Origin of the sequence: Streptomyces sp. 71268 (assembly GCF_029392895.1) — a bacterium.
Classification (GTDB): domain Bacteria; phylum Actinomycetota; class Actinomycetes; order Streptomycetales; family Streptomycetaceae; genus Streptomyces.
This window is the reverse complement of record NZ_CP114200.1, coordinates 874136-989195: the sequence shown is the minus strand read 5'-3', so window position 1 is coordinate 989195 and position 115060 is coordinate 874136. Positions and strand designations below refer to the sequence as shown.

98 protein-coding genes, 2 pseudogenes and 1 riboswitch (2 of these 101 cut by a window edge) are annotated in these 115060 nt (G+C 73.2%); of the genes and pseudogenes, 57 read left to right on the top strand and 43 right to left on the bottom strand.

What is annotated here, in order from left to right; all coding sequences use genetic code 11:
- Positions 1-3 carry the 5' portion of an MFS transporter gene (locus OYE22_RS03595; RefSeq protein ID WP_277319047.1) on the bottom strand. The gene continues 1272 nt to the left of window position 1, outside the view, so the window shows 3 of its 1275 coding nt (coding positions 1-3); it begins with the start codon at positions 1-3; the stop codon falls past the left edge of the window.
- Between the two features lie 137 nt (positions 4-140).
- Between OYE22_RS03595 and OYE22_RS03590 the strand changes: the two genes are divergently transcribed.
- A complete protein-coding gene (locus tag OYE22_RS03590; RefSeq protein WP_277319046.1) occupies positions 141-1448 on the top strand; it encodes an ROK family transcriptional regulator in 1308 nt (435 codons plus the stop codon).
- Here the strand turns inward: OYE22_RS03590 and OYE22_RS03585 are convergent.
- The gene (locus OYE22_RS03585; RefSeq protein ID WP_277323967.1) at positions 1418-2416 is read right to left on the bottom strand and encodes a helix-turn-helix domain-containing protein; all 999 of its coding nucleotides are present in this window, start codon (positions 2414-2416) and stop codon (positions 1418-1420) included. The genes OYE22_RS03590 and OYE22_RS03585 overlap by 31 nt on opposite strands.
- Positions 2417-2603: 187 nt before the next feature.
- Here OYE22_RS03585 and OYE22_RS03580 point away from each other — a divergent pair, with 187 nt between their 5' ends.
- Positions 2604-3191: an isochorismatase family protein gene (locus OYE22_RS03580; RefSeq protein WP_277319045.1), complete on the top strand. Its 588-nt coding sequence runs from the start codon at positions 2604-2606 to the stop codon at positions 3189-3191.
- Between the two features lie 277 nt (positions 3192-3468).
- Here the strand turns inward: OYE22_RS03580 and OYE22_RS03575 are convergent, their stop codons facing one another.
- A complete protein-coding gene (locus OYE22_RS03575) occupies positions 3469-5793 on the bottom strand; it encodes a glycosyl hydrolase family 18 protein (protein ID WP_277319044.1) in 2325 nt (774 codons plus the stop codon).
- Between the two features lie 374 nt (positions 5794-6167).
- A riboswitch (FMN riboswitch) is annotated at positions 6168-6298 on the top strand.
- Between the two features lie 186 nt (positions 6299-6484).
- On the opposite strand from OYE22_RS03575, the gene ribD reads away from it, so the two are divergent.
- The 10 genes from ribD (at position 6485) to OYE22_RS03525 (ending at position 15611) form a co-directional block, all read left to right on the top strand.
- The gene (gene ribD / locus OYE22_RS03570; protein ID WP_277323966.1) at positions 6485-7585 is read left to right on the top strand and encodes a bifunctional diaminohydroxyphosphoribosylaminopyrimidine deaminase/5-amino-6-(5-phosphoribosylamino)uracil reductase RibD; all 1101 of its coding nucleotides are present in this window, start codon (positions 6485-6487) and stop codon (positions 7583-7585) included.
- Position 7586: 1 nt separating this feature from the next.
- Positions 7587-8309, top strand: a complete 723-nt coding sequence (locus OYE22_RS03565; RefSeq protein ID WP_277319043.1) for a riboflavin synthase — start codon at positions 7587-7589, stop codon at positions 8307-8309.
- Complete coding sequence (locus OYE22_RS03560; protein ID WP_232544382.1) at positions 8306-8965, top strand: nicotinamide mononucleotide transporter family protein; 660 nt, start codon at positions 8306-8308, stop codon at positions 8963-8965. Before OYE22_RS03565 ends, OYE22_RS03560 begins: the two co-directional genes overlap by 4 nt.
- Positions 8962-10272 carry a bifunctional 3,4-dihydroxy-2-butanone-4-phosphate synthase/GTP cyclohydrolase II gene (locus OYE22_RS03555; protein WP_277319042.1) on the top strand — a complete coding sequence of 437 codons (1311 nt, stop codon included), beginning with the start codon at positions 8962-8964 and terminating at the stop codon, positions 10270-10272. Before OYE22_RS03560 ends, OYE22_RS03555 begins: the two co-directional genes overlap by 4 nt.
- 121 nt (positions 10273-10393) lie before the next feature.
- Entirely contained in the window at positions 10394-10879 is a 486-nt protein-coding gene (ribH, locus tag OYE22_RS03550) for a 6,7-dimethyl-8-ribityllumazine synthase (protein WP_277319041.1), read from the top strand.
- A gap of 35 nt (positions 10880-10914) precedes the next feature.
- Positions 10915-11187: a phosphoribosyl-ATP diphosphatase gene (locus OYE22_RS03545; protein ID WP_069466267.1), complete on the top strand. Its 273-nt coding sequence runs from the start codon at positions 10915-10917 to the stop codon at positions 11185-11187.
- Between the two features lie 157 nt (positions 11188-11344).
- On the top strand, positions 11345-12193 hold the full coding sequence (hisG, locus tag OYE22_RS03540; RefSeq protein WP_277319040.1) for an ATP phosphoribosyltransferase: 849 nt from the start codon (positions 11345-11347) through the stop codon (positions 12191-12193).
- Between the two features lie 146 nt (positions 12194-12339).
- Complete coding sequence (locus tag OYE22_RS03535; RefSeq protein ID WP_277319039.1) at positions 12340-12795, top strand: PH domain-containing protein; 456 nt, start codon at positions 12340-12342, stop codon at positions 12793-12795.
- 195 nt (positions 12796-12990) lie between these two features.
- The gene (locus tag OYE22_RS03530; RefSeq protein WP_277319038.1) at positions 12991-14559 is read left to right on the top strand and encodes a hemolysin family protein; all 1569 of its coding nucleotides are present in this window, start codon (positions 12991-12993) and stop codon (positions 14557-14559) included.
- Positions 14556-15611 carry a hemolysin family protein gene (locus tag OYE22_RS03525; protein WP_277319037.1) on the top strand — a complete coding sequence of 352 codons (1056 nt, stop codon included), beginning with the start codon at positions 14556-14558 and terminating at the stop codon, positions 15609-15611. Before OYE22_RS03530 ends, OYE22_RS03525 begins: the two co-directional genes overlap by 4 nt.
- 53 nt (positions 15612-15664) lie before the next feature.
- Here the strand turns inward: OYE22_RS03525 and OYE22_RS03520 are convergent, their stop codons facing one another.
- Complete coding sequence (locus OYE22_RS03520) at positions 15665-17560, bottom strand: AAA family ATPase (protein WP_277319036.1); 1896 nt, start codon at positions 17558-17560, stop codon at positions 15665-15667.
- A 502-nt stretch (positions 17561-18062) separates the two neighbouring features.
- Positions 18063-18668, bottom strand: a complete 606-nt coding sequence (locus tag OYE22_RS03515) for a hypothetical protein (protein ID WP_277319035.1) — start codon at positions 18666-18668, stop codon at positions 18063-18065.
- A 178-nt stretch (positions 18669-18846) separates the two neighbouring features.
- On the opposite strand from OYE22_RS03515, the gene OYE22_RS03510 reads away from it, so the two are divergent.
- A complete protein-coding gene (locus tag OYE22_RS03510; protein WP_277319034.1) occupies positions 18847-20232 on the top strand; it encodes a peptidase C39 family protein in 1386 nt (461 codons plus the stop codon).
- A 44-nt stretch (positions 20233-20276) separates the two neighbouring features.
- Here the strand turns inward: OYE22_RS03510 and OYE22_RS03505 are convergent, their stop codons facing one another.
- The 3 genes from OYE22_RS03505 to OYE22_RS03495 all read right to left on the bottom strand — a co-directional run bounded on the left by OYE22_RS03505 (position 20277) and on the right by OYE22_RS03495 (position 23666).
- Positions 20277-20555 (bottom strand): hypothetical protein, encoded by a 279-nt coding sequence (locus OYE22_RS03505; protein ID WP_277319033.1) that lies wholly within the window; start codon positions 20553-20555, stop codon positions 20277-20279.
- 414 nt (positions 20556-20969) lie between these two features.
- Positions 20970-22508, bottom strand: a complete 1539-nt coding sequence (locus OYE22_RS03500) for an amino acid permease (protein ID WP_277319032.1) — start codon at positions 22506-22508, stop codon at positions 20970-20972.
- A 162-nt stretch (positions 22509-22670) separates the two neighbouring features.
- Positions 22671-23666 carry a hypothetical protein gene (locus OYE22_RS03495; protein WP_277319031.1) on the bottom strand — a complete coding sequence of 332 codons (996 nt, stop codon included), beginning with the start codon at positions 23664-23666 and terminating at the stop codon, positions 22671-22673.
- 850 nt (positions 23667-24516) lie between these two features.
- On the opposite strand from OYE22_RS03495, the gene OYE22_RS03490 reads away from it, so the two are divergent.
- From OYE22_RS03490 to OYE22_RS03475, 4 genes and pseudogenes are all read left to right on the top strand, one after another.
- Entirely contained in the window at positions 24517-25953 is a 1437-nt protein-coding gene (locus OYE22_RS03490) for an FGGY family carbohydrate kinase (protein WP_277319030.1), read from the top strand.
- A gap of 182 nt (positions 25954-26135) precedes the next feature.
- Positions 26136-27548, top strand: a pseudogene (locus OYE22_RS03485) (NAD(P)/FAD-dependent oxidoreductase); the annotation flags it as partial.
- A gap of 105 nt (positions 27549-27653) precedes the next feature.
- Entirely contained in the window at positions 27654-28703 is a 1050-nt protein-coding gene (locus OYE22_RS03480) for an FAD-dependent oxidoreductase (protein ID WP_277323965.1), read from the top strand.
- Positions 28704-29352: 649 nt separating this feature from the next.
- A complete protein-coding gene (locus OYE22_RS03475; protein WP_277319029.1) occupies positions 29353-31923 on the top strand; it encodes an EAL domain-containing protein in 2571 nt (856 codons plus the stop codon).
- A 242-nt stretch (positions 31924-32165) separates the two neighbouring features.
- On the opposite strand, the gene OYE22_RS03470 is transcribed toward OYE22_RS03475, so the two are convergent.
- Positions 32166-32555, bottom strand: a complete 390-nt coding sequence (locus OYE22_RS03470) for a DUF779 domain-containing protein (RefSeq protein WP_277319028.1) — start codon at positions 32553-32555, stop codon at positions 32166-32168.
- A gap of 409 nt (positions 32556-32964) precedes the next feature.
- Here OYE22_RS03470 and OYE22_RS03465 point away from each other — a divergent pair, with 409 nt between their 5' ends.
- Complete coding sequence (locus OYE22_RS03465; RefSeq protein WP_277319027.1) at positions 32965-33933, top strand: hypothetical protein; 969 nt, start codon at positions 32965-32967, stop codon at positions 33931-33933.
- A gap of 30 nt (positions 33934-33963) precedes the next feature.
- Here the strand turns inward: OYE22_RS03465 and OYE22_RS03460 are convergent, their stop codons facing one another.
- The 3 genes from OYE22_RS03460 to OYE22_RS03450 form a co-directional block, all read right to left on the bottom strand.
- On the bottom strand, positions 33964-34425 hold the full coding sequence (locus tag OYE22_RS03460; RefSeq protein WP_277319026.1) for an NUDIX domain-containing protein: 462 nt from the start codon (positions 34423-34425) through the stop codon (positions 33964-33966).
- A gap of 130 nt (positions 34426-34555) precedes the next feature.
- Complete coding sequence (htpG, locus tag OYE22_RS03455) at positions 34556-36523, bottom strand: molecular chaperone HtpG (RefSeq protein ID WP_277319025.1); 1968 nt, start codon at positions 36521-36523, stop codon at positions 34556-34558.
- 133 nt (positions 36524-36656) lie between these two features.
- Complete coding sequence (locus tag OYE22_RS03450; RefSeq protein ID WP_277319024.1) at positions 36657-37559, bottom strand: MBL fold metallo-hydrolase; 903 nt, start codon at positions 37557-37559, stop codon at positions 36657-36659.
- 153 nt (positions 37560-37712) lie between these two features.
- Here OYE22_RS03450 and OYE22_RS03445 point away from each other — a divergent pair, with 153 nt between their 5' ends.
- From OYE22_RS03445 to OYE22_RS03435, 3 genes are all read left to right on the top strand, one after another.
- Positions 37713-38615 (top strand): LysR substrate-binding domain-containing protein, encoded by a 903-nt coding sequence (locus OYE22_RS03445; RefSeq protein WP_277319023.1) that lies wholly within the window; start codon positions 37713-37715, stop codon positions 38613-38615.
- Positions 38616-40110: 1495 nt separating this feature from the next.
- Positions 40111-40818 carry a LuxR family transcriptional regulator gene (locus OYE22_RS03440; RefSeq protein ID WP_277319022.1) on the top strand — a complete coding sequence of 236 codons (708 nt, stop codon included), beginning with the start codon at positions 40111-40113 and terminating at the stop codon, positions 40816-40818.
- A gap of 501 nt (positions 40819-41319) precedes the next feature.
- Complete coding sequence (locus OYE22_RS03435; RefSeq protein WP_277319021.1) at positions 41320-42765, top strand: glyceraldehyde-3-phosphate dehydrogenase; 1446 nt, start codon at positions 41320-41322, stop codon at positions 42763-42765.
- Between the two features lie 172 nt (positions 42766-42937).
- Here the strand turns inward: OYE22_RS03435 and OYE22_RS03430 are convergent, their stop codons facing one another.
- Positions 42938-43435: a hypothetical protein gene (locus OYE22_RS03430; RefSeq protein ID WP_277319020.1), complete on the bottom strand. Its 498-nt coding sequence runs from the start codon at positions 43433-43435 to the stop codon at positions 42938-42940.
- Between the two features lie 141 nt (positions 43436-43576).
- Between OYE22_RS03430 and OYE22_RS03425 the strand changes: the two genes are divergently transcribed.
- Together OYE22_RS03425 and OYE22_RS03420 are read left to right on the top strand one after the other, a co-directional pair.
- Entirely contained in the window at positions 43577-44470 is an 894-nt protein-coding gene (locus tag OYE22_RS03425; protein WP_277319019.1) for an alpha/beta hydrolase, read from the top strand.
- Between the two features lie 132 nt (positions 44471-44602).
- Positions 44603-45253, top strand: coding sequence for a TetR/AcrR family transcriptional regulator (locus OYE22_RS03420; protein ID WP_277319018.1), 651 nt, complete (start codon positions 44603-44605; stop codon positions 45251-45253).
- A 94-nt stretch (positions 45254-45347) separates the two neighbouring features.
- On the opposite strand, the gene fabI is transcribed toward OYE22_RS03420, so the two are convergent.
- Both fabI and OYE22_RS03410 read right to left on the bottom strand, forming a co-directional pair.
- Positions 45348-46127, bottom strand: coding sequence for an enoyl-ACP reductase FabI (fabI, locus tag OYE22_RS03415; RefSeq protein WP_277319017.1), 780 nt, complete (start codon positions 46125-46127; stop codon positions 45348-45350).
- On the bottom strand, positions 46124-46987 hold the full coding sequence (locus OYE22_RS03410; RefSeq protein ID WP_277319016.1) for an alpha/beta hydrolase: 864 nt from the start codon (positions 46985-46987) through the stop codon (positions 46124-46126). Before OYE22_RS03410 ends, fabI begins: the two co-directional genes overlap by 4 nt.
- Before the next feature lie 175 nt (positions 46988-47162).
- Here OYE22_RS03410 and OYE22_RS03405 point away from each other — a divergent pair, with 175 nt between their 5' ends.
- Together OYE22_RS03405 and OYE22_RS03400 are read left to right on the top strand one after the other, a co-directional pair.
- Entirely contained in the window at positions 47163-47327 is a 165-nt protein-coding gene (locus tag OYE22_RS03405; RefSeq protein ID WP_277319015.1) for a hypothetical protein, read from the top strand.
- Between the two features lie 192 nt (positions 47328-47519).
- A complete protein-coding gene (locus OYE22_RS03400) occupies positions 47520-47897 on the top strand; it encodes an Imm51 family immunity protein (RefSeq protein WP_277319014.1) in 378 nt (125 codons plus the stop codon).
- A gap of 44 nt (positions 47898-47941) precedes the next feature.
- Here OYE22_RS03400 and OYE22_RS03395 read toward each other — a convergent pair whose 3' ends face one another.
- The 8 genes from OYE22_RS03395 to OYE22_RS03360 form a co-directional block, all read right to left on the bottom strand.
- The gene (locus OYE22_RS03395) at positions 47942-48913 is read right to left on the bottom strand and encodes an acyl-ACP desaturase (RefSeq protein WP_277319013.1); all 972 of its coding nucleotides are present in this window, start codon (positions 48911-48913) and stop codon (positions 47942-47944) included.
- Between the two features lie 46 nt (positions 48914-48959).
- Complete coding sequence (locus tag OYE22_RS03390; protein ID WP_277319012.1) at positions 48960-50426, bottom strand: DHA2 family efflux MFS transporter permease subunit; 1467 nt, start codon at positions 50424-50426, stop codon at positions 48960-48962.
- A gap of 123 nt (positions 50427-50549) precedes the next feature.
- A complete protein-coding gene (locus tag OYE22_RS03385; RefSeq protein WP_277319011.1) occupies positions 50550-51416 on the bottom strand; it encodes an alpha/beta hydrolase in 867 nt (288 codons plus the stop codon).
- Positions 51417-51583: 167 nt separating this feature from the next.
- Positions 51584-52501 (bottom strand): phytanoyl-CoA dioxygenase family protein, encoded by a 918-nt coding sequence (locus OYE22_RS03380; protein WP_277319010.1) that lies wholly within the window; start codon positions 52499-52501, stop codon positions 51584-51586.
- An 80-nt stretch (positions 52502-52581) separates the two neighbouring features.
- A complete protein-coding gene (gene hppD / locus OYE22_RS03375) occupies positions 52582-53646 on the bottom strand; it encodes a 4-hydroxyphenylpyruvate dioxygenase (protein WP_277319009.1) in 1065 nt (354 codons plus the stop codon).
- Entirely contained in the window at positions 53643-54941 is a 1299-nt protein-coding gene (locus OYE22_RS03370) for a beta-ketoacyl-[acyl-carrier-protein] synthase family protein (protein WP_277319008.1), read from the bottom strand. Before OYE22_RS03370 ends, hppD begins: the two co-directional genes overlap by 4 nt.
- The gene (locus tag OYE22_RS03365; protein WP_277319007.1) at positions 54938-56587 is read right to left on the bottom strand and encodes a class I adenylate-forming enzyme family protein; all 1650 of its coding nucleotides are present in this window, start codon (positions 56585-56587) and stop codon (positions 54938-54940) included. The genes OYE22_RS03370 and OYE22_RS03365 overlap by 4 nt, the downstream gene beginning before the upstream one ends.
- Before the next feature lie 127 nt (positions 56588-56714).
- Positions 56715-56978, bottom strand: coding sequence for a phosphopantetheine-binding protein (locus OYE22_RS03360; protein WP_176165089.1), 264 nt, complete (start codon positions 56976-56978; stop codon positions 56715-56717).
- 18 nt (positions 56979-56996) lie between these two features.
- Between OYE22_RS03360 and OYE22_RS03355 the strand changes: the two genes are divergently transcribed.
- The gene (locus OYE22_RS03355) at positions 56997-57647 is read left to right on the top strand and encodes a 4'-phosphopantetheinyl transferase superfamily protein (protein WP_277319006.1); all 651 of its coding nucleotides are present in this window, start codon (positions 56997-56999) and stop codon (positions 57645-57647) included.
- Here OYE22_RS03355 and OYE22_RS03350 read toward each other — a convergent pair.
- Together OYE22_RS03350 and OYE22_RS03345 are read right to left on the bottom strand one after the other, a co-directional pair.
- Complete coding sequence (locus OYE22_RS03350) at positions 57638-59074, bottom strand: class I adenylate-forming enzyme family protein (RefSeq protein WP_277319005.1); 1437 nt, start codon at positions 59072-59074, stop codon at positions 57638-57640. The genes OYE22_RS03355 and OYE22_RS03350 overlap by 10 nt on opposite strands.
- Positions 59075-59338: 264 nt before the next feature.
- Positions 59339-60415, bottom strand: a complete 1077-nt coding sequence (locus tag OYE22_RS03345; RefSeq protein WP_277319004.1) for an alpha-hydroxy acid oxidase — start codon at positions 60413-60415, stop codon at positions 59339-59341.
- Between the two features lie 176 nt (positions 60416-60591).
- Here OYE22_RS03345 and OYE22_RS03340 point away from each other — a divergent pair, with 176 nt between their 5' ends.
- The 7 genes from OYE22_RS03340 (at position 60592) to OYE22_RS03310 (ending at position 72568) form a co-directional block, all read left to right on the top strand.
- Positions 60592-61236, top strand: a complete 645-nt coding sequence (locus OYE22_RS03340) for a TetR/AcrR family transcriptional regulator (RefSeq protein WP_277319003.1) — start codon at positions 60592-60594, stop codon at positions 61234-61236.
- An 88-nt stretch (positions 61237-61324) separates the two neighbouring features.
- Positions 61325-62275: an alpha/beta hydrolase gene (locus OYE22_RS03335; RefSeq protein WP_277319002.1), complete on the top strand. Its 951-nt coding sequence runs from the start codon at positions 61325-61327 to the stop codon at positions 62273-62275.
- A gap of 3 nt (positions 62276-62278) precedes the next feature.
- A complete protein-coding gene (locus OYE22_RS03330) occupies positions 62279-63619 on the top strand; it encodes a PLP-dependent aminotransferase family protein (protein WP_277319001.1) in 1341 nt (446 codons plus the stop codon).
- A gap of 110 nt (positions 63620-63729) precedes the next feature.
- Positions 63730-64332, top strand: a complete 603-nt coding sequence (locus OYE22_RS03325; RefSeq protein ID WP_277318999.1) for a TIGR03086 family metal-binding protein — start codon at positions 63730-63732, stop codon at positions 64330-64332.
- A gap of 3302 nt (positions 64333-67634) precedes the next feature.
- On the top strand, positions 67635-69419 hold the full coding sequence (locus tag OYE22_RS03320) for an NAD(P)/FAD-dependent oxidoreductase (RefSeq protein WP_277318998.1): 1785 nt from the start codon (positions 67635-67637) through the stop codon (positions 69417-69419).
- A complete protein-coding gene (locus tag OYE22_RS03315; protein ID WP_277318997.1) occupies positions 69416-70825 on the top strand; it encodes a cation:proton antiporter in 1410 nt (469 codons plus the stop codon). Before OYE22_RS03320 ends, OYE22_RS03315 begins: the two co-directional genes overlap by 4 nt.
- Positions 70826-71044: 219 nt before the next feature.
- The gene (locus OYE22_RS03310; RefSeq protein ID WP_277318996.1) at positions 71045-72568 is read left to right on the top strand and encodes an FAD-binding oxidoreductase; all 1524 of its coding nucleotides are present in this window, start codon (positions 71045-71047) and stop codon (positions 72566-72568) included.
- A 198-nt stretch (positions 72569-72766) separates the two neighbouring features.
- Here OYE22_RS03310 and OYE22_RS03305 read toward each other — a convergent pair whose 3' ends face one another.
- A complete protein-coding gene (locus OYE22_RS03305; RefSeq protein WP_277318995.1) occupies positions 72767-73972 on the bottom strand; it encodes a PQQ-dependent sugar dehydrogenase in 1206 nt (401 codons plus the stop codon).
- A 903-nt stretch (positions 73973-74875) separates the two neighbouring features.
- Here OYE22_RS03305 and pqqA point away from each other — a divergent pair.
- The 7 genes from pqqA to OYE22_RS03270 all read left to right on the top strand — a co-directional run bounded on the left by pqqA (position 74876) and on the right by OYE22_RS03270 (position 80159).
- On the top strand, positions 74876-75031 hold the full coding sequence (gene pqqA, locus OYE22_RS03300) for a pyrroloquinoline quinone precursor peptide PqqA (protein ID WP_277318994.1): 156 nt from the start codon (positions 74876-74878) through the stop codon (positions 75029-75031).
- Between the two features lie 5 nt (positions 75032-75036).
- Positions 75037-76056, top strand: a complete 1020-nt coding sequence (locus OYE22_RS03295) for an MBL fold metallo-hydrolase (RefSeq protein ID WP_277318993.1) — start codon at positions 75037-75039, stop codon at positions 76054-76056.
- A complete protein-coding gene (gene pqqC, locus OYE22_RS03290) occupies positions 76053-76889 on the top strand; it encodes a pyrroloquinoline-quinone synthase PqqC (protein ID WP_277318992.1) in 837 nt (278 codons plus the stop codon). Before OYE22_RS03295 ends, pqqC begins: the two co-directional genes overlap by 4 nt.
- Before the next feature lie 80 nt (positions 76890-76969).
- Complete coding sequence (gene pqqD, locus OYE22_RS03285) at positions 76970-77221, top strand: pyrroloquinoline quinone biosynthesis peptide chaperone PqqD (RefSeq protein WP_277323964.1); 252 nt, start codon at positions 76970-76972, stop codon at positions 77219-77221.
- Complete coding sequence (gene pqqE / locus OYE22_RS03280; RefSeq protein WP_277318991.1) at positions 77218-78384, top strand: pyrroloquinoline quinone biosynthesis protein PqqE; 1167 nt, start codon at positions 77218-77220, stop codon at positions 78382-78384. The genes pqqD and pqqE overlap by 4 nt, the downstream gene beginning before the upstream one ends.
- Positions 78385-78532: 148 nt before the next feature.
- The gene (locus tag OYE22_RS03275; RefSeq protein WP_277323963.1) at positions 78533-79315 is read left to right on the top strand and encodes an SDR family oxidoreductase; all 783 of its coding nucleotides are present in this window, start codon (positions 78533-78535) and stop codon (positions 79313-79315) included.
- 205 nt (positions 79316-79520) lie between these two features.
- The gene (locus OYE22_RS03270) at positions 79521-80159 is read left to right on the top strand and encodes an HNH endonuclease family protein (protein ID WP_277323962.1); all 639 of its coding nucleotides are present in this window, start codon (positions 79521-79523) and stop codon (positions 80157-80159) included.
- Positions 80160-80249: 90 nt separating this feature from the next.
- On the opposite strand, the gene OYE22_RS03265 is transcribed toward OYE22_RS03270, so the two are convergent.
- Entirely contained in the window at positions 80250-80609 is a 360-nt protein-coding gene (locus tag OYE22_RS03265; protein WP_277318990.1) for a helix-turn-helix domain-containing protein, read from the bottom strand.
- 107 nt (positions 80610-80716) lie between these two features.
- On the opposite strand from OYE22_RS03265, the gene OYE22_RS03260 reads away from it, so the two are divergent.
- The 3 genes and pseudogenes from OYE22_RS03260 (at position 80717) to OYE22_RS03250 (ending at position 82527) form a co-directional block, all read left to right on the top strand.
- On the top strand, positions 80717-81121 hold the full coding sequence (locus OYE22_RS03260; protein WP_277318989.1) for an STAS domain-containing protein: 405 nt from the start codon (positions 80717-80719) through the stop codon (positions 81119-81121).
- A 121-nt stretch (positions 81122-81242) separates the two neighbouring features.
- Positions 81243-81379: pseudogene (locus OYE22_RS03255) on the top strand (IS5/IS1182 family transposase); the annotation flags it as partial.
- 296 nt (positions 81380-81675) lie between these two features.
- Positions 81676-82527 carry an NAD(P)H-binding protein gene (locus OYE22_RS03250; protein ID WP_277318988.1) on the top strand — a complete coding sequence of 284 codons (852 nt, stop codon included), beginning with the start codon at positions 81676-81678 and terminating at the stop codon, positions 82525-82527.
- A 228-nt stretch (positions 82528-82755) separates the two neighbouring features.
- Here OYE22_RS03250 and OYE22_RS03245 read toward each other — a convergent pair whose 3' ends face one another.
- Both OYE22_RS03245 and OYE22_RS03240 read right to left on the bottom strand, forming a co-directional pair.
- A complete protein-coding gene (locus tag OYE22_RS03245) occupies positions 82756-83412 on the bottom strand; it encodes a TetR/AcrR family transcriptional regulator (protein ID WP_277318987.1) in 657 nt (218 codons plus the stop codon).
- A 243-nt stretch (positions 83413-83655) separates the two neighbouring features.
- On the bottom strand, positions 83656-84984 hold the full coding sequence (locus tag OYE22_RS03240; protein ID WP_277318986.1) for an aspartate aminotransferase family protein: 1329 nt from the start codon (positions 84982-84984) through the stop codon (positions 83656-83658).
- Positions 84985-85070: 86 nt separating this feature from the next.
- On the opposite strand from OYE22_RS03240, the gene OYE22_RS03235 reads away from it, so the two are divergent.
- Positions 85071-85982, top strand: coding sequence for a LysR family transcriptional regulator (locus tag OYE22_RS03235; protein WP_277318985.1), 912 nt, complete (start codon positions 85071-85073; stop codon positions 85980-85982).
- A gap of 305 nt (positions 85983-86287) precedes the next feature.
- Positions 86288-87001 (top strand): SRPBCC family protein, encoded by a 714-nt coding sequence (locus tag OYE22_RS03230; protein ID WP_277318984.1) that lies wholly within the window; start codon positions 86288-86290, stop codon positions 86999-87001.
- Between the two features lie 27 nt (positions 87002-87028).
- Here OYE22_RS03230 and OYE22_RS03225 read toward each other — a convergent pair whose 3' ends face one another.
- The gene (locus OYE22_RS03225) at positions 87029-87454 is read right to left on the bottom strand and encodes a MarR family transcriptional regulator (RefSeq protein WP_277318983.1); all 426 of its coding nucleotides are present in this window, start codon (positions 87452-87454) and stop codon (positions 87029-87031) included.
- A 203-nt stretch (positions 87455-87657) separates the two neighbouring features.
- On the opposite strand from OYE22_RS03225, the gene OYE22_RS03220 reads away from it, so the two are divergent.
- A complete protein-coding gene (locus OYE22_RS03220; RefSeq protein ID WP_277318982.1) occupies positions 87658-88548 on the top strand; it encodes an MBL fold metallo-hydrolase in 891 nt (296 codons plus the stop codon).
- 75 nt (positions 88549-88623) lie between these two features.
- Here the strand turns inward: OYE22_RS03220 and OYE22_RS03215 are convergent, their stop codons facing one another.
- Both OYE22_RS03215 and OYE22_RS03210 read right to left on the bottom strand, forming a co-directional pair.
- A complete protein-coding gene (locus OYE22_RS03215) occupies positions 88624-89082 on the bottom strand; it encodes a PaaI family thioesterase (protein WP_277318981.1) in 459 nt (152 codons plus the stop codon).
- A 217-nt stretch (positions 89083-89299) separates the two neighbouring features.
- Positions 89300-90262, bottom strand: a complete 963-nt coding sequence (locus OYE22_RS03210) for a zinc-binding dehydrogenase (protein ID WP_277318980.1) — start codon at positions 90260-90262, stop codon at positions 89300-89302.
- A gap of 124 nt (positions 90263-90386) precedes the next feature.
- On the opposite strand from OYE22_RS03210, the gene OYE22_RS03205 reads away from it, so the two are divergent.
- The gene (locus OYE22_RS03205; protein ID WP_277318979.1) at positions 90387-91031 is read left to right on the top strand and encodes a TetR/AcrR family transcriptional regulator; all 645 of its coding nucleotides are present in this window, start codon (positions 90387-90389) and stop codon (positions 91029-91031) included.
- Positions 91032-91224: 193 nt separating this feature from the next.
- On the opposite strand, the gene OYE22_RS03200 is transcribed toward OYE22_RS03205, so the two are convergent.
- Positions 91225-92091, bottom strand: coding sequence for a calcium-binding protein (locus tag OYE22_RS03200; protein WP_277318978.1), 867 nt, complete (start codon positions 92089-92091; stop codon positions 91225-91227).
- Between the two features lie 226 nt (positions 92092-92317).
- Here OYE22_RS03200 and OYE22_RS03195 point away from each other — a divergent pair, with 226 nt between their 5' ends.
- A complete protein-coding gene (locus tag OYE22_RS03195; RefSeq protein WP_277318977.1) occupies positions 92318-92641 on the top strand; it encodes a hypothetical protein in 324 nt (107 codons plus the stop codon).
- 30 nt (positions 92642-92671) lie between these two features.
- Here the strand turns inward: OYE22_RS03195 and OYE22_RS03190 are convergent, their stop codons facing one another.
- Positions 92672-94555: a serine/threonine-protein kinase gene (locus tag OYE22_RS03190; RefSeq protein ID WP_277318976.1), complete on the bottom strand. Its 1884-nt coding sequence runs from the start codon at positions 94553-94555 to the stop codon at positions 92672-92674.
- Between the two features lie 366 nt (positions 94556-94921).
- On the opposite strand from OYE22_RS03190, the gene OYE22_RS03185 reads away from it, so the two are divergent.
- Complete coding sequence (locus tag OYE22_RS03185; protein ID WP_277318975.1) at positions 94922-95731, top strand: FHA domain-containing protein; 810 nt, start codon at positions 94922-94924, stop codon at positions 95729-95731.
- A 153-nt stretch (positions 95732-95884) separates the two neighbouring features.
- A complete protein-coding gene (locus OYE22_RS03180; RefSeq protein WP_277318974.1) occupies positions 95885-96724 on the top strand; it encodes a polysaccharide lyase family 7 protein in 840 nt (279 codons plus the stop codon).
- A 117-nt stretch (positions 96725-96841) separates the two neighbouring features.
- Here the strand turns inward: OYE22_RS03180 and OYE22_RS03175 are convergent, their stop codons facing one another.
- From OYE22_RS03175 to OYE22_RS03150, 6 genes are all read right to left on the bottom strand, one after another.
- Entirely contained in the window at positions 96842-98464 is a 1623-nt protein-coding gene (locus OYE22_RS03175; protein ID WP_277323961.1) for an ABC transporter ATP-binding protein, read from the bottom strand.
- A 187-nt stretch (positions 98465-98651) separates the two neighbouring features.
- Positions 98652-100442: an ABC transporter ATP-binding protein gene (locus OYE22_RS03170; RefSeq protein ID WP_277318973.1), complete on the bottom strand. Its 1791-nt coding sequence runs from the start codon at positions 100440-100442 to the stop codon at positions 98652-98654.
- 46 nt (positions 100443-100488) lie between these two features.
- Positions 100489-101538 carry an iron-siderophore ABC transporter substrate-binding protein gene (locus tag OYE22_RS03165; RefSeq protein WP_277318972.1) on the bottom strand — a complete coding sequence of 350 codons (1050 nt, stop codon included), beginning with the start codon at positions 101536-101538 and terminating at the stop codon, positions 100489-100491.
- A 267-nt stretch (positions 101539-101805) separates the two neighbouring features.
- The gene (locus tag OYE22_RS03160) at positions 101806-102648 is read right to left on the bottom strand and encodes an ABC transporter ATP-binding protein (RefSeq protein WP_277318971.1); all 843 of its coding nucleotides are present in this window, start codon (positions 102646-102648) and stop codon (positions 101806-101808) included.
- 38 nt (positions 102649-102686) lie between these two features.
- Entirely contained in the window at positions 102687-103748 is a 1062-nt protein-coding gene (locus OYE22_RS03155) for an iron chelate uptake ABC transporter family permease subunit (protein ID WP_277318970.1), read from the bottom strand.
- Positions 103745-104803: an iron ABC transporter permease gene (locus tag OYE22_RS03150; RefSeq protein ID WP_277318969.1), complete on the bottom strand. Its 1059-nt coding sequence runs from the start codon at positions 104801-104803 to the stop codon at positions 103745-103747. Before OYE22_RS03150 ends, OYE22_RS03155 begins: the two co-directional genes overlap by 4 nt.
- 406 nt (positions 104804-105209) lie before the next feature.
- On the opposite strand from OYE22_RS03150, the gene OYE22_RS03145 reads away from it, so the two are divergent.
- The 3 genes from OYE22_RS03145 (at position 105210) to secD (ending at position 109146) form a co-directional block, all read left to right on the top strand.
- Positions 105210-105833 (top strand): LysE family translocator, encoded by a 624-nt coding sequence (locus OYE22_RS03145; protein WP_277318968.1) that lies wholly within the window; start codon positions 105210-105212, stop codon positions 105831-105833.
- A gap of 265 nt (positions 105834-106098) precedes the next feature.
- Positions 106099-106677: a hypothetical protein gene (locus tag OYE22_RS03140; protein WP_277318967.1), complete on the top strand. Its 579-nt coding sequence runs from the start codon at positions 106099-106101 to the stop codon at positions 106675-106677.
- Between the two features lie 75 nt (positions 106678-106752).
- Positions 106753-109146, top strand: coding sequence for a protein translocase subunit SecD (gene secD / locus OYE22_RS03135; protein ID WP_277323960.1), 2394 nt, complete (start codon positions 106753-106755; stop codon positions 109144-109146).
- A gap of 121 nt (positions 109147-109267) precedes the next feature.
- Here the strand turns inward: secD and OYE22_RS03130 are convergent, their stop codons facing one another.
- The 3 genes from OYE22_RS03130 to OYE22_RS03120 all read right to left on the bottom strand — a co-directional run bounded on the left by OYE22_RS03130 (position 109268) and on the right by OYE22_RS03120 (position 110231).
- Positions 109268-109468: a hypothetical protein gene (locus OYE22_RS03130; RefSeq protein ID WP_277318966.1), complete on the bottom strand. Its 201-nt coding sequence runs from the start codon at positions 109466-109468 to the stop codon at positions 109268-109270.
- Positions 109469-109606: 138 nt separating this feature from the next.
- Positions 109607-109783, bottom strand: coding sequence for a hypothetical protein (locus OYE22_RS03125; RefSeq protein ID WP_277318965.1), 177 nt, complete (start codon positions 109781-109783; stop codon positions 109607-109609).
- 58 nt (positions 109784-109841) lie between these two features.
- A complete protein-coding gene (locus tag OYE22_RS03120; protein ID WP_277318964.1) occupies positions 109842-110231 on the bottom strand; it encodes a hypothetical protein in 390 nt (129 codons plus the stop codon).
- A gap of 630 nt (positions 110232-110861) precedes the next feature.
- Between OYE22_RS03120 and OYE22_RS03115 the strand changes: the two genes are divergently transcribed.
- The 4 genes from OYE22_RS03115 to OYE22_RS03100 form a co-directional block, all read left to right on the top strand.
- The gene (locus tag OYE22_RS03115) at positions 110862-112520 is read left to right on the top strand and encodes a catalase (RefSeq protein WP_277318963.1); all 1659 of its coding nucleotides are present in this window, start codon (positions 110862-110864) and stop codon (positions 112518-112520) included.
- 263 nt (positions 112521-112783) lie between these two features.
- The gene (locus tag OYE22_RS03110; protein WP_277318962.1) at positions 112784-113986 is read left to right on the top strand and encodes a hypothetical protein; all 1203 of its coding nucleotides are present in this window, start codon (positions 112784-112786) and stop codon (positions 113984-113986) included.
- Positions 113987-114000: 14 nt separating this feature from the next.
- The gene (locus OYE22_RS03105; protein WP_277318961.1) at positions 114001-114594 is read left to right on the top strand and encodes a hemerythrin domain-containing protein; all 594 of its coding nucleotides are present in this window, start codon (positions 114001-114003) and stop codon (positions 114592-114594) included.
- Positions 114595-114853: 259 nt separating this feature from the next.
- On the top strand, positions 114854-115060 hold the 5' portion of the coding sequence (locus tag OYE22_RS03100) for a carboxylesterase family protein (protein WP_277318960.1). It continues 1302 nt past the right edge of the window; the window shows 207 of its 1509 coding nt (coding positions 1-207); the start codon lies at positions 114854-114856; its stop codon lies beyond the right edge, outside the window.

Here is a 115060-nt window from a genome sequence, read left to right as displayed (position 1 = left end):
CATGTTGCCCGGCCCTCCCGGCCTTGAAGTCGGGCCCCGCTCAGGGGCCCCCGGGGAGGGTTCCCCGGCGCGCCGAGAAACTATCAGGAACCCTGCCTGATAAATAGCCGATTTCTCACGGGGCGTGCAAGGATTCCGGCATGTCCCCGACGCGTGTGCACTCCGGCGGCAAGTCCGGTGGCAAGACCGCCTCCCCGAGCACCGCCCGCGCCATCAACGACCGCCTGGCGCTGGCCCTCCTGCAACGCGAGGGGCCGCTGACGGCCGGCCAGCTCAAACAGCTCACCGGGCTGTCCCGGCCGACCGTGGCCGACCTCGTGGAGCGGCTGCGCGGGGCCCGGCTGATCACCGTGGTGGGCGAGGCGGGCGCCGAGCGGCGCGGCCCCAACGCCCGGCTGTACGGCATCGTCGCGGACCGCGCCCACCTGGCCGGGATCGACGTACGCACCGACCGGGTCACCGTCTGCGTGGCCGACCTGCTCGGCCGCACGCTGGCCGAGGCGTCGCTGCCCATCGCCCCGCAGTCTGGTGGGGAACCGGGCAGGCCCGCCGCCGGCCCGCCCGCGGTGGCGGCGGCCGTGGACCTGCTGACCAGCACCGTCGCGCGGGCCGGGGCGACCTCGCCGCACACCATCGGCGTCGGCGCGCCCGGCCTGCTCGACCCGGTCACCGGCGCCCTGGGCAGCAACACGGGCTGGCTCCCGCGCTGGCACGCCGACCTGGTCGCCGCGGTGCGCGAGCGCTTCCCGGGCGACCTGCTGTTGGAGAACGAGGCCAACCTCGCCGCCGTCGCCGAGCAGCGGCTCGGCGCGGCCCGCGACCGGGACACCTTCGTGCTGCTGTGGCTCGGTGGCGGGACCGGCGCGGCGGTCGTGCTGGACGGCGCGCTGCGCCGGGGGGCGTCCGGCGGCGCGGGGGAGATCGGGTTCCTGCCGGTCCCGGGCACCGGCGGGCTGCCCAGCGCGAGCGGCTGCGACGGAGGCTTCCACTCGCTCGCCGGCGGGCCCGCGGTGTGCGACCTCGCGCACCGGCACGGCCTGGCCGTCGAGGGCACGGGCGTCGAGGCGGCCGAGCGCGCGCTGCGCGCCGCCGTGGCCTCGGTGCGGGAGAGCCGGGGGGAGCGGGACGAACGGGGTGAGGGCGGCGGGGTCGCGCGGGTGCCGGCCGGGGTGGCGGACGCGTTCCTCGACGCGTACGCGGACGGCGTCGCCATCGGGGTCACGGCCGTGAGCGCCGTGCTCGACCCGGGCTGCGTGGTCATCGGCGGCGAGTGCGGGCGCGCGGGCGGCGACGAGCTGGCCCGGCGCGTGGCGGAGCGGGTGGCGCGGATGGCCCCGGTCCGTACCGAGGTGCGGGCCGGCACGGTGGGGGGCGCGGCGGTGTTGCGTGGCGCGGTGCTGATGGCGCGGGACGCGGCTCAGGACGCGCTGTTCGCCCCGGAGGCCTGAGGCCGGTCGTGCGCCGGTAGCCGGAACCGCCGCCGGTACTCCGTCGGCGTGGTGTTCAGGCGCCGGCGGAAGGCCCGTACCAGGGTGTCGGTCGTGCCGAAACCGCAGAGCGCGGCGACGCGCTCCAGCGTCGCGTCGGACGACTCCAGTTCGCGGCGGGCCCTCTCCACCCGGACCGACTCGACGTAGGCGTGCGGGGTCATGCCGAGTTCGGTCTTGAAGAGGCGGGTCAGGTGACGGTCGCTGACGTGCGCGTACGCGGCCAGGTCGGCGACGGTCAGGGGCGCGTCGAGGTGGCGCAGGACGTGGTGGCGCAGGTCCTCGACGCGGCGCGTGGTGGAGACCTGCTCCAGCGGCGCGCTGAACTGGCTCTGGCCGCTGGGACGTTTGAGGTACATGACCAGTTGCCGGGCCACCCGCACGGCGACGGCCTCGCCGAGGTCGTCGGCGATCAGCGCGAGGGACAGGTCAAGGCACGCGCTGATCCCGGCCCCGGTCCACACGTCGCCCTCGCGGATGAAGATCGGGTCGGCGTCCACCGTGACGGCCGGGTGGTCGGCGGCCAGCCGCCCCGCCGTCGACCAGTGGGTGGTGGCGCGCCTGCCGTCCAACAGGCCGGCCGCGGCCAGCAGGTGCGCGCCCACGCACACGGAGGCGACCCGGTGCGCGCGGGCGGCCAGCACCCGCACCCACTCCACCAGGCACGGGTCGACGAGCGGATGGACGCGGCGTTCGGCGTCGACCTCCACCGCGCCGGGCACCAGGAGCGTGTCGATGGCACCGGCGGCGGCCTCGGCGAAGGTGACGTCGGGCAGGACGCGCACCCCGGCGCCGGTGGTGACCGGGTCCGTGGTCGCGGCGGCGAGCAGTACGCGGTAGCCCGCGGCCTCCTCGGTCTCGCGCAGGGCCAGCGAGAACACCTCCGGCGGCCCGGTGACGTCGAGCAGGTCGACGCCGTCGAAGAGCATGATGACGACGAGGCGGCGGACGGTGTCCGGCACGGGTCCCCCAGGGGTGTGGACAGGGCGTTGCGGCATGTCGGTTTCTGCGGGTGGGACGTCATTGCCGACATCGGTGGCGGCTCCTAGTTTTACCGGCATGGCCCACTCACCGTTCGGGCCGCCCCTCCACCCGCGTCCTGAAGGCGGTACACCCATGCCCAGAACCACCCTGCGCGAGCTCAACGGCCTCGACCAGACGCCCGCGATCCTCGGCGAGGCCACGCTGGTCCTCGTCGACCTCCAGAACACCTACACCCGCGGCGTCATGGAACTCGACGGCTGGCGGCCCTCGCTCGACGCCGCCGCGCGACTGCTGGCCCGGGCCCGCCGGGAGGGCGCGCGAGTCGTGCACGTGATCAACGACGGCGGCCCGGGCACCCCGTACGACATCGATGCCGAGATCGGGCGGCCACACCCGGACGTCGCCCCGCTCGACGGGGAGCCGGTGGTGGTCAAGCGGGTCCCGAACGCGTTCGTGGACACGGACCTGGCCACCCGTCTGCGCCCGGGCCAGGACGTGGTGCTCGCGGGGTGGATGACCCACATGTGCGTGGCGGCCACGGCGCAGGGCGCGTTCCTCGCCGGCCACCGCCCGACCGTCGTCGCCGACGCCTGCGCGACCCGCGCGCTGCCGGTGGCGGGCGCCGAGGTCCCCGCCGACCAGGTGCACCGGGCCGGCCTGGCCACCGTCGCCGACCTGTACGGGGTGGTCGTCGCCTCCGAGCGGGAACTCGGCCGGTGAATCCGTCGAACCGTCAAATCCGTTGAACCGGTGAATCCGGTGCATCCGATGAATCGGTGAGATCAGCGGGGCCCACGGGAGTGGTGGGCCGCAGCCGGCCACGGCCCCCTCCCGCCCCACCGGGGAACGCCCGCGCGCCGGGCCCCGAAACCGGGACCCGGCGCGCTTCTCGTTTGGCCCACCGAGCCGGGCCCCCGCCGCTGAGAGGGGGCCCGGCCCGGTGGCGCACCCGACGGCGGGTGACGCCACACTTCACCGCCGCCGGGTGATCAGGGGGTCAGCAGGCTCCCTTGTCCTGCCAGACACCGTCGACGCCCGGCTCCTGGCCCTGGGTCCACCACTTGGCCGTCCAGTTGTGGCCCTTCCAGGAGACGGCCGCGCCGCCGTTGTAGACCGCGGTCTTGTCCCACGCCGGCGCCGTGCACTGGCCGCCGTTGCCACCGTTGTTGCCGCCGGTGCCGCCCGTGCCGCCGCTGGTCCCGTCACCGGGGTCGACGATCTTGGTGCCGCGGGCCAGGTCGCCGGCGAGCGAGTACGACTTGCCGCCGAAGGAGACCGTCCAGTTCGACGGCGTGGAGGTCGGCAGGTAGTACACGAGGTCGAAGCTGAGGGACGCGCCGGGCGCGAGCGACTGCCAGCTCGGCAGCTTGAACGAGGTGCGGTGGTAGTCACCCTTCAGGCCGCCCACGTTGTTCCCCGTGTGGTCGCTGCGGATGACCTTCAGGCCCCAGCCGCTCTGGTCCTTGGCGTTGTTGGGGGAGGCGGTGGCGTAGTCGAACTGGAACTCGGCGCCGCCCGGAATGGTGGTCTTGGTGTTGTTGGTGATGCGCACCTTGGGGCTGATCGGGTAGTTCGAGTCACCCAGCGGGAACTCGCCGAAGTTCACGTCGAGGTCGAGCGCCTCGGCCGGCAGGTTGGTGGTGGCCCGCTTGGCGCCGTAGCCGGGCGCCGCCTTGAACGCGTCGTACAGCGTGTTGGTCAGCGTGTTGCCCGGCTCGTACTGGCCCTTGCCGGCGTTGTACTGGTAGTCACCGGCCAGCTCCCAGATCATGGTGCCGCCCAGGCCCTTGTCGACCACGTACTGGGCCTTGGCCTTGACCGACTGCTCGTCCTCGGTGGACAGGAACACCTTCTTGTCGGCGTTCCACAGCCACGGGGCGACCAGCGTGGAGTCGTAGTTGCGGGTGTAGGCGCCGGTGAGCTTGGTGTCGGCGGGGAAGCCGTAGCGGGTGACGTAGTCACCGACGACGCCCTTCTCCAGGTTCTTGGCGTGCCACATCGGGTTGGAGCCGGCCGGCGACTCCTTGCCGTTGTCGTCCTTGTCGTGCCACAGGTTGTCGATGCCGACGGCGCCGTCACCGCACTCGGTCAGCCCCGAGCCGGCCGGGCAGGAGCTGGCCTTCGAGGTGCCCCACAGCCCGTTCTTGCCGCCGTTCACGTTCTTCCAGCCGCGGGTGTAGTACGGCAGGCCCAGGTTGATCCGGCCGGCCGGCATCGAGCCGCGGAAGTAGTGGTAGGACCAGTCGCCGTTGAGGTAGCCGATGCCGCCGTACTGCGAGGCGGTGTACACGCCCCACTTGGCCAGCTCGGCGTCCTTGCCGTCGTCGTAGAGCGCGGCGTTGGGGCCGACGAACTCGTTCCACGCCCCGTGCAGGTCGTAGGACATGATGTTGACGTAGTCCAGGTACTTCGTCGTCTGGTACGTCTCCATGCCGCGCAGCAGGTAGGCGGAGGAGGGGGCGGCGACGGAGAGCAGGTAGTGCTTGCCGTCGGCGGCGCTGGCCCGGTCCAGCTTCTCGCGCAGCGTCTTCATCAGCGCCGCGTAGCCCTTGTTGAGCCCGCCGCGCCGGGCGTTGGCCAGCGGCCAGTCCTGCGGGTGGCCGGCGTCCTTCATCGACGTCGGGTACTCGTAGTCGATGTCCACGCCGTTGAAGCCGTACTGGCGGATGAAGTCCACGGCGGAGTCGGCGAAGGTGTTGATGCCCGCCTGGTTGACCGAGCCGTCGGCGTTGGTGGCCATCGAGTAGAAGCCGCCGGACTTGACGCGCTGGCCGTTCTCGTCGATGTAGCCACCGGTCTCGGCCCAACCGCCGACCGAGATCAGCGTCTTGACGTTGGGGTGCTTCTTCTTGAACTTGCTGAGCTGGTTGAAGTGGCCCTTGTACGGGAACGCCGGGTCCATCTCCGCGCCCTCGACACCGGGCCAGGTCATGCCGGTCGCGGGGTTGTTGGCCGAATCCGCTCCGACGGAGATCTTGTTGGCCTTGTCGACGTGCGCGAAGGCGTAGTTCAGGTGGGTGACCTTGTCCCACGGGATGTTGTTGGCCAGGTAGGCGGGGGTGCCGTCCTTGCCGGTGCGCCAACTGGTGAAGTAGCCGATGACGCGGCGCTGGTGGTCGGCGCCCATCTTCTCGCGGCCGTCGGCGTCGTAGACGGAGCAGTAGGGGACGTCGACGCCCGGGGTGCGGTACATGCCGTCGGGGCGACAGGTGGACTGGTCCTCGGCGTGGGACTCAGCGACCGAGAGGGTGCTGACGAGGAGTCCGGCGAGAGCGGCGGCCGACGCGGCCAGCGTGGCTCTCGCGCGGGTACGGGACAACACGATCGGTTCCTCCAGGGAGGGGCTCGGTGGAGCTCGCGGGGGTGATCCGTGCCGTGGGGGGACGTACGAAGCGCGCGCTGTGGGAGGTGAAGGGAGATGAAGGGGGCCCGGGGTGTGCGCACACCCCGGTTGGTTGCTCAAAGGTGTGGCAGAGGCTAAGAGGACTAGACCAAAGCGTCAATAGGTATGGACCAATATCAACGCGAGGGCACGGGCCGGGAGTTCCCTGACGGCGGCGATTCGGACAGCTTTCTATGAGCGGTTTCCAGCCAGTTCTCGGCGGCCTCCGACACGCATCCTGTGAGCCAGGCCACAGAATCCGGCCCGCGTACCCCTGGCCACCCGTGGCAGACTGGATGCCGTACCAGTGACGTCAGCGCACTCCGGGGTCGGTGAAAGTCCGAACCGGCGGTTACAGTCCGCGACCCGTCCGCTGCCAGCGGCCGGTTGACCAGGTGAAACTCCTGGACCGACGGTTAAAGTCCGGATGGGAGGCAGTGCGCGACGGGCGAGCACAGGTGCGCCGTCGTATCGGCGCTCACCCCCTTTGGGGTGGGCCGCGTCGTTGCCTCGGCGTATCCGGCGTGTTCCGTCCGTTGTCCTGTCGTTTTGACAGCCCCGGAGTCCGTGCCCGAAGAGGCAGGAGGACCCGGTGGCCGCCCACGAGGCGATCGCGAGCGAGACGACGGCCATGCGCCGTGCCATCGCGCTGGCCGCCCGCGGCCTCGGCCACACCAGCCCCAACCCCGTCGTCGGCTGCGTCGTCCTGGACGCGTCCGGAGCCCCCGTCGGCGAGGGCTGGCACCAGCGCGCCGGCGGGCCGCACGCCGAGGTGCACGCCCTGCGCGCCGCCGGCGACCGGGCCCGTGGCGGCACCGCCCTGGTCACCCTCGAACCCTGCGACCACACCGGCCGCACACCGCCGTGCACCCGCGCCCTGATCGAGGCCGGCGTCGCCCGCGTCGTCTACGCCGTACCCGACCCCACCCCGCAGGCCGCCGGCGGCGCCGCGACGCTGGCCGCGGCCGGCATCGGCGTCGAGGCCGGCCTGCTCGGGGCCGAGGCCGCGGCCGGCAACGAGGCGTGGCTGACCGCGATGCGCACCGGGCGCCCGTTCGTGCTGTGGAAGTACGCCGCGACCCTGGACGGGCGCAGCGCCGCCGCCGACGGCACCAGCCGCTGGATCACCTCGCCGCAGGCCCGCGCCGACGTGCACCGACTGCGCGCCGAGGCCGACGCCGTCGTCGTCGGCTCCGGCACCGCCCGCGCCGACGACCCCCACCTCGCCGCCCGCCCCACCGACCCCGGGGCCCGGCCGACCCAGCCGCTGCGCGTCGTCGTGGACACCCACGCCACCGCCGTACGCCCCGGCGCCCGCGTCCTGGACGACGCCGCGCCCACCCTGGTCGCCGTCCGCGAGCACGCCGACGCCCGCCACCTGGACGGGCTGGCCGACGTGGTGCGGCTGCCACCGGGCCCGCGCGGGCGCGGCCTGGACGTCTCCGCGCTGTTGGCCGCCCTGCACGCCCGCAGCGTGCGCTCCGTACTCCTGGAAGGCGGCCCGACGCTGGCCGGGGCCTTCCTCGCCGCCGAGGTGGTCGACAAGGTCGTCGGCTACCTCGCCCCCACCCTTCTCGGCGCCGGGCCAGCGGCCCTCGCCGACGCCGGAATCACCACCATCGGGCAAGCGTTGCGGCTAGGCGTGACCGACGTCGCCCGCATCGGCCCCGACCTGCGGATGACGGCCGTGCCCGAGCGGCCGGCCCGTCCCACCACCACTCAGGAGAGCTGACGTGTTCACCGGAATCGTTGAAGAACTGGGTGAGATCGCCGCCATCGAGGAGCTGGGCGAGGCTCCCTCCGGCTCCGGCGACGCCCCCGCCGACTTCGCCCGGCTGCGCATCCGCGGGCCGCAGGTCACCGTGGACGCGAAGCACGGCGACTCGATCGCGGTCAACGGGGTGTGTCTGACCGTCGTGGAGGCGGCCGACGGCGAGTTCACCGCCGACGTGATGGCCGAGACGCTGCGCCGCTCCAGCCTCGGCGCCCTCGCGCCCGGCTCCCCGGTCAACCTGGAGCGCCCGATGGCGCTCGGCGGCCGGCTGGGCGGCCACCTCGTACAGGGCCACGTGGACGGCACCGGCGTGATCACCGAGCGGGTGCCGGGCGAGCGCTGGGAGATCGTCACCGTCTCGCTGCCGCCCGAGCTGGCCCGGTACGTGGTCGACAAGGGCTCCATCACCGTGGACGGCATCAGCCTGACCGTCGTCGAGGCCGGCGCCGACCACTTCACCGTCAGTCTCATCCCCACCACGCTGGCCCTGACCACGCTCGGCAGCAAGCAGGTCGGCGACCCGGTCAACCTGGAGGTGGACGTGCTGGCCAAGTACGTCGAGCGCCTGCTCGCGCACGGCACCGTGCCCGGCGCCGGCCTGCCCGTACCCGGCCCGCAGGACCCCGCCGCGGCCGACCCCGCCCGGGGCGCGGCGGACACTCGTGAGGGGGTTGTTCGGTGAGCCTGTGGCAGAGCGTGGGGGACGGCCTGCGCGACGAGGCGTTCACCGTCCTGGGCCAGCACGTCATCTGGTCCGACATGATCGGCAACCTCTTCGGGCTCGGCGCCCTGGCCCTGGGCTGGCGGCGCTCCGTGTGGACCTGGCCCGTGCAGTTCGTGGCCGGCGCCGTGCTGGTCACCGCCTACGCCTCCGCCCAGCTCAGCGGCGGCCTCGGCAAACAGCTCCTGGTGATGGCCGTGGCCGCCTGGGGCTGGCGGCAGTGGCACACCGGGCGCCAGGACCACGGCGGCCAGATAGCCGTGCGCTTCGCGAGCTGGCGGGAGCGGGCCGCGCTCGTCGGCGCGACCGCCGCGGGCACGCTCGCCGTCGGCGGGCTGTTCACCGCCGTGCCCGAGCTGTCCTGGAACCCGTGGCCCGACGCGTACATCTTCGTCGGCACCCTCGCGGCGATGGTCGCCCAGGCCCGCGGCCTGGTCGAGTTCTGGTTCGCCTGGCTGCTCGTGGACCTGGTGGGCGTCCCGCTCGCCTTCAGCAGCGGCCTGGCCTTCTCCGGCCTGGTCTACGTGATCTACCTCGCGCTCGCCCTGTGGGGTGCCCGCGACTGGTGGCTGCGCTCCCGCACGGGCGCGCCCGCCCTGGAAGGAGCGCCCGCATGACCACCTCACTCAACTGGCCCGGCCCACACACCCCCGCCCACCTCGCCGGCCTGCCCGACGGCGACCTCACGCTGGACCCGGTGGAGCGCGCCATCAGCGAGATCGCCGCCGGCCGTCCCGTGGTCGTCGTCGACGACGAGAACCGGGAGAACGAGGGCGACCTCGTCATCGCCGCCGAGAAGGCCACCCCCGAACTGGTGGCGTTCATGATGAGCGAGTGCCGCGGGCTGATCTGCGTACCGCTGGAGGCCACCGACATCGACCGGCTCGACCTGCCGCAGATGGTCGAGCAGAACACCGAGGCGATGCGCACCGCCTTCACCGTCTCCGTGGACGCCGGCCCCGAGCACGGGGTCAGCACCGGCATCTCCGCCGCCGACCGGGCCGCCACCATCCGCCTGCTGGCCAACCCGCACAGCGCCCCGGCCGACTTCGTCCGCCCCGGCCACGTCTTCCCGCTGCGCGCCCGCCCCGGCGGCGTGCTCACCCGCGACGGGCACACCGAGGCCGGCGTGGACCTGGCCCGGCTCGCCGGACTGCGCCCCGCCGCCGCCATCGTGGAGATCGCCGGCGAGGACGGCGCCATGCTGCGCCTGCCCGAGCTGGTGCCCTTCGCCCGCAAGAACGGCCTGGCGATCATCTCCATCGAGGACCTCATCGCCTACCGCGCGGCGGCCGAGCCCACCGTGCGCCGCGAGGCCCAGACCCGGCTGCCGACCGCGTTCGGCAACTTCCGGGCGTACGGCTACCGCTCCGCCGTGGACGGCATCGAGCACATCGCCCTGGTCCAGGGCGACCTCGGCGACGGCGACGACGTGCTGGTCCGGGTCCACTCCGAGTGCCTGACCGGCGACATCTTCGGCTCCCAGCGCTGCGACTGCGGCCCCCAGCTCCAGGCGTCCCTGGAGCGCGTCACCGCCGAGGGCCGAGGCGTCGTGCTCTACCTGCGCGGCCACGAGGGCCGGGGCATCGGGCTGCTGTCCAAGCTGCGCGCGTACGAGCTGCAGGAGCGCGGCCGGGACACCCTGGACGCCAACCTGGAGCTGGGCCTGCCCGCCGACGCGCGGGACTACGCCGCCGGCGCCCAGATCCTCATCGACCTCGGGGTGCGTTCCGTACGGCTGCTGACCAACAACCCGCACAAGGCCGCGGCCCTGGCCGAACACGGCCTGCACGTCACCGGGCGCGAGCCGATGCCGGTGCAGGCCGGCGAGCACAACCTGCGGTACCTGCGCACCAAGCGCGACCGGATGGGGCACGAGCTGCCCTGGCTCGACGGGGAGCCGGCCACCACCTGCGACCAGTGAGCCGCCCGGCCCGCGCCGCCTCCAGGCGTCCGGGCCGCCCCGGCACCCGGTCGACAGCGCCGGGCGCGCACCGACCAGCACAGCGTTCAGCAAGTGTTCAGCACAGCGCACGAGGAGAGACATGAGCGGCCAAGGCGCCCCCGAACTGTCCGTGAAGAACTGCGGTGACCTGCGGGTCGCCGTCGTCGCCGCACAGTGGCACGAGCAGGTGATGGACGGCCTGGTGGACGGCGCGCTGCGCGCGCTGACCGAGCTGGGCATCGACGAGCCGACCCTGCTGCGGGTGCCGGGCAGCTTCGAACTCCCGGTGGTCGCCAAGGTGCTCGCCGGCCGGGGTTACGACGCCATCGTGGCGCTCGGCGTCGTCATCAGGGGCGGTACCCCGCACTTCGAGTACGTCTGCCAGGGCGTCACCCAGGGCCTGACCCAGGTCAGCGTCGACACCGGGGTCCCCATCGGCTTCGGCGTGCTGACCTGCGACGACGAACAGCAGGCACTCGATCGGGCCGGGCTTGAGGGCTCCAAGGAGGACAAGGGGCACGAGGCGGTCACCGCCGCCGTCGCCACCGCGACCACCCTGCGCTCGGTCTCCGAGCCCTGGCGCTGAGCCCGCGCCCGGCACCCCGTAGGCTAAGCCGCACCATGGCGAACAAGACATTCGAGGAGCTGTTCACCGAGCTCCAGCACAAGGCCGCCACCGGCGACCCCAGCACGTCGCGCACCGCCGAACTCGTGGGCAAGGGCGTGCATGCCATCGGCAAGAAGGTCGTCGAGGAGGCGGCCGAGGTGTGGATGGCCGCCGAGTACGAGGGCGCCGACGCCACCGCCGAGGAGATCTCGCAGCTCCTGTACCACGTTCAGGTGATGATGGTCGCTCGCGGCATCTCCCTGGACGACGTATACGCTCATCTGTGACGCGGGCTCGCGTGGCGGACCCCACGACGGCGTCCGCCACGCGGCACCGCCCGGACACCCCGGGCATCCCGCGACCTCCCGACCCGACCGTGCGAGACCCGTGCGCACGGCACGTATCCGCAAAGCCCTCCCTCTTCGCGTAAAGGAAGCTGACCTCATGCTGCGCATCGCCGTCCCCAACAAGGGTTCACTGTCCGAGCCTGCGTCGGCGATGCTCCATGAGGCCGGCTACCGGCAGCGCAAGGACCGGCGGGAGCTGGTCCTGGTCGACAGCGCCAACGAGGTCGAGTTCTTCTTCCTGCGCCCGCGCGACATCGCCGTCTACGTCGGCTCCGGCCGCCTCGACATCGGCATCACCGGCCGCGACCTGCTGCTCGACTCCGGCTCGCAGGCCGAGGAGATCATGCAGCTCGGCTTCGCCGGCTCCACCTTCCGCTACGCGACCCGCCCCGGCACCGCGCAGAGCGTGCGCGACTTCGGCGGCATGACCGTGGCCACCTCCTTCTCCGGCCTGGTCACCAAGCACCTCGCCGACAACGGCGTGGACGCCGCCGTCGTGCACCTCGACGGCGCCGTCGAGACGGCCATCCAGCTCGGCGTGGCGGAGATCATCGCCGACGTGGTGGAGACCGGGACCACGCTGCGCAACGCCGGCCTGGAGATCATCGGCGAGCCGATCCTGGAGTCCGAGGCGGTCGTCATCCGGCGCGCCGGGGAGTCCGTCGACGACCCCAAGGTGCAGCAGTTCCTCCGGCGCATGCAGGGCGTCCTGGTCGCCCGCCGGTACGTGATGATGGACTACGACATCCGCGTGGAGCACGTGGAGCGCGCCGTGGCCCTCACCCCCGGCCTGGAGTCGCCCACCGTCTCCCCGCTGCACCACGAGGGCTGGGTCGCGGTCCGCTCGATGGTCCCCTCCAACCAGGCCCAGCGCATCATGGACGAGCTGTACGACCTGGGCGCCCGCGCCATCCTCACCACCGGCATCCACGCCTGCCGGCTGTGACGCCGCGGCCCCGTCGCGGGCGCGGCCCGGCCGGTGACCGACCGGGCCGGCCGGTGACCGGCCGCGAGGCGGCGGGGCCGACACCCCGCCGCCCCGGTCGCCGCACCCGCGGTGACCACCCCCCGCACATCTGAGAGGCCAGCCGAGTGTCCGCCCCCGCACCCCTGCCCGAGCTGCCGATCACCTTCCGGCCGACCCGCACCCGGGTCGTGCTGCTGGCGGTCGGCGTCCTGCTGTTCGTCACGCTGCTGGTCATCGCGCTGGCCCTGCCCAACCTGAGCCCGGGGGAGCGGATCAGCTTCGTCTTTACCGGCCTGCTCTTCTGCGGCGTGCTCGCGCTGCTCGCCCGGCCCAAGGTCGTCGCCGCGCCGGACGGGGTCACCGTCACCAACCTGACCACGCGCCGGCACCTGGAGTGGCCCGAGATCCTGCGGGTCAACCTGCGACCGGGTGATCCCTGGGTCTTCCTCGACCTCGCCGACGGCACCAGCATGCCCGCGCTCGGCATCCAGCCCGGCATCGCGAAGGCGCAGGCGATCGAGGACGCGCGCACGCTGCGGGCCCTGAGCGAGGCGTACGGAACGGGCGGCCACACGCGCTGACGGCCCTGCCCGATGCGCTCACTCCTTGATTACCCTGGTGCCCAAGGCGCGCCCGCGCCCCGCCCTTTCGGTGGCTGAACGCGCCGCGCGCGTGCCGAAGCGGCTCCTGCGATCCGAGGAGTGAATTCCTCCAGCGATGGACGGTTCGTCCTGTAGTACCCGCGCCGCCTCTCCACGTCTCCGGGAGGCGGCGGCATGAGTCCCACCGTTTCCCTGTCGCTGCTCGCCGCGGCGTTCTTCCTCATCCTCGCCAACGGCTTCTTCGTCGCCGCCGAGTTCGGCCTGGTCACGGTGGAGCGGGCGGAGGCGGAACGGGCCGCGGCCGACGGCGACCGTCGGGCCCGCACCGTGGTCGAGGCCCTGCGGGAGCTCTCCTTCCAGCTCTCCGGCACCCAACTGGGCATCACCATCACCTCGTTGGTCGTCGGCATGCTCGCCGAACCCGCCCTCGGGCATCTGCTCACCGGCCCGCTCACCGCCACCGGGGCCCCCGCCGGCGCCGTGCCGGGGCTGGCCGTGGCCGTGGGCATGCTGGTGGCGTCGGCCGTACAGATGGTCATCGGTGAGCTGGTGCCCAAGAACTGGGCGGTCTCCCGGCCGCTCCAGGTCGCCCGCTTCGTGGCCGGCCCGCAGCACGCCTTCGCCCGCTTCTTCCGGCCGCTGATCTCGCTGCTGAACGCGGTGGCCAACCGCCTGGTGCGGGCCCTGGGCGTGGAGCCCACCGAGGAGCTGGCCTCGGCCCGCACCCCCGGCGAACTCGTCTCGCTCGCCCGGCACTCGGCCCGCGCCGGCGCCATCGAGCAGGACACCGCCGACCTGTTCGTGCGCACGCTCTCGCTGGCCGGGCTGACCGCGCAACACGTCATGACGCCCCGGGTACGGGTCAGCGCCCTCCAGGCCACGGCCACCGCCCAGGACGTCCTGAACCTCACCCGTGCCACCGGCCTGTCCCGCTTCCCCGTCTACCGCGACCGCCTCGACGAGGTGGTCGGCATGGTCCACCTCAAGGACGCGCTCGCCATACCCGCGGCCCACCGGCTGCACACGCCGGTCGACGCCATCGCCCAGGTGCCGCTGCTGGTGCCGATGACGCTGCCGGTGCAGCCGCTGCTCAAGCAGTTGCGCGACCAGCCCATCGCCGTGGTCGTGGACGAGTACGGCGGGACGGCCGGCGTCATCACGCTGGAGGACATCGTGGAGGAGCTGGTCGGCGAGGTGCGCGACGAGCACGACACGGCCGACCAGCCGGAGCTGGTCCAGGTGGCCGGGGATGACGGCTACCTGGTGTGGGAGGCCGACGGAAGCTGTCGCGTGGACACCCTGGCGCGGATCGGCCTGGTGGCCCCGGAGGGACCGTACGAGACGGCCGCCGGCCTGGTGGCCGGGCTGCTCGGCCGCATCCCGGTCCCCGGTGACGTCGCCGAGCTTCCCGGTGGCTGGCGGCTCGCCGTCCGCCAGGTCGGCCACCACCGGGCCGAGCGGGTCCGCGTCGTACGGACCGGCCAGGCGGCGGCCGTACGGGGCGGCACGCCGGGCCCGCGGGCCGAGCTGAGCCCCGCGCCGTGCGCGGCCGGGCGACCCGCCGCCGACCGGCCGTCGCGGGCCGCCGCCGCGGTGGGCGTGCGCGCGGTGGCCGACGCGGTGGTGGACGCGGCGGCCGACGTGCCGCTCGTCGCGGGCGCCGACGGCGCGCCGGCGCGGGAGCGGGGCGCCGGAGTCCGTACGCCGGTGGGCGGGGCGGCGAGCGGGGGAGCGGGCCGATGAGCGCGCTGCAACTGCTGTTCGCCCTGCTCCTCGTGTGCGCGAACGGCTTCTTCGTGGGCGCCGAGTTCGCCCTGGTCTCGGTCCGGCGCAGCCAGATCGAGCCACGGGCGGCGGCCGGCTCCGGCCGGGCGCGCACCGTGCTCCAGGGGCTGGAGAACCTGCCGCAGATGATGGCCGCGGCGCAGTTCGGCATCACCGTGTGCTCGCTGACGCTCGGCGCGGTCGCCGAGCCGACGGTCGCCCGCCTCCTGGAGCCCGGCTTCCACGCCGTCCACCTCCCGCACCAGCTCATCCACTCGCTCGGCTACGCCATCGCGCTGGCCGCCGTGGTCTGCCTGCACCTGGTCATCGGCGAGATGGTGCCGAAGAACCTGGCCATGGCGGCGCCGGAGCTGACCGCGCTGTGGCTGGCCCCGGGTCTCGTCGCCTTCGCCCGGCTGTGCCGGCCGGTGACCGCCCTGTTCGGGGCCTGTGCCCACCTGGTGCTGCGGCTGTTTCGCGTGGAGCCCAAGGACGAGGTGGAGGCGGTGTTCACCAGCGAGCAGCTCACCCACCTGATCGCCGACTCCCGGCAGGCCGGCCTGCTCGCCCCCGACGAGCAGGAGCGCCTGGCGGACGCCCTCGAACTGGGCACCCGCCCGGTCACCGACGTCCTGCTCGACCCGGCGGGCCTGGTGACGGTCGACCCGGCCGTGACGCCCCGCCAGGTCGAGGAGCTGACCGTACGCACCGGCTACTCGCGCTTCCCGGTGCGCGGCCCGGGCGGCGCCTTCATGGGCTACCTGCACGTGAAGGACGTGCTGGAACTGGAGGAGCCTGAGCGCGCCGTGCCGCAGCACGTGTGGCGGCCCATCCAGACGCTGCGGGCCGAGTTGCCGCTGGACGACGCCCTGACGGTGATGCGCAGGGCGGCGGCCCACCTGGCGGCGGTCAGCGACGCGTCGGGTCGGGTGCTCGGTCTGGTGGCGATGGAGGACGTGCTGGAGGAGCTGGTGGGCGAGGTACGCGACCCCGCCCATCGGTCGGGCGCGCACGCGAGCGTCCGCCCCTGACGCCGGCCCCGGCGGCCACCCGCCGGGGCCAGTGCCCTCGCCGGGCCACGGGCTCAGCCGAACGGGGGGTCCTTGCGGTCGCGGTCGGTCGGGCCGCGACCGGAGAGGACCTCGCCGTACGCCTGCATGAGGTCCGGCAGCCGCAAGGTGGCCAGGTCCTCGCGGCCCGGGGTGCCGCTCCAGCCGGAGAGCCGCAGGTCGCGGTAGGCGCAGCTCTTCTCGTACAGGGTGCGCAGGAAGCGTCCGTTGCCCAGTTCGTCGATCCAGCCCTGGTCCACGACGTGGCCGCTGATGCTGCGCAGCTCCTCGACGGCCTCCTCGTCCCAGCGGTCCCCGTTCTCGGCGGCCAGCACCTCGCCGATGGCGGTCAGCTCCTGCGGCCGGTAGCTCGGGAAGTCCACCCGGGTGGTGAAGCGGGAGCCGAGGCCGGGGTTGGCGGCGAGCAGCCGGTCCATGCCCTCGGGGTAGCCGGCGAGGATGACCACCAGCCGGTCCCGGTTGTCCTCGGCGCGCTTGAGCAGCACCTGGAGCGCCTCGTCGCCGTACGCGTCGCCCTTGGTGTAGCCGGAGTTGGAGAGGCTGTACGCCTCGTCGACGAAGAGCACGCCGCCCAGCGCGGAGTCGATGAGCTCGTTGGCCTTGACCGCCGTCTGGCCCAGGTACTCCCCGACCAGGTCGGCCCGGCCGGCCTCCACCAGATGGTCGCCGCCGAGCAGCCCGAGGGCGTAGAAGACCCGGCCCAGGATGCGGGCCACGGTGGTCTTTCCGGTGCCGGACGGGCCGGAGAAGACGAAGTGCCGCTTCGGCGGCTGCACCGGCAGCCCCTGCCCGGTCCGCAGCCGGGCCATGCGTAACTGCGCGGACAGCGCCCGCACCTGACGCTTGACCGGCTCCAGGCCGACCATCCGGTCCAGCTCGCCCAGGGTGTCGGCGAGGAGCTGCGGGTCGGCGGGGCCGGTCGGCAGGTCGGCCTCGGGCTGGCGCGGCGCGACGACCCGGTCCCGCGGCCCGTCGGTGGGCCGGGGGCCGGTGCCGAGCGGGGCCTCGGGGCCGGGGCGCAGCTCGCGGCCCTCGGGCGGGTCGGCCGTCGGCACCGGGTCGGTGTCGGCGCCGTCGAACGCGTCGACGGCGTCCTGGCCGGCGCCGGCCAGCGAGACCGGGGCCAGGTCGGGGCCGTCGTCGAAGCCGTCGGACTCCGCGATGGCGGCGAGCCGGGCGGCGGTGTCCATGAACGTGGCGTCGATGCGGTGCACCGCCCGGTACAGCGGCAGGGCCGCCGCGCTGCGCCCGGTGCCCTCGTGGGCGCGCGCCAGCCAGTAGCGCAACTCCTTGCGCTGCGGCTGCTCGCTGCGGCAGCGCATCAGCGCCGCGGACAGCAGCGGCTCGGCCTGGCTGTACATCTCAAGCCGGACCCTGGCCATGCCGCCGAACAGGCCGGCCTCGATGCCGAGCAGCGGGTCCTGGAGCAGCGGCTCGGTGTGCCGTACGAGTTGCTCCCAGTCCTTGACCAGGTAGGCCCGGCAGGCGTGCAGGAAGCGGGCCTGCGGGTCGGCCTCGACGGGCGGGCAGCCCGCCAGCGCGCGGTCCAGCTCGGGGACGTGTCGGCCGTCGAGCCAGTGCGAGGCGTGCGCCAGGAGCAGGTCGCGGCCGCTTTCCAGGACCGGCTGCACCCACCAGCCGAGCCAGTACCAGGAGTTGAGCGAGCGTCGGTGCCGGGCGCGCTGTTCGCCGAACCGGTCGCGGTGCCGGTACATGCGCAGCAGCGCGGTGGCGGTGTCGGCGCGCAGGGCGTGCAGGCCGAGCCAGCCGTCCGCCATGCCGGGGTCGAGTTCGACCGCGGTCCTGAACTCCTCCTCGGCCTGCGGGTACGCGCCCATGGTGTACGCGTCCACGCCGCGCAGCCAGGCTAGCTCGGCCGGGGCGTGCGAGCCCTGGATGCCGAAATCCATCCCATCCCCCACAAACCGAGCCCCCGTGGTGTGGCGCCGAGCGGGTGCCCGGTCGCCGCTTCGCCGAACCGCCGTGCCGTGACCGGGGATTGACCAGTGTGCTGGTGCGTCCGCCCGCCGGCGGCACTGATGGGCATCGTACCTGCGAAGACGGTGTCGATCGAAGGGTGCGCACGGCTGTTCGTGAGGGAAGGGCGCGATTCGGTTGGTCGCGGGGGCTTTCGCGATGTGCGGAAGGCGATTCCGGAACTGGTTACCCAGCGTGAGTGCGAAGTCTCGCAAAGCGCGCAAATCGCGGCGCTGAGGGCAGAACGAAGCCCCCGATCACGGGGGAACAATCGGGGGCTTCGTGTCCGCGGGCGACCCGTACGAGCCGCACATTGAGAACGTAAGACCTGTATGGCCCCCAGGTCAAGCGGAGTTGGGGGGTGGGTCTTGTGGGAAGTCGCCATGATCCCCGGCATGACCGGTGCGCGTCACGCAGAGTGAGGCTGGCGGTGGGTCAGATGGTGCCCCCGGGGCCCGGTCGTACGCGATAGCCCTCGGCCCGCGTGGCCGGCTGGAGGACCAGGGCGTCGGCGTGCGGACGCGAGGGGTCGGCGGCGAAGTGCGCGCGCTCGGCGGGGAGCCACCCCGCCCAGAAAGCGGACATCTCCGGCCCGTCCCGCCGCTGTCCCCGGCACCAGGAGTCACCTTCCGCCAACTCCATCCACAGCAGGCACGCCAGGTACGGCCGCACCACCCGGCGCCCGGCCCCGACGCCCTCGATGATCACCACCGGTGCCGGCGGCAGCGCGCGCTGTTCGGCGAAGTGGCGCTTGCGCCAGTCGTAGACGGCGTAGTGCGCGACGGCGCCGCGCCCCAGCGGCTCCAGCACCTCGTCGACGAGCCGGCCCTGCCAGTCGAACAGCGCCGCGTGGCTGGCCAGGTCGTCGGTGTGCAGCACGGGCGCGTCGCCGAGCGCCGCGGCGAGGCGGGCCGCGAAGGTCGTCTTGCCCGACCCGGCGTGCCCGTCCACCGCGACCAGGCGCACCGGACCCAGCGACGGCGGCAGGGCGCGCAGCCGTTCGGCGAGGTCGGTCAGGGAGAGGTCGGTGCGGTCGATCACCGGGACACCCTACGGGCGGGGGCGCGCCCGCACCGCGCTCGGGCCGCCGGTCACGCGGGCGTGCCCGAGCGGTGACGCGCCGTACCGCACATCACTGGCCCCGGCCAGGCACAGCGGTCATAGTGGGGCCACCTGTCGTGCACCTGCCGTCGCATCAGATGACTGGGGGCCTTTCACCATGAGCAGACTCACCCCACGGCGTACCCTCCTGACCGCCGCGCTCGGCGTGACCGCCGGGCTCGCCGCCGTCTCCCCGGCGCGCGGCACCGCGCGCGCCGGCGCCCCGGGTGCCCCGAACGCGACAGGGGCCCCCGCCGGCTCCACCGTGGACAACCGGGCCTGGACCAGCGGCGCGGACTGGCGCTCGGGCGCGGTGCGGGGCGTGCGGGTACGGGACGGGGCACGGCCCGGCATCGTGATCGCCGAGCCGGCCGGCACGACCGAGTACACCGACCCGCACACCGGCACCACCGCCCCCTGGGAGTACGCCACCTGGACCGGGCCGGCGCACGCGCTGCCCACCCCGGCGGGCGAGGTCATCGCCTCCTGGAACGCGCACACCCCCACCGGCACCTGGCTCCAGGTCGAACTGCGGGTGACCTACACCGACGGCGGACTCAGCCCCTGGTACGTGATGGGCCGCTGGGCCGCGGGCGACCAGGACATCCGGCGCACCTCCGTGGACGGCCAGCGGGACGGCAGGAGCACGGTGGCCACCGACACGCTGGCCGTCGACGCGGACCCGGCCGGCGAGGGGCTGCGGATCGCCGCGTACCGGCTACGGCTGACGCTCTACCGCCGCCCCGGCACCGCGCTGACACCGCTGGTGTGGCGGGTGGGGGCGATGGGCTCGGACGTGCCCGCCCGGTTCACCGTGCCCGCCTCCGACCCGGACCTCGCCACCGGCCGCGAGCTGACCGTGCCCAGGTACTCCCAGGAGATCCACAAGGGGCAGTACCCGGAGTACGACAACGGTGGCGAGGCGTGGTGCAGCCCGACCTCGTCGCAGATGATCATCGAGTACTGGGGCCGCCGGCCCAGCCAGGCGGACCTCGCCTGGGTCAACCCCGACTACGCCGACCCACAGGTCTGCCACGCGGCCCGGTTCACCTTCGACTACCAGTACCAGGGCTGCGGCAACTGGCCCTTCAACGCCGCCTACGCGGCCACCTACCGCGACCTGACCGGCGTGGTGACCCGCTTGAACTCGCTCACCGACGCCGAGGTGCTGATCGCCGCCGGCATCCCGCTGATCACCTCGCAGTCCTTCCTGCCGGGCGAGCTGACCGGCGCAGGGTACGGCACGGCGGGCCACCTGATGACCGTCACCGGCTTCACGGCCCAGGGCGACGTGGTGGCCGGCGACCCGAACAGCGAGAGCAACGAGGCGGTGCGCCGGGTCTACCAGCGCCGCGAGTTCGAGAACATCTGGTTGCGGACCAAGCGGTACAACGCCAGCGGCAAGGTGGTCAGCGGCACGGGCGGCGTGTGTTACCTGTACTTCCCGGCCCGGCCGACCCCCCGTCAACTGTGGGCCCTGCGCACGGTGGGCATGGGCTGCTGAGCACCGCGCGCCGCCGGCCGGGCCCGTCGGCGGCGCGGGGCGGGTCACCCAACGCCCTCCGATTGCGCGAGCCAGGCGTCGAACGCGTCGAGGCCCGGCACGATGACGGTGGCGCAGGCGAGCACCGCCAGGTTCTGGCGCATCGCGGTGACGGCCACCACGGAGCGCCCCGCGCGGTGGGCGCTGAGCATCTCGGCCGCCGTGCCCATGCTCGGCTCGTGCCCGGGCAGCCAGGCCACGCACACGTCGCTCTCGGCCGCGAGCCGGGTGAGCCGGTGGAAGGTCGCGGTCAGCGCCAGCAGTTCGGGGGGCGAGTTCGGCACGGCGCACGGTGGGCGTCGCGGCGAGCGCGCGTGTGCCGCGAGCGCGCCGGGGTGTTCGGCGAGCCACGCGCGCGTCAGCGCGCCCGGGTCGTGGATCACCGCGCCCGGCCGGCGCGGGGCGGGACCTGCGACAGCCTGGCGTGTGGGCGCAGCGTGAACGAGCGCGGCTCATGGGAGCGACTCCTCGGGCCTGCGCGGGGGCAGGGCGCCGGGCGCGGGCCGCCGCGCGCGGGCCCCCGGGCCGCGCCGCGCCCGCCAGCGCCCCGTACTGGCGGCCCCAAGTCTCGGGCGGGCCGCCACCGACTCCTAGCCTCTTTGCGGACATCTCGCGCGGGCCCGCCGTGGCCGACGGCCGGCGCCCCCGAGGGGTGCCGGCCGTCGGCGTGGCCCGTACGAGCCCGGTGCGGGGCGGGGTCAGACGATGTCCTCGGCGATCTCCGCCTGTTCCCGGGCCGTTCCGTAGGCGGCCGGCGTGCCGTAGGAGCGGCGGGCCACGTACCACCAGACGGTGGCCAGGGTGAGGACGACGGCCAGCGCGATCACGGCGTAGTTCATCGAGTCCACCGTCACCGGGCGCGACTGGGGCAGGCAGAACAGGACCGTGACCATCGCCACCCAGCACACCGCGACCCAGCCCACCGGCCTGCTCCAGCGCCCGAGGTGCCAGGGGCCGGGCTCGAACCGGTTCCCGGCGCGCAGCCGCAGGTAGATCGGGATGGCGTAGGCGGGCGTGATGCCGATGACGTTGATGGCCGTGACCGCGCCGTAGGCGGTCTCGGAGTACAGCGACGGCACCGCGAGCAGGCAGGCGACCGCGACCGAGAGCCAGACCGCGTGCACCGGCGTCTGGGTGCGCGCGCTCACCCGGCGCCACAGCCCGGAGCCGGGGAGCGCGCCGTCCCGGCTGAAGGCGAACACCATCCGGCTGGCGGCGGCGACCTCGGCGTTGCCGCAGAACAACTGGGCCACGATCACCACCAGGAGCAGCAGCACCGCGCCCGTGTCGCCGAGCGCGTCCAGCATGATCTGCGCGGGCGGCACCCCCGTGCTGCTGTTCTGCGCCCCGGCGTAGTCCTGGATGGCGAAGGTCAGGCCGGCCAGCAGGACGAAGCCGGCGATCCACGACACCCAGATGGCGCGCACGATGCCGCGCGCCGCAGAGACCGAGGCGTGCGAGGTCTCCTCGGACAGGTGCGCCGAGGCGTCGTAGCCGGAGAACGTGTACTGGGCGAGCAGCAGGCCGATGGCGGTCACGTACAGCGGGTTGTCCCAGCCGGTGTCGTTGACGAACTCGGTGAAGACGAAGTCGGCGGACTGGTGGTGGTCGGGGACGACCGTGAGCACGATGACGATGAGGGCCACGCCCGCCAGGTGCCACCAGACGCTGATCGAGTTGAGCACGCTGACCAGCCGCACGCCGAACAGGTTCAGCGTGGCGTGCACGAGCAGGATGGCGACGAAGATGAGCATGGTCGACTCGGGCGTCGGATCGAATCCCCATTGCAGGTTGAGTACGGCGCCGGTGAACAGGGCCGCGCCGTAGTCGATTCCGGCGATGGCGCCGAGCAGGCCCAGCAGATTGAGCCAACCGGTGTACCAGCCCCATTTACGCCCACCCAGGCGGTCGGCCATGTAATACAGGGCGCCGGAGGTGGGATAGGCGCTGGTCACCTCGGCCAGTGCGAGGCCGACGAACAGGACGAAGAGGCCGACGCCGATCCAGCCCCAGAGCATCACCGCGGGGCCGCCGGTGGCGAGGCCGAAGCCGTAGAGCGTCATACAGCCGGAGAGCACGGAGATGACCGAGAAACTGATCGCGAAGTTCCCGAAGTGCCCCATGCGACGGGCCAGCACCGGTTGGTAGCCGAGTTCGCGCAGCCGTTGCTCCTCGTCGCGCTGCGCCGCCTCGTGCGGCGCGGCGGAGCCCGAACGGGGCCATTTTGTAGGGGGCATGACAGGTACCTTCCGAAGGGGGAACACGGGGGAGAGTGGGGAACGGGGGGAGTACGGAGGGAGATGACGCGGCAAGCGCCGGGGGAGGCGCGGAGACGGGCGCGCGGGCTTGTGCCGGGCCGGGGGCCTCGCGCCGGCGCGCGCCACGGGGCGTGGCGGCGGTCAGGGTCCCGAGCGCCGCGCCGCCGCCAGGCACCGGCCGCGCGCGCGGAGGAACACCTCCTCGGCCGCGTCCGGGCCGCCGGCGCCCTGGCCGCGGCTCGCCCAGGGCATCGGCGTGTAGTACGGGCCGAGCGCCGCGAAGACGGGCGCCGCCTCGGTGAAGCGCAGCGCCGCCCACAGCGCGTGCGCCAGGTAGTTCAGGTCGAGCAGCGAACACCGCTCGGGCGCGGTGTGGGCGAACCAGTAGTGCAGGGCGTGGTCGGCGTCCCGCAGCGCCTCGTCGGTGGTCCAGTGCAGGTCAAGGGCCTGCTGGTGGCCGCGTTCCTCGCGGTAGCGCTCCACCTGCACGTACAGCGGCAGCGCGTGCACGGCGGGGCCGACCGGGGCGCGCGAGGAGGCCCAGCGCGCGAAGTTCACCGCATCGGACAGCGACCCGCCACCACGCCGGGCGTGCACGAACTGGAGCATCCGGTGGTACGCCTCGCGGTTGTACGGGTCGCGCCGGTGCGCCTCCGTCAGCAGCCCCCACGGGCCGGGGAAGAGCATCGGCTCCGGCGGGTGCACCCGGTGCTCGGCGAGCCGCTGTTCCTCGTCCAACTGGGCCAGCGCCACCAGGCACACCCACGGCACCGGGTCGGCGGGCGCGTTGTGGGCGGTGAGCTGGCAGGCTTCCCACGCCTCCTGCCATAACTCCCTGGTGTGCCGGTGCCCCGCGCGGTGCGCGCGCACCGCGCGCTCCACCAGCACCCGGGTGTGCATCACCAGCGCCGCGACGTTGTCCGGCTCCTCCGAGCGCCAGGCCCGCACCACGTCCGAGCCCGCGGCCGTGGCCGCCAGCACCTGGGTGCGCTGGGTCCACAGTCCCCAGTCGGGGGTCGAGGCGAGCAGGTCGCGCATGGCGACCCAGCGGCCCGTGCGCACGTCCTGCATCGCGTTCCGCAGGCCGCTGTCGTGGCCCGCCGGATGGTAGACCGGGCGGAACTCCCCGTCGGCCATCAGGCCACCACCGCGCGTGACGCCCGGGCCCCGGGCCCCGCGCCCGGCCCCGGCGGCCGGCACGCGCCACGGGGCGCCCCCGACGAGGTGCCCCGGCCGGGGGGCGCGGAGGAGATGCGGAGGGAGCGCGCCCGTGCGCCGCGGGGGCGGTGCTCGGGTCGTGGCGTGGGGGTCATCGGTCCTTCAGGGGGTGCGGCGGTGCGGCGACTGCCGCACCGGCGTGGTCGGCGCGCGGCACGGCTACGGGCGGCGAACAGCCGTACGGTCCGCGGTCGGACACCGTGCCGGAGCGGCGGTCTGCCTGATGTTCTGACACTCGGATGGCATTCGTACAGGGAAGAGGCCCGCTAATCCAGTGATCGGGAAAATCTACGGACCGTCAGATTCCCGATAGCGGGCGGAATCCCGCCACGCGGTGGCCGACTGGGCGCGCGCATTTCCGTCCGAAGGGCGCACGCGGCCCACTTGTGGTGGCGTTATGTGGATAGTGCGAGGAAATTCGAGAACCCGATGCTTGATAAATCAACCAGCGACAGGCCAAGCCGGCGAGAAGGCGCCGACGGGCGCCCCAAGCGGAGTTCGCGGGACGAATGCGCGCACAACTCGCCGATAAGCGAACATCGTTCACGAAGGCGACGGGCGGGCGCGCGCCACGCCGCCCTCGCGCTCGCCGCCCGCGTCCGCGACCGGCCCGCGGCACTCCACCGCGCCGCCGCCGCGGGCCGTTCGGCCCGCACGGTTGCCGGACCCGCCACCGGGCGTCGACACTGCGGCAGGACGCGGACGTGATCAACCCCGGCGAAGGGCGAGGTGTGCCAGTGAGTGGTAGGCCAGTGAGCGGCGGTGAGCGATGAGCGGGCCCGTACTCGCCGTCGACCAGGGGACCTCCGGAACCAAGGCGCTGGTCATCTGCCCCGAACGGGGCGTGATCGGCACGGCGTACGCGGAGCTGCGCCCCCGGTACGCGGCGGGCGGACTGGCCGAGGTCGACCCGCGGGCCCTGCTGGCGTCGGTGCTGGACGCCGGGCGCCGGGCGCTGGCCGACGCGGGCGAGCCGGTGGTGGCCGTGGGGCTGGCCAACCAGGGCGAGACCGTGCTGGCCTGGGACCCGGCCACGGGGGAGCCGCTGACCCAGGCCATCGTGTGGCAGGACCGCCGCGCCGAGCCGCTCTGCGCGGAGCTGGCCGAACACGCCGCGACCGTACGGGAGATCACCGGGCTTCCGCTCGACCCGTACTTCGCCGCGCCCAAGATGGCCTGGCTGCGCCGACACCTGACCCGCGACGGCGTCGTGACCACCAGCGACGCCTGGCTGGTGCACCGGCTGACCGGTGCCTTCGTCACCGACGCGGCCACCGCGGGCCGCACCCAGCTCCTGGACCTGGACAGCCTCACCTGGTCCCGGACCGCCCTGGAGGTCTTCGGGCTCGCGCACGAGCAACTGCCCGAGGTCGTGGACGCCGACGGCCACGTGGGCGGCACCACCGCCTTCGGCGCCGAGGTGCCGCTGACCGGGCTGCTGGTGGACCAGCAGGCGGCGCTGCTCGCCCAGCGCGTCACCGAACCGGGCATCGCCAAGTGCACCTACGGCACCGGCGCCTTCCTGCTCGCGCCGACCGGCGACCGCCCCAGGCGCGCCGCGTCGGGCCTGGTGAGCTGCGTGGCCTGGCGGCTCGGCGGGCGGGCCGGCTACTGCCTGGACGGCCAGGTGTTCGCCGCGGCCTCCGCCGTGCGCTGGCTGACCGAACTCGGCGTGCTCGCCGGCGCCCACGACCTCGACCGGGTCGGTGGTGCCGTCCCCGACGCCGGCGGCGTGACCTTCGTGCCCGCGCTGGCGGGTCTCGCCGCGCCCTGGTGGCGCGGCGACGCGCGCGGCGCGCTGACCGGGCTCGGCCTCGACACCGCGCCCGGGCACCTGGTCCGCGCGCTGTGCGAGGGCATCGCGGCCCAGGTCGCCGAGATCGCCGACGCCGCCGCGGCCGACCTCGGGGCACCGCTCGAAGCGCTCCGTGTGGACGGTGGCCTGACCCGGTCGACCCTGCTCATGCAGGCCCAGGCCGACCTGCTGCAACGCCCCGTCGAGGTGTCGGCGCTGCCGGACGCCACCGCGCTGGGCGTGGGCGCCGTGGCCAGGCTCGGCCTCGACCCTCGGCTGACGGTGTCCGAGGCGATCCCACCCTGGCGGCCCGCGGCGGTCTACGAGCCCCGCATCCCCGCGGAGCGGGCCGCCGAGCGACGCGCGACCTTCCGCGCGGCCGTGGCGACGCTGCTGGCCCGCACGCCGTGACCACCCGGCCACCACGAGCCCCCGCGCCCCTGTGGGGCCGCCGCCCGGGCGGCGGGTTCGTCGGCCGCGCCCCGTAGCCTGACCGTGCGAACCGGCGCCCCGCCAGTCGCCCGCGAGGGCACCCGGGGCGACGGAGACCGGCCGGCCCGCGCGCCCGGCACCAGCGACCAGCGAGGGACCGCATGACCGTCACGACCACCGGCCGGCTGCCGCGCGACGCGTACGAGACCGGGTACGACGTCGCGGTCGTCGGCGCCGGGGTCGTCGGCTGCGCCATCGCGCGCGAACTGGCCCGCCACCCGCTGCGGGTGGCGCTCGTGGAGGCGGCGGACGACGTCGGCAAGGGCACGTCCAAGGCCAACACCGCGATCCTGCACACCGGCTTCGACGCCACCCCCGGCACCCTGGAGGCCCGCCTGGTGCGCGAGGGCTACCGGCTGCTGTCCGGGTACGCCGCCGAGGCGGGCATCCCCGTGCGCCGGGTCGGCGCGCTGCTCGTGGCCTGGGACGCGGAGCAACTCGCCGCCCTGCCCCAGCTCGCCGCCAAGGCCGAGCGCAACGGCTACCACGCCACCCGCCTGCTCGACGCCGCCGAACTGCGCCGCCGCGAACCCCACCTGGGCCCGGGGGCCCTCGGCGCCCTCGAGGTGCCGGACGAGAGCGTCATCTGCCCGTGGACCACGGTCATCGGCTACGCCACACAGGCCGTACGCGCCGGTGTCGACCTGCACCTCGGCTGCCGGGTGCGCGGCGTCGGCGGCCAGCCGGGCCCGGGCGGCGGCGACGATGCGTGGCACGAGATCCGCACCGACCGCGGGCCGCTGCGCGCCCGCCATCTGGTCAACGCCGCGGGCCTGCGCTCCGACGAGATCGACCGGCTGCTCGGACACGACGCGTTCACGGTCACCCCACGCCGTGGCCAACTCATGGTCTTCGACAAGAGCGCCCGCCGCCTGGTGCGCCACATCGTGCTCCCGGTCCCCACGGCGCTCGGCAAGGGCGTGCTCGTCGCGCCGACCGTCTTCGGCAACGTACTGCTCGGCCCCACCGCCGAGGACCTGCCCGACAAGAGCGCGACCGAGTCCACCGAGGCGGGACTGGCCTTCCTGCGCGCGCACGGCGCGCGCCTCATGCCGGAGCTGCTCGCCGAGGAGGTCACCGCGGTCTACGCCGGGCTGCGCGCCGCCACCGAACACGACGACTACCAGATCCACGCACACCCCGAGCAGCGGTACGTCACGGTCGGCGGCATCCGCTCCACCGGCCTGACCGGTTCCCTGGCCATCGCCGCCCACGTCGTCGAACTCCTCGCCGCCGGCGGCCTGCCCCTCGGCCCCCCGCGCGAACTGCCACCGGTGCGGATGCCCGCCGTCGGCGACGCGGCGCCGCGCCCCTTCGAACGCCCCGAACTCATCGCAGCCGACCCGGAGTACGGCACCGTCATCTGCCCCTGCGAGCGCGTCACCCGGGGCGAGGTGCGGGACGCGCTGGCCAGTACGGTGCCGCCGGCCGGCCTGGACGGGCTGCGCCGGCGCACCCGGGTGGCGGCCGGCCGGTGCCAGGGCACCCGCTGCGCCGCGGCGGTACGGGCCCTGTGCGCGGCCCGACCGCCGGCCGCCGCCGCCGACACCGCCGCCGCCCGCCCCGCGCCCGCGACCGCGCCCGACGGCGCGGACGGCGTCGGACCGGCCGAGCGGAGCGTGGACGTGCTGGTGGTCGGCGCGGGCGCGGCCGGCCTCGCCGCCGCGAGCGCGCTCGCCGCGGCCGGGGTCGGCCGGGTGGAGGTCCTTGAGCAACAGCCGTTGGCCGGTGGCGTGCTGCGCTACGCGCCCTGGGCGTGCGGCGCCTGGTCCGATCCTCGCCTCCCGCGCCACGCCCCGGCCGGTCGGGACGCGGCGCGGCGCCTGCTCGACGCCGCCACCGGCGCCGGGGCCCTGGTGCGCACCGGCTGGACCGCCACCGGCTGGGCGGGCCCGCTGACCGTGGCGGCCACCGGACCCGGCGGGCGCGAGCTGATCACCGCGCGGGCCGTCGTGCTGGCCACCGGCGCCAGGGAGCGCCCGCGCGCCGCGCGCGGGGTGCCGGGCGCGCGTGGGGAGGGCGTCTTCACCGGTGAGGGGGCGCTGCGCGCGCTGCACGAGCACGGTCAACACCTGGGCGCCACGGCCGTGGTCGTCGGGTCGGCGGACGACGCCGGCTACCGGGTGACGCGCGCCCTGCGACGGGCCGGCACCCGGCCCGTCGCGCTGGTCGGCGGGCCGCCGCACGGCCTGACGCCGTGGCGCGCGCTGGCCAGGCTCGGCTGGGGCGTCCCCGTCCTCGGCTCCGCCGCCGTGACGGAGCTGACGGGGGCCGGCGGACGCGTCACGGGCGTGCGGCTGCGCCGTGCCGACGGCGCGGTGGCCGAACTCGACTGCGCGGCGGTGGTGTTCTGCGGCTCCTGGGTGCCGGAGAACGAGCTGGCCGCAGCCGCGGGCCTGGCCGTCGCCGCCGACCTCGGCCGCCCGGCCGTCGACGCCGAGGGTCGCACCTCACACCCCGGCGTGTTCGCCGTCGGCGGCCTGTCCCACCCCGCTGGCCCCGCCCGCCGCACGGGCCCGCGCCACGCCGCGGCCCGGGCCCACGCGCTGGCCGCCGCCGTGGCCCAGCACCTGGCCGGCGCACCGTGGCCCGGCGGCGCCGGCCCACACCCGGCCCCCGCCGGGCGCGACGACGCGAACCCGGACGGCGCGGCGCGGCGTAAGGACTGAACGACCTTGTAGCCGAAGTGAGTTGATCACCAATGCCGGTGGGTCCGCGAAAGCCCGGTCGCGCCCCGCCGTGAGCCTGCGACCGTACGGCCTAGCCCAGCCCAGCCCTGCCCCGCCGCCCGGGGCCCCCGCCGCCCGAGGCGGTGACGCCCGGGGCAACGACGCCCGATCGCAACGCCCGCGCACGGGCGGTGTGTTGTACGGGACGGCGGTTGCGCGGGGGCGCGCTCCGGCGCGTACGGACGGAGCGCCCGGGCGCCCCACGGCGCTCCGGAACCCCGCGCACCAGAGCGCGACGGGCGGCGAGGTGGCGGAAAGGCGCCAAAGCGGGAACGGACGTCCGACGGAAAATGGCCGCACATCGAAACACCTCGGCCACGGCGCTGCATTGGTACGCCACGTGCGTACCTGTGAGCCTCCTCTACCTCATCAGGCCCACTTCACACGCGCACCAGGCGACGCGACCACGCTGGGCACGGCAGAATTCCCCCTGGCCCGCGGCCAGATGCGGATCGTAGATTTCCGTTTGCGTCTTCCCTTCGAACGGGCGATCAGTAATGTCTGCTCAGCAACGGTGCGCGGAGCCGGACCACACCCCCCGGGAGATCTGGAGAGTACTGATGGAGCGGGCCGCAGTGAGGCGCGAGGCGTGACCGCGAGGCCGAGCGGGAGACAGGACGCGGAGCCGTACAGTACGGGGCCGGAGAGCGAGGACGATCGGCTCCGACGCTTCGCCAGGATCTGGAGTCGGGCCATTCGCCCGTCCACGGCGATCTCCGTGCCCGAGGGCGAGCTCGTGGAGCACCTGGTGCCCCTCGCGCGCCGGCTGCGGGACGCGCTGCGCACCATGCCGTTGGACACCCAGCCCGCCTACGAGGTGGGCCAGGCGCTCGTCGCGGCCCGGTGTGACAGCGCGGGCGGGCTGCCGGTCACCCTCGGCGTGCTCGACGCCTATCTGGTGCTGTACTGCCCGCCCAGGCGGCCGATGCCGGTGGAGGAGACCCGGGCCAGGTGCGCCCGGCTCCAGCACGCGCTCGCCGCCGGCTTCGCGCACGCGCTGAGCGAGCGGGCCAAGGGCGAGCAGGAGTCGGTCTCCCGGGAGGCACTGGCCGCGCGCGCCGCCGCGGAACAGGCCCTGCACGACAGCGAGGCGCGCTTCCAGGCCGTCTTCGACGGGGCGGTCATCGGCGTCGGCGTGGCGGACCTCAACGGACAGGTGCTGCTGGTCAACGACGCCGTGGCCCGGATGTTCGGCCGGCCGGGCGACCACCTGCTGGGCGAGAACGTGGTGGACTGGGCGCACCCGGAGGACGTCCCGGCCGCGATGGACATCTACCGTGAGCTGATCACCGGCCAGCGCGAGCACTTCCGGATGGAGAAGCCGTACTACCGGGGCGACGGCAGCGTGCTGTGGACCAACCTCACCGTCACCCTGTTGCGGGACGCGCTCGGCAAGCCGCAGTACCAACTCGCCCTGATGGAGGACATCACCGAGCAGCGCCGGCTGCGCGACCGCCTGCGGTACGAGGCCACCCACGACGAGCTGACCGGCCTGCCCAACCGCACGCTGTTCTTCGAGCGCCTCGACGCGGTGATCGCGGGCCCGGCCGCCGATTCCGCGGCTTCCGCCGAGACTCACGGTGCCGACGGAGACCATTGCCATCCGGCCGGCGCCAGCTGGGAGGCCGCGGCCCTGGAGGAGGCGGAGGCCGAGGCGATACCGGGGCCGCCCAGCCCGGCCGCCACCGACCCGCTCGCCGCCACCGACCGCGCCCCCCGACCCGACGACCGCGCCCCCGGACCCGACGAGCACGGCACGGCCGCCGACGAGCGGCGGCCGTGGCGACGGGGGGCGGACGGCGCTGCCTTGCCCGCGCCCGGGGCGGCCTACGGGCCCGGCGACTTCGCGCGGCCCCCGGGCCCGCCCGACGAGCCGGCCACCGACCGCGAGGTGGGCGCCGGCCGCGTGCCGGGCGCGGGCCACGGGGCGGACGAGGCGACCCGGTTCGGCATGTGCTACCTCGACCTGGACGGCTTCCGCGCCGTCAACGACAGCCTCGGCCACATCGTCGGCGACCACCTGCTGATCGCCGTCGCCGAACGGTTGCAGGAGTGCCTGACCTCGCCCTCCCAGATCGTCGCCCGCCCCGGCGGGGACGAGTTCTTCGCCCTCACCGTGGGGCCCACCGCCCAGCGCGACGCCGTCGACCTCGCCGAGCGGATGCTGCGGGCGCTGGCCGAACCGGTCCGGATCAAGGACCGCGACCTGCTGGTACGCGCCAGCATCGGGGTCGCCAGCGGAACCCGGGGCGAGACCACCCGGGCCGCCGTGATGCGCAGCGTGGACATCGCGATGTACCGGGCGAAGGCGGCGGGCGGCAACCGGTACGAGGTCGCCGACGCCGCCTCCGACGCCCGCGTCATCGCCCGGCACAGCCTCACCAACGGGTTGCCGGCGGCGCTGGAGAAGGGCGAGTTCTTCATCGAGTACCAGCCGCTGGTGCGCCTGGAGGACGGCACCGTACGCGGCGCCGAGGCCCTGGTGCGCTGGCTGCACCCGGTCCACGGGGTGCTCGGCCCCGACCAGTTCATCACCCTCGCCGAGAACACCGGGCTGATCGTGCCGCTCGGCCGCTGGGTGCTCGCCGAGGCCGCCCGGCAGGCCCGGGCCTGGCGGGACGCGAGCCACGACGGCGAGCCGCTGCGGGTCAACGTCAATCTGTCGCCGTGCCAACTGCGCTACCCCGACCTGGTCTCCGACACCGTCGCGGTGCTCGACGAGGCGGGCCTCGACCCCGCGGCGCTCTGCCTTGAGGTGACCGAGAACGACCTGATCGGCGCGGACGAGGAGGCCCTGCGCCCGCTGCGGCAACTCGCGGACCTGGGCGTGGACATCGCCCTGGACGACTTCGGGACGGGCTATTCCAACCTCGCCTACCTGCGCCGCCTCCCGGTGAGCACGCTCAAGCTGGACCGGTCCTTCACGCTGGGCATGCAGCGCGCTCCGGCCGACCCGGTGGACGTGAAGATCGTGGAGGGCATCGTCTCGCTGGCGCACACGCTCGACCTGGCGGTCACGGTGGAGGGCGTGGAGACCGGCTCGCAGGCGGAGCACCTGCGCATGCTCGGCTGCGACACGGCTCAGGGCTGGTACTACGCGCGGCCGGGCCCGCCGGACCGGCTGCACCAACTCGCCCTGACGGACGTGGCCAGCGGCTGACGCCGCGCCGGCCGGCCCCCGGGCGGGTACGCCCACGGCGGCGCCCTCGCCGCCCCCGTGCCGCGAACGGCCGGGCGACGGCGGGCCGTACGAGTGGGGTGGGCGCGCCCACCCGGCCAGCGGGCCGGCCGTTCGCCGCGTGAGCGGCCGGCCCGCCGGTGGCGGAGCGGCTGACGCACCGTCCGCGCCAGCCGCCGTCGTGGCGGCACCGGGCCGCCGCCCGGCGCCGGTCCGCGGGCCCCTCAGCCGTCGAGGAGGGCCTGCTCCTGGTCGGTGAACAGCCGGGAGCGGATCAGGAACCGCACGCCCTCGGGGGCCTCCACGGAGAACCCGCTGCCCCGCCCCGGCACCACGTCCACCGTCAGGTGCGTGTGGCGCCAGCGCTCGAACTGCTGGCCCGCCATCCAGAAGTCGATCCGCTCGGTGAGCCCGTCCACCGCGAGTGAGGCGAGCAGCACGTCGGAGTCCCCGGTGCGGAACTCGCCCCTCGGGTAACACATGGGTGAGCTGCCGTCGCAACAGCCGCCCGACTGGTGGAACATCAACGGCCCGTGCTCGCGGGTGAGTCGCCGCAGCAACTCCCGTGCCGCGTCGGTCAGTGCGATGCGCGAGACGCCGTACGCGTCGCCCATCCCGCCCTCCCCACCTCATCGCCGTACCGTCCACCCGCAGTGCCAACTCCCCCAGGTGCGCGCCCCGTCGCCGCGCGTGCGTCGCGGCCGGTGGTCGCCGCACCGGCCCGCGGGCGACACCAGCTAACCGGGCGCGACGTTGCGAGATGGTTGCAGAGCGTTCCCTCCCGGCCACCCTGGCCGGTCGGCCGGCGGCCCCGCCGTGCGACGCGCGCTCCGGCGCCGGTGCCTACCGGGAGGGCGTCCCCTTCCAGGGTGTTATGACGCCATGGCAGTAGGCGCGGGCGCGCGCCGGTCATACGTTGTGTCCACGACAAGCGCGCAGCGGTCCGACGCGGCCCGGCGCCGCTCGGCCCACTGTTCGCGACCCGTCATCCCCCTGCCGTCCGTTTCGAGACGAGGTGTCCCCGTGAGCCGTGGACGATGGTCCCTCCGCCTGCTGACCGGCTGTCTCGCCCTGTCCCTGGGGACGGGCTACGTGGCCGCGGCGGCCCCCACCCCCTCGGGGCAGCCGGCCGGTGCCCGGCCCCAGGGCGCCGCCGAACCCTTCTGCTACTCCGAGCCGTCGAACCCGCAGGCCGACATCAGCGACCTGCGGGCCGCCTTCAACGCCTCGAACTGGATGCGAACCCTCCAGACCATGTACCAGCGGCGCTGGCCCAGCGGCGAGAAGCTGGCCATCGCCCAGGCCAAGGACAAGTACTGGGACCAGTTCGTCAACAAGCGCAGCTTCGAGGGCTTCGCCGAGTCGATGATGGTGGCCATCCACGAGGAGACCCACATGTGGGACCTCGACCCGTCCCGGACGAAGTGGGACGTGTCCATCGCGGCCTGGATCGACGGCTCGCGGCAGGCGACGCAGGTCCCCGTGCACGGCGGGTTCCCGCGCAAGGAGATCCTGCCGCTGATCAAGGACCGGCTCACCGCCTCGATGGACAACACCTACCTGCGCGACGCCACGCAGGGCACCTACCGCCTGCAGGGCGTGCTGGCCGAGCAGAACGCCGGGCTGACCGGGCTGCCCGCCGTGACGGTCGTCCACGAGTACATCAAGGGCGTCGGGGCCAGCAACGCCCGCGACATCGCCGCCACCAACCTGCGCTACCTGCTGCTCTACCTGCGGGTGGCCAAGACCAAGCACCCCGACTACTGGGCCAAGATCAAGGCCGAGCCCAAGCTGCGCGAACTGGTGCTCACCCAGTTCCTGCGGACGGCGTACTGGTTGGAGAAGTCGGCGCCCTACACGGGCGTGGTCGGCGGCCCCGACGCCGACAAGATCACCGCGACGAACTACGCGCCGGAGAACATCGCCATCCTGGAGGAGTTCACCGGCCGCACGGTGCGCAAGGACGCGCAGAAGCACTGCACCGCCGACTGACGCACCCCAGGCCGCGTGCCGGCCACGCCCCTACCGCCCGTCTCCCGGCGCGGTCGCCAGTCGCGGGTCGACGTGGCCCAGCCAGGCGTCCTGGTCGTCGGCCAGCGGCCGGGTCAGGGGGAGTGGCAGGAAGCGGCACGCGAAGGTGAGCCCCGCGTCCGTGTCGGTGCCGGCGACGCGGTGCCGCCAGGCGTCCGGGGTGTCGGCCGGGGCATGCAGCAGGAGGAAGGTGGTCCTGCGCGGCTGCCCGGTCTCGGGATGTGGCTTGTCCTCGACGGCGAGCTCGCGGACGACGGTGGCCGTCCGCAGGCCCGTCTCCTCGGCGACCTCCCGCAGCACCGCCTCCTCGAAGCTCTCGCCCGGCTTTACCCCGCCCGCCGGGACCTGGGTGCCGGCCTCCGGCAGGCCGACGTGGTCGAAGACCAGGAGCCGCGGGCGGGCGGCGCGGCGGCGGAGCACGTAGGCGGTGACGCGGATTCTGGGCTGGCTCATCCCCGTAGGGTCGACCATCCGCCCCGTCCTACGCGAGCCGGCGAACAACGCCGCCCCGCGGCGCCCTCCGGTGGGAAGGGCTCGCGGGGCGGCGCGGCGGTCGTCCTGGTTCAGCGACCCACGGGCTGGCTCACAGCGTGCGCTCCAGGCGGTCGGCCATGAGCTTGACGAAGCGCGCGGGGTCGGTCAGCTCCCCGCCCTCGGCCAGCAGCGCCATGTCGTAGATCAGCTCGGCGGTCTCGGCCAGACCGTCGTCGCCCTCGCGGGTGGCGCGTGCCTTCCGGAGCCCGCTGACCAGCGCGTGGTCCGGGTTGAGTTCGAGGATGCGCTTGGCGGTCGGCACCTCCTGGCCCATGGCGCGGTACATGTTCTGCAGCGCCGGGGTGACGTCGTGGGTGTCCGAGACGATGCAGGCGGGCGACACCGTCAGGCGCGAGGACAGCCGCACCTCCTTGACGTGCTCGCCCAGCCGCTCCTTCATCCACGTCAGCAGGTCCGCGAACTCCTCCTGCCGCTTCTCGCGCTCGGAGTCGGCCTCCGCCTTCTCCTCCTCGGTGTCGAGGTCCACCTCGCCCTTGGCGATCGAGCGCAGTTGCTTGCCCTCGAACTCGGGCACCGCCTGCACCCACACCTCGTCGACCGGGTCGGTCAGCAGCAGCACCTCGATGCCCTTGGCGCGGAACGCCTCCATGTGCGGCGAGTTCTCGATGGCCTGCCGGGACTCGCCCGTCATGAAGTAGATGTCCTGCTGGCCCTCCTTCATCCGCTCCACGTACTCCCGCAGGGTCGTCAGCTCCTGCGCGTCGTGGGTGGAGGCGAACGAGGAGACGCCGAGGATCGCGTCGCGGTTCTCGAAGTCGCTGAGCAGCCCCTCCTTGAGCACCGGCCCGAACTCCCGCCAGAACGTGGCGTACCGGTCGGCGTGCGAGGTGCGCATGTCCTTGATCGTGGAGAGCACCTTCTTGGCCAACCGGCGGTGCATCAACTGGATCTGCCGGTCCTGCTGCAGGATCTCGCGCGAGACGTTCAGCGACAGGTCCTGCGCGTCGACCACGCCCTTGACGAAGCGCAGGTACGGCGGCAGCAGCGCCTCGCAGTGGTCCATGATGAAGACGCGCTTCACGTAGAGCTGGATGCCGCGCTTGAAGTCCTGCATGAACATGTCCTGCGGCGCGTGCGCCGGGATGAACAGCAGGGCCTGGTACTCGAAGGTGCCCTCCGCGTGCAGCCGGATGGTTTCGAGCGGGTCGTTCCAGTCGTGGCTGATGTGCTTGTACAGCTCGTGGTACTCGTCGTCGCTCACCTCGTCCCGCGAGCGCGCCCACAGCGCCTTCATCGAGTTCAGCGTCTCGGGCTCGCTCGCGGTCGCCTTCTCGGCGTCGTCGGCGCCCTTGGCGTCATCGGAGTCCGACGCGTCCTCGCTCGTCTTCGCGGCGGGCTCGGCGGCCATCCTGATGGGCCAGGTGATGAAGTCCGAGTACCGCTTGACGATCTCCCTGATCTTCCACGGCGCGGTGTAGTCGTGCAGCCGGTCCTCGCTGTCCTCCGGCTTGAGCCGCAGCGTGACGGAGGTGCCCTGCGGCGCGTCCGCGACGTCCTCGATGCTGTACGTGCCCTCGCCGTCGGAGGTCCAGCGCGTGCCCTGGCTCTCGCCCGCCCGCCGGGTCAGCAGGGTGACCTGGTCGGCCACCATGAAGCTGGCGTAGAAGCCGACACCGAACTGGCCGATCAACCCCTCGGTCGACGCCGCGTCGTTGGCGTCCTGCGCCTCCTTGAGTTCGCGCAGGAACGCCGCGGTGCCCGAGTTCGCGATCGTCCCGATGAGCTTGATGACCTCCTCGCGCGACATGCCGATGCCGTTATCCCGCACGGTCAGCGTACGGGCGCTCTTGTCGGCCTCGATGTCGATGTGGAGGTCTGACACGTCCACGTCGAGCGAGTCGTCGCGGAGCGCTTCGAGACGCAGCTTGTCCAGCGCGTCGGAGGCGTTGGAGACGAGTTCGCGCAGGAACACGTCCTTGTTCGAGTAAATCGAGTGGATCATCAACTGGAGAAGCTGGCGCGCTTCCACCTGAAACTCGAACGTCTCTGTCGGCATAATCCGTTTTGTCCTTTTCGGGCCACCAGGTGACGGTACTGACCTTGGCACTGTAGAACAGTCAGTCACCACGTGGTCGCGGGGGCGCCCAACGAGCGGCCCCGCGACCCGCGCCCGGGGGCGTACGCGGCGGTCAGCCGGTGTGCTCGGCGCACAGGCATGCGACGCCCTTCGCGATCCACTCGCGGCCGGACCAGTCCGGGTGCCGCTGGACCATCAGCGCCTCGATCTCCTCGACGTGCGTGCGCTCACCGGCGGCCCCGGCGCGCCGTATCCACGTCTCGTCCCACAGGAGTTGCAGGTAGTCGCGCACGTCGGCCAGCAGTCGCGGGCCGCCGACCTCGCCGTGGCCCGGGACCACGACGTGCGGCGCCTCGGCCGCCAGTCGCCGCACGACCGCCAGCCACCGGGTGCCCGACACGTCGATGTCGTGCGGCGGGAACCACGGAAAGATCGCGAACTGCCGGGCCTCCACCAGGTCCCCGGTGAACATCACCCCCGCGTCCGGCACCGTCACCACCTGGTCGCCCCGGCTGTGGGCCCGGCCCGTCGCCCGCAGGTGCACCACCCGGCCGCCCAGGTCCAGGCGGTGCGCCTGGCCGTAGACGACGTCGGGCCGGGGGAGTTCGACGCCCGCGAGCTGGCGCGCCACGGGCTCGCCGAGCCCCCGGAACATCTCCAGGTACCCGGCGCCCTTCGCCGTGAGGTCCTCGGCCTGGGCCCGGTTGACCAGATACGTCGCCGCCCCCGCGAAGACCTGCGCCCCGAAGGCGTGTTCCGGGTGGAAGTGGGTGGTCGTCAGGTACAGCTCGCGCCCCCTGGCGTAGTCGAGCGCGAAGTCCAGCACCCGTCGCGCGTTGCCAGGGCCCAGGCCCGTGTCGACCACGAGCACCGAGTGCTGGCCTCCTATCAGGCCGATGTTGGGCACGAGTTGTACCCGCCGGTCCGGGATGACCAGTACGTCGCGGGCGATCTCCCGGGCGCCATCGACGTGGACGAGGGGCTCGGACGAGGCGGACGGCACGGCGTCGGACACGGAGACTCCTGAGGGTGCGGGTGGTGGTGGGGCGCCCGGCTCGCGGGCGTGGACGGCCGGCGGGGCCGGCCCGCCCAAGTCCACCGCCCCGCCCACCGGGGCGTCCAACACCGATCGGGCATGCCTGATGCCGTACGGGTATCGTCGCCGCTGATGGAGCTACGCACGTTGCGCTACTTCGTGTCGGTGGCCGAGGAACTCCACTTCGGCAGGGCCGCCGCGCGCCTTCAGATGACCCAGCCCCCGCTGAGCCGGGCCATCAGACGGTTGGAGACCGACCTCGGCTGCGCCCTGCTGCGCCGCTCGCCCAGCGGCGTGACCCTCACCCCCGCCGGCGCGCTGCTGTACGAGGAGGCGCGGGCCCTGCTGGCGCGGGCCGAACGGGTCCGCGCCCGGGTGGCCGCCGAGGCCGGGGCGGCGACGGTGACGCTGGGCACCCTGGCCGACAGCGTCGGACAGGCCGGCGCGGCGCTGGCGGCCGCGTTCCGGGACCGGCACCCCGGTGTGCGCGTCGCCGTCCGCGAGGCCGACTTCTCCGATCCGACGGCCGGGCTGCGGGCCGGTCTCGTGGACGTGGCCCTGACCCGGGCGCCGTTCGACAGCGACGGCATCGCCACCCAGGTGCTGGGCTCGGACCCGGTCGGGGTCGTCCTGCGCGCCGACGACCCGCTGGCCGACCGCGACCGGATGTGCCTGGCCGACGTCGCCGACCGCCCGTGGTTCCGCTTCCCGGACGGCACCGACCCGGCGTGGCAGGCGTTCTGGGCCGCGACGAGCGAGCCCGGGCGGCGCCGGCCGGGCCCCGTCGTGCGCACCGTCCACGAGTGCCTGCAGTCCGTGCTGTGGAGCGGCTCGGTGGGTCTGGCGCCGCTCGGCCACGCCCTGCCCGCGGGACTCACGGTGGTCCCGCTGACCGACGCGCCGCCGAGCCGGTTGGTCATCGCCTGGCGGGCCGGGCGCCCCGGACCGCTCATACGCTCCTTCGTCCGCATCGCCACCGACCACTACCGGGCCCGCGCGCCCCGCACGCCGCCCGCCGGCCCCGGCGGGCCGTGATCCGGCTGAGCTGACGGGCACGCGCCCCGGGCGTCGCGCCCGCGACCGGACACCGTTCGGCCAGGGTTCGGACACGGTTCGGCCAGCGCGCGGTGTGGTCGCCGTTGAGGAGGAGCGTCTGCCCGTTGGCCCACCAGCCGTCGGTGACCAGGAGCCGCACCCAGGGGGCGATGTCCTCGGCCCCCGTGAGCTGGCCTCCCGGCGCGGGGTGTCGTCGGCCGCGTGGTCGAGATCGGCCCCGAGCTGTCGTGCGGGCATCGCAGGCGTGGCGGCTTGATGTGTGAGGCGCTCACGTCCTCCGGAATCCGACCCGGGCCCGCTCGGGTGCCCCGGTCGGAGAAGGGGTGCCTGGGAACGGGCGCCGAGTGGGCGGCCCGCGAGTGGTGTGTGGGCGTGGTGTGGCGGGCGGTGTGGCGGTCAGTCCGCCGCGGTGACAGTTTGTGACAGCTTCCTGTCGTGGTTCGCTTCGGCATAAGCCCAGCTCAGCGACGGGAACACCCGAGAGTGTGAGGTATGTCACTCCCTTTTTGTGGGGGGTCCGTGTCCGTCTCCCCGCCCTGGCTGCCCGGATCGGGCAATAAGCGGAACCTGACTCGGCGCCATTCCTCGCAACGGGCGGGTTTCGGCGCCCGTTCGGGCATTTCGGTAGGCGGATTTTCGGCCCTTATCCCACCCTTGTTTCCACGGGAGCGGGCTCGGCAGAGTGCAATTGAACGCCACTCGGATGCCCCGGGTGGGGCGCCTTCCATGCGGCCTGGCTACAGAAAGCGAGGCGGCCGGAGCGCGGTCCGCGACCGGGTGGCCCACGGTGTTCTCGATCTTTCGCAAGCCGTCGGGGGAGAATTCTTGAAACGTGCCCTGCGTGACAGTGGGAGTCGCCCTACGAGTTCGTACAAGTAAGCCCGCACGGGGCCGCGTTGCGGGGTTCGGTGGGCCTGTTGTGAATGTCGCGAACGCCGTGGCGTGTGTGTTTGCGGTGAATGAGCAAGCGCCTTCCTTCGAATTGCTCCTGCAATCATTCGAGCTGCCAGAGCGCATCCTGTTCGGCGGGCGGTTTTGCCGCACGAAATATTTGACTGTTCATATATTTGCTGAGTAGTGTCGCCGTCATGGTGGGGGGTTTGCCGAAATGGTCACGCCGACTACCGGTCGTGTTGCCTGCGAATGACGCACATGCGGGGCAGGGGGGTGTAAACGTGGCGCTGTCGTCTTGTGAGAACCGGGTCGTCGGTCACATCACGCCCCTTCTCCTTATGGGAGCCCATACCCCGGAGTAAGTTCGAGGCGGTGGCCCTACCTCGGCAATGGAACGTTGCGGCGAAGAAATGGCCATGTTTTAGGGGGAGCTGTGCCCAGCATCTCTGTCAATGAATTCAACGGCGCTACGGATTCCTCCGGAGGCCAAGACCCCACCGTTCCCGGTCCACGGCGTCCCGGCGACGCGGAATTACCAACGGCGGGCCGAATGCCCGCCGTCGGGCGAGAGCGGACGGCGGTGCCGAACCGCAGAGCCCTCGGTTCCGTCGCCGACCGGCGCGACTCCGGCGAACAACTCCTGGCCACGCTGGACCCCGCCGAGGGCGCCGGGGCCGTGACCCGCGCGATCGACGCGGCGGAACGGTCGCTGGTCGTCATCCTCTCCGAGTGCGCCGACGGCGAGGCCGCCCGGCTCGTCCCGCGACTCGGTCAGGCCGTCACCCGGGGCGTCGAGGTCCGACTGCTGGCCGGGATGGGCCTGTTGGAGCACCGTTTCTTCATGGAACTGCTCGACACGTACGCGCCCGGCGTGCACGTACGCCTGGTCCGCGAGTCGCTGCACGAAGCGGTGCTCGCCGACGGCGCCGTGGGTGTGGCCTGGTCGCGCCCCGGCCCATCCATGGGCGGCATCGCCGTGGTGCGCGCCCCCGACGTGCTGCGCAACCTGCGGGCGCTCTTCCAGGTCTCCTGGGCGAACAGCCCCACCCTCGACGACTACCGGCGGCTCAGCGATCACGTGCGCAGCGACACGGCCCGCCAGATCCTGCTGGCCCTCAGCTCGGGACGCACCGACGAGGCGGCGGCCCGGGGGCTCAGCATCTCGGTGCGCACCTACCGCCGGTACGTCGCCGAGATCATCCGCGAGCTGGGGGCCAACTCGCGCTTCCAGGCCGGTGCCCGGGCCGTGGAACTCGGGCTCCTGCCCTCGGTGCCCGGCGGCTCCTGAGCACCCGCCCCGCGCACGGCACCTCGCCCCGGCGCGCGGCGTGCCGCGCACGCCCGGGCCGCGCCCCCGACGGCTGACACCCGCCGTCGGGGGCGGGCCCCGCGCCCGACGGGCCGCCCGGCGGCCGGCCCGTGTCGGTCAAGGTCATGAGCGCGCGTACGCCACCGGCTGAGCGGCGAGCACGGCGTGGCCGGCCTGCTGGAGGAGGAGATCTCCCCGCCGGTAGGCAACGCGCTCAACCACAACCTGATCAACCACCTCCTGGTCACCACCACGCTCACGCGCCGACCTCCGCATGCTCGACCAGTAGGGACCGGCGCCCCGCCGCCCCCAGTACGCCGCCCGCGCCCACCCCGCGTGCCTGCCCCGTACGCCGCACGCCGTACGCCCTACGCGAGAGGCGGCTCCGAAGCGGCATGGCGCATGTCACTCGTACCGAACGAACCAGCCAAACGGTGGAGGGCTAACATGTGAGCACCGCCTAGCTCGAAAGATAAATCTGTGACTGTCAATGAGGACTCGTTCACTGACTGGAAGAACCGCGAGGAGATCGCGGAGTCGATGATCCCGATCATCGGGAAGCTGCAGCGCGAGCGGGACGTCACCGTCCTGCTGCACAGCCGCTCCCTGGTGAACAAATCGGTCGTCAGCATCCTGAAGACGCATCGATTCGCTCGGCAGATCGCCGGTGAGGAGCTCTCGGTCACCGAGACGCTGCCGTTCCTCCAGGCGCTCGCCGCGCTCGATCTCGGCCCTTCCCAGATCGACATCGGCATGCTCGCCGCGCTGTACCGCACCGACGACCGTGGTCTGTCGGTGGCGGAGTTCACCGCTGAAGCCGTCGCCGGGGCCACCGGCGCCAACAAGATCGAGTGCCGGGAGCCGCGCGACGTCGTGCTCTACGGCTTCGGCCGCATCGGCCGCCTCATCGCCCGCCTCCTCATCGAGAAGGCCGGCTCGGGCAACGGCCTGCGGCTGCGCGCCATCGTGGTCCGCAAGGGAGCGGGCCAGGACATCGTCAAGCGCGCGTCGCTGCTGCGCCGGGACTCCATCCACGGCCAGTTCCAGGGCACGATCACCGTGGACGAGGCGAACAGCAAGATCATCGCCAACGGCAACGAGATCAAGCTGATCTACGCCGACGACCCGACCTCGGTGGACTACACGGCGTACGGCATCAAGGACGCCATCCTCGTCGACAACACGGGCAAGTGGCGTGACCGCGCGGGCCTGTCGCAGCACCTGCGCCCGGGCATCGCCAAGGTCGTGCTGACCGCGCCGGGCAAGGGCGACGTTCCCAACATCGTGCACGGCGTCAACCACGACACGGTCAAGCCGGACGAGCGGATCCTGTCCTGCGCGTCCTGCACCACCAACGCGATCGTCCCGCCGCTGAAGGCGATGGCGGACGAGTACGGCGTGCTGCGCGGCCACGTGGAGACCGTCCACTCGTTCACCAACGACCAGAACCTGCTGGACAACTACCACAAGTCCGACCGACGTGGTCGCTCCGCGGCGCTCAACATGGTCATCACCGAGACCGGCGCGGCCTCGGCCGTCGCCAAGGCGCTGCCCGACCTCGACGCACGGATCACCGGCAGCTCGATCCGCGTCCCGGTGCCGGACGTGTCGATCGCGATCCTGAGTCTGCGGCTGGCGCGCGAGACCACCCGCGAAGAGGTCCTGGACTACCTGCGCAACGTGTCGCTGACCTCGCCGCTCAAGCGCCAGATCGACTTCATCAGCGCCCCCGACGCGGTCTCCAGCGACTTCATCGGCTCGCGCCACGCCTCGATCGTCGACGCCGGCGCCACCAAGGTCGAGGGCGACGACGCCATCCTCTACCTCTGGTACGACAACGAGTTCGGCTACTCGTGCCAGGTCATCCGGGTCGTCCAGCACGTCTCCGGGGTGGAGTACCCGACCTACCCGGCCCCGCAGGTCTAGCACCGCCCGGCGACGCGCCACCCCGCGCCCCGCCATCTCGCACAGCCCTCACGAGCGGCGCCCGACGTACCCCGTCGGGCGCCGCTCGGGCGTCTGCCCGTAGCACCGCGCCGCCCAGGGTCCGCCCCGCCGCCAAGGGTCGGCCGGTCCCGCCGCCGAGGGCCGGCTCGCGTCAGGTGTCGGACCGGCCGGGGCGGCGGCCCGGGAGGGCCGACCTCGCGTGCCCGGGGCCGGCCGCCGCCTCCGCTTCGGGCCAGGGGGCTTCCCCGGTGAGCAGGGACCGGGCGGCCCGCAGGGTGGCGCCGTGCTCGAAGGGGGCGGCCTGCCAACTGGTCGAGCGCAGGGTGCCCCGCTTCCGGTACGCGCGCATGATCCGTACGTGGTCGTGGCGGGTCACGAACCCGGCCAGGGCCCGGGCGTCGCGCCAGACGGAGACCGATCCCGAGCGGGGGCGCGTCACGTCGGAGGCCGCCCACAGCCACAGCCCGACCGCGCCCTCCAGCCCGTCCCAGGACCGGCGCAGCGCCAGCCCCGCCAGGGTCACGCCGGGCGCGGTCCACGGTCGGTGCGCGGTGAACTCGGTCACGCTCACCAGGACCGGGCCGTCCGCCGCCCGGGAGCGGTCGGCCAGGCCCGGCTTCCACGGCGCGAACCAGATGGTGCTCGGCATGGCGGCCTCCTTGGCCTTCTCGACTGCTGGGCCGCCGGGCGGCCCCACACCCGAGCGGTTGGCGGGCGCGTGGAGCCATAAAACTGCACGGACGGTCGTGCTAACGTAGCAGGCTCCAGGCGCCGATCGAGGAGTAGCGGGATGCAGCCCATCGAGGCAGTCGCGAGCACCACCCTCAACGCCGTCTCCCGGGTCTCCGGGCGGCTGGCCGGCGCCGGCGCGTTCCGCCTCTTCCACATGCCGTTCGCGCGAAGCAAGCTGCGGGGCGGCGAGCGCGAGCTGTTCGCGACGGCCACGGTGGAGCACCTGGCGGTCGACAGCGGGCGCGCGGTGACCTATCGGTGGGGCGACGGGGCCCGGTCGGTGCTGCTGGTGCACGGCTGGCAGTCGCGCGGGTCGCGGCTGGCCGAGTTCGTCCCCGGCCTCCTGGAGCGGGGCTACAGCGTCATCACCTTCGACGCGCCCGGCCACGGCGACGCGACCGGCCGCAGCACCACCATCCTCGACTACCGCGCCATCGTCACCGCCCTGCACGAGCGGTACGGCACGTTCGAGGGTCTGGTGGCCCACTCGCTGGGCGTGTTGGGCTCGTTCTACGCGCTGCACCACGGCGTGCGGGCCGAGCGGATCGTGACCGTCAGCGGGGTGTGCGACTTCGACTTCCTCATCGAGGAGTTCAGCTCCGAACTCAGGCTCCGCGACCAGCTCAAGGAGCGGTTGCGCGACCAGGTCGGCCGGCGGCTCTTCCCCGACGTGCCCAGCGAGCTGACGCCCTTCTCGGTGACGCACGCGGTCGCGTCCGTGCGCGCGCCGCTGCTGGTCGTCCACGACGAGGGCGACACGCGGATCGACGTCTCCCAGGGCCGCCGGATCGCCGCCGCGTTCGGCGAACAGGCACAGTTGGTCACCACGCGGGACCTCGGGCACAGGCGCATCCTGGGCGACGCCGACGTGGTGCGCACCGTGCTGGACTTCGTCGAGCACGGCCCGGGCGCGATCGGCACGGCGCGGGCGCGGACGGCGTCCGCGGACTGAGGAGCACGGGCCTGTGTGACGCAAACCGCACGATCGTCCGCACATTGGCTACACTGGGCGGTCCCCCCACCAGCACGAGCACGGCTCTGGTGACCACGAGGGTCCGGCACCGGAAGGTAGGTAGACGCGGGCATGGCAGCGACGGCGACACACACCGACGGGCGGATCGCGCGCGGGAACCAGACCCGTCAGACGATTCTGAAGCGCACGGTGGAGATCGCCTCCGTCGAGGGCCTCGAAGGGCTCTCGCTGGGCCGCCTCGCGAGCGAGCTGAAGCTGAGCAAGAGCGGCGTGTTCGCCCTGTTCGGCTCCAAGGAGGACCTGCAACTGGCCACCGTACGGGCGGCCATCAAGGTCTACCTGGAGCACGTCGTGCAGCCGGCCCGCGAGCTGCCGCCCGGCGTGGACCGGCTGTGGCGGGTGTGCACCGGATGGCTCACCTACTCCCGGGACCGGGTCTTCCCCGGCGGCTGCTTCTTCTACTCGGTCTCGGCCGAGTACGGCGCCCGCGAGGGCAAGGTGCACGACACCCTCGCCGCCGCGCGCACCAACTGGTTCTCCTACCTCGAACAGACCGTGCGTGAGGCCCAACAGGCCAGCGAGATCGCGGCCGACATCGACGTCCCGCAGCTCGTCTTCGAGATCGTCGCGCTCCTGGAGATGGCCAACGCGGAGTCGGTCCTGCACGACGAGTCCACGTACTACGACATGGCGGCCAAGGCGATCGCCAGCCGCCTGCGCGCGGTGGTCACCGACCCCGCGCTGCTCCCCGAGGCGCCGTAGCGCACCCGAGGCGACGCCGAACCGGGGCGGCGGCCCGCACCACGGGGGCGGGCCGCCGCCGTGTGCCCGGCCGCCGCGTCCCACCCCCGACGGGCTACGCCCCGATGGCGTGCACCCCGCCGTCCACGTGCACGATCTCGCCCGTCGTGCGGGGGAACCAGTCCGAGAGCAGCGCGACGACCGCGCGGGCGGCCGGCTCGGGGTCGGACAGGTCCCAGCCGAGCGGCGCGCGCGTGCGCCACACCTCGCGGAACGTCTCGAACCCCGGAATGGACCGGGCCGCCATGGTCTTGATCGGCCCCGCCGCCACCAGGTTGCAGCGGATGCCGTGCGGGCCGAGGTCGCGGGCCAGGTAGCGCGAGGTCGACTCCAACGCGGCCTTGGCCACGCCCATCCAGTCGTACGCGGGCCAGGCCGTGCGCGCGTCGAAGTCCAGCCCCACGATCGCTCCGCCGCGCTCGCGCATCAGCGGCAGGGTCGCCACGGCCAGGGCCTTGAGCGAGTACGCGGACACCTCGACCGCCGTTGCCACCGAACCCCACGGGGTGGTGAGGAACTTGCCCCCGAGCGCGTCGGGTGGCGCGAAGGCGATCGAGTGCACCACACCGTCCAGGCGCGCGTCGCCGGTCGCCGACTCCCGTACCCGGTCCGCGAGGCCGTCCAGGTGCGCCTGGTTCTGGACGTCCAGCTCGATCAGCGGCGCGGGCTCGGGGAGCCGGCGGGCGATCCGCTCGACCAGGCTGAGCCGCCCGTGGCCGGTGAGCACCACCTCGGCACCCTGTTCCTGGCAGAGCCGGGCGGTGTGGAAGGCGATCGAGGACTCAAGGAGGACGCCGGTCACCAGGACGCGCTTGCCCGCGAGCAGGCCGCTCACCGCGTCGCCTCCGCGCCCGGAAGCCCGCCGCTCGCGGCGCCCGGGCTCAGAAAGTCCCCGACGGCCGCGACGAGTTGGGGCGAGCCGAGGATGCGTCGGTGGCCGAACCTGCGGGTGGTGAGCACCTGTGCCCGCTCGCCGTACGCCGCCGCGACGCGCCGTGCCTGCTCGGGGCCGACCGCCTCGTCGTCCTCGTCGTGCACCAACAGGAGTGGCGGGCGCGGGTCGGCGGGCCCGGCCAGGACCGAGAAGCGCGTCCACAGGTCGGCCTCGCCCGGGTACAGGTCCCGCTCGATACGGTGCCGCAACTCGTCCCTCAGGCGCGGCGACAGCCCCGTGCGGGCGCAGAACGCGTCGACCACGTAGCCGAAGTCCGGCACCGAGCTGATGCCCACCACCCGCCGCGCGCGTACCCCGTCGCGCAGGGCGAGGAAGGCGGCGGTGACGCCGAAGGAGTGTGCGACCACGGCCTCGAACGGTCCGTGCGCGTCGTGCAGTTGGCCGATGGCGTCGCGGTACTCGATCAGCGTCGTGCTGTCGCCCTCGGACTCGCCGTGTCCCGGCGCGTCGAAGGCGAGCGGGCTGTAACCCAGTTCGAGCAGTCGGGCGACGAGCTTGGCGTACCGAGAGGCGCGCGACTCCCAGCCGTGCACCAACAGCACCGGGCGTGCGCCGTCGCCCCACCGGTAGGTGACCACCGAGGTGCCGCCCACGGTCAGCCGGTCCCACCGCGCGTCCTCCATGGCCGCGCGCTCGTCGGGCCGTGGCCTGCTGCGCCCCTGGGGCCGGCGGAAGAGGTCGAACAGTCGCCGCCCCTCGTCGCTGAGGGTCGCCTTGACGCAGGGCGTCGCATGGTCCATGGCACGCCTTCCCGATGCGATCAGAAGTGGACGAGATGCTAGCACGATCGTTCGCTTACATTTGTTCCCTTCTGGCGTCCGCCTATCGGCTGTCGCTGGCGATGAAAAAGAACGCACGGTCGTGCTAGTATCTAGTCGCTCTACGGTCGGTCAACTCTCTTCCCTGGAGGACCACATGGCGCTCGCACAGCCCTGTCCCCGTGCGGACCAGGTGCCGGTTCGCCCGCCGGGTCCGAACCAGTGGCTCAAGGACCACCTGGACTCCGTGATCGACACCCAACTCCTCGCGGACGCCGACGGTAGCCAGCTCGCGCCGCCCGAGCCGGCTGCGAGACGGTAAGCGCGGCCGGGCGCGTCGGGGGCGCGTGCGGACGGGGCGGGGGAGTCGCCCGCGCGGGGCTCGACCGGGGGCGAGCCCCGCGCGGTAGGGGGGCGAGGCGCGGGTGCGGGGCCGGCGGGCTGGCTCCCGCCCGCGGCCCGCGCCCCACGCGCGCGGGCCGGCGATGTCGTACCCCCTGCCTACGATGCCCGCATGAGCACCGAGACGACCGAGCCGACCGACCGCGAGAGCTTCGCTCCGCTGATCTTCCTGGCGTACGACTCCGCGCCGGACCGCTACGGGCTGATCCTGAGCGACGACCACATGGTCTCCACCGCCGCGGCCTTCGGCGAACGCGGTCACGAGGGCGGCGGGTACGACTGGGAGGCCGTCGCCCGCTCCGCGATACGCTCGCGCGCCCCGGAGTTGGCCGGGCACGTCGCGTACGACTGTGAGGCGGGCATGTTCGCCGCGCACGGCCCGGACGCCGACGCGCTGCGCCGCCTGGGCGCGCTGCTGAGCGAGGCCCACCGCGACCCGGCCGTGCTGGCCGCGTACCTGGAGGCGGCGGACCCGGACTGGTTCGACTGACCCGCTGGCGGCGCCCCGCGCTGGGGCGCCGCCACCGGGGCCGGTCAGACGGCGGTCGTCGCGCGCTTGGCGCGCGCCGCCCGGATGCCCTCGCGCCGCGTGGTGAAGGAGGTAGCCTTGGCCTCCAACCGCGTGAGGAAGGCGTCGAGTTCCTCCCGGGCGGCCTCGCCGGCCGGTCCGAGGTCGGACCGCTCGAAGACGCGCAGCTTGCGCAGGATCGGCAGGACCACGTGGTCCCGGTGCAGCCGCAGGTCGTAGATGCCGGCCAGGGCGATCTCCGCGGACTTGCGCCCGAAGTCCCTGATCGTCGAGCCGGGCATCTCGAAGCCGACGACGACGTCGCGTACGACCCGCATGGCGGTGTCCGGGGCCAGTTCGAACGCGGCCTCGACCAGGTTGCGGTAGAAGACCATGTGCAGGTTCTCGTCCGTGGCGATCCTGGCCAGCAGCGCGTCGCAGACCGGATCGCCGCTGGCCTGCCCGGTGTTGCGGTGGGAGATGCGGGTGGCCAGCTCCTGGAAGGCGGCGTACGCGATGGCGTGCAGGGCGCTGTAGCCGTCGGGCCGCTTGTAACCGGCTGACATGTGCGCCATCCGGGCGCGCTCCAGGGCTTTCGGGTCCACCGCGCGGGTCACCAGCAGGTAGTCCCGCAGGGCCGCGCCGTGCCTGGCCTCCTCGGCCGTCCAGCGGTCGACCCAGCTTCCCCAGGGCCCGTCCTTGCCGAACTCGGCCACCGCGAAGTGGTAGCCGGGCAGGTTGTCCTCGGTCAGCAGGTTGACCACGAGCGAGAGGCGGGCCACCTCGGGCAGCGTGGCCTCGTCCGGCGTCCACGGGCGCCCGCCGAGCGGCCCGTCGAACTCCCGCCCCGCGCTCCAGGGGATGTACTCGTGCGGGAACCACTCCCTGGCCACGTCGAGGTGGCGGTGGAGGTTGTGCTCCACCACCGGTTGGAGCTCGGCGAGCAGCGCGTGCTCGGCGCGGGCGGCGGTGCGGTCGGATCGGTCGATGGGTGGCATGGTGCTCGCTTCCTCGCGTCGCGGGCGCGGCGGGCGGGTCCGCCCGCTAGCGCTCCGGGTGTGGGCGGCGCCCCGCGGCCCGGGAGCGGATCGTGGGCGCGACGGCCATGGCGGCCGCCGAGCCGACCGCGCAGGCCAGGAACACGTTCAGGTAGCCCTGGTCGTCCAGGGGGCCGTGGCGCTCCAGGATCGCGGCCAGGGCGGCGATCCCCAGCGCGCCGCCGACCTGGCGCGTGGTCATCAGCAGGCCGGAGCCGGAGGCGAATCGGTGGGGTTCCAGCGAGGCCGTGGCCGCGTTGGAGATCGCCGTCAGGGCCGCCCCGATGCCGAGCCCCGCCAGCACGCCGATGGGCAGCCACAGGGTCAGGTACGCGCGCTCGGTGTCGAGCAGCAGGTACATCGCGGCGCAGGAGGCGGCGAAGAGCGCGGAGCCGACGGCCACGGCGGCCCACTGGGCCCGCGGGCCCACCCGGCGCCCGACCACCGTCGCGCCGACGGCGGCGGCGAAGGCGCCCGGCGTCACCGCGAGGCCCGCCTTCAACTCCGAGTAGCCCCAGACGGCGTTGAGGAACAGCAGGGTGCTCAGGAGGTAGGCGTACATGGCCGCGCCGAACAGCAGCGAGGCCACGTTGGTGGCGGCGAAGGCGCGGCTGCGCCACAGGTCCCACTCGACGGCGGGCGCGGCGTGCCGCCGGGAGGCCAGCAGGGCCGCCGCGAGGAGCACGGCGCCGGCCGCCAGCAGGGCCAGCACCCGGCCGCTGCCCCAGCCCCACTCCGTTCCCTGCGTCACGCCGAACACGATCCCGCCGATGCCGAGCGCCAGGGCGGCGGTGCCCACCGGGTCGGGCAGCCGGCGTCCGCTGGGCGCGTCGCCGGTGAGGCGCATCGCGACGGCCGCGATGGCGAAGCCGATCGGCAGGTTGATCAGGAAGACGCTGCGCCACCCCCACGCGTCCACCAGCAGGCCGCCCAGGCTCGGGCCGACGGCGGCGGCCATGCTGCCGACCGCGCCCCAGACGCCCACGGCGGCCTGTCGGCGCTCCGCCGGCGTGTGCTGGAGCACCAGGCCGAGCGCCGAGGGGATCATCCCGGCGGCCGCCACGCCCTGTAGCGCCCGGGCGGCCACGAGCATCGGCACGCCCACCGCGAGTCCGCTCAGCGCGGAGGCGAGGGTGAACAGCACGGTGGACCAGACGAAGAGCTTCCCGCGCCCGAGCACGTCGGCGGTGCGCCCGGCGACCGCGAGCAGCGCGGCGAAGACCACCGTGTACGCCGTGATGACGTAGGTGAGTTGGGACAGCGAGGCGTCGGGGAAGTCCGTCCGCAGGTCGGCGAAGGCGATGTTGACGATCGTGGTGTCGAGCACCGCGAGGAACGTGGCCCCCGACGCGACCAGCAGCGCGAGCTTGGCCGTGGCCGGCGCCTGGGCGGGTCCCGGCCGCGGCCGCTCGGCGCGCGGCGCCGCCTCCGGTGGCGGGCTGGCGTCTGGTGACTGGGGTGAGGCGGTGGTCATGCGGGGGGTCCCTTCGCCATCGAACGCGCGGTGGTCGTCGGACGCGCGGCGGTCATCGGAGCGCCGGGCCGGTCGTCGAGGCGCCGCCGACGCCCGATAAAACTAAACGATCGTGCGTTTAATTTAAAGGGCGGTCCGCCGGGAGGCCGGCGCGATGAACTCCAGCGCGCTCTCGATCACCGCCGGCTCGCCCAGCACCTTGCGATGGCCGAGGCCGCGGGTGACGACCAGCTCCGCCCGCCCCTCGTACGCCGCGCGCAGCGCGTGCGCCTGCGCGAGGGGCACCAGGTCGTCGTCCGCGTCGTGGATCAGACGCGTCGGCACGTCGATCTCCGGGGCCGCGCGCACCGCGTCGAACAGCGCCCACGGGTCCGCCACGTGCCCGAACAGCTGGTGCTCGATCCGCTCGCGCAGGTCCTGCCGCAGGCTCGGCAGCAGCCCGAGCAGGCGGGCGAACGCGTCGGGAAAGTGGTCGAAGTCCCGCACCGCCGCCACCGTCACCAGCCGCTCGGCCCGCGCGCCGCCCCGCAGCGCCAGGAACGCGCTGGTGGCGCCGAGCGAATGGGCGACGATCGCGTGGAACGTGCCGTACCGCTCCTGGAGTCGGCCGATGATCTCGCGGTACTCCAGTACGGTCGTGACGCGCCCCGCCGACGCTCCGTGGCCCGGCGCGTCGAAGGACAGCCCCGTCAGCCCCAGCTCCTCAAGGCGCGGCACGAACCCCGCGTACCGCGAGGCCCGGGACTGCCACCCGTGCAGCATCAGCACGGGACGGCCGCCGTCTCCCCAGCGGTAGCACCGCACCCGTTTGCCGGCCACCACCAACTCCTCGACGGCGGCCCGCTCGTGGACGGCGCGCTCGTGCGGCAGCACCTTGCCGCGCCGCAGCGGATGGCGGAACAGCGCGTACGCCGCCCGCCCGGCCAACTCGGGCGCCGGGCGCGCCAGCGCGTTCAGGGCCGCGCCGACCAGCGGCGCCGCACGGCTCACGCGCGCACCGCGCGGGCGGGGGACGGATCACGCATCGGGTCAGCTCTCCTCGTTCGGTGCGGCGTCTCGCGGCGGTGCGGCGGCGCGACGCCCTGGTGGGGTAGGGGCGCGGGACGGGCGGCCCGGCGTACGGGCGGGGCCGGCGCCGCCCCGCCCGACAGAGCGCGTCAGCGGTTGCTCCACAGCAGCGGCAGGAACTCCGGGTCGCCGTAGTCGGGTGTGCCGTCGGCCGTCCTGCGCACCAGTACGTCGTGGTTGTACGAGACGGGCGTGCCGTCCGAGCGGGTGAAGGCGCGGTAGCGGTTCCCGGTGTCCTGGAGGTGGAGGGAGACGGCCCGCCGCGGCCGGTCGCTCAGGTTCGGCCCGCTGCCGTGGTAGGTGCGGCAGTGGTGGAAGCTGACGTGGCCCCTGGGTATGCGCATCGGGACCTTGCGCACCCGCACGCCGTTGTAGCGGGCGTTCTCCTCCAACATGGCCTCCAGCTCGCCACGGTCGCGCTCGGCGAAATGCAGCGAGGTCGCGTCGTTGGCCGCGGTCTCGCGCCACCGGTGGCTGCCGTCCACCATCGTGATCGTGCCCATCTCCTCGTCGCAGTCGTGGAAGGGGATGAACGCGGTCAGCATCCGCTCGGAGGTGGAGGTGGCCCAGTAGTGCCGGTCGAAGTGCCAGGGCACGACGTTCGAGGGCTCACCGGCCACCGGCGGCTTGTAGATCAGCGTGGACTGGAACACCCGGATCGCCTCCGCCCGCGCCAGGCGCGCGGCCACCGCACCCAACAGCGGCTTGCGCAGGACGCGGCCGATCGTGTCGTCCTCGTAGTGGATGTAGTCGTTGTGCCGCTGTACGGGGCCGTCCGCCGGTTCCCAGTAGGCGAGCCTGGGCGGCCGGACGGGCAGTCTTCGGTCGCGGTGGCCGCCGTAGTAGCGCTCGCTCGCCGACACCAGGAGGTCGGTCTCCTCGTCGGTGAACAGCTTCTTCGACAAGTACCAGCCGTGTTCGGCGTAGGCGGCGACGTCCTCGTCCGACGGCAGGAGGGCGCGCTCCTCGTCGGTCAGGGTGAACTCGGCTGTGTCCTGAGCAGTCACGGGAGATTCCTTACGTACGACGGGTGCGGGTGCGGGTGTTGAGGGGCGGCGGGGCCCCGCCGGGGCGTCGTGGCCCGGGCTCAGGCCGTGACCTCGGCCCGGGCCACGGCCTCGTAGAGGGCCTTGATGTTGCCGCTGCCGAAGGTGCGGGCGCCGTGCCGGTCGATGACCTCCCAGAAGAAGGTCTTCCGCACGTGCGGGGACTGGGTGAAGATCTGGAAGACCTGGCCCCAGTGGTCCTGGTCGACCAGGACGCCCGTCCGCCGCAGGTCCTCGACGCGCAGGTCGGGGCTGCCGAGGCGGTCGGTCAGGTCGTCGTAGTACGCGTCGGGCGTGTCCAGGAACCTGACGCCGCGTGCGCTCAGGGCGGGCACGGTGGCCACGATGTCGTCGGTGAGCAGCGCCAGGTGCTGCACGCCGGCGCCGCCGTGGCTGGCCAGGAAGGTGTCGATCTGGCCGGGCCGGCGGTCGGGCACCGGCTCGATGATGGTGAAGGTGACCTGGCCGGATGGGCTCTGCACCACCTTGGAGTCCATGGCCTGCTCGCCGACCTCGATGAACTCCTCGAAGATCTGGCGGAAGCCGAAGACCCGCTCGTAGAAGGCGACGGTGGGCCCGAGTTGGCCCGCCGGCACGCAGATCGCCGCGTGGTCCACGGTGGTCAGCAACTGCTGGCCGGGGTCCGGGTCCTCGGCGAAGATGTCCACCGTGCCGGGGAGGAAGTCGGTGCGGTCGCCGGTGCGCTGCACCAACCGGTGGATGACGTCGCCGAAGCCGAGCACGGCGGCGGTCACCACCTCCGTGTCGCCCCGCCGGTGCGTGGTGGGTTCCTCGACGGCGACCGCCCCCCGCGCGGTGGCCGTCGCGAACGCCCGGGCGGCGTCGTCCACCGCGAAGGCGATGTTGGCCACGCCGTCGCCGTGCCGGGCCACGTACTCGGCCACCGGGTGACCGGCGGCCAGCGCCGAGGTGAGCAGGACGTCGATGCCACCCTGGCGCAGCAGCAGGGAGCGTTGGCCGGGCTGTCCGGTCTCGGGCCCCGACTGGCCGCACAGACGGAACCCGAACGCGGTGCAGAGGTAGAACGCCGACTGTTGCGCGTCCCCGACGTAGAACTCGACGTGGTCCACGGCTGCGATCTTCACGCGGGTGAGCCCTTCTCTGAGGTCGTGACCGGGTGTTTCCCGCGGGTGCTCGCGGTGGTGAGGAGCAGGCTGACGTTGTGGCCGCCGAAGGCGAACGAGTTGGAGATGACGGCCTCGACGCGCTGGTGCCGGGCCGCGCCCCGCACGTGGTCCAGGTCGCAGCGCGGGTCCACCTCGTCCAGGTTGTGGGTGGGCGGCAGCGCGCCCCGGGCCACGGCGAGGGCGCAGATGGCCGCCTCCACCGCGCCGGAGCCGCCGAGCAGGTGACCGGTCATCGACTTCGTGCTGCTGACCGCCGGCGAACGATCCCCGAAGACCGCGCGTACGGCCTTGGTCTCCGCGATGTCGCCCAGCTTGGTGGCCGTGCCGTGCGCGTTGACGTAGCCGACGTCGGCCGGCGCGAGCCCGGCCGTGGCCAGCGCGCCGCGCATGCTGTGCGCCGCCCCCTCGCCGTCGGGCCGGGGTGCCGTCGGCCGGTACGCGTCGGTGGTCGCGCCCCAGCCGGCGAGGTCGGCGTAGCCCGCCGCGCCCCGCGCGTCCGCGTGCTCGGCCCGCTCCACGACCAGCACGCCCGCGCCCTCCGCCAGCACGAAGCCGTTGCGCCGCCGGTCGAAGGGCCGGCTGGCCCGCTCCGGGTCGTCCCAGCCGCTGGCGAGCGCCCGGGCGTGCGCGAAGGCCAGCGCCGACGTCGGGTTGAGCGGGGCCTCGGCGCCGCCGCAGATCACGACGTCGGCCTCGCCGAGGCGGATCAGCCGCGCGGCCTCGGCCACCGCGTGCGCGCCGGCCGAGCACGCGGTGGCGATGGCCGAACTCCAGCCCCGCGCACCGTACTTGATGGCGATGCGGGCGGCGGCCATGTTGGGCAGCATGCCGGGCAGCAGATAGGGGCTGACGGCGGTCGGGCCGCGCTCGGCGCGCGCCCGGGTCTGCTCCTCGTAGGTGGTCAGCCCGCCGGCGCCGCTGGAGATGACCACCGCGACCCGGTGCGGGTCCACGTCCCGGCCGACGGTGAGGCCGGCGTCGGTGACCGCGTCGTCGGCGGCGGCCATGGCCATCAGGACGTACCGGTCGACCAGCCGCCCCTCGCTGGGTGGCAGCACCTCGCGCGCCGCGATCTCCGGGGCGATGCCCGCCGCGCCCACGGTGCCGTCCAGGAGGTGGCCCGGCGGCGGCCTGCGCAGCCCGGACGTGCCCCGGCACAGGGCGTCGAAGAGTTTGTCGGCGCCTCGGCCCAGCGGGGTGAAGGTGCCGAGCCCGGTGACGACGGGTCGCGCCTGCCCGGTGCCCGCGCTCACGCGGTCACCTGCCCGGCGACGCTCTCCCGGCCCAGCAACTCGCCGTCCAGGAAGCGCTGGCGCAGCAGGAACTTGCGCACCTTGCCGGTCGCCCCGAGCGGGATGCGTTCCGGGCTCACCACCACGACCCGCTCGACGGTGTCGGCCACGTGCGGTTCGAGGGCGGCGAGCACCTCGGGCGCCCGGTCGGCCTCCTGGTCGGCGCCCGGGTCGAGCACGAGCAGCACCGAGGTGCTGACCCGGCCCCGGCTGGGCACCGCGACCACCGTGCACTCCCACACGTCGGCGCAGTCCGCGAGGACCCGTTCCTCGCACAGCATCGTGTAGAGCCGGTTGCCGCCGCCCAGGTCCACCGCGTCCACGGCCCGGTCGACGTGGTAGTAGTAGCCGTCCGTGTCGTGGAAGACCAGGTCGCCGGTGAGGAAGTAGCCGTCGCGGCGGGTGCGGTAGGTGGTCACCGAGTCGTTCCAGTAGCCGAGCGAGAGCGTCGGCGCGTTGATCGCCAACTGGCCCACCTGGCCGGGGCCGAGCTTGTGGCCCGCGTCATCGACGACGGCCACGTCCGAGAAGGCGTGCGGCTTGCCGATGCACCGGCCGTAGCGGCTGGTCTCGGGCGTGTGGGTGATGAAGAACTGGGAGTGGCCCATCTCGGACGAGCCCAGGCCGTCCACGAAGAACGATCCGGGCCGGCGCACCCGGCCCGCGCTGGTGACGGCCTCCCGCGCGCCGACGGCGACCAGCTTGCGGATGTGCGCCTCGTGCGCGCAGTCGCCGGTGTTCCACCAGGTGCGTACGGAGCCCAGGTCGCGGGAGGCCAGGTCCGCGCCGGCCAGCTCCGACCAGGTGGTGGCGAAGCCGAGGACGCTGTGTGGCTGCCAGCGCTCGATGGCCTCCAGGACCGGTCCGCCGTCCTGTTGGGAGAGCAGGGCGAGTTGGCTGCGGTTGGTCAGCGCGAGGTTGACGGCGATGACGGTGGCCGCGTGCGCCGACGGCAGGACGCCCAACATGCGGTCGAGGCCCTGGCCCTTGGGCAGCGAGAGGCGGTGCCGGATGGCCGCGAACAGGCTGTGGTGCGAGTGGGTCACCGCCTTGGGCAGGCCGGTGGTCCCCGAGGAGTGCGTGATCACCACGGGCTCGCCGCCGTGGTGCCTATAGGGCGCGGGCGCGGCGGCGGCCTCGCCCGCGCCCAGCGTGGCCGGGTCCGCCAGGTGCTCCGTCGCGCAGCCGACCTGGGACAGCGCCTCGCGGTGCGGGCCGTCGGCGATCACGCCCACGGCCCGCAGCCGCGCGATGTACTCGCCCGCTTGCTCGGCGGGCAGCCGGCCGTTGACCAGCGCGGGGATCGCGCCGAGCCGTACCAGCGCCAGGTAGCTGAGCACCTGGTCGGCCGCGGCGCCCACCCACACGGCGACCGGGTCCCGGGGGCGTACGCCCAGCGCGTGCAGCGTCGCGGCCCGGGCCGCCACCCGCTGTCCGAGCTGGGCCAGCGACAGGGCCTGCCAGGCGGGGTGGCCGTCCACCTCGGTGTCGAACGTCAGCGTCGGCGCGGTCAGGCCGGTGCCGCGGTCGACGAGGGTGGTCAGGACGTTGCCGACGCCCAACCGCTGGTCGGCCGCGAGTTCCGCGCGCTCGTTCTTCGGATTCATTGCCGGTGTCTTCGCTTTCTCGATCGGACGGATCGCGTACGACCCGCCACCGCTCCCGGCCGGCGGCGGGCCGCTTGGGCCGGGAGGGCGGGCACGTCGGGGCGGGCGGGTCAGCGGCGGGCGGGGCTCACTTGGCCGCGGTCGCGGCCGACGCCCGCTGGACGATCTCCTTGACCAGGCCGCCGACGGTCAGCAGGGCGACGGACTCCATCTCGTCCTCGTCGAACTTCACGCCGTAGGTGTCCTCCACCTGGATGGCGATCTCGGCCACCGAGAGGGACTCCAGGTCGAGGCCGGACGGGCCGAGCGGTGTCTCCGCGGTCACGTCGGTGACGTCGTAGTTCATGTTGTCGAGGGCCTCGATGACGAACTTCTCAACCTCTGCGGACATTTGATTGACTCCCTCTTCATGGATGGGCACCCGGGGCCGGCCCCGGACACGGTGACGGTGCTGTGGTGCACGACGGACGGGGACGAGCGCCGCACGGCGCACACCCTGTTGCTCCGGGCCGCGGCGCGGATGCTGCGCGTCCCGGTGTCAGGTCTTCGGTTGGACCACGAACCCGGCGGTCGTCCCGTCATCGGCGGGGTCGCCGAGGCGCCGCGGGTCAGCCTTGCTCATGCGCGCGGGGCGCTGGCCGTCGCCTTGACCGGCCGGACCCCGGTGGGGGTGGACGTGGAGGTGGTGCGCGGGCTGCGCGCCGACGCGCTGGCCCGGTCCTGGCTGCACCCCGCCGAGGCGGAGTGGGTCACGGGCCTGCCCGAACGGCAACGGTCGGTGGCCTTCTTGTGGTTGTGGACGCAGAAGGAGTCGGTGGGCAAGGCGCGGGGCCAGGGGCTGCGGCGTGGCGGCATGAGCCGACCGGTGCCGCTGCCGGAGCGGTGGCCGCCCGCCGGGTCGCTGGCACCGCGCCCCCTGCCGGGGGCCGCGGACCTGACCTCGTCGGCGGTCATCGTGGGGGAGGGGCGCTACGTCCTGGGGTTGGCGCTGGAGGGAGCGGTGCGGGCCGATGCCGTCCGGACCCGGGTACGCCGGGTCGACGCGGCCGACTACGCCTGAGCCGCCCCGACCGAGGCCGCCGCGCGCACCGCGGCGCGCAGCGCCTCCGGGTCGCGCACCGGCTTGCCCGTCGCGGTACGTGGGAGCGCGGGCAGCAGGTGCAGCGTTCGCGGCCTCTTGTACGGGGCCAGGCGCGCGGCGAGCGCGTCGGTGAGGGCCGCGAACGCGCCGGGCTCGCGCACGGTCACGAAGCCCTCGATGCCCGTGCCCCGCACCACCACCGCGTCGGTGACGCCGGGCAGCGCCGCGAGGGTGGCCTCGACCTCGGCGAGGTCGACCTTGAGGCCGCCGACGGAGACCTGCGCGTCCAGCCGGCCGTGCACCGTGAGCAGCCCGCTGGCCGGGTCGATGGCGCCCGCGTCCTTCGTGCGCAGCCAGCCGTCCACGAACCGGGTCCGGTCGGTGCGACCCACGTACGGGCTGGCCGGCAGGGCGAGCAGGATCTGGCCGTCCTCGATCCGCACCCGCATGCCGTGCACCGGGGCAAGCCCGGGGGCGTGCGCACCGCGCACGTCGGCCGCGATGACGCCCACCTCGGTCATGCCGTACATGACGCCGAGCTCGGCGCCGAACCCGCGGGTGAAGCGCTCCCGCACGCCGGGCTTGACCAGCTCGCCGCCCACGATCATCCGGCGCAACTGCCGTAGCTTCGGCGGTGCCCCGGCCGCGGCGAGCATCGCGGCCTGTGAGGGCACGCCGAGCAGGGTCGTCGGGCCGTCTCCCGCCGCGACGGCCCGTACGACGCCGTCGAGCGTGTGGGTCCGGGGCAGCACGACCTGCGAACCGGTGGCGAGCCCGCTGAGCAGCCCGCCGACGAGTCCGAGTACGTGGATGACCGAGGCCAGCACCACGGTGCGCTCGCCCCGGCCGGGGTAGTCGTCGAGCCGTGCGTACCGGTCGAGCTCGGTCAGCAGGCTCTCGACCGTGCGGCCGATGACCTTGGACGGGCCGGTCGATCCCGAACTCAACTGGAGGAGGACGTGCGGGGTGGCGGCCGGGCGACCGGTGGCCGGCGCGGTGATCCGCGAGCGGACGTCGACGTACCCGCGCAGCGTGCCGGTGACCGCTTCGGTCGGCTCCGCGACCACCTGCGGGGCGAGCAGCGTGAGCGCCTCGTCCACCTCGTGGCGCGTCAACCGGTAGTCGAGCAGTGCCACTTGGGCGCCGGAGCGCCAACCGGCCAGCATGGTGACGACACAGCTCAACGACGGCGGCAGCCGGACGGCCAGCGAACCACCAGCCGCCAGGCCGGCGGCGCGCAGCCGCCGCTGCTCGTCGGCGACGAGCCGGCGCAACTCCGCGCGGCTGACCGGGCCGCCCAGATGGAGGGCGACGTCCTGCCCACTTCCCCCGAGCAGTACGTCATCGACCCATTCCCCGCCGCCACCAACAGGCAGATCGGGCGCCGATCTATCAGCTTCCCCCACCGGAATCTCTCCCCTGTAGCAGATGTCGAACCATCCGAGCCGCCAGGGGACAACGCCGTCCTTTGACGAATACGGATGCGTGCGCCGCCATGTTTCCCCACCCGGCGGCAAGATTCATCGTTGCTCACTACCATTCAGTAATCAAGCGAAGTTCTTCGTGAAACCCTGTAGCTGATGCGGTAGTTATTCGCGGGCAGCCCGAAATTCCCTTTCGCCAGCCGGCGAAAGGGAATGCGGGACGATTGGCCATCCGGGGTTGTCAGTTCATTTCCGCGCAATTCCCGAGCGGTGGAACGCGTGCACGTCAGGGGCTCCCATCAGGGCCATGACCTCGTCGAACTCGCGCATGAGGGTGCTCAGGACGGCCTCGACGCCGTCGCTTCCGGAGTGCGCGAGACCCCACAGGACCGGGCGGCCCACAAACGCCGCGTCGGCCCCCAGGCACAGTGCCTTCGCGATGTCCGCCCCGTGGCGGATGGACCCGTCGATGATGAGCTGGCAGCGCCCGGCGACGGCGTCGGCGATCTCGGGCAGGGCGTCGGGGGCGGGCGTCGCGAAATCGAGTTGTCGGCCGCCGTGATTGGAGATGACGAGAGCGTCAACGCCGTATTCCACGGCGAGTTCGGCGTCCTCCGCGGTGAGTACGCCTTTCAGGACCAGGGGCAGTTCGGTGCGTTCCCTGAGCCAGGACAGGTCCTTCCAGGTAATCGAGGAGTCGAACTGTTCCAGGGCGTGGCGCGCGATGGCGGACTCGCCCGCGGCGGCGCTGTGGGTGGCCGTCATGACCGTGGGGTCGATGTTCGCCGCGCGGACCCCGGCCGGCAGGGCGAAGCCGTTGCGCACGTCGCGCGGGCGGTAGGCGATCCGGGGCGCGTCGACGGTGAGGACGAGCGCGCGGTACCCGGCCCGCTCGGCCCGCCGGATTAGGTCGAGCATCGGCTCCCGCCGCCGTAGCCAGTAGAGCTGGAGCCACAGCGGGCCGCCGGCCACGGCGGCGATCTCCTCCAGGGTGCGGCTCGCGAACATGCTGACCGTCAGGAGTGTGCCCGACGCGCCGGCCGCCCGCGCCGTGGCCAACTCGGCGTCTTCGTGAGCCAGTTGATGGTAGGCCATGGGCGCGATGCCCAGCGGGGCCGGCAGCGGCGAGCCCAGGAGCGAGGTGTCGGGGCGGCAGTCGGAGACGTCGACGAGGCATCTCGGGCGCAGCGAGAGCCGGTCGAGCGCCGCGCGGCTGGCGGTCAGCATCGACTCGGTTCCGCTGCCGCCGGCGAGGAAGTCCCATACGGGTCGCGGTAATCGCTCCCTGGCTGCGGTCTCGTAGTCGTAGAGCGTCGACTCCACTGGCGCATCCCCCCGCCGTCACTCGCTTCGCGTGCTTCGACCCTGTACGCCAACTAACCGCACGTGCGTACACTAACCGAACTCTCCCACATGTCCGCACGGTCGTCCACTTAGTCGGGTGGGCGCTCGGCGAGACGCAGCGGCACCCCCGGTGGGAGGCATCGAGGAGGTTTCCCTTGACGACGACGCACCCGGACGGACGGATCGAACGCGGCAACCAGACGCGGCGGTTGGTCCTCGAACGAGCCGTCAACATCGCATCGGTCGAAGGGTTGGAGGGGCTCTCACTCGGCCGGCTCGCCGGCGAGCTCCAGCTCAGCAAGAGTGGCGTGTTCGCCCTGTTCGGCTCGAAGGAGGAGCTGCAACTGGCCACCGTACGCACCGCGATCAAGATCTACGTCGAGCACGTGGTGCGGCCGGCGCGCGATCTGCCTCCCGGCATCGGCCAGATATGGCGCCTGTGCGCCAACTGGCTCACCTACTCCGAACAGCGCGTCTTTCCCGGCGGCTGCTTCTTCTACTCGGTCTCGGCCGAGTACGACGCGCGCGAGGGCAAGGTGCGCGACGCGGTCACCGCGGCGCACGGCAACTGGTTCTCCCTCCTTGAGGGGGTCATCGCCGACGCCCAGCGGGTCGGCGAGGTCCGTACGGACACCGACATCCCCCAACTCGCCTTCGAACTCGTCGCCCTGCTGGAGACGGCCAACGCCGAATCCGTCCTGCACCACAACTTCACCTGCTACCAACGGGCGACCAACGGCATCCGCAACCGCCTGCTCGGCGTCGCCACCGACCCGGCGCTCCTCCCCGACACACCCTGACGCGACCAGCGACCCGCGACCCGCGACCCGCGACCGCACCGCGACCTACGGCCCAGGTTCCGGGCCGTGGCCACGACACGGAGAGACCATGCCCCTTGAACCACACACGCAGGCCCTGTACGACCGGCGCGCCGCGCGGGACGTCCGCCCCCTGTACGCCATGACGCTGGCCGAGGCCAGGGCGGCCGACCTTGCCGCCATCCAGGCCGAGGCGGGCGAGCCCGAGCCGGTCGAGCGGGTCGTCGACGCCGGCTTGGCGGGTCCGGCGGGCCCGCTGCCGGTGCGCGTCTACCGCCCCACGGGCGAGGGGCCGTTGCCGGTGCTCGTCTACTTCTTCGGCGGCGGCTGGACGCTGGGCTCCCTGGAGAGCAGCGACGCCATCTGCCGAAGCCTGGCCAACGCGGCGGGCTGCCTCACCGTCGCCGTCGGCTACCGGCTCGCGCCCGAGCACCCGTTCCCGGCGGCCCCCCAGGACTGTTTCGCCGGCCTGCGCTGGGCCGCCGAGCACGCCCCCGGCTTCGGCGGCGACCCGAGCCGGCTGGCCGTCGCTGGCGACAGCGCGGGCGGCAACCTGGCCGCCGCCGTGACCCTGCTGGCCCGCGACGCCGGCGGCCCCGACCTGCGCGCCCAGGTGCTCGTCTACCCGAACACCGACCACCGCGCCGACACCCCGTCCCGGCGCGAGATCACCGACCCGCTGCTCTTCAACGACAAGTCGGTGCGGTGGTACTGGGACAACTACCTGCCAACCGCCGAGGACGGCGACGACCCGCTGGCATCGCCGCTGCGCGCGGCCGACCACGCCGGCCTGCCCCCGGCGCTGGTGATCACCGCCGAGTACGACCCGCTGCGCGACGAGGGCGAGGCGTACGCCGCGCGGCTGCGCGAGTGCGGGGTGAGCGCCGAGGCCGTCCGCTACCCGGGCGTCACCCACGGCTTCTTCGCCATGGCCGGCACCGTCCCCGCCGGCCGGCACGCCCTCGACCGGGTGGCCGCGTACCTGCGTACCGCCCTCGCCGACCCCGCGACCAAGGACTGAGCCGTGACCGAACCCAGCGCTCCCGTGGCGTACTCCCAGCCGCTGGCCATCGGCGACCTGCACGCCTCGCTCACCGACCCGCTGCTCGACGCGATGAACTTCCTGAACGAGGTCGTCGCCCGCTTCCCCGACGCGCTGTCCTTCGCCCCCGGCCGACCGGCCGAGGGAACGTTCGAGGTCGAGGACCTGCCGCGCTACCTGCGCGCCTACACCGACTACCTGGAGCGCGAACTGGGCTGGTCGCGCGAGCGGGTGCGCACCCAGCTCTTCCAGTACGGGCGCACCAATGGCGTGATCCACGACCTGATCGCCCGCACCCTGGCCAACGACGAGGGTATCCATGTGAGCCCGGAGTCGGTGGTGGTGACGACCGGCTGCCAGGAGGCGATGCTCATCACCCTGCGGGCCCTGTTCGCCCGGCCCGACGACACCCTTCTCGTCAGCTCGCCCTGCTACGTCGGCGTCACCGGTGCGGCCCGGCTGCTCGACATCGCGGTCGAACCCGTCCCGGAGGGCGCGCACGGCCCCGACCCCGACGAGGTGCTGGCTGCCGTGCGCCGCACCCGGGCGGCTGGCCGGCGTCCGCGCGCCCTGTACGTCGTGCCGGACTTCGCCAACCCGTCGGGCGCGAGCATGACCGTCGAGGCTCGAGGCCGACTCCTCGCGGTGGCGGCCCAGGAGGACCTGCTGGTCCTGGAGGACGACCCGTACGGCTTCTTCGTGCGCGCGGGCTCGGCCCGGCCCACGCTCAAGGCCCTGGACCGGCAGCGGCGGGTGCTGCACCTCGGCTCGTTCGCCAAGACCGCGCTGCCCGGCGCGCGGGTCGGGTACGTCGTCGCCGACCAGGAGGTCATCGACCCCACGGGGCGGCGTTCGCTGCTCGCCGACGAGCTGTCCAAGATCAAGAGCATGACCACCGTCAACACCTCGGCCGTCAGCCAGGCGGTCATCGGCGGGTTGCTCGTGGAGTCGGGCTGCCGGCTGCGGGAGGCCAACGCCGACTCCATCGCCCACTACCGCACCAACTTGTCCACGGTCCTCGAAGAGTTGGCGCGCCACTTTCCGGCCGAGCGGCGACGGGCGCTGGGCGTGGGGTGGAACGAGCCGGCGGGCGGCTTCTTCCTCGTCGTGGACGTGCCGTTCGTCGCGGACGCCAAGGCGCTGGAGCGGTCGGCGCGCCACTTCGGCGTGCTGTGGACGCCGATGGCCGACTTCTTCCTCGACGGCGGCGGCGAGCGCCAACTGCGCCTTTCGTGCAGCGCGTTGAGTCGGGACGAGATCGTGGAGGGGGTGCGCCGGCTGGCCCGTTTCATCGAGGCACAGGTGGCGGCGGGGGACGCGTGACGCGGTGGCGGGGGCCCGGCCGGTGGTGGTCGGGCCGTCCGTCCACCCTCATAACTATACGTACGGTCGTGCTATTGTCTTGGAGGTAACCGCTCGACCAAGGGGGCTGCATGGATATCCGCAAGCTCGACCGGACGGCTGTCCTGGAGACCGTGCGCGTCCTGGGCCAGGCGTCCGCACGCGACTGGGACCGGCCAACCCCGTGCGCGGAGTGGACGCTGCGCGAGCTGGTGGCCCACATGGCCGGCCAGCACCACGGGTTCGCCGCCGCGGCCACCGGCGGCGGGGCCGACCTGGCCGACTGGCAGCCCAGCGAACTCGGCGACGACCCGCTGGCGACGTACTGCACCGCCGCCGAGGCGGTGCTGCACGCCTTCGCCCGCCCCGGCGTGCTCAGCGCCGAGTTCGCCCTCCCCGAGATCAGCACCACCCGACGCTTTCCCGCGTCCCTCGCGATCGGCTTCCACTTCCTGGACTACGTCGTCCACGGCTGGGACGTGGCCCGCGCGCTGGGGGTGACCCTTGAGCTGGACGAGGAGACCGTGCGGGCCGCGGGGGCCATCGCGCAGCGCGTGCCGGACGACGAACGGCGCACCGACCCCGAGGCCCTCTTCAAGCCGGCACTGCCCGCCCGCCCGGACGCATCGGCCCTCGACCTCGTCCTGACGTCGCTCGGCCGTTCCCCGGAGTGGTCCGCCGCCGCGCCCCACTGAGAGCCCCCTCGGCGGGACCGGCCTCCGGCGCCGTGCCCCCGTCTCCCGCCCCATTTGGGGCCATCACCGCGCCCCGTCGCCTCGGGGCGTGGCGGGCCGAGCGGGCGGGCCGTGTGAGGGCGGTGCGTCGAGAACTCCGAAGCGGCGAGGGCTATTTCGGTATCCGGCGAAGGAGCGTGCGGATCATCCGTAGGGGGCCGCTTTCGCGCCCGTCTCGCGGATTCCTCCGAATCCGCGCGGGAAGTCCGGAAGCGACGTCCGGTAAGCGGCGCATAGGTACGGGGTTTCAGGGGCGGGCAACGGCGTGCGCGCGCCGGAGAACCCGTGGGGGCGCGAGTTCGCAAACGCGTCACCCCCGGGAAACGGACTGGCTGTTCGCCCGTCGGGCGCCCCTCGCCACGCGGTGTGGCGTGCGCTTTCGACATATCCTTCGCACATTTCTTCGGGCGCGCCCGACGCTTTGAGGCGAGCCGGGTAACTCCCGGTACCGGGGCGATGCCCGCGATGCGCCAAGGAAAGGGATATGTCGCGGGGCGTGGCCCGGGGGTGTCCGGCCCTGCCGATGTCAGAGATCGTCGAACGGGCGTTGGATTGCCGCGGATTGAGACCTCGGTTGGAATTCCGCGTGCGGGCCGCGAGGAGGTAGGCGGGCGCGGATACGGGCGACCGTGTGGGGAGCCGCAGGCTCGCCGAAAGGCCCCGCACCGCGGACCCGGAGCCGGCGTGCGGAGAGAGCGCGGGCCTCGCAGCCGCGTGCCCGCGCCGGTGCGGGCACGGCCCGGCGGGCCCTTCCGCACCGCGCCCGAGGCGTTACGCGGAGTGGCTTCGTGCGCCGGAGAAAAGGGTGCCGGGGCGAGCGGGCCCAGGGGCCGGCTCGTGAAACGGCGGAGCCATCCGCCCGAGACCGGATGGCGATCGGACGTAGCGAGCGCGACACCGGGTGGCGCATGCAGGCAGTTCCCGAGCGGGAATGCGATGGACGATGTCCAAGCCGCGAGGGCGAAAGTGCGGCGAGGGGCGCAACCACATCGATGCGAGGCCAGCTCCTACCACGGAGCGGAATTCCGTGCGTCGGAACGGCCCTTCACGGGGTCAGCCGGAGTGCGTCAACGCCAGCCGTTGGCCGTGCGCCGCTCTGTGCGTGGTCCGATTCGCCAGTACCTTCGCGGTGAGCGAGCGTACCGAAAACCGTGCCCCTGTCGCCCGCGCACCGTAAGGGGAATACGGCTAACCCCTCGCCCGCTGGTCGCATCGGGTGCGCTTACCGAAGGGCGTACGGAACCGTCCTCGACGGCTAGCGGAATGGCCGTCACCTTCCGTCGCGCGTAACGACGTGGATTTCGCCCGCTCCCAAAAGGCTTTACGGCATGCGTTGCTGAACCCGCACGACCGTCCTCGCCCCGCCCACCGGAAGACATTCCACCGCTTCCGTGGGGGCCGGCCAGGGGAAGCCCCCGGCCCTCGCCTGACCGCCCCCCCGCACGGATCAACCCCCCGCCATCCATGGGCCGCGCCCTCCGTCGCCGGCACCCGTCCGTACGCCCTACCGGCCCGTACGCGCCACTCGCGCGCCGCGCCCCTCGGTGCCTCGGCGTTCGCGCAGGCCGCAAGCGCGGCTCGCGGTGGTGTGCCCACCACCACGTCACCGGCGCCCGGTGGTTGGCGATGTCGGTGAGTCCCGACCAGACCAGGCCGCACCGGACCGGCGCCGGAACGCGTCGGTCCGTGGGGTACTACCCGAACCGGTCATCGTCGCGCAGGTTTTTCTTCCCGGAAAGGGGAATTCTGCTCGCCATCGCCAAACCACAGGGAAGGCGGAGGATTCCGCTTTATGTGCGGGGTTGCGGAATCGCGGAGTACGTGCTGTCGAGAGGGCCCGGGGGCAGCGAGGTGGCCGATCACTTCCCGCCGGTGTGGCGACGGGCCGCGCTCTCCGGGCGTGGCCGAACTCGCGCGGTGGGAGCTGAATGCTCCGTTCCTGTTGGCCTGGTTGAGTCGTGGCCGGGATGTGTCACCTAGGTGCCGAATATGGGGGCGGGAATTCCGCTCCCCGACAGTGGCAAGAAGCTGCAGCACACACCGCGACCCGGGCGCAGTAGCATTGCGTTCACTGGGGCTCGTCGGAACTCGATCGAATCGACGTGATGGGGCGGTGAATTGACGAATGGTCCTCCCGCAGCGCGGAAAAGTGTGGTACCCATTTGCTGAGCATAAAGTTATGCGCCAGTCAATCGAGAAGGGATGTCCCACGAGCCCCACGGCCACCCTCGCTGCACGCCCCGATCGTGATCCCGGCGGCGGTCGCGCCGTCTGTCGCTTCGCTGACATCGTTGGCACCCAGCCCTAGGGGCTCGACGCTCGACTGCTAACGGTCGAGTGGGAACGCTCGCCCGGCGCGTCCGTGAGTCCCGTCGGGCTCTGCCGCGCCGGCGGGAGCCGCGCCGGCTCGCCGTGGCGGACCCGTTGTCGTCCCTCCGACCCCACCCGGTGCCGGCCGCGCGTCGCCGTACCGGTGGACGCTCGTCGTGACTCCCGCCCTGGCCGACCCGACCGCGACGCCAACCCCGTTGACCACGGCCCCCGTTGAGACCGCACCACAGCCCCACCCTCCTTCCGGCCACGCTCCCGAAACCGTCAGCCGTCCTGCTCCCGCTTCCGCCACGCAACCCTCCGGGCCGTGCACACCGGAGTGATCACGTCTCCGGGCCCGTGGCCGACGGCGGGGCCCCGGCCGTTCCAGCCGTCCCACCCGGGCCGACTCCTTCGGCCGCCCCGCCCCGCTCTCCAGGGCTCGCCCCCCGGCACACGGGAAGGGCGGTCGCCCGCTCCCTCGGCGTGACCCACCACGCGCCACCCCGGACGCGCGGCTGAGAGAGAACGAGACCGACCGAGACCAAGCGCGACCGATCGAGACCAAGGGGGTCATCATCGCCATCCCGTACGACGTCCCGTGGCCGACCGCCACCCCGGCCCGGGACACCAGCCGGTCGGGCGCGCCGCGTGTCCGCGGCGCCGGCTGCCGGCCGTGCGGCCACCAACGGGTGCGTCCACGTGACCCGTTGGCTCCGCCGTGCCGGCCCCACCCGCCGCGAGCGCGGCGGACCGCTCCGTCCCGCCTCGGAGCGACCTGGCCGTGGCGCGCCACGGGAGTCGGCGCGCCCGGCCCGGGTCGGGCACCGCCCGGCCCGTTGGCAGACCACCCGCCGCGCGGCCTGCCGCCGTCGGCGGGGGCCCGGCGCGCGCGGCGCGCACGGCCGGTATCCCGTACGAGCATGTGAGAACCGTAAGAGAGGCATGACCGAATGAAGCCCTATTACGACGTGGTCATCATGGGTGGCGGGCCTGGCGGCTCGACCCTCGCGGCGCTCCTCATGAAGCAGGGGGGACTGAGCGTCGCCGTACTGGAGAAGGAGCACTTCCCCCGGGAGCACATCGGGGAGTCCTTCGCGCACCCCCTCATACCGGTGTTGGAGGAGAGCGGGGCACTCAACAAGGTGCTCGCCAGCGATTGTTGGGTGAAGAAGTTCGGCGGGATCTTCCAGTGGCGCGGTGAGGACCCGCACGTGGCCTACTTCGACCACGTCAACACCGTCCGGGACGGCGTCCACCGCTGGGCCATGCACGTCAACCGCTCGGAGTTCGACAAGATCCTGCTGGACCACGCGGCGGACGTCGGCGCCGAGGTCTTCGAGGGCGCCTCCGTGACCAAATGCGACTTACTGCCCGACGGCACCGGTCGCGAGGTGACGCTCAAGGACGGCCGCACGGTGCGTGCCGGCTGGTTCGTGGACGCCTCGGGGCGCCGGAACAGCATCGTCACCAACAAGAAGCGGGACTGGCTGTCGGGTTACCGCAACATCGCCATCTGGCAGCACTACCTGGGCGGGAAGACGACCCAGTCGTTGCCGGGGGACTGGAACATCTTCCGGGACAAGGACATCTCTCCCATCGGGTGCTTCGCCTTCCGTGACGGGTGGGCCTGGTACATCCCCGTCCCGAAGATCATCGACGGCGAGCGCGTCGTGACGCACTCCATCGGCATCGTCACCGATCCGGCCATCCTGAAGCGTCCCGACTGCGACTTCACCGACCCCGAGCTGTTCCTGCGCACCGTCAAGGAGGTGCCCAAGCTGCGGGAGCTGATCCAGGACGTGCGCGCGGTCGATCCCGACCGGATGCTCACGGCCACCAACTACTCGATGATCAACGACAGGTTCGCCAACCTCGACGAGCGCTGGGTGCTGCTCGGCGACGCCTCCTACTTCGTCGACCCGCTCTTCTCCTCCGGCGTGGCCTTCGCCACCAACCAGGCCGTTGCGACCGCCACGCTGCTCGGCCAGACGGCGAGCGGGGACGTACCGGAACAGGACGTGCGCGGCATGTGGCGGGACTACGACTCCGAGTGGCACGGCATGGCCGCCACCTTCGCGCTCTCCATCGACCAGTGGTACTACGCCATCGGCAGCGACAACCCCGACAGCGTCTACTGGAACAGCCGCGGCAAGGCGGGTTCGCTCGGCCTCACCACCGACCAGACCTTCCACGCCCTGCTCAACACGGCCTTCACGCCGGACCTGCTCCAGGTGCTCTCGGACGGCGAGGGAGTGGAGGGTCTCGACATCGACGGCCCGTTCATGACCGCCTACGCCGAGGCCAACTCGCTCAACCTGGGCCCGGGCGCCACGGTCAAACTGGCCGCCGGAGTCACGGTCACCTCCGGGCTCGGGCTCGACGTGCCCGGGTTCAAGGCGGCCGTCCCCCCGATCCCCGAGCTGATGAGCGAGGAGGAGCAGAAGGCCGCCGCGAAGTACTGGAGCGACCCGGTCCGCTACGCGGACATCACCCCGTCCTCCCTCGGCAGGACGCTGCCGTGCCACCGCTTCTTCTTCCAGGACGACCCCGACGGCCCGCAGGTGCGCGGCATCGACACCTGGGACGGCGCGGCCGAGATCGCCAAGCGGCTCAACAACGGCCCCGTCGGGTGGCAGGAACTCATCGGTTCGCTGGACAACGCGGGCCAGCGCTTCGTCCGTCGTCTGCTGCACGCCGGCATGCTCGACCTGGGTGGTGCGGGCGTGGCCGCATGAGCCTGGCCGAGGCCAGCAAGACCACCGACGCCGACCCCGACGGGGGCCGCCGGGTCGGCAGGCGCCAGCGCGTGCTGGGCTACGTCGCACTCGTCGCGCTCCCCGTCGTGGGGTGTGTCATCGCGCTCGTCGCCGCGCCCGGAGGTTCGGGCGCGGCGGCGGCCGGGCACAGCGCGAAGAGTTCCACCGCCACCCTGCTGCTCGCCGCGTCGGGCGTCCTCGCGGTCGCGCTCGGCGCGGGGGCGCTCGCGGCCCGCATCGGCCAACCGCGGGTCATGGGCGAGATCTGCGCGGGCCTGGCCCTTGGCCCCTCGGTCCTCGGCGAGCTTGGCCCCGGGGTCTCGGACTGGCTCTTCCCGCCCGACGTGGTGACCGGCCTGGACGCACTGGCCCAACTCGGCCTGGTGCTGTTCATGTTCGGGGTCGGGCAGGAACTGGTCCAGGTGCAGCAGTCCCGGATCGAGCGCGGGTTCGCCTTGGTGACCCTCGCCTCCTTCCTCGTACCGTTCGCCATCGGGACCGCCACGGCGCTGTGGCTGTGGGACGAGCACGGCGGGAGCTCCGGCGAGCCGCTGGCCTTCGCCCTGTTCCTGGGCTGCTCGCTGAGCGTCACCGCCTTCCCGGTGCTCGCCCGCGTGCTCACCGAACTAGGCCTGCTCAAGAGCCGCACCGGCCGGCTCAGCCTCTACGCGTCGGCGGTGGGGGACGGGGCCTGCTGGGTGGTGCTCACGGCGGCGCTCGCGCTCGCCACCGGTGAGGGCACGGGGGACCAGTGGTGGAAGCTGCTGGTCTTCGCCGGCACCACGGCCATGCTGCTCGGGCCCGTCAGGACCGGGCTCGCGCGAGTGCTGGACGGTCCCGTACGGTACTCGCCGGCCGTCGTCAGTACGCTGTGCGTCGCGGGCGTGGCGGCGTCGGCCGGGCTGACCGCGGCCCTCGGCATCCACCAGTTGATCGGCGCGTTCGTCTTCGGGCTGGCCTGGCCGCGCGCCACCAAGCGGGGCAACGGGGAGGCGGCGCTGACATCGGTGGCCACCATCGCCGGACTGCTGCTGCCGTTCTTCTTCCTCGGCTTCGGCCTCTCCCTCGACCTCGGCGACCTCTCCCTCAGCGCGGAGGGCGCCGTGCTGCTCGCCGTACTCCTCGTGCTGGCCACGGTCTCCAAGGTGGTCGGCGCGGGCCTGGCCGGCTATGTCGCCGGGCTCTCGCGCACCCAGGCGTTGGAGCTCGGGATTCTGATGAACACGCGCGGCCTGACCGAACTGGTCGTCCTCAGCATCGGCCACGAGGCGGGAGTGATCGGCACCCAGCTCTTCGTCGCGCTCGTGGTGGTCACCCTCGTCACCACCGCCATGACAGGGCCGGGGCTGCGGCTGCTTCGCGTGCTGCGCCCCGCGGGGTCCTGACCGGTGGGCCCGGGCGCACCCAGCGTCCGGGCCCACCCGCGGCGACCGCCGGCCCGCCCCGGGGCCGCCCGGAGCGGGCCGGGCGGCCGGCCGAGGGCGACACGCCCCGCCGGGGCCGCACGCGCTGGGCCGCGCCCAGGCCCCAGCGCCCCGACATCCGGACGGGCGCCCCACAACGGGCCCCGACCGCCCCTCACTCACGGATCTGGAGCGGAGCAGATGAATCACCCCCAAGGGGAGTCGTTGGACCACACGGACCAGGACAAGGCGATCGCGGCGTGGCGCGAGATCCTGGGCGCCGACGCGCTGGTGCGGGCGCCGGAGGAGTTGGCCGCCGCGGAGCGCAACACCTCGGCCTTCCCGCCCCGCGACCTCGTCGCCATCCTGCGTCCCAGGCGGGCCGAGCAGGTCACCGACGTCGTACGGGTGGCGCGCGAACACCGCGTACCGCTGTACCCCATCAGCACCGGGCGCAACTGGGGGCTCGGCTCGAAGCTCCCGGTCAGGCCCGGCGGCGCGCTGCTCGACCTGTCCGGCCTGAACCGCATCCGCTCCGTGGACACCCGCGGCCGGTACGCCGTGGTGGAACCGGGCGTCACCCAGGCACAGCTGGCCGACCACCTGGCCGAGCACGCCCCGAAGCTGGTGGCCAACGTGACCGGCTCGTCCCCCAACTCCTCTGTGATCGGCAACCTCCTGGAGCGCGGTACGGGCTTCCGCCGGCACCGGGCCGAGGAGGTGCGCGGACTCGAAGTGGTGCTGGGGTTGGGTGAGTTGGTGCGCACCGGCCTGTGGGCCGACCCCGGGGCGCGCCACGCCCACCACTACCGGCACGGCCTCGGCCCCGGGCTCGACGGGTTGTTCGTCCAGTCCAACCTGGGCATCGTGACGGCCGCCGTGGTGGACCTGTTGCCGCGCCGCGAGGAGCTGCGGCTGCTGATGTTCTCCTTCTCCGAGGAGGTGTTGGCGGGCGTCTTCGACACGGTCGGCGAGCTGTTCACCGCTGACGTGCTCCGGTCGATCGTCCATGTCTTCAACGACAAGCGCATCCTGTCGATGACGGCCAGCACCCAGGTGCCCACCTGGACCGGCGTGGTGGCCATCGACGGGTCGCGGGCCCAGGTGGCGCTCGCGGTGGAGGAGGCCAGCGCCGCACTGGCCGCCGCCGGGGCCGCGCCCCGGGAGGTCAGCGCGGAGGCGGTCGCCGGCGAGGCGGCCGATCCGCTGCTGAGCGCGATGTACGCGGTGCACTCCGGGCGCCCGTCCACCGCGTTCCTGGAGGGTCTACACCAGGCGACGGGCGCCACCACGGTGCCGGACGCCAAGGCCGTGGACGCCCTCGACGACTCCACCATCGGCTACCTGGCCTGCATGCCGGTCATCGCCGTGGACGGCGCGGCGGCCCAGGAACTGGTGGCCCTGGTGGAGGGCGTCTGCGCGGAGTACGCCATCGTGCCCGCCCTCGCCATCAACCCGATGAACGCCGACTACGCCGAAGTCGTCATCAACCTGTACTTCGACCGCACCGACCCGGACCAGACCCGCGCGGCACACGCCTGCAACGACAAGCTGTACCGACGGCTGTACGCGGAGGGCTTCCGCTTCTACCGGGTGGGCATCGACGCCATGGAGTTCCTGACGGAGCAGGACACGGCCCCGTGGGGCGTCATCACCCAGCTCAAGGCCGCGCTCGACCCGGCCGGCGTCATCGCCCCCGGCCGCTACTGCCCCACCACCGACTGACCCACCCGGCCCGCGGCGCGCCCCCACCACCGGGCCGCGCCGCGGCTGCCGGCCGTGCCCGCTACGGCCCGGGCCGGTGCGGGCCGGCCCCGTCCGGGCCGATGCCGGTCGGTCGACCGCGCCGCGTTGGGCGCGACGGCGTGCGAGGGAGCCCGGTGGCGGGGTGCGCACCGGGCTCCCGAGTCGTGCGGCGGTGGATCAGCGCAGGTCCACCCGGAGGACCTTGTCGGAGCCGGCCGGCTGGCCGCCACCGAGGTCCGCGTTGGTCGTCGTGAGCCACAGCGCCTTCGCGCCGGGCACCTTCTCGACCGTGCGCAGCCGGCCGTAGTCGCCCGTGTAGTACGCCTCGGGCGTGCCGGTGCCGGTCCTGGTGATCGGCACCCGCCACAGCCGCTGGCCGCGCTGGGCCGCGAGGTAGACCGCGCCGTCCGCGTAGGTGAGGCCGCTCGGCGACGCCTCGTTGGTCTTCCACTGCCGCTCAGGGTTGGTCATGCCAGGCGTCGTGCACTGGCCCTCGCAGGTGGGCCAGCCGTAGTTCTTGCCCGGCTTGATCAGGTTCAGCTCGTCGAAGGCGTTGTTACCGAACTCCGCCTCCCACAGCCGCCCCTGGGCGTCCCAGGTCAGCCCCTGCGGGTTGCGGTGGCCGATCGAGTAGACGAGAGAGCCGTACGGGTTGCCGGGGGCGGGCTTGCCCTCCGAGGTCATGCGCAGGATCTTGCCGTTCAGGGACGTCTTGTCCTGGGCCAGCGCGGCCTGGAAGGCGTCACCGGTCGTCGCGTACAGGTAGCCGTCGGGGCCGAACTGGAGCCGGCCGCCGTTGTGGTAGTTGTACTTCTTGATGCCGGTGACCAGCGGGGTGTACTCCCCGAGCGTGGTGCCGTCGTACGTCATCCGCACGATCCGGTTGTCGCCCTCGGCCGAGTGCATCAGGAAGATGTGGTGATCGCGCTTCCAGTTCGGCGAGACGGCCAGGCCGAGCAGCCCACCCTCACCCTTGGTGGTCACCACGTTGGGGACCGTGCCGATCTCCACGCGCTTGCCCGCCTGGGTCAGCCGGAAGAGCTTGAACGTCTCCCGCTCGGTGATCAGCGCCGACCCGTCGGGCAGCCAGTCCAGGCCCCACGGGATCGACCAGCCCTCGGAGACGGTACTGATGGCGGACGGGACGGAGCGGCCGTGGTGGCCGCCCGGGAGCGTGACCGCCCCGGCGTCGGCCGTGGACGGAAGTTGGCCGGAACCGGCCGTGGCCGCGTGGCTGGTACCAGCGGGTCGGTGGGGGGTGGTGGCGGCGTTGCCGGTCGCCGTGGTGGCGGTGAGCAGGCCCGCGGACAGCGCGGTCGTGGCGGTCAGCGCGAGCAGTGTGCGCCGGCGGTTCTGCCGGAAAGGACGGGGGGCCCTGGCCATGGAACGTTCCTCCTAGCGGATGGGAGTTCGTGCACGGTGGCGGGGGCGGTGCGCTGCGGTGGCGATGTGCTCGTAGGCGGTGCCGGTACGGCTCGTCACGTCGTCACGCGACACGGCGGCGTGCGCCGGACGCCGCCGTGGTGTGCCGGCCCGTGACACCGCCCGGACAGGGCGTCAAACCTGCCCTGACCTGGTGGGATGGCACGGCCGGCGGTGGCGCCGGTGGGCCGTCGGGCGACGACGTGGTGAACCTTGCGGCGTCCACCGGGGCGGGCGCCGGGCGTGCGAGTGTGCGGTCGTGGGAAATGTAAGGAAGGCTTCCCTGGCCGTCAACAGCACTTGACTGGCGTCACACGGATCGCGATTCTGCAACGGGAGCCCCTGGGCGCATCCGACGTGAAATCCAGGCCCCCTAGGCACAGTTGAACCCGACCAGCATCATGGACAACGGTCCGGTCGACACGTCACACCCGGCCGGGCAGCACCGTACGTCGGCACCAGCCGAACCGTCCTCACGCACCGTCAACGGGGTCCGTCCAGCAGGTACGCGTCCGTGCTCCGCGAACGCGCACGGGTTCGCGCCCGCACACACAACGACACGGCAGGCCCGGGCGTGCCCGGTTCGCCCCGGGTTCGTGGCGTCCCGCCACGAGGGGCCACCCGCCGCGCACGTGCCGGCCCGCGCGGCGCGGCCCACCCGCGTACCCGCCCAACGGCCCACGCCGAGTGGGCGGGCCGGCGCGGCGGGCAGCGGGCGAGGGGCGCGAGGAGCGAGGGGCCAGCCCCGCGCCGGGCCCCGGGCACGGGTGGGTGGCGACGGAGCTAGCCCGAACAAGCACCGAGCGAGCAGAGCGAAGAACGTACGGCAACCGCAGCGCAAGCGAAGAAGGGCAGGTATGGATCATGACCGAATCCGTACAGCAGGCGGTCGAGCGGCAGACGCGTCCGGTTGACCCGGCGATCTCCGGGCCGGCGGCCGAGGGCGGGTGGCAGACGCCCGACTACACGGTCGTCGAGACCGCGCTCGAAGTCACCGCGTACTCGCTGAGCAAGCGCTAACCGGCGTGCTGCTGCGGGTACTCGGCACCGCGGCGGGCGGAGGCATACCTCAGTGGAACTGCGCGTGCCCCAGTTGCACCGGGGCACGCGCCCACCCCGCCCGGCGCCGCCGCCACGCCTCGCTGGCCGTCCAGGCCGCGGACGACCGCTGGTACGTCGTCAACGCCACCCCCGACATCGGGGACCAGATCGAGGACTGCCCACCCCTGCTGCCCAGGCCCGGCACCCGGGACACCCCGGTGGCCGGCATCATCCTGACCGACGCCGAACTCGACCACACCCTGGGCATCGCCCGGCTGCGCGAGGCCGACGGCTTCGAGGTGCTCGCCACCGCCGCCGTACGCGACGCCCTGCGCACCCGGCTGCACCTCGGGACCACGCTGGCCCCGTACGCCGAGGTGCGCTGGCGCGACCTGCCCCACACGAGCCCGATCGCCCTCGGGCCCGAGCCGGGGCAGGCTCCCGAGCTTCCCGACCCCGAGCGGCCCGAGCCCGAGCGACCGGACGCGCGAGCCGAGGTGGGCCCGGCCGCCGCGTCCACGGATGGCAAAGCCCTGGTGGAGGTCAGCGCCATCCCCGTGTCGGGCAAGCGCCCGCGCTATGCGGCGGCGGAGCCCGGGAGCGCCGACCCGGACCACGAGGGCGCGGGCTGGTCCGTCGCCCTGCGGATCGCCGACCGGGCGACCGGCGCCACCGCCCTGTACGCCCCGGCCGTCGCCACCTGGTCCGCCGCGCTGGCCGACGCGGCGGCGGAGGCCGACTGTCTGATCGTCGACGGGACGTTCTGGGACGACGAGGAACCGCGCCGCACCGGCATCGGCCCACGGACCGCCACCGGCATGGGACACCTGCCGATCGTCGGGCCGGGCGGCACGGCCGAACGGCTGGCCGCGCTGCGCGCCCGCTGTCTCTACACCCACCTCAACAACACCAACCCCCTCGTGGACCCGGACGCGGTCGAACACCGCCGACTGGCCGAGTGGGGCATCGAGGTAGCCGCCGACGGGATGGTGATCGAGCTGTGAGCAACGCCGCGCTGCGCACCGGCGACGGGCCGGGAGCCGCCGAGACAGAGGGAACGGGACCGGCAGCGCGCCCGGGGGCCGGCGCCGGTGCCGGGCGAGCGGGCGGCCCGGCCGCGGACGCGGCGGCCTTCGAGGCGCGGCTGCGGACCATCGCCCGGGAGCGCTACCACGACCGGCACCCGTTCAACGTGGCCATGCACGAGGGCCGGCTGACCCCCGACCAACTGCGTCGCTGGGTCCTCAACCGCTTCCACTACCAGCGCCACATTCCCGTCAAGGACGCGCTCATCCTGGCCAAGTTCGACTCCCGCGAGCACCGCCGGACCTGGCTCCGCAGGGTGCAGGACCACGACGGCAGGGCCGAGGGCGAGGGCGGCATCGAGAACTGGCTGCGGCTCGGCGAGGCCGTGGGGCTCGACCGCGACCTGCTGCTCTCGGGCGACGAGGTGCTGCCCGGCGTGCGCCTCGCGGTGGAGGGTTACGTCAACTTCTGCCGGCTGGGCTCGCCGCTGGAGGCGGTCGCCGCCTCGCTGACCGAACTGTCCGCGCCCGGCATCATGCTCACCCGCATCGACGCCTTCGAGCGCCACTACCGCTGGATCGACCCGGCCGGGCTCACCTACTTCCGCAACCGCGAGCGCGAGGGGCGCCGGGACAGCGGGGAGGCGCTGGACCTCGTGCTGTCCTGGGCCACGACCGCCGTCGACCAGGACCGGGCCGCCGCGGCGTTGAACTTCAAGTGCGACGTGCTCTGGTCGCTGCTCGACGCGGTGGCGCACGCCGACACGGCCGACCCCGTCACGGACGCCGATCGGGTCAGGTGGCGGCCGTGAGCCAGGCCCCCGGCGCGAGCACGCGCACCGGCGACCGGCCCGCGCCCGCCGCCGGCCCCGCCCCCGCCCCCGTCGACCCGGTGTGGCGGCCCGCTCTGTCGCCCGGCATCATGCTGCGCCGGGACCGGGTGCGGGAGGCCGACCTGTTGGTACTGCCCGAGCGGGTGGTGGTGCTGACCGGCCGGGCCGCCGACATCGTGCGGCTGTGTGACGGGCGGCGCCATGTCGCCGACATCGTAGGAGAGTTGGCGGACCGCTTTCCGGGCGCGCCGGTGCCGGACGAGGTCCCCGTGTTCCTGACCAGACTCCGCGAACAGGGGTGGTTGCGATGAACGAGACACCCCAGCGCCCCTGGGCCCTGCTGGCCGAACTCAGCCACGGGTGCCCGCTGCACTGCCCGTACTGCTCCAACCCGCTCGAACTCGTCCGCAGGTCAGCGGAGTTGAGCACGGACGAGTGGTGCGAACTGATGCGGCGGGCCGGCGAGTTCGGCGTGGTGCACACCCACCTCTCGGGCGGTGAGCCCCTGCTCCGCGTGGACCTGGAGCAGATCGTCGCGGCCGCCGACGCGGCCGGCATCTACACCCAACTGGTCACCAGCGGCGTCGGGCTCACCGAGGAGCGGCTCGGCTCCCTGGTCGAGGCGGGGCTGCGCAGCGTGCAGCTCTCGGTCCAGCACGCAGACCCCGCCCGTTCCGACCGGATCGCCGGGCACCGGGCGTTCGCCGCCAAGGAACGGGCCGCGGCGCTGATCCGCGCGGCCGGCCTGCCGCTCGGCGTCAACGTGGTGCTGCACCGCGACAACCTGGACGCCGTGGACGCCATCGTGGACCTCGCGGTGGCCTGGGACGCCGAGCGGATCGAGCTGGCCAACACCCAGTTCTACGGCTGGGCCCTGCGCAACCGGGAGGCCCTGCTGCCGAGCAGGGAGCAGTTGGCGCGGGCCGGCGCGGCCATCGAGCGCCGCCGCGCCGAACTGGCCGGCACCATGGAGCTGGTGTGGGTGATGCCGGACTACTTCGACGGCGTGGCCAAGCCGTGCATGGGCGGCTGGGGCGCGGTCTCGCTCACCGTCGCCCCGGACGGCACGGTGCTGCCCTGCCCGGCCGCCTCGGTGCTGCCGGACCTGGATCCGCCGAACGTGCGCGACCGGTCGCTGGAGTGGATCTGGGAGTCATCGCCGGCGTTCACCCGGTACCGGGGCACGGCCTGGATGCCCGAGCCGTGCCGGAGCTGCCCGAGCCGCGAGATCGACTTCGGCGGGTGCCGCTGCCAGGCGTACGCGCTCACGGGCGACGCCGCCCGTACGGACCCGGCGTGCGCGCTCTCGCCCGACCACGCGCTGGTCCGCGCGGCGGCCGACGCGCCCCGCGACACCGGCACGCCCACCGCCCGGCCCCTGCCACTCGCCGCGCCCGGCCGGCCCGCCCGGGCGTCCGGGGCGAGCGTGCCGTACGTCTACCGCACCCCGGCCGCCGGCCGCCGCGCCCCGTAGCGGGGTCGGCCCCCGCCGCTGGTGGCGCCGCCCCGGCCGGGGCGGTGACGCCACCAGCGGCGGGGGAGTGGCGACCGGCGGTGGCGTCCGGATGAAACGCGGTTGCCCGCTCCGGGCCTGGGCTGGAGGATCTCCTCCCGTGCACACCATCGACGAGAACGAGACGACCGCCCCCGGCGCACCCCGCCCCCTCGCGCTGGTGACCGGCGTGGGCCGCACCGTCGGTATCGGCGCGGGCGTCGCCCGCCAACTGGCCAGCTCCGGCTGGGACATCGCCTTCACGTACTGGCACCCGTACGACGAGCGCATGAGCTGGGGCGTCGAGTCCGGGGCGACCGACGCGATCGACCGCGCGCTGGCCGCGCGCGGCGCGCGCACGGCCGCCATCGAAGCGGACCTCGCCGACCCCGATGCCGCCGCGCGCGTCTTCGACGCGGCGGAACGCGACCTCGGCCCGGTCACCGCCCTGGTGATGTGCCACTGCGAGTCCGTCGACTCCGGCCTGCTCGACACCACCGTCGAGAGCTTCGACCGGCACTTCGCCGTCAACGCGCGGGCCACCTGGCTGCTGATCCGCGAGTACGGGCTGCGCTTTCGCGGCGCCCGGGGAGCCGGCCGCGTCGTCAGCCTCACCAGCGACCACACCGTGGGCAACCTCCCCTACGGCGCGAGCAAGGGCGCTCTGGACCGCATCACCCTGGCCGCCGCGCACGAACTCGCCCACCTCGGCGTCACCGCCAACGTGATCAACCCCGGGCCGATCGACACCGGGTGGATGTCCGAGGAGTTGCGCGAGGCGTGCACGGCCGAGACGCCGCTCGGCCGCCTCGGCACCCCGCAGGACACCGCCCACCTGGTGGACTTCCTGTGCTCGCCGCGCGGCCAGTGGGTGAACGGGCAACTGCTGAAGAGCAACGGCGGCTCCGCCTAGGAACGCGACCCACGGCGACGGCCCCCGCTCGCGGGCCAACTCTTCCTCGTGCTCCCGCTACGTGGGCCGGTCGCCGCCCCACCGCCTCGCCGGGGCTACTGCTCACGAAGAGTTCACCGGGGCGTTTCTACCCGCATAGACCCAGCGGGGCCACGATGAGCGACGCCGCCTCCCCACCCTCGACGTACGGGAGTTGACGACCCTCATGCAGATATCCCGCCGCGCCGCCCTCGCCGCGACCGTGGCCACGGCGTCGGCCGCCGCCCTGCTGGCCACCGCCCCCACGGCGCACGCCGCCCTGCCCACCCCGGTCAGCGCCGCCACCGCCCGCTCCTACCTGGCGGCCATGCCCGCCACCGCCGAGCACTCCCTCACCGGCTACAGCCGTGACCTGTTCCCGCACTGGATCACCATCAGCGGCGCGTGCAACACCCGCGAGACCGTGCTCAAGCGCGACGGCAGCGGCGTGGTGACCGACTCGTCCTGCGCCGCGACCTCGGGAAGCTGGTACTCCCCGTACGACGGGGCCACCTGGTACGCCGCCTCGGACGTGGACATCGACCACCTCGTACCGCTGGCCGAGTCGTGGCGCTCGGGCGCCTGGTCCTGGTCCACCTCCAAGCGGCAGAACTTCGCCAACGACCTCAGCCGCCCCCAGCTCCTGGCGGTGACCGACAACGTCAACCAGTCCAAGGGGGACCAGGACCCCGGTAGTTGGTGGCCCTCCCGCACCGCCTACCACTGCACGTACGCCCGGGCGTGGGTGCAGGTCAAGCACGACTACGGGCTGTCCGTCGACGCCACGGAGAAGAGTGCCCTCACCTCGGTGCTGAACGGCTGCTGACCCGCCGCCCACCGGTCACGACGCGGCCCCACCCCGCCCGGTCTGTCGGGCGGGGTGGGGCCGCCCGGCGTCGGCGACCAAGGTCGAGCGCTACTGCCCGCCGGCGTCCACCAGCTGCTGCGTGTGGGCGGCCGGCGCGCTGGCGCGCTCGGTTTCGTCCCGTACGAGCAGGGAGAGCAGCGAGGCCACGGACAGGCCGGCTTCGGCGGGGTGGCGCAGCACCTTGTCCGGGTCGATGCGGTAGGTGTTCGTGCGCCCTTCACGGGTGTGCGAAAGGTATCCGTCCTTCTCCAGGTCGGCGATGATCCTCGCTACGGCGCGCTCCGTGAGCCGGCAATGGGCGGCGATCTCGCGGATGCGGATGTTCGGATTGTCGGCGATAGCTGCCAGCACGCGCGCGTGGCTGGTGATGAACGTCCATCCGGTGTGCGACTCAGGTACTGCGGCCATGCCGGCCATTTTAGAGGACAGTGGTTGCCGGAAGCCTGTTACATGACATACTTTTCCTGTAACAGGCGACGTGCTCCCGCACGGGAGAAGCACAGAAGGAGACCGAGGTGCCCTGGAACGAGGCCACCCTGCCGGCACGCGCGAGCATCTCCAGCGCGACACTGGCGCCAGAACAGGTCACTGCACACGCCTCGTACGACTCCGAGGTGCGGCAGTACGAGTACCGCGGAGCCTGTGTGATCGCCGCTGTCGGCGAGTACGACATGGGCTCGATCACCGTGCTGAGAGAGGCGCTGCACACCGCGGCGAAGCAGTACCCGAAGGTCGTCCTCGACGCCAGCGACATCGCCTTCGCCGACTCGACGTTCCTGAACCTGCTGCTCATCACCCACCGGTCGGGGAAGCTGCGCATCGTCGCACCGTCAGCGCAGGTGCGACGCCTTCTTGAGGTCACTGGTGTCGACGGCGTCCTGGAGATCCGGCAGACGATCGAGGAGGCGATCGCCGCCTGACCCCCGCACTCCGGCGCCGCGCCCGCCAGCACCCCTGACCGCTGGTGCGAGAACGACGACGAGCCCGTCCGGAACCTCCGGGCGGGCTCGCCCGCGAGTGCCGCTCGGGCCGTGGGGCCGGATCCACGATCTGTGCCGCCGATGGCAGCGGGAGGGCACCTGGCACCGGATCCTCAGCCACCTCCGGTGCCTGGCCGATGCGGAAGGTGCGATCGCGTGGGACCGGTGTGCCGCGCCCATCAGCACGCGGCCGGCGCCCGGAAGCGGGGTGCACTGCGGAAGGAGCCGCCGGGCGGCGTGTTCGCTGCAGCCAGTGATCATGCCTCGCCACGCGATACGACAAGCTCGCGGTCCGCTACGAGGCGACCGAGCCCATCGCAGCCATCAACGAGTGGGTGTGACGCTCGGCTGTCACGCGGGGGATCCACGTTCCACCACCGCGGGCGGATGGCCTGCTGGAACAGCGCCTGATGGCCACTCCGGCCGGTGCTTGACCTGAACCTTGGTTGACGTACGAGAGTCGTGTCATCGAACGGCGAGACGAGGAGATTCCGATGACACAGCCCAGGATCCTGGTGTCCGGCGCGACGGGAAAGGTCGGCGGCGCGGTGGTGACCCAACTGCACGCGGCGGGCGTGCCCGTGCGGGCGCTGGTGCGAGGGGAGGCGGACTTCCCGCAGGGTGTGCAGGCGGTGCGCGGCGATCTCGGTGATCCCGCGTCGCTGGGCACGGCTCTGGAGGGCGTCGATTCGGTCTTCCTGGTGTGGCCGTTCCTGAGCGCTGAGGGCGCGCCGGACGTGATCGACGCGATCGGGAAGCACGCTCGACGGGTGGTATACCTGTCATCCGCCGGGGTCGGGAGCGAGAAGGAGAAGCCCGGCGAGGCGATCACCATGTTCCACACGGAGCTGGAGCGGCTGATCGAGGCGTCGGGCCTGGAGTGGACGGCGCTGCGGCCCACCGGATTCGCGAGCAACACGCTGGGCTGGGCGGAGGAGGTCCGCACCACCGGTGCGGTACGGGCGCCGCTGGCAAGGCTGGCCCGCCCGCTGATCCACGAGGCGGACATGGCCGCGGTCGCCGTTCAGGCGCTGACGACCGACGCCCTGCTCGGCACCCGCCCCCTGATCACCGGCCCCGAACTGATCACCCAGGAACGACAGGTAGCCCTGATCAGCGAGGCGATCGGGCGACCGGTGCGGTTCGAGGAGGTCGCGCTGCACGAGGCCATCGAGCAGATGAAGGCCGCGGGCTACCCGGCAGAGCTGGTGGAGGCCGTGTTGCCGGCCCAGGCGGAGATGCTCGAGAACCCGGAGCCGGTCAACGATGAAGTGGAGCGCATCACGGGCACCCCGGCCCGATCCTTCCAGGAGTGGGCGGTGGACCACGCGGCGGACTTCCGCTGAGAGGGACGTCAATACACGTTGACACAGGCGACCGAAGCACCGGATCCCGACTCCGTCGCCCACACGCTTGACGCCGAGGCCGGGCCCCTGTTCAGGGAAGCCCCGAGCGGTCGAACCGCGCAGGTCGGGAGGTCATCTCGTGGCTATGGCGTGCCGTCACTCAGAAGGACCCGCACCCATCTCAGAAGGCCATCTCCGCAAGAGTTCTTGAGCACTTCCGACGCAGCCCTAGTTCGCCAGCAGGGCGTCCAGCTCGGCCGCGAACATCTCGGCGGGGTCGAAGTCCATTCCCGCGAAGTGGCCGGCGAGCTCCAGGGAGAGGAGGCCGTGCAGGCGGGTCCAGAAGGACAGGGCCCGGTGCAGGGCCGCGGGGGGTGCGGGGTGGTCGCCGGTCCACTCGCGGTGGTCGGCGAGGTGCGCGTCGAACGGCGAGGCGGGCCCGCTCGCGGGGAGGGCGGCGCAGGCGTCGAGCATGAGCGTCATGATCTCGCGGGTGATCGCCGTGGTGTCCTCGGGCGCGTGGTAGCCGGGCACGGGCGTGCCGTAGACCAGGAAGTACCGCTGCGGGTCGGCCAGGGCCCAGTCGCGCAGGGCGTGCGCGAGGGCGGCGAGGTCCGGCCCGTGGCCGGCCTCCGTGGCCAGCCGGCAGGCGTCGGCCAGGCTCCGGTACGCGTCCCGGATCAGCGCGGTGATCAGGTCGTCCCGGTTGGCGAAGTAGCGGTAGAGCGCGGGGCCGCTCATGCCCATCTGCTTGGCGATCGCGTTCAGGGACAGCGCGGACGCCCCCGTCGTGGCGATCTGCTCCCACGCGCGTTCCTTGATCTCCGTGCGCACCTGGGCGCGGTAGCGCTCGCGCGGGGTCGTCGTCGCGCGGGTCTCCGCCATGGCCTGCCACCCTCCCGATCCAGCGTGCTACAAGCTGAAGCTTGAGTGAGAAGCTATCACGGTGCACTCGTGGCTCGATGTCGAAAAGCTACCGCTCACACGATCACGACGGATAGACCAACCGGCGGCGCGGGAGGGGGCGGCGCGGGGCGGGCGGCCTGGTCACCATCGCTGTGAGCGAGCCCGCCCCGGTCACCCCGACCGGTTCGGCGGCTGGGGCGGGCGCGGGCTCGCGGGGCGGAGTCAACGGGCGGCGCCGGCTGTGCCGATGGCCCGGTCCAGGATGTCCAGGCCGAGCGCGAGCTCGTCCTCGGTGACGGTCAGCGCGGGGGCGATGCGCAGGACTCCGCCCATGCCGGGGAGCTGGACGATGTTGGTGTGCAGGCCGAGTTCCAGACACCGGCGGGTGACCCGCGCGCCCAGCCCGCTCGAACTCTCCTTGGTCTCGCGGTCGACGACGAGTTCGAGCCCGGCGAGCAGTCCCCGGCCGTGCACGTCGCCGACGACGGCGTGTCGGTCGGCGATGTCCCACAGGCCCTGGCGGAGCAGGTCCCCGAGCACCCGCGCGCGGGCGTCGAGCCCGTCGCGGACCAGGACGTCGATGACGGTGTTGCCGACGGCCGCCACCAGCGGGTCCGCCACGTGCGTGGTGAAGAACAGGAACCCGCGCTCGTACGCCTCCCGCTCGATCTCCGCGCTGGTGACCACGGCCGCCAGCGGCAGCCCCGCGCCGAGCGTCTTGGAGAGCGTGAGGATGTCGGGGACGATGCCGTCACGCTCGAACGCGTACCAGGTGCCGGTGCGGCACAGGCCGGTCTGGGCCTCGTCCAGGATCAGCAGCATGCCGCGCTCCCGGCACTTGTCGTGCAGGGCCGCGAAGTAACCGACCGGCGGCTCGATGATGCCGCCCGAGCTGAGTATCGGCTCGACCAGGCACGCGGCGAGACTGCCGGTCGACTGGGCGTCGATCAGGTCGAAGGCGAAGTCGAGCTGGCGGCGCCAGTCCAGCTCACCGTCGGGCGTGGTGAAGTCGGGCCGGTACGTGTTGGGCGCCGGAATGGCGAAGTTGCCGGGCGCGGCCGGCCCGTACCCCTTCCGTCCCGCGCTGTAGGTGGCGGACGCCGCGGCCTGCGTCATGCCGTGCCAGGAGCGCGCGAACGAGACGATCTCGTGCTTGCCGGTGACGAGCTTGGCCATCCGGACGGCGGCCTCGTTCGACTCGGCGCCCGTCGTCAGCAGCAGGACCTTCTCCAGCGGGGCGGGCAGCGTCCCGGCCAGGCGGCGGGCGAGGTCGACCACCGGGCGGCTGAGCATGCCGCTGTAGAGGTGGTCGAGGTCCGCGACCTGTCGGCGCACGGTGGCCACGATCTCCGGGTGGGAATGCCCGAGGATCGCGCTCATCTGGCCGGAGGTGAAGTCGAGTATCCGCCGCCCGCTCGCGGTGCGCAGGAAGCTGCCGGCGGCGTGCTCGATGATCTCGGGCGTGAACTCGCCGCCGTAGCGTACGAGGTGGCGCTCGGCGTCGGTCCAGAAGGTGTCGGTGGGTGACGGTGTGGGGGTCGTGGCAGCCATGCCGCCGACGGTAGGCGCGGCGTTCGGGGGCGTCCATCTCAACCTTCCGGCTGTCCTGTTCGGCCGGGCCGCACAACAATGGGGGAGTGCTGAACCCCTGGAGGCTGCGGCTGCTCAGCCAGTTGGACGCGCTGGGCACCGTGCGCGCGGTCGCCCAGGCCGCCAACCTGAGCCCGTCGAGCGTGTCCCAGCAACTGTCCGTGCTGGAGGCCGAGACGCGCACCCAGCTCATCGAGCGCACCGGCCGTCGCGTGCGGCTGACCCCGGCCGGGCTGATCCTGGCGCGGCGGGCGCGGGAGGTCATCGACCACATGGACACCGTCGAGGCGGAGTTGCGCGGCTTCGGCGCGGAGCCCGCCGGGTTGGTGCGCCTCGGGTCGTTCCAGAGCGCGATCCACACCATGGCCGTGCCGGCGGTGACCCGGCTCGCGCACGCGTACCCGCACCTCGACGTGGAGCTGTCGCAACTGGAGCCGCACGAGAGCATGCCCGCGCTGCGCGGCGGTGACGTGGACCTCATCATCACCACCACGGACTTCGACGAGTTGCCGCTCGGGCCCGACCTCGACCTCGTACCGCTGGCCACGGACCCGATCCTGCTGGTCGTCCCGCCCGGGCACCCCGCGACCGAGGACGACGCCGTGGACCTCGCGGCGTACGCGGACGAACCCTGGGCGTTCGACACGCCACGGTCGTACATGGCCAACCTCGCGCTGCGGCTGTGTCGCCAGGCGCGGTTCGAGCCACGGGTGCGGTGTCGGTTCGGCAACTACCTGATGACCCTGCAACACGTCGAGGCCGGGCTGTCGATCGCGCTGCTGCCCGGGCTGGCCGTCGACCACAGCCGCTACCACGTCGCCACCAGGCAGCTCGCCACCCCCGTGACGCGCACGATCACGGCGGCCATCCGACGCGGCACGCCCCCGCGCGCGGCCGTCCGCGCCGTGCTGGACGCCCTGCGCCAGCACCCGGACCCGGTGCCGCCGAGCCGCGCCTGAGCGGTGGTCGGGCGACCGGGCGGTCGGCCGGGTGGTCGGCCGGCCGAGGGTGAGGGCGGTGCGGTGGGCGGCGGCGTGGCTCGCGCGGGTGCGCTGCCTCGGTGACGCGCTCGTACGTCAGTGAGAGGTTCTCACCAACGCTCTTGACCGGAGCTATTCGCAAGAGTTAGAACTTATAACGAACGACAGAGAGGCTCGCGCCGCGAGTCGTCCGACGCGTTCCGCGAGTGGTGTGGGCGGTCATCGATGCCCCAACTATCCGCGTCCGCCAGCCTTGTGCACCGAAACCCGACAAGGGGAACGCCATGCCCGGCACGCCCAGCACCCGTACCCGCAGTGCTCTGTTCGCCCTGCCGCTCGCCGTCGCGGGCGTCCTCGCCACCGTCGCGACGCCCGCCGGTGCCACGCCGCGAGCCGGCGCTCCCCAGGCGACCTCTCCGCGGCCGGCCGTTCCCCAGTCGACCGCGACCCCCTCGGGCGAGTCCCGCCCGGGCGCCGCCGTCACGTGTCGCGGAGCAGGGGTCGATCCCAAGGCCGTCGTGCGCTACCAGGCCGAGACCGTGATCCGCGCGCCGCTGCGCACCATCTGGAAGTTGCAGACCGACGTGGAGCGCTGGCCGTCATGGCAGCGCCCCGTCGAGACCGCCGACCGGCTCGACCACGGCCGGTTCCGGGAGGGCTCGGCGTTCCACTGGACGACGCCCGTACGTGGCGTGCCCTCGATCCCCGACACCACGCTCGGCATCACCTCGACCGTCGAACAGCTCAAGCGCCACTCCTGCATCCGCTGGACCGGCCCCGCCGTCGGCGAGGGGCTGCGCATCGACAACGGCGTTCACGTGTGGACCTTCACCGAGGTCAGGGGCGGTGTCCTGGTGCGTACCGCGGAGACCCACACCGGGGCCCAGGTCGAGGCCGACGTCCCCACCGCGACCGCGCTCCTCGGGGCCGGGCTGGAGGCGTGGTTGAGCGACCTGAAGGTCGCCGCCGAGGCGCGCGACGGGTACCGGTCGCGCTGACGGGGGCGCCGCGCCCCGCGTGCCGCCTCAGGGGCGGGTGGTGGCCTGGGTGAGCAGCCGTTGCAGGGTCGCCTGCTCCTCCCGCGTCAGGCCCGCGAGCGGGGAGTCCGAGCTGAGCAGTTCGAGGAGTCGCTCGCGCAGCGCGGTGCCCTGCGGGGTGAGGACCAGTTGCTTGGCGCGGCGGTCGGTGGGGTGCGGGTGGCGCTCGATCAGTGACCGCTTCTCCAACTTGTCCACCACGAAGGTGGCGTTGGAGGGTTCGCAGCTCATGCGCTCCGCTAGCTCGCGCATCGTCATCGGCCCGGTCAGCTCGCGCAACGCCGTCGCCTGTGGCGCGGTCAGGCCCAGGCTGACGGCGCGCTGCCGTACGTGCTCGGCGATCTGGTGGGCCATCCCGTTGATCAGGCCACACAGTTCCCGCTCGGCGATGGCCTGTGTCTCTGGGTGTGTCATGCGGCCAATCGTAGCAAAAGCATCCAGCCTGAATATTGCTAGCTTGCATAGTTCAAGCTTGATGCTTACGGTTGCCGGGACGTCGCCGGCTGATGCCCAGTGAGGCAGCGGCCGGCGACGACCGCCCTTGTCGTGTGCGCGTATGCGCGTGTGCGCGGAAGTCGTTCGCGGAGGCGCTCTCCGCGGGAAGGAAGCAGGTACCCATGAGCACCACCGCATCGCACCAGGCCGAGCGGCTGCGCCGGCCGTCCGCACTCCGCTCGCTGGAGCTCGGCGGGACGAAGGTGACGTACGTGCCGGACGGGGCGGTCCAACTCGCCCCGCGCGGCTGGCTGCCCGACACCACCGACGAGGTGTGGGCCGCCCACCCCGGGTATCTGGACGACGCCGGCTACCTCGTGGCCGGCATCGGCGGGCTGCTGGTGGAGGCGGAGGGGCGCGCGCTGCTGATCGACGCCGGGTTCGGTCCCAAGTCCGTGCCCGCCCAGCCGGACGGCCCGATCGGCACCACCTACGGCGGCGCCCTCCTCGACAACCTGACCCGCCTCGGCCACCGCCCCGCGGACATCGAGGCGGTGGCCTTCACGCACCTGCACGTCGACCACGTCGGCTGGGCCGCGCACCGCGCCCCGGGCGCCGACGACCCCGCCTTCACCGGGGCCGACTACCTGGTCGCCGAGCCCGAGTGGACCCAGCGCGACCTGCTGGAGGCGCACGGCACCAGCCCCGAGACGTTGGCCGCGATGGAGCCGCGGGTGCGCACGGTGGCGGACGGACAGGAGGTCTTCCCCGGCGTCCGGGTCCGCTTCCTCCTCGGCCACACGCCCGGTCACACCGCCTACGTGATCACCGGGGGCGGGCGCCGGCTGATCGCCTTCGGCGACGCGCTGCACTCGCCGGTCCAGATCGGCCACCCGGAGTGGTCCGCCTGGTCCGACCACGACACCGCGCAGTCCGCCGACTTCCGCCGCCAACTCGTCGCCGAACTCCAGGAGCCCGACACGATCGGCTTCGGCGTCCACTTCGCCGACGTGGTGTTCGGACACGTACGTCCGGGCGACGATGGCCCGGCCTGGCACCCCGTCGACGCGTGACCCACGGCGCGGCGGCCCGCGCGGGCGCCCGACCCACGGTCGGGCGCCGACCTGACCAACCCGCCCGCCAACTGCTCAGTCCCCAGGGCGATCCAGCCGGATCAGCGTCTGCTGCCCGTGGGCGACGGGCTTCCGCTCGCCGTCACCCTGAACGCCGAACACCTCCAACTGGCAGACGGTCAGGGTGCGTCCGGACCTGATCACGGTCCCGACCGCCTCGATGTGGTCGCCGATGGCCGGCGCGAGCAGGTTGACCTTGTACTCGACGGTGAGCACGTCCGTGTTGTCGGGGAACAGGGTGTACGCGGCGTAGCCGCCGGCGCTGTCGGCGATGGCGCTGGTGGCGCCGGCGTGGAAGTAGCCGTTCTGCTGGGTGACCTCGGGGCGGCCCGGAAGCACGATGTGCACGCGGCCCGGCGCCATGTGCGATATCCGCGCACCGAGGTGGCTCATCAGCCCCTGACGGTCGAAGCTCTCCTGGACGCGCCGCCGCACCTCCGGACTCACCGATTCCTGTCGCGTCAGGTCTGTCACGTGCTCTCCTCCGTCGGGCGTACGGTCCGGGAGACGGGCGCGTGGGTGGGGCGCCCGCCGGTCGGCCGGGCGCCGCACCCACGGACGTCCGCCGTAGCCGATCATCATGGCATCGCATCGCGGCGCCTCGGCAGGCAGCGGCGGACACGGGCCTGCTCGCACCCGTGGCGGCCCGGCTGGGCGCGCCGCGAGGTCGTACGGGCCGCGTCGGCCCCGTTCAGGGGGTCAGCACCACCCGGCCGAACACCGTGCCCGCGTCCATCGCGTGGTGGGCCAGCGCCGCCTGGCTCAGTGGCAGGACCTCGTGCACGACCGTGCGCAGGGCCCCACGGGCGGCGTCGGCGAACTGGGCCGACCGCACGGCCTGCCGGGCGGGGCCGGGCACGGTGTCGGAGCTGAAGGTGGCGAACGACAGCGACCTGCGGAAGGCGGCCAGCAGTCGCCCACCGAAGTCCGTCGGCGGCTGCCCGCCGACCACGCCGACCGCCACGTACCGCCCGTTGGCGTTCAACCGGTCGACGAAGTACGGGAGTCGCGGGCCGGCCACGACGTCGATCACCACGTCGAAGCCGTGCGGCGTGTCCGGGCCACCCGCGCCGGAGCGGTCCAGGACGTGCGTCGCGCCCAACTCCCGCAGCCGGGCGCCGCGCTCGGCCGACGCGGTGGTGACCACCACCGCACCGGCCCCGCCGCCGGCCGCGAGCTGGACCGTCGTGATCCCGATGCTGCCCGCCGCGCCACGCACCAGCACCGTGTCGCCGGGCGCGAAGCGGGCCCGGTCCAGGGCGAAGTGGGCGACGACGCCGGAGGCGCCCAGGGTCACCGCGTCGGCGCAGCTCAGGCCGGCGGGCAGCGGGAGGACGTCCTCGACCGAGGCGATGGCCTGCTCGGCGTAACCACCGGACAGGCCGGTGAAGGCCCACACCCGCCGCCCGGTCCACGCGGTGTCCACGCCCTCGCCCACGGCGGTGACGCGGCCCGCTACCTCGCTGCCGAGCAGGTGGCCCGCCCGGAAGCCGTGGGCGGCCAGCGCTCCCCGGCGGATCACGGCGTCCACGCCGCCCACCCCGATCGCCTCCGTGGCGACCCGCACCTGGCCCGGAGCGGGATCGGGCACGGGTACGTCGACCACCTCCAGGCCGTCCGGGCTCCCGAACGTCTCGATCACGACGGCTTTCATGGCGACTCCTCGGAGCGGGTGAAGGGGGCGGCGGCCCCACCCCGAGAACGCACGGCGCGGGTGGGGTGGCACCGCGCTGCGAACGTAACGGGCGCCCTCGTCCGGTTGGCTAAAGTGAGAGACGATGACCGGTCACTTGTCTCACCCGGTGCGCTCCGACGCCCGCGACAACCGAGCGCGCATGGTGGACGCCGCCCGCGCGGTCTTCGGCGACGAGGGGCTGAGCGCGCCCATGCGCGAGGTCGCCCGGCGCGCCGGCGTCGGCCCGGCCACGCTCTACCGGCACTTCCCGACCAAGCGGGCGCTGATCGCGGAGGCCTTCGCCGCGCAGCGCCGGACCTGCCACGCCGCCGTCCGGGACGCCCTCGCGGACCCGGACCCCTGGCAGGGGTTCCGGGACCTGGTCGAGCGAATCTGTGAACTCCACGCCCACAGCCGGGGGTTCGCCGACGCCTTCATGACGGCCTACCCGGAGGCCGTGGACTTCGCCGCCGACCGGGAGCACGCGCTGCGCGCGGTGACCGAGGTGGCCCGCCGCGCCCAGCGGGCCGGGCGGCTGCGCCCCGACTTCGTCGTCGACGACCTGGTCCTCATGCTCATGGCCCACCGAGGCGTCCAGGACGCGCCGCCCGCCACCCGGCTCGCGGCCTCCCGCCGCTTCGCCGCCTACCTGATCGAGGCGTTCCGCGCCGCACCGGACGCGGGAACCTCCGCGCCCCTGCCGCCGGTCGCACGCCTGCACCACGCGTTCCCGCCCACCCTGCCGTAGCCCGTAGCCCGTAGCCCGTAGCCCGTAGCCCGTAGCCCGTAGCCGTTCCCGCGCCCCGGGGCCAGGCGGTGAGGCGGCCGGGGCGCGGGTTACGTGGACACAGGAAGCAGGAAGCAGGAAGCAGGAATCAGGAAGCAACGGTGCGGGCTTTCGGCGAGCACACCGTCGCGGCTCGCCCGCCCGTCGTCGCCGCTCAGTCCTGGTGCACCTCGTTGCGGCCGGGGCCGCCGGAGAGCTTGTCGGTGCCCTGGCCGCCCCACAGGACGTCGTCGCCGCTGTTGCCCCACAGCGTGTCGTTCCCCGCCTCGCCGTAGAGCCGGTCGTCGTCCCTGCCGCCGTAGAGGACGTCGGCGCCGCCCCCGCCGCGCAGGACGTCGTTGCCGTCGTCACCGTGCAGGTTGTTCTCCTCGTCGGTGCCGGTCAGGGCGTCGTTGCCGGGGCCGCCGAAGCAGTCCTGCCCGCAGTGGGTGAGGGTGTCGTCGCCCGGGCCGCCGTCGGAGCCGAAGCCGAACGGTCCGCCACCGCCGTCGAGGCGGTCGTCGCCCTCCTCGCCGTACAGCATGGCGGACGCGGAGGCCGTGAGCACGTCGTTGCCCCGGCCTCCGTAGACCCCGGCCCACGCGTCGCTGTCCGGCTCCAGGGTGGCCGTGTCGTCCAGGTCGCCGAGGCTGATGTCGTAGCTGTCCGAGTCGTCCGAGTTCTGCGGGATCAGGACCGCGCAGCGCACGGTGGTCCGGTCGCCGGGAGTCGGGTACGCGCACTCGTCCGCGCCCGCCGCGCTCGCGTCGATGGCGATCTCGTAGCGGTCGTGGAAGGTGAGCACGTAGTACGACTCGAACTCGCCTCGGTCCTCGATCTTCTCCCGCACCGTCAGCTCGTTCCGCTGGCCGGGTGCGGCCTTGTACCAGAGTTCGCTGTTCTCGTGGACGACGCTGGCCGTGGTGGCCGTGGTGGCCGTGGTGGCCGTGGTGGTCTGGGCGGCGGCCGGTGCCGAGAGGGTGGCGCCACCCAGGGCGAGGGCGAGGGTGGCCGTGGCGGCGAGAGTGCGGTGAATGCGCATGTGGTGGGGCCCCTTCGAGGATGCGGTGCGCCGCGGTGCTCGTGGTCATCCGGTGAGACGAGTCGTCCGGCGGCACAGTTGTGCCCCCGCCCGTGAACAGCTTCCGGCCGAACGGTTGCCGTGACGTGGAGGATTTCGGGGGAGTGGCGGGAGTGGGGGAGCGGGCTTTCGGACCGGTCCCGCACGGGTGGGGTTGTGATGGGGCCCCGACCACGTGGAGGAAGTCATGGGCCTGTTTCGGAGGTTCGGCGGGAAGAGGCGTCCCGCGCCGTCCGGGGGAGCGGTCGGTTCCAGGCCGTGGGTTGATCACGGCCTGGCCGACGGCGAGACCGTGGAGTGCGGCCGGTGCGCCAGGACGCTCGGCGTCGCGCTCCAGTCCGCGTCGTCCGTGACGGTCAGCCACGACGGCGCGCTGGAGGGGAAGGCCCTGATCTGCGCCTCGTGCGGCCAGTTGCTCTGCTCCGCCTGCGCGCTGGCGGCCAGCGACAACCCCTACCTGCCGAAGTGCGACCGCTGCGGCGGGCACGTCACGCTGCCCGTGGCGGGGTGAGGCGCGCGGGTGGAGCGGGTGAGTGGGGTGTCAGGCCGGTGGGAGGGACTCGACGACCGAACGGGCCAGGTCCTTGGCCAGCGTGCAGGAGGCGGAGCCCTTGAGGTCGTCCCCCTTGGCGGTGAGGGCCACCCGCTCCGTACCCTCCATACGGTCCGGTCCCATGTACGGGCGGTGGACCACCTCGATGCGACAGGAGCCGGTGCCGTCGTAGTCCGGCAGGACGACGGCCGAGCGATCGCCCACCTTGGTCCGTTCGGCGTCCTTGCCGCTCGGCAGCCTGCCCTGGTCGAACTGCAGGTCCACCTCGATGTCCGCGGTGGTGGACTTCCACTGGCAGGCCCAGTGGCCGAACCCGGCGTCCGGGTCCCCGGCGTCGACGCCGGGCACCTTCGCCAGGGCCGCCACGTCGAGCAGCGTGCACGCGTCCTGGCGGGCCAGTGAGTTGGCCGCGAAGTCGCCGTCGCGCCGCGGGACTTCTCCGTCGTTCAGCACCTTGACCGCGTGCCGGGTGGCGATCTCGGCGGTGTCGCACAGGTGTTGCTTGACCTGGTCGGGTTCCCGCGCCGCCACGGTCACCCGCAGGCTGCTCTCGCGGACGCCGGTGACCGCCAGGGCCCGTTCGCACCTGTCCCGCTCGACGGCGGGTTCCACGACGGTGACCCGGCCCGTGGTGCGACTCTTCTCGCCCTCCGGTAGTTCGTCGGCGTCCAGCTCCACCCGGACGTCCACGACATCCTCGTTGCCCTCCAGGAGCAGGACGTCACAGCGGTTGAAGTTGCCCTGGTGGCGGTCGAGTTCGGTGGCCTCGTACGCGTCGAACCCCCTGGCGTCCAGCAGCGCGCAGGGGTCGGCCGTCCGGGGTTCGCCGAGGAAGGCCAGGGAGGTGGCGGACGGTCTGCTCGGTGACGGCCCGGCCTGGTCCGTGGCGCCGTCGCCGTCGTCGGACAGGCCCAGCCACAACAGGGGTACGGCCACCGCCAGTGCCGCCACGGCCAGCGCGCCGGACGCGAGCAGCGGACCGCGCCGCGGGACGCCCGGTGGCAGCGGGCGAGGCCTCGGGGGGAGGCCGCGTCCGACGGTCGGGTCAGGCAAGGGGACGGTGATCTTGTTCAGGGGGAGGGTGGCGAGGTCCCGCGCCCCGCCCGCGAGGTCCGTGAGCGCCTGGTGCGCCGCGCCGGCGGTGGGCCGAGCTCGCGGGTCGGTGTGCAGCATCGCGGTGACCAGGGCGCTCAGCGGCCCGATGTGCGGGCTGATGGCCTCCAGCCGCACCACGTGCCCGGGGCCGCGCAGCGGCGGGGTTCCGGTCGTGAGCACGTACAGCGTGACGCCGAGCGAGAAGACGTCGGAGGCCCGTTCGGGAGCCCCGCGGAACGCCTCGGGGGCGGCGTAGGCGGGCGTGAGGCTGAGCGGCCCGTTGGGGGTGATCGTCGCGCTGGAGTCCACCCGGTGCGCCGCGCCGAAGTCGGCCAGCTTGGCCACGTGTTCCTCGGTCAGCACGATGTTGCCCGGCTTGACGTCACAGTGCACGAGCCCCTTGGCGTGCAGGGCGGCCAGCGCGTCGGCGATCTGCGCGCCGATGGCCGCGGCGTGCTGGGGAGCCAGCTTCACCGGGGCGTCCAGGCTGCCGCCCCGCACGTGCTCCATCACCAGCCAGAACGTGGCGCGCTTGTCCTTGCCGGTGCGCACGGCGTCATAGAGGGTCACCACGTGCGGGTGGCTGAACTTGGCCAGCGCCCGCGCCTCGGCCAGCAACTCCTCGAAGGCCCCGGGGCCGCTGTTCTCCAGCCGGGCGCGCTTGAGGACGACGCTGCGGTCCAACTCCGTGTCGACGGCGAACCAGACGGCTCCCCGACCGCCTTCGAGGGGTCCGTCCGTGAGCCGGTACTTGCCTACTCTCTCCCCCGGGCGCACGACGCCACTCCCCTCACCACAGGCTGGAACCACCGCGGTTGAGCGCTACGCGGACCGCGGTCGCGGACCGAATGTACTGCGTACAAGGCCCGCCACTCTCCGTTTCCGACCTAATTCCCCGGGCTGTCGCACCGTGCCTGGGCACACCTGTCCCAATCGGTCCGGAGCGTGCCCCACATGGTGGCGAACAGGCCCTCACCCGGGGCCATGATCGGCTGGCAGACTGCGAGTGCGGTACCCCTGTTCGCCGTCGAGGGTGGGGTCCGCCGACCCTTAGGCGCGCCGTCGGGAGGGGTCCCGCGACGGCGGGTGGACGATGGCCCGAACGCCTTGCTCGGGCGGTACGACGACCTTGAGGAGAGAGCGATGAGCGGCTCTGACAGCTTGGCGCGCGGTGTCCCGCCCGGGCGGCCCGGCACCCTGCACGCGCGGACGGTCAGCGGCGACCTCACCGCCCCGCCCCGGCCGGGCCTGACCGTGCGCTTCGGGCGCGGCGACAAGCCGGGCACGGACCTGGGCGTGGGCGTGGACGACCGGCGGGTGAGCCGGCGTCACGGGGAGTTGACGTACCGGCAGGGGGGTTGGTGGCTGCGGAACATCGGGCAGCAGCTCGTGCGGCTGCCCCGGGGCCGGATGATGCACGCCACCTCCGAGCCGATCCCGCTCGCCACCGGCTACACGCCCCTGTTCGTGCAGGGCTCGGGCCACCGGGAACACCTCGTCGAGCTGTACGTCACCGACCACGACGACCGGGGCCCCGTCTCCAGCCGGTCGGCGGACACCGTCCAGCCGGAGCGGTGGGCGCTCACCGACGACGAGCGGCTGCTGCTGGTCGTGTTGGGCCAGCACTACCTGGAGTACGAGCCGGACCCGCGCCCGCTGACGTACGGCCGGGCCGCCGAGCAGCTCAGCTATCTGCGCCCGGACGCCGGTTGGACCGTCCGCAAGATCGAGTACCGGGTGGAGGCCGTACGCCGCCGGCTGCACCGCACCGGCTTCAAGTACCCGCTGATGCACGAGAACCCCGAGGAGCGTCCGTCCGACAACAGCCTCCTGCACAACCTGCTTCGGGGGCTGGTGGCCTCGACCACCCTGGTGCCGCCGGACCTGGAGCTGATGGAGGACGATCTCGGGTGGCCGAGTTCGCACGTCGGCGAGGCCCCCGGCGCCGGCTGACGTCCGCGCACCGGGCACCCGGCCAGCGGCTTCGGCGTTTTGGGACCCGTCCCCACCACCCGGCCCTAACGTCACCTCCGACACGCCGCGGAGCGGGCCTGGCGCAGGCCCGCTCCGGGCGACACCCCCTCGTAACGACGGAGGACAGACCCCGTGACACACAACGACTCCGCACGCCCCGGGCGGGGCAGGCGCGGCCGGCTGGCCCTGGCGTCCGCCCTGCCGGTCGCCGCCCTCACCACGGCGCTCGTCGCGCCGGTGTCCGTGCACGCTGCCGACGCGCCGGCCGGCCCCGACGCGCCCGCCGCCGCCCAGGGCGGCCGTCCCGACCTGCCGTCCGAGGTGTTGGACCTCGACAACTGGAAGGTGACGCTGCCCATCGGGGAGGAGGAGAAGCCCACGGAGATCTTCCAACCCGAACTCGACGGCTACTCCAAGGACCCGTACTTCACGGTCACCAGGTCCGGCAAGGCGGTCAGGTTCCGCGCCCCCGTCAACGGCGTCACGACCAGCGGGTCGAAGAACCCCCGTACCGAACTGCGGGAGATGGAGAGCGACGGCTCGGACGAGATCGAGTGGTCATCGACCTCCGGCAAGCACACCATGACCGTCCGCGAGGCGTTCACCCACCTCCCGGAGGGCAAGCCGCACGTCGTCGGCGCCCAGATCCACGGTGGTGACGACGACGTCACCGCCCTGCGCCTGGAGGGCACCAAGCTCTACGTCACCAAGGGCGACACCACCCACCACCACCTGATCACCGACGACTACCGGCTCGGCACGGTCTTCACCGTCCGCTACGTGGTCGCGAAGGGCCAGGTCAAGGTGTACTTCAACGGCAGGTTGGAGACGACCATCGCCCACTCCGACCCCACCAACTACTTCAAGACCGGCGCCTACACCCAGGCGCACTGCGGCAACTCCTCACCGTGCGCCGACGACAACTACGGCGAGGTCGAGATCCGCGACGTGCGCGTCAGGCACCAGGACTGACCACCCGGCCGCCGGCTCGCCAACGTCACCCTGCCGCCACCCACGGTGGCGGCAGGGCCCCTCGCGCGGCTCACCAGGCGACCAGGCCCGGCCAACTGGCCCACGGGCGACGGCATGTCAGCGGGCGACGGCGGCGGCGTAGCGCGTGTCGTTGGCGAGCAGGTCGCGGTGGGTGCCCTCGGCGGTGATGACGCCGTCGTCCAGGACCAGGACGCGGTCGGCGACGTCCAGGAGGGCCGGGCTGCCGCTGATCACGATCGTGGTGCGGCCGCGGCGCGACCGCGCCAGGTTGCGCGCGATGAGCTGCTCGGTGACCGCGTCCACGGCCGTCGTGGGGTCGTGCAGGACCAGGATGTCGGCGTCGGCGGCGAGCGCGCGGGCCAGGGACAGCCGCTGCCGCTGACCGCCGGAGAGGTTGGCCCCACGGTCGCGGACCGCGTGGTCCAGGCCGTCGCGGTGCAGGGCGACCACGTCCGTCAGCAGGGACGCCTCGACGGCCTCGCTCACCAACGCGCTGGTGCCCGACGGGTCGATGTTCGTCCGCAGGGTGCCGGCGAAGATCTCCCCGTCGTACGGGTTGACCAGCAGGTGCGCGCGGACCGCCTCGATCGAGAGATCCGCCAGGGCCTGCCCGCCGACCCGCACCCCCCCCTCGTACGCCCCGGGCGCGACGCGCACCGCGAGGACGGACGCCAACTCGGCGGCCGCGCGCGGCTGGTAGGCGGCGATGGCGACGAAGTCGCCGGCCGGCACCTCGAACGTCAGCCCGCGCAGCGACCCGTACCGCACGGCGTCGACGTCGAGCCCGCCGCCGGGGGCCGGGCTCCGCGTGCCCGGTACGTGCGCCGGCGGCGCGCCGAGCACCAGCGCCATCCGCTCGGCCGACGCGCGCGCGATCATCACGTACTTGGGCATCTCCGAGAACAGTTTGAGCGGTTCCATGATGAACTGCGCCAGGCCCACCGCCATGACCAGCTCGCCGATGGTGATCTGGCCGCCGAAGGCCAGCCAGCCCGCCGTCAGGGAGACGGCGGTGGCCAGGACCGCGCTCAGGGCCAGCGCCACGCCCTCGTAGGCGCCGTGCGCCCTGGCGACCGTGATCGCCTGTTCCCGCGCGTCCGCGCTCAGCTTCCGGTAGGAGGCGAACGCGGCGTGGTTGCCGCCGAAGCCGTGCAGCGGGCGCAGGCCGATGATGAGGTCGGCGACCTTGGCGCCCGCCCGCGCCACCCGGGTCTGCTGCTCCCGGGTGCTGGCGCCGATCCGCCGCGACATGACGGCCAGCACGGACAGGATCGCGGCGGTGCCCACGATCACCAGCAGGCCGAGTCGCGGGTCGGCCAGGCCCAGCGCGACGGCCGCGACCGCCACCGCGACCAGGGAGCTGACCAGCAGCGGCACCACCTCGATGATGTCGGCGGTCTGGTCGGCGTCCTCGGTGGCGATGGTCAGCACCTCGCCGGACTTCAGGTCCACGTCCCTGGCCACCGGTTGGAGCCCGCAGCCGGCCACCCGTACGCGCCAGTGGTGCGCCTCGGTCGTGTTGGCCTTCTGCAGGACGCGCATCCCGAACCGCCACGACAGCGACACCGTCGTGATGATCACCGCGAGGGCGCCGATCGACAGGCCGAGCGCGGCCGGGCTCCGGTCCCGCAGCGCGTGCTCGACGATGAGGCCGAGCGCGATCGGGAACGCCGTCTCGCCCGCCTGGTACAGGCCCATCAGAACGGTGCCCCAGGCCATGGCGCCGACGTTGCGGCGCAGCGCGGCCCGCAGGATGTCCGCGCCGGGCCGGGGCCGCCGGCGGGCGGTGGTCTTCAGCACGGGGCCATCGCCTCCAGGGTGTGCGGCGTGAGCGGTACGGGTCGGGCGCGGGCCTCGGGCCGGTGGGTGGGCGCGGCCTTCGGTGGCGCTGGGCGCGGGGGCCGCACTAGCCGCCCTCGCGCCAGGCGCGCCACAGTCGCGCGTACTGGCCGCCCAGGGCCACCAACTCGTCGTGCGTCCCCTCCTCCACCACGCGCCCCGCGTCGAGGACGGCGATCCGGTCCGCCGCCATCGCCTGGGTCAGCCGGTGCGCGACGAACAGCGCGGTGCGGCCGGCGCACGCGGCCCGTACGGCCCGGTCGAGGTCGGCGGCGCCCTCGCTGCCCGCCTCGGCGGTCGACTCGTCCAGCACCACCACCGGAGCGTCGTTCAACACCAGTTTGGCCAGGGCGAGTTGGGCGACCTTGGTGCCGTCGAGGCGCTCGCCGCCCTCGCCGACCGGGGTGGCCAGTCCGTCGGGGAGCAGGTCCACCCAGCCGTCGGCGCCGACCGTGCGCAGGGCGGCCAGCAGTCGGGCTTCGCTGGCCTCGGGCGCGGCGAGCCGCAGGTCGTCGGCGAGTGAACCCGCGAACACGTGCGTCTCCTGCGTCAGGATGCTCACCAGGGCCCGGGCCCCGGCCTCGTCCAGCTCGGCCAGGTCGTACGGCCCGACGCGCACCGATCCGCGCTGCGGGGTGCCGATGCCCGCGACGAGGGCGGCCAGCGTCGACTTGCCCGCGCCGGTCGCCCCCACCAGCGCGAGCGAACCACCCGCCGGGACGGTCAGGTCCACCTCGCGCAGCACCGGCTGTTCTGAGTCGGGGTAGCGAAAGGTCAGGCCCCGTACCGTCACCGGCTGGGGCCCCGCGTCCGTGGGCGCCAGCGTGGCGTGACCCACCAACCGTTTAGCGGCGGGCTCCTTGGCCACTCCGACCAGGCGGGTCAGGCTGGCGCCCGACTTCTGCGCCTCGTCGAAGGTGAACATGATGGCGCCCAGCGGGGTGAACAGCCGGTGGAAGACGAGCGGGGCCGCCGACACCTCGCCAAGGCGCGCCGCGTCGGCCTCCAGCAGGGCGTAACCCACCACCACGATCAGCACGAGGCCGATGAACTCGGCGCGGTTCTCCCGGCCTACGAACCGGCCGAAGGAGCGGAAGACCTCGACGCCGAGGTCGCGCACCCGCCACGACGCGCGGGTCACCTCCTCGCGGACGGCGTCCTCAAGGCGGTACGCGCGGACCGTGTCGATCCCGTTCAGTCCGCTGATCAACGCCTGCGCGCGGTCGGCCTGGGCCGTCCGCTGGCGCTGGTAGAGCGGCGCGGAGCGGGGCAGGTACCAGCGCAGGGCCAGGGCGTAGGCGGGCAGCGCGGCGGCGCCGGCCAGGCCGAGCCGCCAGTCCAACCCGAACATGCCCACGGTGGCGATGGTGACCAGCACGCCGGCCGAGAACACGGTGGGCACGGCCGTGCGGATGCCCTTGGACAGGATGGCCACGTCGTCACCGACGCGGGAGAGCACGTCGCCCCGGCCGACCCGCTCGACGCGCGCGCTCGGCATCCCGAGCACCGCGCGGACGGCGGACTCGCGCAGTCGGGCGAGCAGGTCGGCGCCCAACCGCCCGATCAGGTAGGTCGAGGCGGCCGTGGCCGCCGCGCCGAGCAGCGCGGCGGCCACCATCAGGCCCCCGACCGTGACCAGCACCGAACGGGACTCCTCGGCCACCACCGCGTCCACCACCCGGCCCAGCAGGAGCAGCGGCAGCACCTGGAGCGCGGCCCCGGCCACCGTGGTGAGTGCGGTGGCGGCCGTCAGCCACGGGACCTGTCGGCAGTGCACCGCCACCCAACGGGTGGCCTCGCGCCCGCTCGCCGTACGCAGCCTCGCCGCCGCGGCCGCACCGGGGTCGGTGCCCTTCATCCCCGCACCGGGCCGGGCCGGCGGCCCAGGGGTTGGCGTGTCATCCCTACTTGACCGACTTGACGAGCTCGTCGATCGCGTACGGCAGGGACAGCAGCGTGCCCTGGGACATGGCGGCACCGACCGCCGGGCCCTCGCTGTCGAGCAGGTATGACACCTTGTTCTGCTTGACGGCGGGCAGGTTGGCGAACAGCTTGAACTTCTTGAGCGCCTCGGTGTCGGCCTTGTCGTTGATGACGAAGACGCGGTCGACGTTCACCAGGTCGATGCGCTCCGGGGAGAGTTCGGTGGAGAAGCTGCCGCCGGCGATCTTGTCGATCTCGGTCTGGTACCGGAAGCCGGTGCCCGTCACCAGTCGTCCACGCACGTCGGTGGAGGTGAAGGGGGCCACCGAGTCCTTGTACCAGGACAGCACGACGGCCTTCTGCTTCGCGAACTCCGGGTGCGCCTTCTTCGCCGCGTTGAGCTTGCCCTCGATGCCGCGCACCAGCTTGGTGCCCTCGTCCTCCTTGCCGAGCGCCTTGGCGATGTGCACCGCGTTGTCCTGCCACGGGGCGCTGAAGGGCTCCTTCTCGCCCTTGGTGCGGGCCACCGTGCGGGCGATGCTGGAGAGCTTGTCGTAGGCGGCCTTGTCGATCTCGGAGTAGACGGCGATGATCAGGTCGGGCCGGAGCGAGGCGATCTTCTCGTAGTTGGGGCCCGAGTCGCCGTTCTCCATGATGACCTCGGGACGGGTCTCGCCCCACTTGTCCTTCACCCACGGCCACTGGGTGTTGATGTCGGGGGACTTGCCCGCCGGGTTCGGGTACTGGTCCACCATGCCGACCGGCTTGACGCCCAGCGCCAGGACGGCCTGGTCGTCCGTGTAGCCCACGGTCACGACGCGGCGCGGGGCCTTGGTGATCTCCGTGGACCCGAAGGCGTGCTCCACGGTGACCGGGAAGGTGCCGCCACCGGCCGCCGGGCCGGCGTCGCTCTCCTTGTCCGAGGTGTCGGAACCGCATCCCGCGAGGAGGGTGACGCCGAGGGCCGCGGCCGACAGCGCCGCCGCTATCCGCCGCCGTGGGCCTGCCAGCATCGTTCGGGGGAAAGGCATGCGTCATCCCTTGCTTTCGCACTGTCCACGGCGGCCCGTGGGCAGCCATACGATATACCGTTAATTTAGGCCAGCCTAGCCTAAGTGATGCCGTCCGCTCCCGGCCGGCGGCAGGGGCTCGCCGCTACGTGTGGTCAGGCCAAGTCCGGTGGCGGACGGCGCGGATGGGTCGCCGGCGGCCGGCACGTGAGTGGCCGGTTCACGCGGGCCGCAAGCGACGCCGTCCGCGACCGGGCGGCGCCAAGCCGCGTGCCCGTGCGCCGGGGCCTACGGGTCGAGCCGGACGTGCGTACGGCCTATCGGCACGATCAGCGGCCGGTCGCCCACCGGGTCGTCGATCACCTTGGCGCGCAACCCGAACGCCTCCTCCAGGAGTTCGGCGGTGATCACCTCCCGTGGGGTCCCCTGCGCGAGGATCGATCCCGCCCGCATCACGATGAGGTGGTCGCTGTAGCGCGTGGCCAGGTTGAGGTCGTGCAACACCATGACCACGGTGCAGCCGGACTCGTGCAGGTCGTCCACCAGGTCGAGCACGTCGATCGCGTGCGCCAGGTCCAGGTAGGTGGTCGGCTCGTCGAGCAGCAGCAGGTCGGTGCCCTGCGCCAGGGTCATCGAGATCCAGACGCGCTGGCGCTGCCCGCCGGACAGCGAGTCGATCGGGCGCTGCGCCAACTCGGACACCCCGGTCATCGCCAGCGCCTTCGCCACGATGTCGGCGTCGTCCGACGACCACTGCCGCAGCCAACTCTGGTGCGGGTGCCGCCCCCTGGCGACCAGGTCGGACACCGTCAGCCCCTCCGGCGCGACCGGCGCCTGTGGCAGCAGGCCGAGCTTCTTGGCCACGTCCCGGGTCCTGAGCGTGGCGATGTCCTCGCCGTCCAACACGACCGCCCCCCTGGCCGGCTTGAGCAGCCGCGTCAGGGTGCGCAACAGGGTGGACTTCCCGCAACCGTTGGGCCCGATGATCGTGGTGACCACCCCCGTCGGGATCGTCACGTCCAGGCCGTCGATGACCGTCTGGCCGCCGTACCCGACCGTGATGTCCCTGGCGGCCAACCGTACGACGCCCCCGGCGTCGGACTCGGTCGTGGTGCCGAACCGAGCGTTCACAATCCCCCCTCGCTGAGCTTCGCCATTCCCGCTTGCCATTACCTGAGGTTCGCCCGTACGAGCAGATAGACGAGGAACGGGCCGCCGATCGCGGCGGTGACCACGCCCACCGGGAGCGAGACCGGCAGGGCCGTGCGCGCGATCAGGTCGGCGCCGATCAGCAGCAGCGCGCCCACCAGACCGGAGGCCACCATCGGTGGCGTCGGGCAGCGCGCCAGCCGCATCGCCACCTGCGGCGCCACCAGCGCGACGAACGGGACCGGGCCGGCCGCGCTCACCGCCGCGGCGGCCAACAGCACCGCGCACAGCATCAGGACGGCCCGCACCCGCCCGTACCGCACACCGAGGCCGGCGGCGACCTCGTCGCCCAGGTGCATCGGCTTGAACTGGAAGGCGACCGCGGCCACGACGACGCACAGCACGAGCGTGCACCAGAACGCCACCCGCACCTGGTCCCAGGACCGGCCGTCCAGCGAGCCGACCAGCCACGCCTGGGCCTTGGCCACGTCCTTGATGTCGGCCTTGGTGAGCAGCCAGGTCGTCACCGCCTCCATCACGGCGCTCACCGAGATGCCGATGAGGATGAGCCGGAGGCCGTCGATCCCGCGCCGCCAGGCCAGGAAGTACACCAGCAGCCCGGTGCCGAGCCCGCCGGCGAGCGCCGCCGCTGACAGGCCGACGGAGCTGACCACCGCGGCCGTGGTGCCGCCGGAGACCGTCACCAGGAACACCGCGACCGCGCTGGCCCCGCCGGTGATGCCCAGCACGTCCGGGCTGGCGAGCGGGTTGCGCGCGAGGGACTGCAGGATCGCCCCGGAGACCCCCAGCGCGATCCCCACCACGACCCCGGCCAGGGCGCGCGGCATGCGCAGGTCCATGACCACGAACTCGTCGATCCGCTCGCCCCGGCCGAAGACGGTGGCGACCACCCGGGGGAGGCTGATGGCGAAGTCCCCGACGCTGATGGAGAGGCAGAACAGCAGGAACGTCACCGCCGCCAGCACCAGCGTCACCAGCACGAGCCAGGGCCGCCACACGAACGAGAGGGGACCGAGCCGTACGCCCGGCGCCACCGATGTCTTCACGTCTGCCGCGTTCATGCGCTCTTGAACTTCCCTCGCCACACCAGCACCGCGAAGAACGGGGCGCCGAGGAGGGCGACCACCACCCCCGCGTCCAGCTCGCCCGGCCGTACCACCAGGCGCCCCACGATGTCGCACACCAGCAGGACGACGGCGCCGAGCACGCCCGCGTACGGCACCAGCCAGCGGTAGTCCGGGCCGGTCAGGTACCGCGCCACGTGGGCCACCATCAGCCCGAGGAACGCGATGGGCCCGCACGCCGCCGTGGCCGCCCCCGCGAGCAGGGTGATCGCGACGATGCCGAGGGTCCGGCTCGCCGCGATGTTGACCCCGAGCCCCCGCGCCACGTCCTCGCCCAGGTTGAGCAGGTTGAGGGCGGGCAGGGTGATCGCCGCCAGCACCAGGCCGACAGCCACGCACGCGGTCACCGGCCAGATGACGTCGAACCCGACGCCGGCCACCGAGCCCGAGTTCCAGAACCGCAGCGCGTTCAGCGACTTCTGGTCGGACAGCGCGACGCCCGTGGTCATCGCGGTGAGGAAGACGGTGATGCCCTGTCCGGCCAGGACGAGCGTCAGGGGGTTGCCCGCCCCGCGTCCGATGCTCGCCAGGCCGAAGACGACGACGCCGGCGACCGCCGCCCCGGCGAAGGCGAACCAGACGTACTGGAGCGGGTCGGTCAACCCGAACACGGCGATCACCGTCACCACGGCGAACGAGGCGCCGGCGTTCACCCCCAGCAGGCCCGTATCGGCTATGGGATTGCGCGTGTAACCCTGGATCAACGCCCCGCCCACCCCCAGCGCGAGACCCGCCACGACCGCGAGCACCGTCCGGGGGACCCGCACGGTGCGCATGATGAGCCTGATCTCGGTGAGCCGCTGGTCGGCGTCGGGCGCGGCGAACAGCCCGTGCCAGACCTCGGCGGGGCTGAGCGCGCGTGCGCCGACCGCCAGCGAGAGCCCCGCGGCGACGACGAGGACCACCACCAGCGTGCCCAGGCCCACGCTCCGCCGCCGGCGGACGGCCGTGAGGCCGCCGGGAGCGGGGCGCTCCACTGTCGTCGTGCTCATGTTGAGGTTCGTCGTTCCTTCGTTCTGCCGGGCCCGCCAGTTGGGCACTCCCCAGGCGGGGCGGGCACGCGCCACCGTTCGCGCGCTGGCCTGCCCGGCGAAGCCGTGCGGAGTGGGCCCGTGCTCAGCCGGCCACCCGCGCCAGGGCATGGCGATGAGCACGCCGACGGGGCGAGCCAACTGGACTTAGGTGAGCCTAAGCTAGTGTCGCCACGCTGTCGACAGCCGGGTCCAAAGGGCTTTTCCGGCCGGCGGCCCCACCAAGCGGTCCCGATGCGCATGGGTTCGCCGCGCGGTGGGCCACGAGCGCTCCCGGGCGTCCCCGCCGACGAGCCCGACGCCCCGCAGTAGTGTCGTCCCCGACGGACGCCGCAGAGTTGCCGGGCCATCAAGGGAGCGCCTGCCCATGAGCGTTGAGTTCCTCATCACCGCGTTGATCATCGTGGTCTCGCCGGGCACCGGGGCGGTGTACACCGTCGGCACGGGCCTGACGCGCGGATTCCGCATGTCGGTCGTGGCGGCCTTCGGCTGCACCCTCGGGATCGTCCCGCACCTGGCCGCGGCCATCGCGGGTCTCGCCGCGGTGCTGCACACCAGCGCGCTGGCCTTCGAGAGCTTCAAGTGGGCCGGCGTCGGCTACCTGCTCTTCCTCGCCTGGCAGACGCTGCGCGAGAAGGGGGCGATGAAGATCGACACGGACGGCGGGGGACAGTCGAAGGAGAACTCGGCGGCGCGCGTCACCTGGACCGCCATCCTGATCAACTTCCTCAACCCGAAGCTGTCCATGTTCTTCCTGGCGTTCCTGCCCCAGTTCGTCCCGGCCGACAGCGACAACTCCCTGCCGCACATGCTGGCGCTCTCGGCCGTCTTCATGGCCATGACGTTCGTCGTCTTCGTGATCTACGGCGCCTTCGCCGCGACCGTACGCGACCACATCGTCTCCCGCCCCACGGTGCTGGCCTGGATGCGGCGGACCTTCGCCGCGGCCTTCGTCGGCCTGGGCCTGCAACTGGCCCTCGCGAGCCGCTGACCCGCCACCCACGCGCCCATCACGGGAGCCGGCCGCGCGGGACGGGCCCCGGTGCCCGAGCGGCCGGGGACCGTGGCATCGCCCCCCTCGCCCGGCGGCGGGCTAACCTAGCGGCCAGGCCCGACCACCGCGCCCGGGCCGATGGCCGCCGGCAGAGCTGACCTGGTGGGGCCGCGACGGTAGCCTCGTCAGCCCGCGTGCGTTCGCCGCCCCCGGGACCGTGGCGACGCGACGACCGGGTGGGCCCGACGGAAGGGGAGGCGGCATGACACGGCGTACGGCAGCCGCCTCGCGCGGACCGGTGAGCGCTGGCGCGGACCGGGCGCGGCGGCTGACGGCGGCCGTCGTCGCCGTCCTCGTCGGCGTCCTCGGTCTGCTGTCGTCGGCCTCCCAGCCCGCGTACGCCGCCGCGTCGTCGTTCGGGCCCGTCCCGGCGCGGGCCGATGCCGGTGTCGCGCCTGCCGCACCCGGTGCGGCCGCCGAGGCCCCCGCGCCATCCGGCGCCACCAACCCCGGCCACACCACCCCCGGCAGCCCCACCCCCTCGGGCTCCACCGCCGGGTCGGCCGCCGTGGGGCGCGACGCGGAGCAGGCTCGCGGGTCAGGGCCGGAGGTGCGGGGGCCGCACGGCCGGCCCAACGGCACCTGGCCACGGCTGTACGCGGACCACTCCGGCACCCGGCACGCCGCGGCGCCCCCGGGCGCCACGCTGCTGCCCGTGCCGGTGGTGTTCGCCCCGCCCGTCGGCTGGCGTGCGCCGCCGACGGCGCCGTACGTCGGCCCTGACACGCGCCACCTCACCCCCTACTCCGGACGGGCACCGCCGCCGCCATTCGGCAGCTGACCCTTTCCCCTTTCCTTTCCGCGCCGCCTCGCGCGGCCGCGGCATGCCTGCCGGAGGCATCCTTTGACGCGCTCCATGCGGGTGCGGGCCCTGCTCGCCCTCGCCATCGTCGCCTTGTCGCTCTACGTCGCCGTGACCGTGCCCGCCCGTCTCGGCCTCGACCTACGGGGTGGCACGCAGATCGTGCTCGAAACCCGTGACACACCCACCGCAACGGCCGACTCCGAGGCCACCGACCGAACGCTGGAGGTGCTGCGCCGCCGGGTGGACGCGCTCGGCATCACCGAGCCCACCCTCACCCGCTCCGGCGATCAACGCATCATCGTCGAGCTGCCCGGCGTTCAGGACCCGCGCGAGGCCGCCGACGTCCTGGGCCGCACCGCCCAACTCGCCTTCCACCCCGTGCTCGGCGAGGCGCCACCCGGCGCCACGGACGAGGCGAACAAGGAGAAGGGGGGAGGCAAGGACAACGAGGGCGGCAAGGCGGGTAAGCCCGACAAGTCAGACAAGGGTGAACTCGTGTTGCCCGACGAGGAGGGCAGGCCGCTGCGGCTGGGGCCGTCGTCGCTGAACGGGGGCGAGGTCGCCGAGGCGGAGGCGCGCATCGAACCGCAGCAGGGGCTCGGCTGGTTCGTCAGCGTCGACTTCCACAAGGGAGGCAAGGGCAAGTGGGCCGACCTGACCGGCGAGGCCGCCTGCGCCGCTCCGGGTGACCCCGTCCGCCGGGTGGCGATCGTGTTGGACGACGAGGTCATCTCGTCCCCGCAGGTGGACCCCGGTGTCCAGTGCGGCAAGGGCATCGCGGGCGGCTCGACCCAGATCACCGGCGACTTCGACCGCAAGGAGGCCCGCGAACTCGCCCTGCTCATCAACGGCGGCGCCCTGCCGGTGCCGGTCGAGGCCGTCGAACAGCGCACCGTCGGCCCCACACTGGGGGCCGCCGCCATCGAGGCGAGCGCTCAGGCCGCCATCATCGGCACCGCCCTGACCGGCCTGTTCATCATGGCGGTCTACCGCCTCCTGGGCGGCCTGGCGGTCATCGCCCTGGCCTGCTACGGAGTCATCTCCTACGCCGCCCTGGTCGGGTTGGGCGCCACGCTCACGCTGCCCGGGCTCGCCGGGTTCGTGCTGGCGATCGGCATGGCCGTGGACGCCAACGTGCTGGTCTTCGAACGCGCCCGCGAGGAGTACGCGACCGCGACACGGCAGCGGAAGACCCCGCGCTCCGCGCTGGCGGCCGGCTTCCGCGAGGCGCTGAGCGCCATCGCCGACTCCAACATCACCACACTCATCGCGGCCGCGCTGCTGTTCCTCTTCGCCTCGGGCCCGGTCCGTGGCTTCGGCGTGACGCTGGGCATCGGCGTCCTGGCCTCCATGGTCAGCGCACTGGTGATCACCCGCGCGCTGGCCGACCTCGCGGTGGCCCGGCGCGCGGTGCGACGGCGGCCGGGCATCACCGGGATCGCCCACATCGGCGCGGTCCGCACCCGCCTCACCCGGCGCGACCCGGACCTGATGGGTCGCCGGCGGCGCTGGCTCGCCGCCTCGGCCGTGGCCATGGTGCTGGCCACGGCGGGCATCCTGGTGCGCGGCCTCGACTTCGGCGTGGAGTTCACCGGGGGCCGGCTCGTGGAGTACGCGACCACCAAGCCCGTGGACGTGGACCGGGCCCGCGACGCGGTGGCGGACGCCGGCTTCCCGCGCGCCGTCGTGCAGGCGTCGGGCGACGGCGAGCTGACGGTGCGTACCGGTGGGATGTCGAACGCCGAGGAAGCGCGGGTGGGCGAGGCGATCGGCGATCTCGCGGGGGGCGAGGTGGAGAAGGTCCGCGACGAACTCATCGGGCCCAGCATGGGCGAGGAGCTGCGGCGCGGGGCCCTGATCGCGCTCGCGGTGGCGGTGGGGGCCCAGTTGCTCTACCTCGCCGTCCGGTTCCGCTTCGCCCTCGGCGTCTCGGCCGTGGTGGCGATGGTGCACGACGCGCTCATCGTGGTGGGCGCCTTCGCCTGGATGGGCAAGCCCATCGACGGGGTCTTCCTGGCCGCGCTGCTGACGGTGATCGGCTACTCGGTGAACGACTCCGTCGTGATCTTCGACCGGGTCAGGCAGCTCCAGGCCAGCCACCCGGAGCAGCCGTACGCGCGCACGACCAACACCGCGCTGGTCCAGACGGTGCCGCGCACCGTCAACACCGGCATGGGCGCCATGTGCATCCTGGCCACGCTCGCCCTGGTGGGTGGCGACTCGCTGACCGACTTCGCCCTCGCGCTGTTGATCGGCGTGGCCGTCGGCACGTACTCCTCGATGTTCACCGCGGCCCCCCTCGCGGTGGAGCTCCAGGCGCGCGGCATGTCCACCTCCCGCCCGTCCGGCGGCGACGGGGACGCCGGGGACGCCGGCGAGCGCGAGCGCGCCGGCGCGGCCAAGGCCCGGACCCGCACCCGGCCGGGCGCCGGCCTCTCACGCTGAGACCGGCGCGGGCCGCGCCCGACGGCGCGGCCCGCCGCGGCATGAGGCCGGCGTCCGCGTGCCATCCGTGGCGCGCGGACGCCGGCCTACACGGGGACGCGCGGCGCCGTTGGCGGGCGCGTCAGCCGGTGTCCTTGGGGCGTTCGCCCTTGGGGCCCCGGCCCCGCTCGGTGCGCGGGCCACGGCTGCGGTACTCGGGGTCCTGTCGCAGGGTCTCGTTGGCCGCCTCGTTGGCGTCCTGGTCGGAGATCCCCGACCGCTCCGCGTCCTTGCGCAGCCTCGCCCGCCGGGTGTCGTACTTCTTGCTTCCGGGTTCCGGCACCACGACCACCTCCGGCCGTCGGGTGCCCTCGCCGGTTAGGGGATAAACGCCGCAGACCGCGCTGTACGGGCACAAGCCACGGCCAGCCGTCCCGGGCTGTCGGGGCACGCGGCGCGCGTCGTCGCGTGGCGGGGCCGCTCACGGATCGGTGCGGCCGTCGTCCTCCGGGGAGTCCTCCGCGTCGGGGTCCTCGCCCTCGGCCTGCGAGGGCGTCGTCCGGGCGACGTTGTGGCCGTCGGGCGCGTTCGGGTCGTCGGGTGGCGTGATGTCGTCCTGCCGTTCGCCCTCTGCCTGGGACGGGATCTGGTCGCTCATGATCGGCCTCCATCGGAAGGTGTCGTTCTTCATCGGGGGTGTCCCGTGCGGGCGGTGGTCAACCGGCGCTGTCGCGGCCCACGGGGCGGGTGCGGAGCCAGGCGGTGATCCACCCGGCCTCCATGGCGGCGTCCCACAGGTACGTCGGCCGGATGCGCCCCTTCGGTACGTAGACGAGGTCGATGGCCAGCAGCGTCAGGGCCGTGCCGAGTCCGACGCGGCGGGCGTGGGCCGCGCCTTGCGGCGCCGAGGCCGCCGCCAACTGGGCGAGGCCGGTCGAGACCAGCAGGCCGCCCGTCGTCCGCTGGAGCCACCGGTCGTGTTTCGGCCCGAAGACCCGTTCGAAGCTGCGCAGGTGCAGCAGTGGCCACAGTCCCCCCACGACGTTGAAGGCACCGTGCGCGACGGCGAGCGCCGCCGCGGGTTCCCGACCTCTCGTCTCTCCCATGGACAGTCCCTTCGTTGGCTTCGGGTGCTTCGGCCGGCGCTTCCGGATGCCTCGGTCGGCGCGTCCGGCCACCCCCGGGTACCCCGGTCACCGGCCTCACTCCGCGTCCGGTGCCACCGTCGTGACCCGATTGCGGCACGCGGCCCACGCCGTCGCGCCGTACGCAGCCGCGCGGCCGGGCCGACGCCGGGGCGCCGCGACCGCGCCCCCTGCGCCCGCCGACGCCCCGCGCGCGGCCACCCGCCGTGCCAGCCGCCACCCGCCGTGAGCGCAGGTGGCGGCCCGTTTCGCCGGCCGCGTCCGGCCCGTACCCCCGTGCCCGGGTCGCACGGCCCCCAGCGCTCGCGCCCGCCGGCTCCGCCCTCCGCCCGCCTCGCGGCTACCTCCGCCCGCCCCCCCGGTCGGGCCATCGGCGGCGTGTCCCCGGAATGCGGACCCCGGCCCGCTGGCGCAGCCTTGCGGTAAGCCCAGGGCCGGGTGCCGGCCTCCTGCGCGCGCGGGCAGGCGCGCGGGCTCACCTCCGCTGCGCCATCGCGGACGAAGTGGGTACTGGAACGGAACCACCCTGCCCGTACGCCTCCCGGCACGCGGGCGTACGGGCGCACGGACACTCGCCGAGGAGCCAAAGGCATGACCGACGTTTCCAGCTTGGGTTCACCCGAGGACGACCCCCAGACGGTACTCACCGACCGGCAGGGCCATCCGATCTACGACAACCAGAACCAGCGCACGGTGGGCGCCCGCGGCCCGGCCACCCTGGAGAACTACCACTTCCTGGAGAAGATCAGCCACTTCGACCGGGAGCGCATCCCGGAGCGCGTCGTGCACGCCCGGGGCGTCACCTCCTACGGCTACTTCGAGGCGTACGGGGCCTGGGGTGACGAGCCGATCAGCCAGTACACCCGGGCCAAGCTGTTCCAGGAGCGCGGCAAGCGCACCGACGTGGCCGTGCGGTTCTCCACGGTCATCGGCGGTCGCGACTCGTCGGAGGCGGCCCGCGACCCGCGCGGCTTCGCCGTGAAGTTCTACACCGAGGACGGCAACTGGGACCTGGTCGGCAACAACCTCGGGGTCTTCTTCATCCGGGACGCCGTGAAGTTCCCCGACGTCATCCACGCCCTCAAGCCCGACCCGGTCTCCCACGAGCAGAAGCCCGCCCGCATCTTCGACTTCATGTCGCAGACGCCGGAGTGCATGCACATGCTGGTCAACCTGTTCAGCCCGCGCGGCATCCCGGCGGACTACCGGCACATGCAGGGCTTCGGGGTGAACACCTACAAGTGGGTCGACGCCGAGGGCCAGACCGTTCTGGTCAAGTACCACTGGATGCCCAAGCAGGGCGTGCGCAGCATGACCGAGGAGGACGCGGCGAACGTCCAGGCGGGTGAGCTGGGCCACGCGACGAAGGACCTGTACGAGGCCATCGGCCGGGGCGAGTACCCCGAGTGGGAACTGCTCGTGCAGATCATGGCCGACGGCGACCACCCCGAGCTGGACTTCGACCCGCTGGACGACACCAAGACCTGGCCCGAGCAGCTCTTCCCGCCCAAGCCCGTCGGCCGGCTGGTGCTCGACCGCACGGTCGACAACTACTACGCGGAGAACGAGCAGATCGCCTTCGGTACCGGCGTCCTCGTCGACGGCCTCGACTTCTCCGACGACAAGATGCTCGTCGGGCGGACGTTCTCCTACAGCGACACCCAGCGCTACCGCGTCGGCCCCAACTACCTGCAACTGCCGGTCAACCAGGCCAAGAACGCGGAGGTGCGCACCAACCAGCGGGACGGGTTCATGGCCTACGACAACCGCGCGGCCAACGCGAACCCCGAGGTCAACTACGAGCCGTCGATCACCGGTGGGTTGCACGAGGGCCAGTACCCGACCCACGACGACCAGGGGCCGGAGATCAGGGGCCGGCTGACCCGCAAGCGCATCGCGCTCACCAACGACTACCAGCAGGCCGGCCAGCGCTACCTGTTGCTGGAGGACTGGGAGCGCGACGACCTGGTCACCAACTTCGTCAACCTCATCTCCCAGTGCGACCGCCGGGTGCAGGAACGCATGGTCTGGCACTTCCTATTGGTCGAGAACGACCTCGGCCTGCGGGTCGGCAAGGGCCTGGGCATCGGGCCCTCCGACGTGACCCACCTGGAACCGCTGCCCGGCCAGAGCCTGACGGACGAGGACCGCGAACGCCTGAGCCGGCTGGGTGACAACCCGCCGCGCGACGTGTCCGGACTCACCATGACCCACTGCGTCCCCAACAAGCGCCACGTGGTGACCCGGTAACCACCCACCAGCCGCCGCTGGCCCGCCCCGTGCCGCCCCGCGCCGCGACGGGGCGGGCCAGCGGCGTCAGGCCGCACGACCGGGTGACCCGGCCAGGCGGGGGTGCGGGCCGGTCGAGTGACGTCGACGTGGTCCGAGGGCATGGCAGCGAGCCCGGGGGGTCGGCCAGGCCGAGGATGGCCCGGCGTCCCCACACTCCGCCGGTTCCGCCGGGCGTTCGCGGGTACTTCGGAGATTCCGCCCCACACCACGAGGAGATCCAGGTGTCGTTCAACCCGTTGGAGCATCGAGGAATCCCGCTGGATCGCCAGGTCAGGAGTTGGCGCGAGCTGAACGTCGAACCGATCGACCCGGACCACTGTGACCCGTACACCCGCTGCCGCGTCATCACCATGAACGGCATCGAGGTCGAGGCCATCATGTTCAGCCACCAGTTGGCCCGCCACACGAAGGACCCCGAGGTCAAGCGGCAACTGGCACGGACGCGCTACGTCGAGGCACAGCAGCAGAAGGCGGTCAACTGGCTGCTCCCCGGGGTGTCGTCGGTGCTGGAGACGACGATCGCCTACGAACAGGTGGCCGTGGACCTGACGGCCTGGGTGGCACGGATGGAGCCCGACCCGTACCTGAAGCAGGCGTACCAGTTCGGCGTGCTGGAGGATTTCGACCACCTGTACCGGTACGCGAACCTGTACGAGATGATCGAGCACCGCAAGGCGGAGGCGATCGTCGACGGCCTCACGGAGGTCATGCCGGGCCGTCCCACCCGGCTCCACCACCGCAACCCGGTGGACAACGTCCGCGACCCCTACGACCGCACGCGCACCGACCCGCTCTCCAAGCTGCACGCGCTGACGATCCTCTCCGCCGAGCAGCAGACGATGAACTTCTACATGAACACCGGCCCCACCTACATGGAGCCGATCGCCCGACAGCTCTACCAGGAGATCGGGCTCATCGAGGAGGAGCACGTCACGCACTACGAGTCGCTGGTCGACCCGGGGGAGACGTGGTGGGAGCAGCTCGTCAACCACGAGTACAACGAGTGCTACCTGTACTACTCCTTCATGGAGCAGGAGAGCGACCCGAAGGTCAAGGCGCTGTGGGAGCTGCACCTGAACATGGAACTGGAGCACCTGCACATCGCCTGCGACCTGATGCGTCGCCACGACAACCGCGACCCGGCCGAGGTGCTGGCCCCCGAGCTGCCCAACGTGCTCACCTTCGAGCCGAACAAGGGATACCTCCGGGAACTGCTCGCCACCCAGATCGACCTCACCACCCTGGGCGCCGGGTACGTCCGTGAGGCACACGAACGGTTCGAGGAGATGCAGGCACAGATCCACGGGGGCGAGGCCGCGCCGAGCGACCGGGTCATGGACCAGCACCAGGAGATGTTCGGCCGCCAGTACCGCCTGGAGACCGAGGGTGAGCACCCGGTCGCCGCACTGCCCGAGAACCAGTGAGGGGCGATCCCGCCATGTCACACACCCACACACCGCACGCCGGCGACGACAACGCCGCCGACACCGACGTGGTCACGCTCCTCATGCGTCAGCACGGCGACATCCGCAACCTCTTCGACGAGGTCGAGGCGTCGACCGGGGAGGACCGCAAGGACGCCTTCCGGCGCCTGGTACGCCTGCTCGCCGTGCACGAGACGGCTGAGGAGGAGGTGGTCCACCCCTTCGCCCGCCGCGCGTTTCCCGGCGCCGAGGAGGTCGTCGACGAGCGCCTGGCCGAGGAGCACAAGGCCAAGGAGAGCCTGGCGGCCCTGGAGGACCTGGACACCGAGGACCCGGGGTTCCTCCCCCGGCTGCGCGCGCTCCGCGAGAGCGTTCAGACCCACGCCAGGGCCGAGGAGCGGTACGAGTTCACCCACATCCGCCGCAGTGCCGACACCGCGCGCCTGGCCTCCATGGCCAAGGGCGTCAAGGCGGCCGAGGCCATGGCCCCGACCCGCCCGCACCCCGGCGTCGAGTCCAGAGCGGCCAACATGGCCCTCGGGCCCGTCGCGGCACTGATGGACCGCACGAAGGACGCCGTACGCAAGGCCATGGGCAAGGACGGCTGACCCGAGCGCCGGCTTCGCGGCGGCGCCACGCCCGGCTCGGACGGCTGAGCGCCGCCGCGCGGCCCCCCGCGACCGCGCGCACGGGGCCGCGCGGTCGCGGGGCCGGCCCGCGGGCCCTTCGGCCCACGTGCCGGCCCACACTCCGGCGTACGGCCGGGCGCCCGGGCATGTGCCCTGGTCAGCGGCGTAAATGCGTTGCCCGTCGGTGAGCGCGTGGTGAGGATGGCGGAGACAGACCAGTCTCCTCCGTGAGGGCCGTATGTACGTCATCCCCACCACCGCAGGCTCGGTACGCGGACGCCGGAAGGGAGGGGTCGCGGCTTTCGCGGGCATCCCGTACGCGGCGCCGCCGTTCGGGCCGCGCCGGCTGCTACCGCCGCAGCCACCCGAACCGTGGTCGGGCGTGCGCGACGCGTTCGCCCCCGGCCCGTCCGCGCCCCAACCCGGCTACCATCCCGCGCTGGTC

Bases quoted from the DNA above. Each gene is read 5' to 3' on its own strand.
- OYE22_RS03590 (WP_277319046.1), top strand. From the start codon at position 141: ATGTCCCCGACGCGTGTGCACTCCGGCGGCAAGTCCGGTGGCAAGACC.
- OYE22_RS03585 (WP_277323967.1), bottom strand. From the start codon at position 2,416: ATGCTCTTCGACGGCGTCGACCTGCTCGACGTCACCGGGCCGCCGGAG.
- OYE22_RS03580 (WP_277319045.1), top strand. From the start codon at position 2,604: ATGCCCAGAACCACCCTGCGCGAGCTCAACGGCCTCGACCAGACGCCC.
- ribD (WP_277323966.1), top strand. From the start codon at position 6,485: ATGCGCCGTGCCATCGCGCTGGCCGCCCGCGGCCTCGGCCACACCAGC.
- OYE22_RS03555 (WP_277319042.1), top strand. From the start codon at position 8,962: ATGACCACCTCACTCAACTGGCCCGGCCCACACACCCCCGCCCACCTC.
- ribH (WP_277319041.1), top strand. From the start codon at position 10,394: ATGAGCGGCCAAGGCGCCCCCGAACTGTCCGTGAAGAACTGCGGTGAC.
- OYE22_RS03545 (WP_069466267.1), top strand. From the start codon at position 10,915: ATGGCGAACAAGACATTCGAGGAGCTGTTCACCGAGCTCCAGCACAAG.
- hisG (WP_277319040.1), top strand. From the start codon at position 11,345: ATGCTGCGCATCGCCGTCCCCAACAAGGGTTCACTGTCCGAGCCTGCG.
- OYE22_RS03530 (WP_277319038.1), top strand. From the start codon at position 12,991: ATGAGTCCCACCGTTTCCCTGTCGCTGCTCGCCGCGGCGTTCTTCCTC.
- OYE22_RS03525 (WP_277319037.1), top strand. From the start codon at position 14,556: ATGAGCGCGCTGCAACTGCTGTTCGCCCTGCTCCTCGTGTGCGCGAAC.
- OYE22_RS03520 (WP_277319036.1), bottom strand. From the start codon at position 17,560: ATGGATTTCGGCATCCAGGGCTCGCACGCCCCGGCCGAGCTAGCCTGG.
- OYE22_RS03510 (WP_277319034.1), top strand. From the start codon at position 18,847: ATGAGCAGACTCACCCCACGGCGTACCCTCCTGACCGCCGCGCTCGGC.
- OYE22_RS03500 (WP_277319032.1), bottom strand. From the start codon at position 22,508: ATGCCCCCTACAAAATGGCCCCGTTCGGGCTCCGCCGCGCCGCACGAG.
- OYE22_RS03495 (WP_277319031.1), bottom strand. From the start codon at position 23,666: ATGGCCGACGGGGAGTTCCGCCCGGTCTACCATCCGGCGGGCCACGAC.
- OYE22_RS03490 (WP_277319030.1), top strand. From the start codon at position 24,517: ATGAGCGGGCCCGTACTCGCCGTCGACCAGGGGACCTCCGGAACCAAG.
- OYE22_RS03470 (WP_277319028.1), bottom strand. From the start codon at position 32,555: ATGGGCGACGCGTACGGCGTCTCGCGCATCGCACTGACCGACGCGGCA.
- OYE22_RS03460 (WP_277319026.1), bottom strand. From the start codon at position 34,425: ATGAGCCAGCCCAGAATCCGCGTCACCGCCTACGTGCTCCGCCGCCGC.
- htpG (WP_277319025.1), bottom strand. From the start codon at position 36,523: ATGCCGACAGAGACGTTCGAGTTTCAGGTGGAAGCGCGCCAGCTTCTC.
- OYE22_RS03445 (WP_277319023.1), top strand. From the start codon at position 37,713: ATGGAGCTACGCACGTTGCGCTACTTCGTGTCGGTGGCCGAGGAACTC.
- OYE22_RS03430 (WP_277319020.1), bottom strand. From the start codon at position 43,435: ATGCCGAGCACCATCTGGTTCGCGCCGTGGAAGCCGGGCCTGGCCGAC.
- OYE22_RS03425 (WP_277319019.1), top strand. From the start codon at position 43,577: ATGCAGCCCATCGAGGCAGTCGCGAGCACCACCCTCAACGCCGTCTCC.
- OYE22_RS03420 (WP_277319018.1), top strand. From the start codon at position 44,603: ATGGCAGCGACGGCGACACACACCGACGGGCGGATCGCGCGCGGGAAC.
- OYE22_RS03410 (WP_277319016.1), bottom strand. From the start codon at position 46,987: ATGGACCATGCGACGCCCTGCGTCAAGGCGACCCTCAGCGACGAGGGG.
- OYE22_RS03405 (WP_277319015.1), top strand. From the start codon at position 47,163: ATGGCGCTCGCACAGCCCTGTCCCCGTGCGGACCAGGTGCCGGTTCGC.
- OYE22_RS03400 (WP_277319014.1), top strand. From the start codon at position 47,520: ATGAGCACCGAGACGACCGAGCCGACCGACCGCGAGAGCTTCGCTCCG.
- OYE22_RS03395 (WP_277319013.1), bottom strand. From the start codon at position 48,913: ATGCCACCCATCGACCGATCCGACCGCACCGCCGCCCGCGCCGAGCAC.
- OYE22_RS03390 (WP_277319012.1), bottom strand. From the start codon at position 50,426: ATGACCACCGCCTCACCCCAGTCACCAGACGCCAGCCCGCCACCGGAG.
- OYE22_RS03365 (WP_277319007.1), bottom strand. From the start codon at position 56,587: ATGAATCCGAAGAACGAGCGCGCGGAACTCGCGGCCGACCAGCGGTTG.
- OYE22_RS03360 (WP_176165089.1), bottom strand. From the start codon at position 56,978: ATGTCCGCAGAGGTTGAGAAGTTCGTCATCGAGGCCCTCGACAACATG.
- OYE22_RS03355 (WP_277319006.1), top strand. From the start codon at position 56,997: ATGGATGGGCACCCGGGGCCGGCCCCGGACACGGTGACGGTGCTGTGG.
- OYE22_RS03335 (WP_277319002.1), top strand. From the start codon at position 61,325: ATGCCCCTTGAACCACACACGCAGGCCCTGTACGACCGGCGCGCCGCG.
- OYE22_RS03325 (WP_277318999.1), top strand. From the start codon at position 63,730: ATGGATATCCGCAAGCTCGACCGGACGGCTGTCCTGGAGACCGTGCGC.
- OYE22_RS03320 (WP_277318998.1), top strand. From the start codon at position 67,635: ATGAAGCCCTATTACGACGTGGTCATCATGGGTGGCGGGCCTGGCGGC.
- OYE22_RS03315 (WP_277318997.1), top strand. From the start codon at position 69,416: ATGAGCCTGGCCGAGGCCAGCAAGACCACCGACGCCGACCCCGACGGG.
- OYE22_RS03310 (WP_277318996.1), top strand. From the start codon at position 71,045: ATGAATCACCCCCAAGGGGAGTCGTTGGACCACACGGACCAGGACAAG.
- OYE22_RS03305 (WP_277318995.1), bottom strand. From the start codon at position 73,972: ATGGCCAGGGCCCCCCGTCCTTTCCGGCAGAACCGCCGGCGCACACTG.
- pqqA (WP_277318994.1), top strand. From the start codon at position 74,876: ATGACCGAATCCGTACAGCAGGCGGTCGAGCGGCAGACGCGTCCGGTT.
- pqqE (WP_277318991.1), top strand. From the start codon at position 77,218: ATGAACGAGACACCCCAGCGCCCCTGGGCCCTGCTGGCCGAACTCAGC.
- OYE22_RS03270 (WP_277323962.1), top strand. From the start codon at position 79,521: ATGCAGATATCCCGCCGCGCCGCCCTCGCCGCGACCGTGGCCACGGCG.
- OYE22_RS03265 (WP_277318990.1), bottom strand. From the start codon at position 80,609: ATGGCCGCAGTACCTGAGTCGCACACCGGATGGACGTTCATCACCAGC.
- OYE22_RS03250 (WP_277318988.1), top strand. From the start codon at position 81,676: ATGACACAGCCCAGGATCCTGGTGTCCGGCGCGACGGGAAAGGTCGGC.
- OYE22_RS03245 (WP_277318987.1), bottom strand. From the start codon at position 83,412: ATGGCGGAGACCCGCGCGACGACGACCCCGCGCGAGCGCTACCGCGCC.
- OYE22_RS03240 (WP_277318986.1), bottom strand. From the start codon at position 84,984: ATGGCTGCCACGACCCCCACACCGTCACCCACCGACACCTTCTGGACC.
- OYE22_RS03230 (WP_277318984.1), top strand. From the start codon at position 86,288: ATGCCCGGCACGCCCAGCACCCGTACCCGCAGTGCTCTGTTCGCCCTG.
- OYE22_RS03225 (WP_277318983.1), bottom strand. From the start codon at position 87,454: ATGACACACCCAGAGACACAGGCCATCGCCGAGCGGGAACTGTGTGGC.
- OYE22_RS03220 (WP_277318982.1), top strand. From the start codon at position 87,658: ATGAGCACCACCGCATCGCACCAGGCCGAGCGGCTGCGCCGGCCGTCC.
- OYE22_RS03210 (WP_277318980.1), bottom strand. From the start codon at position 90,262: ATGAAAGCCGTCGTGATCGAGACGTTCGGGAGCCCGGACGGCCTGGAG.
- OYE22_RS03205 (WP_277318979.1), top strand. From the start codon at position 90,387: ATGACCGGTCACTTGTCTCACCCGGTGCGCTCCGACGCCCGCGACAAC.
- OYE22_RS03200 (WP_277318978.1), bottom strand. From the start codon at position 92,091: ATGCGCATTCACCGCACTCTCGCCGCCACGGCCACCCTCGCCCTCGCC.
- OYE22_RS03195 (WP_277318977.1), top strand. From the start codon at position 92,318: ATGGGCCTGTTTCGGAGGTTCGGCGGGAAGAGGCGTCCCGCGCCGTCC.
- OYE22_RS03185 (WP_277318975.1), top strand. From the start codon at position 94,922: ATGAGCGGCTCTGACAGCTTGGCGCGCGGTGTCCCGCCCGGGCGGCCC.
- OYE22_RS03175 (WP_277323961.1), bottom strand. From the start codon at position 98,464: ATGGCCTGGGGCACCGTTCTGATGGGCCTGTACCAGGCGGGCGAGACG.
- OYE22_RS03170 (WP_277318973.1), bottom strand. From the start codon at position 100,442: ATGAAGGGCACCGACCCCGGTGCGGCCGCGGCGGCGAGGCTGCGTACG.
- OYE22_RS03165 (WP_277318972.1), bottom strand. From the start codon at position 101,538: ATGCCTTTCCCCCGAACGATGCTGGCAGGCCCACGGCGGCGGATAGCG.
- OYE22_RS03155 (WP_277318970.1), bottom strand. From the start codon at position 103,748: ATGAACGCGGCAGACGTGAAGACATCGGTGGCGCCGGGCGTACGGCTC.
- OYE22_RS03150 (WP_277318969.1), bottom strand. From the start codon at position 104,803: ATGAGCACGACGACAGTGGAGCGCCCCGCTCCCGGCGGCCTCACGGCC.
- OYE22_RS03145 (WP_277318968.1), top strand. From the start codon at position 105,210: ATGAGCGTTGAGTTCCTCATCACCGCGTTGATCATCGTGGTCTCGCCG.
- OYE22_RS03140 (WP_277318967.1), top strand. From the start codon at position 106,099: ATGACACGGCGTACGGCAGCCGCCTCGCGCGGACCGGTGAGCGCTGGC.
- secD (WP_277323960.1), top strand. From the start codon at position 106,753: ATGCGGGTGCGGGCCCTGCTCGCCCTCGCCATCGTCGCCTTGTCGCTC.
- OYE22_RS03125 (WP_277318965.1), bottom strand. From the start codon at position 109,783: ATGAGCGACCAGATCCCGTCCCAGGCAGAGGGCGAACGGCAGGACGAC.
- OYE22_RS03120 (WP_277318964.1), bottom strand. From the start codon at position 110,231: ATGGGAGAGACGAGAGGTCGGGAACCCGCGGCGGCGCTCGCCGTCGCG.
- OYE22_RS03115 (WP_277318963.1), top strand. From the start codon at position 110,862: ATGACCGACGTTTCCAGCTTGGGTTCACCCGAGGACGACCCCCAGACG.
- OYE22_RS03105 (WP_277318961.1), top strand. From the start codon at position 114,001: ATGTCACACACCCACACACCGCACGCCGGCGACGACAACGCCGCCGAC.